The sequence below is a fragment of the Sphaerisporangium rhizosphaerae genome (assembly GCF_042665155.1).
Classification (GTDB): domain Bacteria; phylum Actinomycetota; class Actinomycetes; order Streptosporangiales; family Streptosporangiaceae; genus Sphaerisporangium; species Sphaerisporangium rhizosphaerae.
The window spans coordinates 1-115,343 of record NZ_JBHTCG010000005.1 but is presented as its reverse complement, the minus strand read 5'-3'; the positions used below and the strand labels follow the sequence as shown (position 1 = coordinate 115,343).

At 72.1% G+C, this 115,343-nt stretch carries 92 protein-coding genes and 2 pseudogenes (1 of these 94 running past the window's edge); 53 read left to right on the top strand and 41 right to left on the bottom strand.

The features are described from left to right. A protein-coding gene (locus tag ACFQSB_RS09545) for an oxidoreductase (protein ID WP_380825700.1) crosses the window boundary here: on the bottom strand, positions 1-341 show its 5' end (the start). 1,084 nt of this gene lie to the left of the window's left edge; 341 of the gene's 1,425 nt are visible here — the first part of the coding sequence; its start codon is at positions 339-341; the stop codon falls past the left edge of the window. A gap of 57 nt (positions 342-398) precedes the next feature. Here ACFQSB_RS09545 and ACFQSB_RS09540 point away from each other — a divergent pair, with 57 nt between their 5' ends. The 4 genes from ACFQSB_RS09540 to ACFQSB_RS09525 all read left to right on the top strand — a co-directional run bounded on the left by ACFQSB_RS09540 (position 399) and on the right by ACFQSB_RS09525 (position 5,961). Continuing rightward, positions 399-755 (top strand): hypothetical protein, encoded by a 357-nt coding sequence (locus ACFQSB_RS09540; protein ID WP_380825698.1) that lies wholly within the window; start codon positions 399-401, stop codon positions 753-755. A 129-nt stretch (positions 756-884) separates the two neighbouring features. Next, positions 885-2,120, top strand: a complete 1,236-nt coding sequence (locus ACFQSB_RS09535) for a YcaO-like family protein (RefSeq protein ID WP_380825697.1) — start codon at positions 885-887, stop codon at positions 2,118-2,120. 237 nt (positions 2,121-2,357) lie between these two features. Next, positions 2,358-3,410 (top strand): zinc metalloprotease, encoded by a 1,053-nt coding sequence (locus ACFQSB_RS09530; RefSeq protein WP_380825695.1) that lies wholly within the window; start codon positions 2,358-2,360, stop codon positions 3,408-3,410. Between the two features lie 607 nt (positions 3,411-4,017). Next, positions 4,018-5,961: a trypsin-like peptidase domain-containing protein gene (locus ACFQSB_RS09525; protein WP_380825693.1), complete on the top strand. Its 1,944-nt coding sequence runs from the start codon at positions 4,018-4,020 to the stop codon at positions 5,959-5,961. A 50-nt stretch (positions 5,962-6,011) separates the two neighbouring features. Here the strand turns inward: ACFQSB_RS09525 and ACFQSB_RS09520 are convergent, their stop codons facing one another. Together ACFQSB_RS09520 and ACFQSB_RS09515 are read right to left on the bottom strand one after the other, a co-directional pair. After that, on the bottom strand, positions 6,012-6,320 hold the full coding sequence (locus tag ACFQSB_RS09520; protein WP_380825692.1) for a MiAMP1 family antimicrobial peptide: 309 nt from the start codon (positions 6,318-6,320) through the stop codon (positions 6,012-6,014). 131 nt (positions 6,321-6,451) lie between these two features. After that, entirely contained in the window at positions 6,452-7,300 is an 849-nt protein-coding gene (locus ACFQSB_RS09515; protein ID WP_380825690.1) for a TRADD-N-associated membrane domain-containing protein, read from the bottom strand. 201 nt (positions 7,301-7,501) lie between these two features. On the opposite strand from ACFQSB_RS09515, the gene ACFQSB_RS09510 reads away from it, so the two are divergent. Beyond that, on the top strand, positions 7,502-7,645 hold the full coding sequence (locus tag ACFQSB_RS09510; RefSeq protein WP_380825687.1) for a hypothetical protein: 144 nt from the start codon (positions 7,502-7,504) through the stop codon (positions 7,643-7,645). A 41-nt stretch (positions 7,646-7,686) separates the two neighbouring features. Here ACFQSB_RS09510 and ACFQSB_RS09505 read toward each other — a convergent pair whose 3' ends face one another. Further along, entirely contained in the window at positions 7,687-8,040 is a 354-nt protein-coding gene (locus tag ACFQSB_RS09505) for a hypothetical protein (protein ID WP_380825686.1), read from the bottom strand. 156 nt (positions 8,041-8,196) lie between these two features. On the opposite strand from ACFQSB_RS09505, the gene ACFQSB_RS09500 reads away from it, so the two are divergent. Then, positions 8,197-8,868: a TetR/AcrR family transcriptional regulator gene (locus ACFQSB_RS09500; protein ID WP_380825684.1), complete on the top strand. Its 672-nt coding sequence runs from the start codon at positions 8,197-8,199 to the stop codon at positions 8,866-8,868. Between the two features lie 8 nt (positions 8,869-8,876). On the opposite strand, the gene ACFQSB_RS09495 is transcribed toward ACFQSB_RS09500, so the two are convergent. From ACFQSB_RS09495 to ACFQSB_RS09470, 6 genes are all read right to left on the bottom strand, one after another. After that, a complete protein-coding gene (locus ACFQSB_RS09495; protein ID WP_380825681.1) occupies positions 8,877-9,503 on the bottom strand; it encodes a hypothetical protein in 627 nt (208 codons plus the stop codon). A 148-nt stretch (positions 9,504-9,651) separates the two neighbouring features. Then, entirely contained in the window at positions 9,652-11,061 is a 1,410-nt protein-coding gene (locus ACFQSB_RS09490) for a condensation domain-containing protein (RefSeq protein WP_380825679.1), read from the bottom strand. A gap of 55 nt (positions 11,062-11,116) precedes the next feature. Beyond that, positions 11,117-11,302 carry an MbtH family protein gene (locus tag ACFQSB_RS09485; protein WP_380825678.1) on the bottom strand — a complete coding sequence of 62 codons (186 nt, stop codon included), beginning with the start codon at positions 11,300-11,302 and terminating at the stop codon, positions 11,117-11,119. A 1-nt stretch (position 11,303) separates the two neighbouring features. Continuing rightward, positions 11,304-17,135 carry a non-ribosomal peptide synthetase/MFS transporter gene (locus ACFQSB_RS09480; protein ID WP_380825677.1) on the bottom strand — a complete coding sequence of 1,944 codons (5,832 nt, stop codon included), beginning with the start codon at positions 17,133-17,135 and terminating at the stop codon, positions 11,304-11,306. Then, entirely contained in the window at positions 17,132-24,064 is a 6,933-nt protein-coding gene (locus tag ACFQSB_RS09475) for an amino acid adenylation domain-containing protein (protein ID WP_380825676.1), read from the bottom strand. The genes ACFQSB_RS09480 and ACFQSB_RS09475 overlap by 4 nt, the downstream gene beginning before the upstream one ends. Before the next feature lie 393 nt (positions 24,065-24,457). Next, a complete protein-coding gene (locus ACFQSB_RS09470; protein WP_380825674.1) occupies positions 24,458-24,952 on the bottom strand; it encodes a hypothetical protein in 495 nt (164 codons plus the stop codon). Between the two features lie 783 nt (positions 24,953-25,735). On the opposite strand from ACFQSB_RS09470, the gene ACFQSB_RS09465 reads away from it, so the two are divergent. Both ACFQSB_RS09465 and ACFQSB_RS09460 read left to right on the top strand, forming a co-directional pair. Then, a complete protein-coding gene (locus ACFQSB_RS09465; RefSeq protein ID WP_380825671.1) occupies positions 25,736-26,395 on the top strand; it encodes a hypothetical protein in 660 nt (219 codons plus the stop codon). Positions 26,396-26,435: 40 nt separating this feature from the next. Continuing rightward, the gene (locus ACFQSB_RS09460) at positions 26,436-27,266 is read left to right on the top strand and encodes a phosphoribosylaminoimidazolesuccinocarboxamide synthase (RefSeq protein WP_380825669.1); all 831 of its coding nucleotides are present in this window, start codon (positions 26,436-26,438) and stop codon (positions 27,264-27,266) included. Here the strand turns inward: ACFQSB_RS09460 and ACFQSB_RS09455 are convergent. The 3 genes from ACFQSB_RS09455 to ACFQSB_RS09445 form a co-directional block, all read right to left on the bottom strand. Continuing rightward, complete coding sequence (locus ACFQSB_RS09455) at positions 27,247-29,427, bottom strand: DEAD/DEAH box helicase (RefSeq protein ID WP_380825668.1); 2,181 nt, start codon at positions 29,425-29,427, stop codon at positions 27,247-27,249. The genes ACFQSB_RS09460 and ACFQSB_RS09455 overlap by 20 nt on opposite strands. Positions 29,428-29,569: 142 nt before the next feature. Next, complete coding sequence (locus ACFQSB_RS09450) at positions 29,570-31,027, bottom strand: hypothetical protein (protein WP_380825666.1); 1,458 nt, start codon at positions 31,025-31,027, stop codon at positions 29,570-29,572. A gap of 364 nt (positions 31,028-31,391) precedes the next feature. Then, positions 31,392-32,903 carry an LCP family protein gene (locus ACFQSB_RS09445; RefSeq protein ID WP_380825665.1) on the bottom strand — a complete coding sequence of 504 codons (1,512 nt, stop codon included), beginning with the start codon at positions 32,901-32,903 and terminating at the stop codon, positions 31,392-31,394. Positions 32,904-32,973: 70 nt separating this feature from the next. Here ACFQSB_RS09445 and ACFQSB_RS09440 point away from each other — a divergent pair, with 70 nt between their 5' ends. Further along, positions 32,974-34,005, top strand: coding sequence for a glycosyltransferase family 2 protein (locus ACFQSB_RS09440; RefSeq protein WP_380825958.1), 1,032 nt, complete (start codon positions 32,974-32,976; stop codon positions 34,003-34,005). Between the two features lie 63 nt (positions 34,006-34,068). On the opposite strand, the gene ACFQSB_RS09435 is transcribed toward ACFQSB_RS09440, so the two are convergent. Continuing rightward, positions 34,069-35,454 carry an SDR family oxidoreductase gene (locus tag ACFQSB_RS09435; protein WP_380825663.1) on the bottom strand — a complete coding sequence of 462 codons (1,386 nt, stop codon included), beginning with the start codon at positions 35,452-35,454 and terminating at the stop codon, positions 34,069-34,071. 308 nt (positions 35,455-35,762) lie between these two features. Between ACFQSB_RS09435 and ACFQSB_RS09430 the strand changes: the two genes are divergently transcribed. The 8 genes from ACFQSB_RS09430 to ACFQSB_RS09395 all read left to right on the top strand — a co-directional run bounded on the left by ACFQSB_RS09430 (position 35,763) and on the right by ACFQSB_RS09395 (position 42,974). After that, entirely contained in the window at positions 35,763-37,709 is a 1,947-nt protein-coding gene (locus tag ACFQSB_RS09430) for a CDP-alcohol phosphatidyltransferase family protein (RefSeq protein ID WP_380825661.1), read from the top strand. Positions 37,710-37,726: 17 nt separating this feature from the next. Further along, positions 37,727-38,335, top strand: coding sequence for a DUF5941 domain-containing protein (locus ACFQSB_RS09425; protein WP_380825659.1), 609 nt, complete (start codon positions 37,727-37,729; stop codon positions 38,333-38,335). 187 nt (positions 38,336-38,522) lie between these two features. After that, positions 38,523-39,257, top strand: a complete 735-nt coding sequence (locus ACFQSB_RS09420) for a phosphocholine cytidylyltransferase family protein (protein ID WP_380825658.1) — start codon at positions 38,523-38,525, stop codon at positions 39,255-39,257. 151 nt (positions 39,258-39,408) lie between these two features. Beyond that, on the top strand, positions 39,409-40,467 hold the full coding sequence (locus ACFQSB_RS09415; RefSeq protein ID WP_380825657.1) for an iron-containing alcohol dehydrogenase family protein: 1,059 nt from the start codon (positions 39,409-39,411) through the stop codon (positions 40,465-40,467). After that, the gene (locus ACFQSB_RS09410) at positions 40,445-41,224 is read left to right on the top strand and encodes a CDP-alcohol phosphatidyltransferase family protein (protein WP_380825656.1); all 780 of its coding nucleotides are present in this window, start codon (positions 40,445-40,447) and stop codon (positions 41,222-41,224) included. Before ACFQSB_RS09415 ends, ACFQSB_RS09410 begins: the two co-directional genes overlap by 23 nt. A gap of 213 nt (positions 41,225-41,437) precedes the next feature. Then, positions 41,438-42,334: a glycosyltransferase family 2 protein gene (locus tag ACFQSB_RS09405; RefSeq protein WP_380825655.1), complete on the top strand. Its 897-nt coding sequence runs from the start codon at positions 41,438-41,440 to the stop codon at positions 42,332-42,334. Positions 42,335-42,410: 76 nt separating this feature from the next. Next, positions 42,411-42,698, top strand: a complete 288-nt coding sequence (locus ACFQSB_RS09400; protein WP_380825653.1) for a type II toxin-antitoxin system Phd/YefM family antitoxin — start codon at positions 42,411-42,413, stop codon at positions 42,696-42,698. Then, complete coding sequence (locus tag ACFQSB_RS09395) at positions 42,699-42,974, top strand: type II toxin-antitoxin system RelE family toxin (protein ID WP_380825651.1); 276 nt, start codon at positions 42,699-42,701, stop codon at positions 42,972-42,974. Between the two features lie 8 nt (positions 42,975-42,982). Here the strand turns inward: ACFQSB_RS09395 and ACFQSB_RS09390 are convergent, their stop codons facing one another. After that, entirely contained in the window at positions 42,983-43,645 is a 663-nt protein-coding gene (locus ACFQSB_RS09390; protein ID WP_380825650.1) for a methyltransferase domain-containing protein, read from the bottom strand. Positions 43,646-43,815: 170 nt separating this feature from the next. On the opposite strand from ACFQSB_RS09390, the gene ACFQSB_RS09385 reads away from it, so the two are divergent. Next, entirely contained in the window at positions 43,816-44,313 is a 498-nt protein-coding gene (locus tag ACFQSB_RS09385) for a TetR/AcrR family transcriptional regulator (RefSeq protein WP_380825648.1), read from the top strand. A gap of 89 nt (positions 44,314-44,402) precedes the next feature. Here ACFQSB_RS09385 and ACFQSB_RS09380 read toward each other — a convergent pair whose 3' ends face one another. From ACFQSB_RS09380 to ACFQSB_RS09370, 3 genes and pseudogenes are all read right to left on the bottom strand, one after another. Further along, positions 44,403-46,373: a DUF998 domain-containing protein gene (locus ACFQSB_RS09380; protein WP_380825647.1), complete on the bottom strand. Its 1,971-nt coding sequence runs from the start codon at positions 46,371-46,373 to the stop codon at positions 44,403-44,405. A gap of 290 nt (positions 46,374-46,663) precedes the next feature. Continuing rightward, positions 46,664-48,148, bottom strand: coding sequence for an AAA family ATPase (locus ACFQSB_RS09375; protein WP_380825956.1), 1,485 nt, complete (start codon positions 48,146-48,148; stop codon positions 46,664-46,666). A gap of 196 nt (positions 48,149-48,344) precedes the next feature. Beyond that, positions 48,345-48,668, bottom strand: a pseudogene (locus ACFQSB_RS09370) (ATP-binding protein); the annotation flags it as partial. 572 nt (positions 48,669-49,240) lie between these two features. Between ACFQSB_RS09370 and ACFQSB_RS09365 the strand changes: the two are divergent. Continuing rightward, positions 49,241-50,098, top strand: a complete 858-nt coding sequence (locus ACFQSB_RS09365; protein WP_380825645.1) for a helix-turn-helix domain-containing protein — start codon at positions 49,241-49,243, stop codon at positions 50,096-50,098. A gap of 15 nt (positions 50,099-50,113) precedes the next feature. Beyond that, positions 50,114-50,314, top strand: coding sequence for a DUF397 domain-containing protein (locus ACFQSB_RS09360; RefSeq protein WP_380825643.1), 201 nt, complete (start codon positions 50,114-50,116; stop codon positions 50,312-50,314). Positions 50,315-50,329: 15 nt separating this feature from the next. Here the strand turns inward: ACFQSB_RS09360 and ACFQSB_RS09355 are convergent, their stop codons facing one another. The 3 genes from ACFQSB_RS09355 to ACFQSB_RS09345 all read right to left on the bottom strand — a co-directional run bounded on the left by ACFQSB_RS09355 (position 50,330) and on the right by ACFQSB_RS09345 (position 53,547). After that, complete coding sequence (locus ACFQSB_RS09355; protein WP_380825642.1) at positions 50,330-50,830, bottom strand: hypothetical protein; 501 nt, start codon at positions 50,828-50,830, stop codon at positions 50,330-50,332. A gap of 8 nt (positions 50,831-50,838) precedes the next feature. After that, positions 50,839-52,704, bottom strand: a complete 1,866-nt coding sequence (locus ACFQSB_RS09350; RefSeq protein WP_380825641.1) for an alpha/beta hydrolase — start codon at positions 52,702-52,704, stop codon at positions 50,839-50,841. Positions 52,705-52,809: 105 nt separating this feature from the next. After that, entirely contained in the window at positions 52,810-53,547 is a 738-nt protein-coding gene (locus ACFQSB_RS09345) for a TetR/AcrR family transcriptional regulator (protein ID WP_380825638.1), read from the bottom strand. A 73-nt stretch (positions 53,548-53,620) separates the two neighbouring features. Here ACFQSB_RS09345 and ACFQSB_RS09340 point away from each other — a divergent pair, with 73 nt between their 5' ends. Continuing rightward, positions 53,621-54,319, top strand: coding sequence for an alpha/beta fold hydrolase (locus ACFQSB_RS09340; protein WP_380825637.1), 699 nt, complete (start codon positions 53,621-53,623; stop codon positions 54,317-54,319). A gap of 90 nt (positions 54,320-54,409) precedes the next feature. On the opposite strand, the gene ACFQSB_RS09335 is transcribed toward ACFQSB_RS09340, so the two are convergent. The 4 genes from ACFQSB_RS09335 to ACFQSB_RS09320 form a co-directional block, all read right to left on the bottom strand. Next, positions 54,410-57,286, bottom strand: coding sequence for a type 2 lanthipeptide synthetase LanM family protein (locus tag ACFQSB_RS09335; protein ID WP_380825635.1), 2,877 nt, complete (start codon positions 57,284-57,286; stop codon positions 54,410-54,412). Positions 57,287-57,305: 19 nt separating this feature from the next. Further along, positions 57,306-57,491, bottom strand: coding sequence for a DUF6229 family protein (locus tag ACFQSB_RS09330; protein ID WP_380825633.1), 186 nt, complete (start codon positions 57,489-57,491; stop codon positions 57,306-57,308). A 54-nt stretch (positions 57,492-57,545) separates the two neighbouring features. Further along, positions 57,546-57,737: a DUF6229 family protein gene (locus ACFQSB_RS09325; RefSeq protein ID WP_380825631.1), complete on the bottom strand. Its 192-nt coding sequence runs from the start codon at positions 57,735-57,737 to the stop codon at positions 57,546-57,548. Between the two features lie 445 nt (positions 57,738-58,182). Next, positions 58,183-58,626: a hypothetical protein gene (locus tag ACFQSB_RS09320; protein ID WP_380825630.1), complete on the bottom strand. Its 444-nt coding sequence runs from the start codon at positions 58,624-58,626 to the stop codon at positions 58,183-58,185. A 322-nt stretch (positions 58,627-58,948) separates the two neighbouring features. Between ACFQSB_RS09320 and ACFQSB_RS09315 the strand changes: the two genes are divergently transcribed. Next, complete coding sequence (locus tag ACFQSB_RS09315; protein WP_380825628.1) at positions 58,949-59,704, top strand: alpha/beta hydrolase family protein; 756 nt, start codon at positions 58,949-58,951, stop codon at positions 59,702-59,704. Between the two features lie 137 nt (positions 59,705-59,841). On the opposite strand, the gene ACFQSB_RS09310 is transcribed toward ACFQSB_RS09315, so the two are convergent. Further along, complete coding sequence (locus tag ACFQSB_RS09310; protein ID WP_380825626.1) at positions 59,842-60,426, bottom strand: DUF1707 SHOCT-like domain-containing protein; 585 nt, start codon at positions 60,424-60,426, stop codon at positions 59,842-59,844. 566 nt (positions 60,427-60,992) lie between these two features. On the opposite strand from ACFQSB_RS09310, the gene ACFQSB_RS09305 reads away from it, so the two are divergent. Beyond that, the gene (locus ACFQSB_RS09305; protein WP_380825625.1) at positions 60,993-61,829 is read left to right on the top strand and encodes an alpha/beta fold hydrolase; all 837 of its coding nucleotides are present in this window, start codon (positions 60,993-60,995) and stop codon (positions 61,827-61,829) included. Then, entirely contained in the window at positions 61,822-62,391 is a 570-nt protein-coding gene (locus ACFQSB_RS09300) for a TetR/AcrR family transcriptional regulator (RefSeq protein ID WP_380825623.1), read from the top strand. The genes ACFQSB_RS09305 and ACFQSB_RS09300 overlap by 8 nt, the downstream gene beginning before the upstream one ends. Positions 62,392-62,596: 205 nt before the next feature. Here the strand turns inward: ACFQSB_RS09300 and ACFQSB_RS09295 are convergent, their stop codons facing one another. From ACFQSB_RS09295 to ACFQSB_RS09275, 5 genes are all read right to left on the bottom strand, one after another. After that, positions 62,597-63,385 carry an acetoacetate decarboxylase family protein gene (locus ACFQSB_RS09295; protein ID WP_380825622.1) on the bottom strand — a complete coding sequence of 263 codons (789 nt, stop codon included), beginning with the start codon at positions 63,383-63,385 and terminating at the stop codon, positions 62,597-62,599. A gap of 211 nt (positions 63,386-63,596) precedes the next feature. Then, positions 63,597-64,715, bottom strand: a complete 1,119-nt coding sequence (locus tag ACFQSB_RS09290) for a glycosyltransferase (RefSeq protein WP_380825621.1) — start codon at positions 64,713-64,715, stop codon at positions 63,597-63,599. Between the two features lie 80 nt (positions 64,716-64,795). Continuing rightward, positions 64,796-66,778, bottom strand: a complete 1,983-nt coding sequence (locus tag ACFQSB_RS09285) for an acyltransferase family protein (RefSeq protein WP_380825620.1) — start codon at positions 66,776-66,778, stop codon at positions 64,796-64,798. A 479-nt stretch (positions 66,779-67,257) separates the two neighbouring features. Further along, complete coding sequence (locus ACFQSB_RS09280; protein WP_380825619.1) at positions 67,258-69,009, bottom strand: LCP family protein; 1,752 nt, start codon at positions 69,007-69,009, stop codon at positions 67,258-67,260. Between the two features lie 284 nt (positions 69,010-69,293). Next, on the bottom strand, positions 69,294-70,985 hold the full coding sequence (locus ACFQSB_RS09275) for an ArnT family glycosyltransferase (protein WP_380825617.1): 1,692 nt from the start codon (positions 70,983-70,985) through the stop codon (positions 69,294-69,296). Positions 70,986-71,276: 291 nt separating this feature from the next. Between ACFQSB_RS09275 and ACFQSB_RS09270 the strand changes: the two genes are divergently transcribed. The 5 genes from ACFQSB_RS09270 to ACFQSB_RS09250 all read left to right on the top strand — a co-directional run bounded on the left by ACFQSB_RS09270 (position 71,277) and on the right by ACFQSB_RS09250 (position 77,711). Further along, a complete protein-coding gene (locus ACFQSB_RS09270) occupies positions 71,277-73,478 on the top strand; it encodes a hypothetical protein (protein WP_380825616.1) in 2,202 nt (733 codons plus the stop codon). 55 nt (positions 73,479-73,533) lie between these two features. Next, positions 73,534-74,451: a permease-like cell division protein FtsX gene (locus tag ACFQSB_RS09265; protein WP_380825614.1), complete on the top strand. Its 918-nt coding sequence runs from the start codon at positions 73,534-73,536 to the stop codon at positions 74,449-74,451. 54 nt (positions 74,452-74,505) lie between these two features. Then, the gene (locus ACFQSB_RS09260; protein ID WP_380825612.1) at positions 74,506-75,426 is read left to right on the top strand and encodes a permease-like cell division protein FtsX; all 921 of its coding nucleotides are present in this window, start codon (positions 74,506-74,508) and stop codon (positions 75,424-75,426) included. 199 nt (positions 75,427-75,625) lie between these two features. Continuing rightward, the gene (locus ACFQSB_RS09255) at positions 75,626-76,555 is read left to right on the top strand and encodes a glycosyltransferase family 2 protein (protein WP_354925663.1); all 930 of its coding nucleotides are present in this window, start codon (positions 75,626-75,628) and stop codon (positions 76,553-76,555) included. A 1-nt stretch (position 76,556) separates the two neighbouring features. Then, positions 76,557-77,711: a glycosyltransferase family 4 protein gene (locus ACFQSB_RS09250; RefSeq protein WP_380825609.1), complete on the top strand. Its 1,155-nt coding sequence runs from the start codon at positions 76,557-76,559 to the stop codon at positions 77,709-77,711. On the opposite strand, the gene ACFQSB_RS09245 is transcribed toward ACFQSB_RS09250, so the two are convergent. Continuing rightward, entirely contained in the window at positions 77,666-78,610 is a 945-nt protein-coding gene (locus ACFQSB_RS09245) for a lysylphosphatidylglycerol synthase transmembrane domain-containing protein (RefSeq protein ID WP_380825608.1), read from the bottom strand. The genes ACFQSB_RS09250 and ACFQSB_RS09245 overlap by 46 nt on opposite strands. Positions 78,611-78,730: 120 nt before the next feature. Between ACFQSB_RS09245 and ACFQSB_RS09240 the strand changes: the two genes are divergently transcribed. From ACFQSB_RS09240 to ACFQSB_RS09220, 5 genes are all read left to right on the top strand, one after another. Then, positions 78,731-79,609, top strand: a complete 879-nt coding sequence (locus ACFQSB_RS09240; RefSeq protein ID WP_380825607.1) for a class I SAM-dependent methyltransferase — start codon at positions 78,731-78,733, stop codon at positions 79,607-79,609. Further along, positions 79,606-80,604 (top strand): lysylphosphatidylglycerol synthase domain-containing protein, encoded by a 999-nt coding sequence (locus ACFQSB_RS09235; protein ID WP_380825606.1) that lies wholly within the window; start codon positions 79,606-79,608, stop codon positions 80,602-80,604. Before ACFQSB_RS09240 ends, ACFQSB_RS09235 begins: the two co-directional genes overlap by 4 nt. A gap of 226 nt (positions 80,605-80,830) precedes the next feature. Further along, the gene (locus ACFQSB_RS09230) at positions 80,831-81,958 is read left to right on the top strand and encodes a glycosyltransferase family 4 protein (RefSeq protein WP_380825604.1); all 1,128 of its coding nucleotides are present in this window, start codon (positions 80,831-80,833) and stop codon (positions 81,956-81,958) included. 15 nt (positions 81,959-81,973) lie between these two features. Further along, positions 81,974-83,077: a mannose-1-phosphate guanylyltransferase gene (gene manB, locus ACFQSB_RS09225; protein ID WP_354837049.1), complete on the top strand. Its 1,104-nt coding sequence runs from the start codon at positions 81,974-81,976 to the stop codon at positions 83,075-83,077. A gap of 150 nt (positions 83,078-83,227) precedes the next feature. After that, positions 83,228-84,151 (top strand): DNA-3-methyladenine glycosylase family protein, encoded by a 924-nt coding sequence (locus ACFQSB_RS09220; protein ID WP_380825602.1) that lies wholly within the window; start codon positions 83,228-83,230, stop codon positions 84,149-84,151. Positions 84,152-84,291: 140 nt separating this feature from the next. On the opposite strand, the gene ACFQSB_RS09215 is transcribed toward ACFQSB_RS09220, so the two are convergent. After that, a complete protein-coding gene (locus ACFQSB_RS09215) occupies positions 84,292-84,432 on the bottom strand; it encodes a hypothetical protein (RefSeq protein WP_380825601.1) in 141 nt (46 codons plus the stop codon). 205 nt (positions 84,433-84,637) lie between these two features. Between ACFQSB_RS09215 and ACFQSB_RS09210 the strand changes: the two genes are divergently transcribed. Together ACFQSB_RS09210 and ACFQSB_RS09205 are read left to right on the top strand one after the other, a co-directional pair. After that, positions 84,638-87,322, top strand: a complete 2,685-nt coding sequence (locus ACFQSB_RS09210; RefSeq protein ID WP_380825600.1) for a bifunctional FO biosynthesis protein CofGH — start codon at positions 84,638-84,640, stop codon at positions 87,320-87,322. A gap of 253 nt (positions 87,323-87,575) precedes the next feature. Then, positions 87,576-89,264 (top strand): substrate-binding and VWA domain-containing protein, encoded by a 1,689-nt coding sequence (locus ACFQSB_RS09205; protein ID WP_380825599.1) that lies wholly within the window; start codon positions 87,576-87,578, stop codon positions 89,262-89,264. 31 nt (positions 89,265-89,295) lie between these two features. On the opposite strand, the gene ACFQSB_RS09200 is transcribed toward ACFQSB_RS09205, so the two are convergent. Together ACFQSB_RS09200 and cofD are read right to left on the bottom strand one after the other, a co-directional pair. Then, complete coding sequence (locus ACFQSB_RS09200; RefSeq protein WP_380825598.1) at positions 89,296-90,561, bottom strand: coenzyme F420-0:L-glutamate ligase; 1,266 nt, start codon at positions 90,559-90,561, stop codon at positions 89,296-89,298. Continuing rightward, positions 90,558-91,484 (bottom strand): 2-phospho-L-lactate transferase, encoded by a 927-nt coding sequence (gene cofD, locus ACFQSB_RS09195; protein ID WP_380825596.1) that lies wholly within the window; start codon positions 91,482-91,484, stop codon positions 90,558-90,560. The genes ACFQSB_RS09200 and cofD overlap by 4 nt, the downstream gene beginning before the upstream one ends. Before the next feature lie 266 nt (positions 91,485-91,750). On the opposite strand from cofD, the gene ACFQSB_RS09190 reads away from it, so the two are divergent. From ACFQSB_RS09190 to ACFQSB_RS09175, 4 genes are all read left to right on the top strand, one after another. Continuing rightward, entirely contained in the window at positions 91,751-94,360 is a 2,610-nt protein-coding gene (locus ACFQSB_RS09190; RefSeq protein WP_380825594.1) for a hypothetical protein, read from the top strand. Positions 94,361-94,638: 278 nt separating this feature from the next. Next, entirely contained in the window at positions 94,639-94,881 is a 243-nt protein-coding gene (locus tag ACFQSB_RS09185) for a WhiB family transcriptional regulator (RefSeq protein ID WP_184889896.1), read from the top strand. A 282-nt stretch (positions 94,882-95,163) separates the two neighbouring features. Then, the gene (locus ACFQSB_RS09180; protein WP_380825593.1) at positions 95,164-98,238 is read left to right on the top strand and encodes a glycosyltransferase family 2 protein; all 3,075 of its coding nucleotides are present in this window, start codon (positions 95,164-95,166) and stop codon (positions 98,236-98,238) included. After that, entirely contained in the window at positions 98,235-99,704 is a 1,470-nt protein-coding gene (locus ACFQSB_RS09175) for a DUF5719 family protein (protein WP_380825592.1), read from the top strand. Before ACFQSB_RS09180 ends, ACFQSB_RS09175 begins: the two co-directional genes overlap by 4 nt. Before the next feature lie 119 nt (positions 99,705-99,823). Here the strand turns inward: ACFQSB_RS09175 and ACFQSB_RS09170 are convergent, their stop codons facing one another. Further along, on the bottom strand, positions 99,824-100,219 hold the full coding sequence (locus ACFQSB_RS09170) for a metallopeptidase family protein (protein ID WP_354837601.1): 396 nt from the start codon (positions 100,217-100,219) through the stop codon (positions 99,824-99,826). A 290-nt stretch (positions 100,220-100,509) separates the two neighbouring features. Between ACFQSB_RS09170 and ACFQSB_RS09165 the strand changes: the two genes are divergently transcribed. The 5 genes from ACFQSB_RS09165 (at position 100,510) to ACFQSB_RS09145 (ending at position 104,771) form a co-directional block, all read left to right on the top strand. After that, the gene (locus tag ACFQSB_RS09165; RefSeq protein WP_354837025.1) at positions 100,510-100,878 is read left to right on the top strand and encodes a DUF3499 domain-containing protein; all 369 of its coding nucleotides are present in this window, start codon (positions 100,510-100,512) and stop codon (positions 100,876-100,878) included. Between the two features lie 180 nt (positions 100,879-101,058). Beyond that, the gene (locus ACFQSB_RS09160; RefSeq protein ID WP_380825590.1) at positions 101,059-102,432 is read left to right on the top strand and encodes a phosphomannomutase/phosphoglucomutase; all 1,374 of its coding nucleotides are present in this window, start codon (positions 101,059-101,061) and stop codon (positions 102,430-102,432) included. Further along, positions 102,429-102,602 (top strand): Trm112 family protein, encoded by a 174-nt coding sequence (locus tag ACFQSB_RS09155; RefSeq protein WP_354837021.1) that lies wholly within the window; start codon positions 102,429-102,431, stop codon positions 102,600-102,602. The genes ACFQSB_RS09160 and ACFQSB_RS09155 overlap by 4 nt, the downstream gene beginning before the upstream one ends. Continuing rightward, positions 102,599-103,720: an SIS domain-containing protein gene (locus tag ACFQSB_RS09150; protein ID WP_380825587.1), complete on the top strand. Its 1,122-nt coding sequence runs from the start codon at positions 102,599-102,601 to the stop codon at positions 103,718-103,720. Before ACFQSB_RS09155 ends, ACFQSB_RS09150 begins: the two co-directional genes overlap by 4 nt. A 67-nt stretch (positions 103,721-103,787) precedes the next feature. Beyond that, positions 103,788-104,771: a cation diffusion facilitator family transporter gene (locus tag ACFQSB_RS09145; RefSeq protein WP_380825586.1), complete on the top strand. Its 984-nt coding sequence runs from the start codon at positions 103,788-103,790 to the stop codon at positions 104,769-104,771. Positions 104,772-104,817: 46 nt separating this feature from the next. Here ACFQSB_RS09145 and ACFQSB_RS09140 read toward each other — a convergent pair whose 3' ends face one another. Next, complete coding sequence (locus ACFQSB_RS09140; protein ID WP_380825585.1) at positions 104,818-105,417, bottom strand: TetR/AcrR family transcriptional regulator; 600 nt, start codon at positions 105,415-105,417, stop codon at positions 104,818-104,820. Between the two features lie 93 nt (positions 105,418-105,510). Between ACFQSB_RS09140 and ACFQSB_RS09135 the strand changes: the two genes are divergently transcribed. Further along, positions 105,511-106,323, top strand: a complete 813-nt coding sequence (locus ACFQSB_RS09135) for an alpha/beta fold hydrolase (protein WP_380825583.1) — start codon at positions 105,511-105,513, stop codon at positions 106,321-106,323. A gap of 264 nt (positions 106,324-106,587) precedes the next feature. On the opposite strand, the gene ACFQSB_RS09130 is transcribed toward ACFQSB_RS09135, so the two are convergent. Next, complete coding sequence (locus tag ACFQSB_RS09130) at positions 106,588-106,992, bottom strand: ATP-binding protein (RefSeq protein ID WP_380825582.1); 405 nt, start codon at positions 106,990-106,992, stop codon at positions 106,588-106,590. A gap of 444 nt (positions 106,993-107,436) precedes the next feature. On the opposite strand from ACFQSB_RS09130, the gene ACFQSB_RS09125 reads away from it, so the two are divergent. The 5 genes from ACFQSB_RS09125 (at position 107,437) to ACFQSB_RS09105 (ending at position 110,812) form a co-directional block, all read left to right on the top strand. Continuing rightward, entirely contained in the window at positions 107,437-108,300 is an 864-nt protein-coding gene (locus tag ACFQSB_RS09125; RefSeq protein WP_380825955.1) for a helix-turn-helix domain-containing protein, read from the top strand. Between the two features lie 43 nt (positions 108,301-108,343). Continuing rightward, the gene (locus tag ACFQSB_RS09120) at positions 108,344-108,535 is read left to right on the top strand and encodes a DUF397 domain-containing protein (protein WP_380825580.1); all 192 of its coding nucleotides are present in this window, start codon (positions 108,344-108,346) and stop codon (positions 108,533-108,535) included. A 42-nt stretch (positions 108,536-108,577) separates the two neighbouring features. Then, positions 108,578-108,724, top strand: a complete 147-nt coding sequence (locus ACFQSB_RS09115; protein ID WP_380825579.1) for a hypothetical protein — start codon at positions 108,578-108,580, stop codon at positions 108,722-108,724. 151 nt (positions 108,725-108,875) lie between these two features. Beyond that, complete coding sequence (locus ACFQSB_RS09110) at positions 108,876-110,096, top strand: sensor histidine kinase (RefSeq protein WP_380825577.1); 1,221 nt, start codon at positions 108,876-108,878, stop codon at positions 110,094-110,096. Continuing rightward, positions 110,093-110,812 carry a response regulator gene (locus tag ACFQSB_RS09105; protein ID WP_380825576.1) on the top strand — a complete coding sequence of 240 codons (720 nt, stop codon included), beginning with the start codon at positions 110,093-110,095 and terminating at the stop codon, positions 110,810-110,812. Before ACFQSB_RS09110 ends, ACFQSB_RS09105 begins: the two co-directional genes overlap by 4 nt. A gap of 110 nt (positions 110,813-110,922) precedes the next feature. Here the strand turns inward: ACFQSB_RS09105 and ACFQSB_RS09100 are convergent, their stop codons facing one another. Together ACFQSB_RS09100 and ACFQSB_RS09095 are read right to left on the bottom strand one after the other, a co-directional pair. Continuing rightward, positions 110,923-111,726, bottom strand: coding sequence for a hypothetical protein (locus ACFQSB_RS09100; RefSeq protein WP_354837006.1), 804 nt, complete (start codon positions 111,724-111,726; stop codon positions 110,923-110,925). Positions 111,727-111,927: 201 nt separating this feature from the next. Further along, the gene (locus ACFQSB_RS09095) at positions 111,928-112,263 is read right to left on the bottom strand and encodes a MerR family DNA-binding transcriptional regulator (protein WP_354837004.1); all 336 of its coding nucleotides are present in this window, start codon (positions 112,261-112,263) and stop codon (positions 111,928-111,930) included. A gap of 113 nt (positions 112,264-112,376) precedes the next feature. Here ACFQSB_RS09095 and ahcY point away from each other — a divergent pair, with 113 nt between their 5' ends. Both ahcY and ACFQSB_RS09085 read left to right on the top strand, forming a co-directional pair. Further along, positions 112,377-113,804, top strand: a complete 1,428-nt coding sequence (ahcY, locus tag ACFQSB_RS09090; protein WP_380825574.1) for an adenosylhomocysteinase — start codon at positions 112,377-112,379, stop codon at positions 113,802-113,804. Positions 113,805-113,856: 52 nt separating this feature from the next. Continuing rightward, entirely contained in the window at positions 113,857-115,125 is a 1,269-nt protein-coding gene (locus ACFQSB_RS09085) for an adenosylhomocysteinase (protein ID WP_354837000.1), read from the top strand. On the opposite strand, the pseudogene ACFQSB_RS09080 reads toward ACFQSB_RS09085, so the two are convergent. Further along, positions 115,095-115,343, bottom strand: a pseudogene (locus ACFQSB_RS09080) (hypothetical protein); the annotation flags it as partial. The gene ACFQSB_RS09085 and the pseudogene ACFQSB_RS09080 overlap by 31 nt on opposite strands.

Sequence of the window (115,343 nt, the reverse complement as noted above, 5' to 3'; positions counted from 1 at the left end):
GGCTGGCTGAACAGGCTCGTCTGGACGTGCGAGCCGCCGTCGCCGATCTGGATCACGTACTTGCAGCCCTCGGCGTGGATGGCGTGGATCGCCTCTCGCAGATGTGTGATGAACTTGTCGTGGCTGATCTGGGGATACTCCAGCGGTGACCACCGCATGGGGTTGACGTTGAGCGTGGCCGAGACGATCGCGGCCACGCCGTTCCGCGCGAAGCGCAGCTCGAAGTTCTTCCACGCGTTGCTGACCGTTCCGTCGTAGTACGCCGTCCTCCCCCCGATCGACGAGCGGATCACGCGGTTGTTGAAGGTGACGTCGCCGATCGTGAACGGTTCGAAGATCATGATTTCTCCCTCCGTCGTGCGGCTTCCCTGCCGCGACGACGTTCAGCGTCACGGTGCGTGCGGCTGACCGTCACTCCGGAGATAACGGAGAACCGCACGATCGCGGCGCCGACGCGTCAAGATCTGCTGCCAGAGGTAGGGGCCTTCGAATTCACCGGTCCCGAAGCCGGCGACCTGCGTCACTCCACGTGGCGAAAAAGGGCTGTGCCCGCCTGCCGAACAGTGGCGATGTCGGCAGACATGCCCGACGTTCAGTGCAGGAAACCTCCGTGTGTCACGGTTGTGGATGTGCGCAGTGATATGTGCCGATGCGGCCTTGCGCGGGCCAATGCCGGTGACGGCGTGAATCCCGATGATGAGCGTCCGTCCTTTTGCGGGCTCTTGCAGGTATATGTCTTATTTGTGGTGTTCTAGTGGCGCATTTCCGGGCATTCTGTGAGCGCATATAGGCGCGGGAGGTCGAGCCTCATGGGGCACCGTGCGGACTTCGTGAAAGCCGGGTCGCTGGACGCGGACCGTCGGGAACCGACCGAAGTAGAGCGCGTGGTGCCGTTGCGGGACGCCACGAAGCGGGTGAAAGCGGCGCTCGCGAAGCTGGGCCTCACACCGGAGGTCAGTGACATGGGCTGGGACGGCGATCCCGCCGTCTGGTCCTGCCGGCTGCTCGACGGCGAGGGCGCCGGCCCGCCGATGGCCCAAGGGATGGGCAAGGGGCGGCCCGAGGCGGCGCGCACCGGCGCGCTGTTCGAGGCGCTGGAACACTATCTGACCGGCCCGGCCCTCTTCGATCCCGCGTCCCTGGAGCCGGTCGAGTCCGCTCACATCGTCGCCGGGCCGCTGCGGCGTGAGGCCTGCGGCCTACTGCTGGCGCGCACACCCGGCAGCCGCCTGGCCTGCCACCGCTACAGTCCGCTGGGAGCAGGACCGGACATCGCGGTGCCGCTGTTCCTGCGGGCGCCCTGGTTCGTCGAGACCCACGCCGGCCCGCTGCGTGAGCGGGCCGGGGACACCTGCGACTACGGCCACCTGATGCGTTACAGCTGCAACAGCGGTTCGGCCGTCGGCGTCACCGCCGCCGAGGCGCTGCTGCACGCCCTCAACGAGACCATCGAGCGTGACGCCCTCTCGCTGCTCCTGATACGGGCCTTTCTCGGCGAAGCCGGTCATCGCCCGACCGTGATCGACCCGGCCACTCTGCCGTGCGACCTGGCGCGCGCGTACGCGGTGGCCGAACGGCTCACCGGCTCACCGGTGCACCTGCTGGACATCACCAGTGATCTCGGCGTCCCCACCATGCTGGCCTACACCGCCCCGACTTCTCGCCACCCGCATCGGCGCGGCTGCGGCACCTCCCTCAGCGTCTCCTACGCCGCCTGGCGGGCCCTGAGCGAGCTGGTCCAGACGACCTTGGGTGAGACGCTCTCGCGGTCCGGCGCGCCACTGCGAGTCGGGTCGGCGTGGCACGCGGACTATCCGGAGCTGCGCGCCTGCGGGCGCTTCGACCTCACCGACCACCTGCGCGGCGCCCGGACGATCGCCTACTGCCATGCCGGTGGCGTGCCCGGTCACCCCCGTGACCAGCTTCGCGAGCTGATCTCCACCCTGCTCGCGCACGGCCATGTCCCGTACCGGCGCGTCGTGGCGGTCCTGCAGGGGCAGATCGTCGCAGTGCACGTCATCGTGCCGGGCCTGGAACGCTTCATGCTGATCATCGATGGCAACCTGGTCCTGCCCGGTCCGCGTGGGCAGGCCTTCGTGCGGCGGGGCCACGCGGGTTGAAGCCGCCTCGATACCAGGGGTTTGCCGTGCGCATGGTGTGACACGCGAGTCTTTCCGCTTGATCAACCTTCTGGGGCGAAGTTCCTGGTTACTCCCGGCACGGGACACTTCGCATCATGGCTTTAAGGGCACACGACCGCCTGGCCGTCACAGCCGAACGACCCGCGGGACGAGGGAGGAATCGTCATGACCGAACCCGGTATCCCACGGCTTCCGGCCCGCGATCTGTGCGGGACCATGCTCGTGCACCGCAGACTGCTCAACGAGAGCATGACGTACCGAGCCCGGCGCGCGTTGATCGAGAACCGTGCGCTGCAATACGAGCGGGGAAGGCTCGCCCCTGCGCGGACCGAGGTGGTCACCATCCCGGTCGTCGTCCATGTGGTGCACGACCGGAGCGTCCCGGAGCAGGACATCGGGGACGAGCAGATTCACAGCCAGGTCACCGTCCTCAACCAGGACTTCCGGGCGGCCAACCCTGATGTGGGCAAGGTGCCGGACCCCTGGAGGCCGCTGGTCGCCGATGCCAGAATCGAGTTTCGCCTCGCCACCCGGGATCCCAATGGCAATCCCACGAACGGCATCATCCGCATCGCCACCGACGTGAGCGACTTCAGCTGGGATGACGCGGTGAAAGCGAACGCCACCGGCGGTTCGGACCCCTGGCCGAGTGACCAGTACCTCAACGTGTGGGTCTGCCTGCTTCGAGGAGGTCTGCTCGGCTACGCCCAGTTTCCTGGCGGCCCGCCGCAGACCGACGGCGTCGTCATTCTGCACTCCGCCTTCGGGACGGCCGGTACCGCGGCGCCACCCTTCGACGGTGGCCGTACCGCCACACACGAGATCGGCCACTGGCTGAACCTGTACCACATCTGGGGTGACGATGACGGCGCGTGCACCAGCGACGACAAGGTCGACGACACGCCGAACCAGGCCGACTCGAATCAGGGAACGCCGCGTTTCCCGCGCATCACATGCGACAACGGGCCTCACGGGGACATGTTCATGAACTACATGGACTACACCGACGACGCGGCCATGTTCATGTTCACCCGCGGCCAGGCCACCCGCATGAACGCCTGCCTGGACGGTGAGCGGGCGTCGTTCCTTGTCGCGCCGGTGAGGCGCGTGCCCGCCGTGCCCGCCAGTACGGCGGTGCCCGAGATGCGGCGGCCGAGTCACAACGGTGAGGTGGAGCGACTGCTGCACGACAGCGAGCGGCTGACCTCGGAGGTCCTCGACGACATTCGCGTCGCCCTCGGCATGGTCAGCGGCCGGCCGGGCGAGTGAGGGGGCATCGCGAGCATTCAAGGGGCGGCGGCGAGCGGGACGCCGCCGGACATCGTCGGTGCCTGGCTCCATTCTTACGAGGAGGACACCGCGACCACGGCGGTCTACCGCACGCAGGGCTACCCGCTCCGTCCTTCCCGACGGCCGCGACGAGGCCTGGAGTTCCGGGCGGACGGGACGTTCGTTGTACTTCTTCCCGGCTCGGCCGACCGCCCGCGGGAAGTGACAGGCCACTGGCAGCGCGAGGAGGGCGGCCGAGTGCGCATCTCATTCCCCGAAAGCGACCGCACGCCGTTCGAGGTCACCGTGCTCTCCTGCGCGGAAGGCGTGCTCACGATCGAGAAATGAAGCGGGACGACCGGTCGGCCGCGAGCGTGACGGATCCGGAGCGGAGCAGTGCATTGACATGGACATACCTAATGAAGTGCGGGAAAAGGGCTTAGAGCACGCCCATGCCGCCGCTGAACGGTATCGCCAGAGCAGTGCCGTACGAGACGAAGTCCACCGCCGGCAGGAGCAGGGTGACGCCTTTCCCGACTCGCCGGAGTCGCTCGCGGCCCGCGCCGCCCGCCTCATCCAGCGTCAAGGGGTGCCGGTGGAGGCGGTCATGGAGGCCACGCGGGCCGCGTCCCTGGACCGGCCCTCCATGCACGAACGGATCCTGGGAGTCGCCAAGGACCTGCAGGCATGGAGCTTCCTGCCGCGCGGAGCCCGTGCGGCGCGGACCGTCGGCAGGATCTCGGTCAGCGAGAACGGCCGCGAGCTGCCGATCGGCACCGGGTTCCTGGTCTCGCCGCGACTGCTGCTGACCAACCACCACGTGTTCCCTCGGATCGAGGCCGCACGGCAGGCCTTCGTGGAGTTCGACGCCCAGGTCAGCGTCGACAACACCCCTGAACCGGCCAAGCGGTTCGCTCTGGACCCCGACACCCTCTTCGTCGCCGACCAGGACCTCGACTACGCCCTGGTCATGGTGAACCCCGACGTCTCCGGCCGGCCGGTGGGGGAGACGTTCGGCTGGAACAGACTGAGCGTTCAGCTCGGCAAGCTGGTGCTCGGCGAACCGGTCAACATCGTGGGTCACCCCGGCGGCCGGCTGAAGGAGATCTCCATCCGCGAGAACAGCTTGGAGGTCCGGCTCGACGCCTTCCTGCAATACCAGACCGACACCGAGCCCGGTAGCTCCGGCTCGCCCGTCTACAACGACCAGTGGGAGGTCGCGGCGTTGCACCATGGCGGCGTGCCCAGGACCGACGACCAGGGCCGCATATTGCGGCGGGACGGCGAGGTCTGGCAATCCGGTGACGGTGACGACGCCGTCGACTGGATCTCCAACGAGGGCGTCCGCATCAGCGCCATCCTCAAGCATCTGGCCTCCTTGCCGCTCGACGACACCCGCGGACGGTTGCTGGCGGAGATGGGCCCGGAGTCGGGCTTCGGTGACGGCGCCGCCCCTCGGCCCGCCGTCACGGGGCCGGCGCCACAGCGGGAGCCGGAGCGGCGGCCGGAGCCGGAGCCGGAGCCGGGGCCGGGGCCGGGGCCGGCGGACGCGCACCGGGTCGACGGCCCGGCGGGCACACCGGCCGGCGAGGCCGCTCATCGTCCCGGGCAGCCCCCGGCGCTTGGGTCCGGCACGGGACTGCCGGCTGGCCCCACCGCGTTCGGAGGCGATCTCCACCTGGTCTTCGTGCACGGCCGCGCTCAGCAGGGACGTGATCCCGAGCGCCTGCGCCGCTATTGGACCGCCGGCCTGAACTGCGGGCTCACCCGCGCCGGTCTGCCCACGATCGAACCGGCCGACGTGTGCTTCCCCTTCTACGGAGACCGGCTCGCCGAGGCCCTGCGGCCGTCCAGAACCGCCCCGCGCTCACTGGAGGAGCTCGTCGCCGACCCGATCACGGCGACCGCTCCGGTCCCCGCGACCGCGAGGACGCTGTACGAACAGCTGATCGTCGAAGCCGCGATCCGCGCCGGCATGCCCGCTGCGCGACCGGCTCCCGAGGAGGCGGTGGCCGACGTCGTCCATCAGGGGCTGAGCTGGCTGGCCGCCGTCACCGACCTGGACCGGCTGGCCATCGCGGCGATCTTCGCGGACGTGGCCGCCTACCTCGACGACCGCCAGGTCCGGGACATGGTCCTGGACTGCGTCCTGCGGACGATGCCGCGCAGCGGCCGGGTGGTCCTGGTCGGCCACAGCCTGGGCACGGTCGTCGCGGTGGACCTGCTCACCCGTCTCGACCCGATGGCGGACGTCGAACTGCTGGTCACCGTCGGAAGCCCGCTCGGTATGGACGGCGTCAACCACCGCCTGCTGGTCGGCGGTTCCCGGCGCCTCGATCGGGTGGCCCGATGGTTCAACGCCTGGTGCCCGACCGATCCCGTCACAATCGGTTGCCCGCTCGGTGACGACTGGCACGGAGAGCCGGTCGAGACCTCCGTCGCCAATCCCGCCGAGCGGGCGCACGACATCGAGGAGTACCTCACTCATCCCGAGGTCGCCCGCGAGATCGGTGGCGTGCTCACCGGCCGCGTCCAGCTCGCGGTCGGCTGAGCACGCCTGCGCCGGTCAGGGACGGCTCCCGCGTGCGCTCACGGGGTCATTCAGCAGACGATGAAGATGCTCTGCCAGCCGACGGGGGTGCGCTGTTCGGCGTAGCGGTTGGAGGCGAGTTCGAAGTGCATCACCCCCTGGGTGTCGGGCTGGTTGTACATCCGGCCGCTCTGGCCGTCGCCGTACCACTTGTAGGACCCGTGGAAGGGGATGTTGGACGGGCCGCACCGGTCGATGACCACCGACCGGCCGGTGAAGGCGGGTCCCTCGTAGGCCACGTACTGCGAGGCGTAGGCGGCGCCGCCCATGACCGCGACCATGGCGGCGGAGATGAGGGGAACGAGGGCGATTCGCTTCACGGTGATCCTCCCGGAGTGCTCGGTCGTTTACCAGGAGTATGCATACCGTCACTATGAGTAGCCGAAACCTGTCGTGCGGTGGGCAGGAGCATGGGGTTCCGAGGTGAGGGGCGGTCCGGAAGGCGATACGGTCACGGCTTTCTCGGGACGGCTCCATGGGCGCGACGGATCCGGCTCAACGCGGCCAGGACGCCACTTCCGTCATGCTCCGGCGGAGCGGCCGCGCCGCTCGGCTCGCCGGATGGCACCATATCGGGCGCGATGATGGTGCGCAGGAGTTCACCGCTGATCGCGGCACGCTGGTCGGGTTCGAGGTCTTTCATCTCGTTGATGAGCCGTTCGACCGCGAGGTAGCGGGAGAACCTCACCGGCTGGTCGAAGTAGGTGTGCAGATGGCCGGCCGCGGTCTCCTGCGAGCGGAGGAAGGTGCGTGCGATATAGGCCCCGAGCGCCGCCGAGATCGCCCCGAGCGCGGCCGCGACGCCTGCCGCTTTGTGGTTGGTCACTGCGATCGTGACAGCGATCAACAGCACTGCGAATCCGGCCAGAATGGCGATTTGAGCGGCTCGGAAGCTTTGCCGCGCATGGTTGATGGCGAGATTGTGGTAAAAGTTCATTCGCGACTGGGTTGCCGTCCACAGCGGCGAGAGTTCCAGATGCCCTTCCCGCAGGGGCTCGTCCGCGATCCGGATCTCCTGCAGATCATGTGCTGTCTGCTCGATCCTTTCCTGCCTCCACCGCGACGTGACCTTCGCCACTATGATCGCGAAAAGGAGCAGAGACACCCATAGACAGATCTTCACGCCCAGCGGCGTTTTCGGCGGCAGTACCAGATCTCCGAGGGTCATTGTCAACACGAAGATCGATAAGCTTACGAGAAACGGCGTCGCGCGACCAAGCTGCTCGGGGAAAAAGCCGAGAGGCCCATAGGTCGCGTGTTGGCCGGCGCGGCAAGCCTCGTGCGTTCTTGTACCGTCCATGCCGCCAACGTAACAAAAGTGATCGGGGTGCCGTACAGCGGAAGGCTCTGAACGATCCGGTAGAGTTTTGTTTCATGCGGCTTTGCCCGATGAGCCCGCCGCCGGCCTTCGGGCATACTCCGAGCGCCGGGGCTTCCGTGCCGGATCAGGTTTTCCGGACGCTCTGCCGGGCATCACGACCGCGAATGGAGGTGAGCTCCTTTGGGTAAGAATCTCGACTTTTTTACGGCGGAATCGCTGGACAAAGACAGTCAGGAGTTGACCGACGCCGAACGTGAGCGGCTGGAAGAACTGCTCGGCGGCGCGACGACCCGCGCACCTAGGGCAGCCGACCGCACAGGTTGACGGCCGAGGCCGGCGGATGCCGTTCGGACGGTGTCCCCGCCTCAGGCGTCGAGGCGCACGGTGACGGTGACGCGGCCCTTCTCGTCGCATCGGGCCACCGCGTGCCCTGGGCGGTCGGTCCCGTCCAGGTGGAGGGAGAGGGGGCCGCCCTCGTCCAGGAAGTTGCGCCACCACGTCTTGCGCTCGGGGAACTGGACGCCGATCGTGACGATGCCGGCCGCGCGCCGGTAGCCCACGGGGGTGCTGAAGGTGCGTCCCGAGCGTCGCCCCGTGTAGGTGACGACCGTGAGGTGCCTGCTCACGATCCCGCCCCATCGAGGCGATGAGCGCAGTGCGGTGACGCAGGCGTTGGCGCGGCCGACCATGCGTTTCGGGAGCGGTCCTTTGTACTTCACGAAACCCTCCGTGGTGGCGGCGCCCATCCGTCGACGGCCGACGGTAAGTGGACGGGTGCCTCCGGTTGCCGGTGACGCTAGCACGATAAGTGGAGCACCCCATCCGGTTGGCCTAAAGTGAGAGTCATGAGCACCGAGGCATCTCGCATGCCAGGCATGTCCGAGAGGCCCGGCGACGGCTCCGGCGAGGTGGCGGCGGGTCTGCGCGCCGACGCGCTGCAGAACCGCAACCGCATCGTCGAGGTCGCCCGTGAGCTGTTCGCCGCACGCGGGCTCGACGTGCCGATGGCCGCGATCGCCCGGCGCGCCGGCGTCGGGGTCGCCACGCTCTACCGCCGGTTCCCGACGAAGGAGTCACTGGTCACCGAGGTCTTCACCGACCAGTTCGCGGCATGCGTCGCCGTCGTGGACCAAGCCCTGGCCGATGAGGACGCCTGGCGCGGGTTCTGCGCCTGCGTCGAGAAGGTGTGCGCCATGCAGGCCGTCGACCGGGGCTTCAGCGCGGCGTTCATCACGGCGTTCCCCAACGCCCTGGACGTCGACCACGAACACGGCCGCGCTCTGCGCGGTTTCGCCGAGCTGACGCGGCGCGCCCAGCGGGACGGACGGTTGCGCGCCGACTTCGTGCCGGAGGACCTCACACTGCTGCTGATGGCCAACGGCGGCATCGTCGCCGAGTCCAGGCAGGCGGCGCTGGCGGCGTCCCGCCGGCTGGTGGCGTACCTGCTGGACGCTTTGCGCGCCGACGGCGCCGGCCGGGCCGGGCCGCTGCCGCCCCCCGCCCCGCTCAGGCTGCACGACGTCCTGCGCTCAGGCTCCGGCGGGTGAACGCCCGCTCAGCCGCACACCCCGGGAAGGCCGCACACCTTCACGGCCATCTCCCTCGCCTGGCCGGTGAGCTGGTTCTGTAATGAGGCCGGGTCTTCGGGGACCTCGTCGGAGGTGTAGAGGAACAGGGCGGCGCCCCGGCGGGCGACGATCCACAGGCGGCCGGGCCCGCGCCGGCGCGTGCCGTCCCGCATGAAGTACCGTCCGACCATCATGGCCTCGTCTCCGAGGCGTAACAGCCGGCCCCCGTAGTCCACCTTGGAGCTCGACGGGGAGCCCTTCCGGGGGCACGTTCTCACCTCGCTCCGCAGCTCGCGGAACGCGTCGTGCGCGGACACGGCGGTCCGGTACAGCACGAGCTGCTCGCTCTCGTAGCCAGGGCCGCTGTTCAGGTGGGTGATGGTGCGCATGGCGACGCGGCCGTCGTAGGAGGTCCGCCTGGCCTCGCAGGGGTTGAGCTCCAGCCGCCAGGAGGTGCTGTCGCCGACCTTCCACCAGTCCTCCTGCGTCGTCCCGGACGGGCGCGGCGCGGTCGCCCGGGACTCGGTCAGCAGGAACCCCTTGGGGATCGCCGTCGCCTCGGCCCCGGCCAGGCCGCACCCCGCCAGCAACGACAACACCAACGGCACCGTCATCATCACCCGTCTGGTCACATGCCATGAGACGCCCGCGACCGGCTGGGAGTTCACCGGGAGCGGGCTCCCGGGCCCTGATCGCCGGTTCCGGCCCCGTACCGCGGTTCGTGTTCGTCACTTGGGGTGAACGGTCGCGTACGGTGAGCGGTCACCGGCTGCCGGCGGTCGCGTCCCGTGAGCACAGGCGCGGGACGGCGGTCATGGGGACGTCCTCGGTGAGGCTGCGCAGCAGCAGGGCCTCGATGCCGAGCAGCATCGTCCTCGCGGTCTCCCGTGGCAGGTAGGCGGTGTCGATGATGAGGCTGAGCTGGCCGGTGTCGGCCGCCGTCCCCACGGTGAAGAAGACCTTGAACCGGACGCCCGGCCAGGCGTTGGTGACGTACGTGCGGGTCTTGTCGGCCAGGGGGGACAGATCCTCCTCCAGGGCGGCTTTCGGCAGCGAGGGCCAGGTGCCGATGCCCCGGCGGTCGTTGAAGAACGCGTCCAGGTCGGGCTCCCTGCCCCGGCGCCGGCCGATCTCCTCGCGCATGGCCTGCATCGCGAACGGGTCGTACCGCGCGTTCCGGTAGGCGCCCTGCGCGGTGGCGTGCGCGGCCCGGCAGGCGGCGGTGAAGTCGGTCGCGGGCAGGTCGAGGACGAACAGCGCGTCCTGGCCGACGGTGCCGACCATGGTGCGGGTGCGGGCGTCGCGGCGGTTGCTGTGGACGAGCTGCATGACCGCCCTCGGGCGCCCGCTGACCACCGCCAGGACGGTCGCGCAGGCCGCGAGCAGGACGCTGGTCGTGCTGACCGTCCAGCGGGCGGCCAGCCTCGTGGCCGCGGCGGCGAGCGCGACCGACTCCATGCCGACCTCGATGAACCTCGGGTCCTCCGGCTCGCGGGGGTCGTGGTCGAACACCTCCAGGGGCACCTCTTCGAGGATCGAGCGCCAGTACTCGATCGACCTGCGGGAGTGGGCCTGCCAGGACTCCTCGCTCTCCAGACCGGCCTGGTCCATCGGCTGCCAGCCCGCCGGCGGCAGGTCCTCGCCCTTGAGCAGCGCCTTCCACTCCTCGGTCAGCAGGCTCAGAGCCTGGTAGTCGACCGCCAGGTGCGAGAAGCTGAACGCCAGCGCGAACGGCCGGCCGTCCTTGAGCACGGCCGCGCAGCGCAGCGGCGGTTCCTCGCCGTGCGCGAACGCGCTGGCGCTCATCTCCGCGCCGAGGCGCTCGGCCACCCGCAGCCCGCGCTCCGCGCCCGCCTCGACCAGGTCGACGGTCAGCTCGCCGTCGCGCGCCACCCGCTGCACCGGGCCGTCCGGCGTGGCGGCGAAGGTGGTGCGCAGGCTCTCGTGGCGTCCGAGCAGCACGCGCAACGCGGCCAGTACGGCGTCCAGGTCGCGTCTGCCGTAGACCGGGAGCACCCAGGGACAGTTGAGGTAGGACTGGCTGTCGCCCATCAGGTGGACGGCCCGCCACATCAGCCGCTGTCCCCAGGTCAGCGCCGCCTCGCCGCCGCGCTCGCCGTGGAACGGCACCGTCACCGACCCGGTCACCGCCCCGCTCTCGCCCCCGGTCACCGTGGCCGTCCCGCCGGACGGTTTCGGCGGGCGAGGGGGCCGGCCGCCGCGGCCGTCACGCCGCGCCGTCCTCGCGGAGTCGCGCGCTGCGCGGGCGCATGTCGGTCCAGATCTCTTCGATGTGGCTCAGGCACTCCTCCTTCGCGCCGGTGAACCCCTCGGCCCGCCACCCGGCGGGGAGCTCCTGGTCGAGGGGCCACAGCGAGTACTGGTCCTCGTCGTTGACGACCACCTGGTGCATGTCACGCCTCCGTCGTTTCGGTACGGGTAGGGGTGGAGCCTCGCAGCGCCTGGACGCCGACCAGGTCGTCGGCCACGGCGTCGGGGACCTCCTGGTCGAAGCGGGCCAGTGCGGGGACGCGGGTCGCGACCAGCACGATCAGCACGATGACGGCGCCGAACAGGACGTACATGAGCCCGATGCCGCGGCCGGGGCCGGTGCCGAGGAGCGCCCCGACGGTGGGGGCCAGCGCGCCGCCGCGGGCGAGCAGCGGGTCGAGCACCGCCGCGGCGTACGGGGCGACCAGCCCGAAGCCGATGGGCAGGGTGGACCACGCGATGAGGGTGTTCATGGCGAACACCCGGCCGTGGAACCGCTGCGGCACCTTGACCTGCACGATGGTCGTGTAGATGCCGTTGAGCAGAGTGATCCAGAGCGTCATGCCGCACACCCCGACCGCGATCACGGTCAGATCCGCGCGCAGGCCGGTGACCAGGCAGAAGCAGCCGAGGACCAGCGTGCACAGCAGCACCCCGCGCAGCCGCATGCGGCGCGGGCCGCCCCAGACGATCATGATGAGCGCCCCGGCGAACGTCCCCACCCCGGCCAGGAACGCGATGCGCCCGACGTCGGCGAGGCCGGCGAAGGACAGCACGAGCGGCGAGAACATCAGCAGGAGCGGAGAGAGGAACACGTTCAGCACCACGAAGAACAGCAGCATCGCCACGAACCCGCGGTGCCCGAGGGAGTAGCGCAGCCCGCCCAGGATCTCCGCCTTGATCGACTCGCGGCGCCGCCAGGGCATCGTGGCGGGGAAGCGGACGGCCAGCAGCGTGACGATCGCGACCGCGTAACTGGCGACGTCCAGGACCAGGATGCCGCCGAGCCCGATCCCGGCGAGCAGGCCCACCGCGAAGATCGGCACCAGGAGCTGCGCCGTGCCGTTGCCCAGTTGCATGATCCCGACGGCGTGCCCGAGGTAGTGCTTGGGCACGAGCTGCGGCACCGCCGACATGTAGGCGATGCGCTGGAAGGTGAGGGCGACCGACAGACAGCCCAGCAGCGGATAGATCAACCCCACCGACAGGTGGCCGGTCCACAGCAGGACGCCGAACGCGAGCTGGATGGAGAAGGCGGCCACGTCGCCGGCCAGCATCACCCGGCGCCGGCTGGCCCGGTCGACGATCGCCCCCGCGACGGGCGCGGTGAGCAGCCCCGGCACCAGGCCGACGACGGCCATCAGGGCGAACATCGCCACCGACCCGGTCGTCGTGTAGACCCACAGGGGGACCGCGAACTCGGTCAGCGCCGACCCGACGACGGAGGTCAGCTGGCTGAGCGCGACGGCCAGGAAACGCGGGATGCTGGGCCGCACGCCGCCGGAGGTCACCGGCGTGTCCGAGCGGGACGTGTCGTGCAGCCACCAGGTGGCCTCCGGCTCCCGCGCGCGCCCGTCCCCAGGTTGGGGTTCGGCCGAAGCCTGGTGGGACGTGGTGTCGTCTCCCGGTCCCGGTTCGGCGGGGGCGCGGTGGGGTGCGGTGACGCCGGGCTCGGCCAGACCCGGGGCGGTGACGTCCGGTCCGGGGGTGGTGAGGGTCTGGTGGGTGATGGTGAGGGTCTGGTGGGTGGTGGTGACGATCTCGGCCAGTTCCTCGGCGCGGTACTTGAGGAAGAAGTGACCGGCCTCGGCGAGGACGACGACGGCCGTCGCCGGGGTCAGGAAGTGCCACTCGCGGAAGCGTTCCTGGTAGTAGTCCGTCGCCGGGTCCTCGGTCCCCACGACGCTGATCACCGGGGCGCGCAGCCGGTCGGCGCCGCCCTCCAGCAGGCGGGAGTAGTAGTCCTCGGCCTCGCGCGAGTCCCGGCGCATGTTGCGGACGATCCGCCGGGCCTGCGCCGGGTCGATGTCGCCCATCTCCAGGCCCATCGAGATCAGCCAGTTGACGTACCGCTGGTCGCCGCGCAGCCGCTCCGCCTCGGCCAGCCGCGAGATGCGCGACAGCAGCGCCCCGCGCGGCCGGGCGAAGGGGAAGATGCCGCCGATGTAGACCGCGACGAGGTCGCGTCCCGCCGCCTCCAGCCGCCGGGAGAGCTCGACGGTGAGGGCCGAGCCGACACCGCAGTGCCCGTACAGGATGACCGGGCCCTCGACCTTGTCCAAGATCTCGCGGACGCACGCCTCGGCGAGGTCGTCGAACGGCAGCGTGCCCTCATCCACCCCCACGTCGTGGCCGGGGATCGCCACCGACCACAGTGCGTGCCCGTCGGGCAGGGCGTCGGCGAGGGGCTGGTAGACCACCGCGCTGCCGCCCCCGTACGGCACGCACACGTAGCTGACCACCGGCGTGGTGCTGCCGGCGGCGGTCAGCCGGTGCAGCAGCTCGCGGGGCCCGCGCCGTTCGGCGGGGACGTCGGCGAGCGCCGCCAGCTCGCGGACGGTGGGGTGCTTGAAGACGTCCATCACGCCGACCTGGCCGTCGACGCGGCCGCGCAGCCGCGCCACGACCTGGATGGCGAGCAGGGAGTGCCCGCCGAGGTCGAAGAAGTCGTCGTCGAGCCCGACCGTCTCCACGCCGAGCAGCTCGGACCAGATCTCGGCGATCGCCAGCTCGGTGGGCGTGACGGGCGGGGCGAACTCGACCGCGGCGTCGCGCCCGGCGACCGGCGCGGGCAGGGCCCGTCGGTCCAGCTTGCCGTTGGGGCTGAGCGGAAGGGCCGCGAGGCCGACGTAGCCGCTGGGCACCATGTAGTCGGGCAGCGTCTTCTTCAGCTCCGCCCGGACGGCGGAGACGTCGGCGCCGTCCGGCACCAGGTAGGCCACCAGGCGGTCCTCGCGGACGATCACGGCGGCGTCCCGCACGTCGGGCAGCGCCCGCAACGCGGCCTCGATCTCGCCGAGCTCGATGCGCAGGCCGCGCAGCTTGACCTGGGTGTCCAGGCGGCCGAGGAACTCCAGCGCCCCGTCGGGCCGGCGCCGGACCAGGTCGCCGGTGCGGTAGAGCCGCGACCCCGCCGGCCCGAACGGGTCGGGGACGAAGCGGTCGGCGGTGAGCGCGGGCCGGTTCAGGTAGCCCCGGGCCAGGCCGGCGCCGCCGATGTGGAGCTCGCCGGGCACCCCGATCGGCGCCGGGTCCATGGACTCGCCGAGGACGTACAGGGCGGTGTTGGCGATGGGAGCGCCGATCGGCACTCTGGCCAGCCCGGCCAGGGCCGCGGGCCGGCAGTGCCAGGCGGACACGTCGACGGCCGCCTCGGTCGGCCCGTACAGATTGTGCAGCTCGGCCGAGGGCAGCGCGGCGACGCAGCGGCGAGCCAGGTCGGCCGGGAGCTCCTCGCCCGAGCAGATCACCCGGCGCAGCGACCCGCAGCCCCCCGCGCCGGTCATGCCCGTCATGCCCGTCATGCTCTTCGCGCCGGCCATGCTCGCCGCGCGCGCCATGTCGCCCGCGCCGGCCGCGCCCGCGCCGCCCGCCTCGCCGAGGAACACCGCCAGCATCGAGGGCACGAAGTGGGCGGTGGTCACCCCCTCGGTGACGATCAGCTTGCGCAGGTACGCCGGGTCCTTGTGGCCGCCGGGGGTGGCGAGCACCATGCGCGCGCCCTGGCGCAGCGGCCAGAACAGCTCCCACACCGACACGTCGAAGCTCAGCGGGGTCTTCTGGGCGACGACGTCGCCGGCGTCGAGACCGAAGCGGTCCTGCATCCAGTCGAGGCGGTTGGCGATGCCGCCGTGGGTGTTGGGCACGCCCTTGGGCCGTCCCGTGGAGCCGGAGGTGTAGATGACGTAGGCGACGTCGCCGGGACGCACCTCCGGCAGCGGTCCGGAGGCGCCGGTCCAGGCGTCCGGGTCCAGGACGTCGTCCAGGTCGAGGACGCGCGCCGTCGTGTCCGGGAGCGTGGGCCGGATCCGCCGCTGGGTGAGCAGCACGGCGGGAGCGGCGTCCGCCAGCATGAACGACACCCGGTCCGCCGGGTAGTCGGGGTCGACCGGCAGGTAGGCCGCGCCCGCCTTGAGCACGCCGAGCAGGCCGGGAAGCAGTTCCAGCGACCGCTCGGCGCAGACGGCGACCACCGAGCCCACGCCCACCCCGAGGCCGCGCAGCGTGTGCGCGACGCGGGTGGCGGCCGCGTCCAGTTCCCGGTACGACAGCGAGCGCCCCTCGAAGCGGACCGCGACCGCGTCCGGCGTGCTCGCCGCCCGTGCCGCGATCGGCCCGTGCAGGGTCGCCTCGCCGGGGTACTCCGTGGCGGTGTCGTTCCAGCCGTCGACGACCAGGCGCCGCTCGTCCTCGGTGAGCAGGTCGACGCGCGACAGGGGGAGCTCGGGCCGGGCGGCCACCCGCTCCAGCAGGGTCCGCAGGTGTTCGGCCAGCCGCTCGACCGTGGCCGCCTCGAACAGGTCGGTGTTGTAGACCAGCAGCCCCGACAGGCCCCCCTCGGAGTCGTCGGCGAGGTAGAGCTCAAGGTCGTAGCGGGTCGCCCAGGCGTCCACCGGGAAGTCGGCCACGCTCAGCCCGCCGGGCGGCCGCACCGCCCCGGTGCGGTAGTTCTGCATGGCGAAGATGACCCCGAACAGCGGCGAACGGGACACGTCGCGGGGCAGGTCGAGTTCGGCGACGAGCTGCTCGAACGGCAGGTCCTGGTGGGCGAAGGCGTCCACGGACATGTCCCGGACCCGGTCGAGCAGCTCGCCGAAGCTCGGGTCGCCCGACAGGTCCACCCGCATCGTCAGCATGTTGACGAAGCAGCCGATCACCCCGTCCAGCTCCGGCAGCCGGCGTCCGGCGACCGGCGAGCCGACGGCCACGTCGGTGGCGCCCGCGTACCGGCCGAGCAGCGCGCCGAGCGCGGCGAGCACGGTCATGTACGGCGTGGCCCGGTGCTCGCGCCCCAGCCGGGCCAGCGTCCCGGTCAGCTCGGCGCCGAGCGGGAAGGCGTGCGCGGCGCCGGCGTAGGTGCGCTCGGGCGGACGGGGAAGGTCGGTCGGCAGGTCGAGCGGTTCCAGCCCGGCCAGCCGCTCCCGCCAGAACGCGAGCTCGCGCCGCGGCGGTTCCAGGCTCCGCTGCCAGGCCGCGTAGTCGCCGTACCCCACCTCGGGCGCCGCGGGGACCGTGCCTTCGTACCGGGCGAAGACCTCGCCCACCAGCAGTTCGGCCGACCAGCCGTCGGCGGCGATGTGGTGCACGCCGATCACCAGCACGTGGTCGTCCTCGGCCAGCCTGACCAGCAGCGCCCGCGCCACCGGGCCGCTGGCCAGGTCGAACGGCACCGAAAGGAACTCCTCGGCCAGGGCCTTCGCGGCGGCCTCGCCGGGAGCGTCGCGCACGGTCAGCGGCAGGGGCGCGGCGTCGTCGGTCACCGCCTCCGGGCGGCCGTCCCAGGTCGCCGGGTAGCGCGTGCGCAGCACGTCGTGCCCGGCCGCGACGCCCGCGAGCGCGGCGGCCAGCCGATCCGGGTCCAGCGGGCCGCGCAGCCGGAGCCTGAGCGGGATGGTGAGCTGGGTGGTGCCGGGCGCGAACTGCTCCAGGAACCACAGCCGCTCCTGGGCGTGCGACAGCACGGGCGGCTCCCCGGCGGGACGCGCCAGGATGGTCCGCCGCGGCGGCGCCGCCGCCCCTTTGCGCAACCGCCGCGCCAGCAACTCCCGCTTGGTCGCCGACAGCCCGTCCCGGCCACCGGTCGGCACGTCTTGGCCGGCGGGCGGTCCGTCCGGGGTCGTGGGCGGCTGGTTCTGGCTTGCGGGCCGTCCGTTCCGGTCGCCGGGCGGTTCGCCGCCCGTCGGCAGGCCGTCGTGGACTGTGGGCTCGTCCTCGGTGGCCGGCCGTTCGCCGGCGCCGGTGCGCGTGCCGCTCAATGGAGGACCTCCGTGTCCAGCAGGCGGGCGGCTTCGGCTTCCGACAGGCCGGAGAGCTGCTCGACCAGCAGGTTCTCCACCGCCTCCGCCAGCCCGGCGACGGTCGGCCGGTCGAACACCGTGCGGATCGGCACCTCGAGGTCGACGGCGTCGCGCAGCAGGGCCGCCACCCTGATCACCAGCAGCGAGTGGCCGCCCAGGGCGAAGAAGTCGTCGAACGCGCCGACGACCTCCAGGCCGAGCACCTCCGCCCACACTCCGGCGACCAGGACCTCCGCGTCGGTGCGGGGAGCCACGAACGCGACGGCGTGTGCCGGCGCGGGCGCCGGCAGCGCCGCCAGGTCCACCTTGCCGGTGACCGTGAGCGGCAGCGCGTCCATCGCCACCCACGCCGTCGGCACCAGGTGCGGCGGCAGGGTGCCCGACAGCAGCCGTCGCAGATCGTCCGGGTCGGCGGTCCCGGTCACGTACGCCACCAGCCGGTCGCCGTCGGCGACCACCGCCGCCTGGCGCACCAGCGGGTCGGCCAGCAGGGCCGCCTCGACCTCTCCCAGCTCCACCCGGAAGCCGCGCACCTTGGCCTGCCCGTCGAGACGGCCGAGGAACTCAAGGGTCCCGTCCGGCCGCCAGCGCGCCCGGTCGCCGGTCCGGTACAGCCGGGAACCCGGCGGGCCGTACGGATCGGGGACGAACCGGTCCGCGGTCAGCGCCGGACGGCCGAGGTAACCGCGCGCCAGCCCGGCCCCGCCCAGGTACAGCTCACCGGGGACGCCCGGCGGCACCGGCTCGCCGTGCGGGCCGAGGACGTGCGCGGTCGCGCCGGCGATGGGCCGCCCGATGGACGGACGCCGGCCGGCGTCGGCGGCGCCGAGCGCGGCGGCCGTGGCGATGACGGTCGCCTCCGTCGGCCCGTAGGTGTTGACCAGGCGGACCCGGTCGCCGAAGCGGTCCCGCCAGCGGGCGACGGCGGCGGCGTGCGCCTGCTCGCCACCGATGATCACCAGGCGCAGCCGCTCCGGCCAGGTCAGGTCGTCGAGCGCGTCGGTGAGCCGGTGCCAGTAGGCCGTCGGCAGGTCCAGCACGGTGACGTCCCGGCCGGCGGGGGTGCGCAGCACGTCCGGCAGGGTGGCGGCGCCGTCGGGCAGCAGCAGCACCGACGCCCCCGCCGTCAGCGCCGGGTACAGCTCCTCGGCGTGGGCGTCGAAGCTGAGCGAGGCGAACTGGACGACCCGGTCGCCGGGGCCGAGGTCGTAGGCCTCCGGCATCCAGCGCACGCGTCCGGCCAGGGCGCCGTGCTCGACCAGCACGCCCTTGGGACGGCCGGTCGATCCCGAGGTGTAGATCACGTACGCCGAGTCCCCCGGCTCGACGGCCCGCCACGCGTCGTCGCCAGATTCGGCGGCCGACCACGTGGGGTCACCGGGCTCGGCCGTCAGCCGCGTGTCGCCGCCGGGCTCGGTCGTCCACCACGTGTGGTCGCGCGGTTCGGCGGCCGGTCGTGTGTCGTCGCCGAGCCGGGTCGTCCGCCACGTGTCGCCGCCGGTGTCCGGCTCGGACGGGGCGGTGAGCAGGGGAGTGCCCGGTGGCAGACGGTGGGCGAGCGCTTCGGCGGTGACGACCAGGCGGGCGCCGCTGTCGCCGACCAGGAACGCCAGGCGCTCGTCCGGGTACTCCGGATCGAGCGGCAGGTAGGCGGCCCCGGCCCGCCACACGGCGAGCAGCGCGACCAGCGCCTCGACCGAGCGGCCGAGGCAGACGCCGACGACCGAGCCCGGGACCACCCCGCGCCGCCGCAGGTCCGTGGCCAGCCGCGCCGTCCGCGCGTCGAGTTCGCCGTAGCCCACCTGCTCGTCACCACAGAGCAGCGCCGTGGCGTCGGGCGTCGCGGCGGCCATCCGCGCGAACATCGCCGGGACCGTCTCCACGGCGGCCTCCGGGGAGTCCTGGGTCGTGGGGGCGTCGGATAGATCGTCTCCGCCCGTGCGGCTCGCGGCGAGGAAGGTCTCGTCGGTGGGGGTCAGCATCGGCAGGCGGGAGATCGGGGTGGCGGGGGCGTCGGCGATGCCGCGCAGGAGGGTGGCGAACCGCTCGGCGAGAGCTTCGACGGTCGCCGCCCGGAACAGGGTGGCGTCGTAGCCCAGCACGGCCAGCAGGCCCTCGCCCTGACGCCACGTCTCCAGGGCCAGGTCGAACTTGGCCTGCCGGTACCCGCCGTCGAACAGCTCCACCCGCAGGTCGCCGACGCGCTCGGGCGGGGCGCCGTCACCGGCCTGGCTGTGCAGGATGATCATGGTGGACAGGAGCGGGTTGTGGTGCACGTCCCGCGGCACGCCCAGCTCTCCGACCAGCCGCTCGAACGGCACCGTGCGGTGCGCGTGCGCCTCCAGCACCGTGCGGCGGGTGGCGTCGAGCAGATCGGCGAAGGCCGGGTCCCCGGCGAGATCGCCGCGCAGCACCAGGGTGTCGGTGAGGTAGCCGACGACCGGTTCGAACTCCACCCGGTCGCGGACCGCCCAGGGCGTGCCGACCAGGATGTCGTCCTGTCCACTGTGCCGGGCCAGCAGCACCTGGTAGGCGGCGGCCAGCACCATGAACAGGGACGCGCCGTGCTCCTGTGCCAGCCGTTCCAGCCGGGCGACGACCTGCTCGGGGACCGGGAACGGGTGGAAGGCCCCCTCGGGCCGCCGTCCCCGGGGCAGGTCGGTGGGCAGTTCGAGCGCCGGCGGCGCGGCGAGCTTGCGCCGCCAGTACTCCAGCGCCTCGTCGGCGGCCGGTCCGGCCTCCTGTTCCCGCTGCCACAGGGCGATGTCGCCGTACTGGACCGGCAGCGCGGCCAGCCTCGGCTCGCGCCCCTCCGCCCGGGCCTGGTAGAGCGCGAACAGGTCGTCGAGCATGATCCCGAGGGACCACCCGTCGGTGATGATGTGGTGCAGCACGAAGCAGAGCACGTGGTCGTCCGGGCCCAGGGCCAGCAGGCTGACCCGCAGCGGCGGCGACCCGGCCAGGTCGAAGGGCGCGTTGGTGCGCGCGGCGACCAGGCTCCGGGCGCGGTCCTCGGCGTCGGCGAACGAGGTGAGGTCGAGCCGTTCGACCGGGACCGGGCCGGGCGGGTGGACGACCGTCACCGGCTCGCCGTCGGCGCCGCCGTCGGAGAAGGAGGTCCGCAGGCTCTCGTGCCGTGCCACCACCGCGTCCAGGGCGGTGTCGAGCGCGCCGGCGTCGAGCGCGCCGCGCAGCCGCAGTACCAGGTACATGTTGTACGAGGCGTCCTCGGGATCGAAGCGCTGCAGGAACCACAGCCGCTGTTGCGCCGGCGACATCGGCGGCTGGACTCCCGCCGGGCGGGGCCGCACTCCTGCGGGCTCGGGCGCCTCCTCTTGCCGGCCCCCGGCTTCCTCGCGCAGGCTCGCGATCTCCTCGGCGACCCCGATGACGGTGGGGTCGTCGAAGAAGGCGTCGAGCGACATCTCCACCCCGAGGCGTTCCCTGATCCGCGCGGTGATCTGGGTGATGGTGATGGAGTGCCCGCCGAGGTCGAACAGGTCGTCCTCGTCGCCGATGTCGTCGAGCTCCAGGACCTCCCGCCAGATCCGCCGGACCTCCTCGACCAGCCCGGCGTCCCCGTCCTCGCCCAGCCCGGCGTCCCCGCCCTCGACCAGCACTGCGACCCCGGCCTCGGCAAGACCGGCGCCCCGGGCCTCGCCAAGACCGGCGCTTCCGGTCTCGCCCAGTACTGCGCGCTCGGTCTTGCTCAGACCGGGAGTCCCGGTCTCGCTCGGCACCGTGGCGCCGGTCTCGCCGGGCGCGGCGGCGCCGGTACCGCTGGGCACTGTGGCGCCGTGCTCGCCGTGCTCGCCGTGGACCACGGTGGCGGCCGTGCTGCGGCGGCCGCCGTGGGAGGCCGCCGGTTCGGGCAGGGCCGCGCGGTCGAGCTTGCCGACCGGGTTCAGCGGCAGGGCGTCCAGCATGACGTACGCGGCGGGCAGCATCGGCCGGGGCAGCGTCCGGCCCAGGTGGGCGTTCAGCGCCCCGGGTTCGGGGGACGTGCCCGCCGCCGGCACGACGTACGCGACCAGCCGTGCCTCGCCGGCGTGCGTGCCGGCACTTGAGCCCGCGCCCGTGCTCGCGTCCGTGCCCGTGCTCGTGCCCGCGTCTGTGCTCGTGCCCGCGTCTGTGCTCGTGCCCGCGTCTGTGGCTACGTCCGTGCGCGCGTCCGTGCCCGTGAGCAGTACGGCGGCCTCGGCGACCTGCGGGTGGTCGAGCAGGCGGGCCTCGATCTCGCCGAGCTCTATGCGGTGGCCGAGCAGCTTGACCTGGCCGTCCTGGCGGCCGAGGAACTCGATCTCGCCGTCCGGCCGGTGGCGGGCGAGGTCGCCGGTCCGGTACAGCCGCGACCCCGGCGGTCCGAAGGGGTCGGGGACGAACCGCTCCGCCGTGCGGCCCGGCCTGCCCCGGTAGCCGCGCGCCACTCCGGCGCCGCCGATGCACAGTTCACCGGCCACGCCCGTGGGCACCGGACGCAGCGTCTCGTCCAGCAGGTACACCTGGGTGTTGGCGATCGGCCGTCCGATCGTGACGACCTCGGCCTCGCGGGACCTCTCAGCCTTGCCGGACCTCTCGGCCTCGCGGGACCCCACGGCCGCGCGGGGCTCGCCGGTACCGGCAGCAGGGGGTCGACCGGCCCAGCCAGGTTCGCCGGGTTCGCCGAGGGTGCTCCAGATGGTGGTCTCGGTCGGGCCGTACACGTTGAAGACGCGACCGAAGCGGGCCCGCAGCTCTCCCGCGAGCCGGGGTGGCAGCGCCTCCCCGCCGGTGAGCGCGGTCGCCCCCGAGATGCCACCGGGCAGCAGCAGCCGCCACACCGACGGGGTGGCCTGCACGTACGTGACGCCCTGCTCGGCGACCAGGCGGGCCAGCGCCTCCGGGCGGCGTACGGCGCCGGGGGCGGCGACGACGACCGTGCCTCCGGTGACCAGCGGCAGGTAGAGCTCCAGGGCGCTGATGTCGAACGCGGGCGAGGTGAGCGCGAGCCAGCGGTCGCCGGGCCCCGAGCCGAGCCGGTCGCGCATCGAGAGCAGCAGGTTCGCCAGGTTGCCGTGCTCGACCTCGACGCCCTTCGGGCGGCCGGTCGACCCCGAGGTGTAGATGACGTAGGCGAGTTCTCCGGGTGAGGGCGGAGTCTGCTCGTCCCCTCCGGCCGGGTTCGCGTCCTGTTCCTCTCCGGCGGGGTCCGCGTCCTGTTCCTCGTCGTCGACGAGAAGGACCGGCCCCGGCAGGGCGCAGGGCACGGCGGTGTCCGACAGCACCAGTCGCGGCCGGGCGTCCTCCACGATCATGGCGAGCCGTTCCGCCGGATGGTCGGGGTCCAGCGGCAGGTACGCGGCGCCCGCCTTGTGCACGGCGAGCAGCGCGGCCGGCAGCGTGTCCGAGCGCGGCAGGCACACCGCGACGAGGTCGCCGCGGCGCACCCCGGCCCGCCGTAGGCGCCTCGCGATCCGGCCGGCCGCCGCCTCCAGCCCGGCGAAGGTCAGCGAGCGGTCGCCGAAGGTCACCGCCACCGCGCCGGGGCGAGCCCGTACCTGCTCGGCGAACAGGTCGTGCAGCGTCGCCGCGCCGTAGTCCGCGGCAGTGGTGTTCCACTCGGTGACCAGCCGCGACCGCTCGGCCGGGGAGACGACCTCGAGATCGGCGAGACGGACCTCGGGGTCGGCGGCGGCGTGGCCGAGCAGCGCGCGCAGGCCGTCGCGGAACCGCTCGGCGGCGCCGCGGTCCAGGGCCGCGGGGTCGAACCTCAGGCAGGTGGCCAGACCGTCGGGGCCGTCCACGAACTGCAGGTGCAGGGCGTTGCGCACGCCCCCGCCGAACATCGTCCAGTCGGCCGACACCGCGAGACCGGGGAACTCCGGCTCGGCGTCCCGCCTGCGGTAGCTGATCGACACCGGTGCCACGGCGGCGCGCGACGCCTGGCCGAGCGCCCGGGTGAGCGGCACCTCCCGGTGCGCGTACAGCTCGCGCAGCACGGCACGGACCTCCCGGACGAACGCGTCGAAGCTCTGCCCGGGCTCCGGGCGTGCGGTGACGGGCAGTTCGTTGACGAACGGCCCGATGTGGTCGCGGGCCGCGGGCCCGCGCGTCGTGACGTCGATCATGACGGCCGGGTTGTCGGCGCCGTACCTGAACAGCAGCGCCTGCACGGCGGCGACGAGCGTCTCGAAGACCGTCGCGCCGGCCGTCCGCGCCACCTCGGCGGCGCGGCGGCGTAACTCGTCGTCGGCGCCGCCGCCGATCTGCTCACCGGGCCCGTAGCGGCTCGCCGTGCGCCGCTGCCCGGGCAGCGCGAGGTCGGCGGGCTCGCTCCAGCGTTCCGACCAGAACGCGCGGGCCGCGGGCAGCGCGGCCGAGACCCGGTCCTGCTCGTCGCGGGCCGCGTCGGCGAAGGACAACGGGTGCCGGGGCGCGGTCGCCTCGGCGTAGTACCGGGCCAGGTCGCGGACCAGGATGTCCTTGGACATGCCATCGAAGACCAGGTGGTGGGCGACGAACAGCAGCAGGTGCCGCCGTGGGCCCGCGGGGGCCAGGACGAACCTGGCCGGCGGGCCCTTCTCCAGGTCGAAGGCGCGGGCGGTCTCCTCGGCGATGAGCCGGTCGAGGGCCGCGGGGGAGGGATCGGGCAGTTCGACCACGGTGACCGGCGGCTCCGCGGCCTCGGCCAGGTGGAGCCCGTCACCGTCCTGCACGACGGTGGTGGCGAGCACAGGATGCCGGGCCACCACGCCGGCGCACGCCGACAGCAGCGCGGACACGTCGAGGTCGCCGTCGAACCACAGGGCGAGCGGCATGTGGTACGCCGGACCGGCGCCCCGCCGCGCGCCGATCCAGATGCCCTGCTGGGCGGGCGAAGCCGGACTTGTCTGCTCTCGGTGGGTCATGTGCGTTCTCTCCGGTCCATACGCGTGAGTCGCCGGGGTGCCCGCAGGCCACCACCCGCCGCGTCGCTCCGAAACATTTTTCCCCCAGCACCGCTATTTCGGCCCACCGCACCCCGCAGATGGGCATAGAAGTACCAGTTCATCCGGTTTTAGGGATCGCCAGAACTCCTGGTATCGGCAGAATAGGCACACAGGCCGGGAAGAAACAGAGAAAAATCGAAAGTTGTGAACCGAAACTTTTCGGACTACTTCACGCTGTCGGACGGCCACCTTCGGTGCGACCGCTGACCTCGTCCGCGGGATAGCCTCGCCACCGCGCACGGGCTGGAGCGGCGGGAGGCGCTCAGCGAGACTTCCGCTCGATGACGGCCCGACGACCGGCCGGCGGGAGGCTCAGTCGCGGCCCGGGCGCGCCGTCATTCTCCGCCGGGAGAGCCGGAGGACGGCGGCTCCGGCGACCACGGCGGCCACGCCGCCCGCCGCCGCGATGCCCAGGGCCCGGAGGTCGGCACCGGTGAAGGGGAGGTCGCCGCGCCGGGCGGGCGCGGGGGCGGGTGCCGGAGCAGGAGCGGGGGCAGGAACGCCGCCCCGAGCTCGCCCCTGTGTGGCCGCCGATTCTTCGGCGCGCCTCGGCCGATGCCCGGCGCCGCCGTTCTCGCCGATCTCGATCGAGGTCGGATCGGACCCGTCGATCGTCGCGACGTCCATGCCCGAGGTGTCCCAGGCCCGGTCGTGCCCGTACGCCTGGCGGTCGTCGGACTCGCCGGCCGTCGGTGTCGCGGCGCCGGTGTCCTCGGGTTCGCCGGTGGGCGCCCCGCCCCCGCCGGGCCCGGGCACGGTGGGCCGGGGAGTCGGCGCGCCGCTGGGCGGCAGCACGCGCACCACCACCTCGACCGAGCCTAGGTCGTACTCCGCCTTGCCGGGGCTCTCCCGGTGCGGCCCGCTCCGGCCGTCACCGTCCGACGCGGCCGGAGGTGCGGCCAGATGTGCGGCCGGAGGTGCGGCCGGAGGTGCGGCCAGAGGCGGGGCCGGAGGTGCGGCCGGAGACGGGGATGGAGACGGGGATGGAGACGGGGATGGAGACGGGGATGGAGCCGTCGCGGACGCCGCCATGGGCACGGACAGGACGAGCATGACCGCCATCTCGAACCCGATCGCGGTTGACGCGAGCCGACCACCCATGATTTCCCCCGATTATCACCATAAATTCGTTCATTGGCTACAGATGCACCATGTACGCCCTATCTTGCTTTTCCCGATTTTCCCGGGATGTCACGTGACTACGTCGATGGCGCCGCATTCGGTAAACGGCATATATCCGATTTGAGCCGTAATGGATGACAGTCTTCGTCATCGGAGGTAGCGGTCGCCGTCATGAACGGCGCGTCCGCCTCGGCGGGCGACGCCATCACCACCAGTCACCGCATCATCGTGCCGTTCGTCCGGCCCGACACCTCCAGCGGAATCCTGGATCACGTCGCGACGACTTTGTGATGCCCGCGGGGCGTCACAAAGCGCGACGGCGACCTGGGCCGCACTTCGTTAAAGACTGCCCGCCGCCCGCGCGGCGCGGACGCCGAATTCCCGCCGTGCGCCGTTATCGTGCGAGTCGCAGCCCGCATCCGGAAAACCGGCGCCGAAGCGGATCTCGCGATCGAAGGGTAGTGGCCGATGGAACCTCCGGCCGTCCACGGACGGGAAACCGCCGCCTCCGCCGTCCGGGGGCGGACGGCCGGCGCCCGCATCGGCGTGGCCGTCGCCCTCGCCCTGCTGCCGCCGGGGACCGCGGCGGCCTACGCCGCGACCCCGCACCCCGCCAAGCCGAAGAAGGACTACGCGCTGCGCATCGGCATCGACAACGGGCTCGCCGGCGTGGGGCCGGGCGACCGCGTGACGTACACGATCAAGGTGACCAACACCGGGAACGCCGACACCCCGCCTCTGCTGCTCACCCAGACTCTGATCCCCGGCGTCCGGCTCGTCTCCTCGGCTCCCAAGGGCAAGGTGACCGGCGGCCGCGTCACCTGGAGCGGGAAGGTGCCGGCCGGCGGGACCGGCCGGTACAGCGCCACCGTCCAGGTCGGCGCGCTGCCCGCGGGCACCCAGCGGCTCGCCGCGGTCGCCTGCGCCACCACCAAGGGGAGCAGGCGGCCGATCGTCTGCGCCGCCGACTCCGACCGGCTGCCCGCACCGGCGGCCGGCGGCCGTCCGGGGTCCTCCACGGCCCTGTGGTACGGCGCCGGGGGTGCCGTGGCCGCACTGACGGCACTGATGGGCGTCCTGCTGCGGCGGGTGGCCCTGCGGCGCAGGGAGTGGACGGCCCGGCGGTAGCCTTGAGCCGTCCGCAGGTGAGACCGCAGCAGGGGGCAGGGTGAAGCTTCTCCACTCAGGGAAGGTCCGCGACGTCTACGAGGACCGCGGGGACATCATCCTCGTCGCCTCCGACCGCGTCTCGGTGTACGACGCGATCCTGCCGACCCCCATCCCCGACAAGGGCAAGATCCTCACGCGGCTCTCGCTGTGGTGGTTCGAGCAGCTCGCCGACATCGTGCCCAACCACGTCATCTCGGCGACCGACGTGCCCGAGGAGTTCGCCGGCCGCGCGGTGCGCTGCCGCAGGCTCGACATGGTGCAGGTCGAGTGCATCGCGCGCGGCTACCTGGCCGGGCTCGGCCTGCAGGAGTACCGCGCGCGGGGCTCGGTGTCCGGCGTGGCGCTGCCGCCGGGGCTCCTTGAGGGCTCCAAGCTGCCCGAGCCGGTCTTCACCCCCACCACCAAGGCGCAGCTCGGCGCGCACGACGAGTTCATCACCTTCGACGACGTGGTCGTCCAGGAAGGCGCCGAGGCCGCGGAGGAACTGCGCCGCCTCACCCTTGAGATCTACCGGCGCGGCGCCGAGCTCGCCGCCGCGCGGGGCGTCGTCATCGCCGACACCAAGCTGGAGTTCGGCCGGGCCGCCGACGGCACGCTCGTGCTGGCCGACGAGGTGCTCACCTCCGACTCCTCGCGCTTCTGGCCGGCCGACCGGTGGGAGCCCGGCCGCCCGCAGTACGCCTTCGACAAGCAGCTCGTCCGCGACTGGGCCACCGGCACCGGGTGGGACAAGAAGGAACCCGCCCCCGAGCTGCCCGGCGAGATCGTCGAGCTCACCCGCGCCCGCTACATCGAGGCCTACGAGCGCATCACCGGCACGTCCTGGTGACCCGGCCCGGCTCCTCCGGGGGAGAAGCCTCGGGGGGCAGGGCGAGCCGCTGCTGTTCCTCCTCCACGATCCGGCGCGCCAGCGTCTGCTCCGAGATGTCGACCGCGTCGGGCGTGGACTCGGCCAGGTCGCTGCGCCGGGCGTAGGCGTCGAAGATCTTCGTCTTGTCGCGGAGGATGTCCAGCATCCGCTGGTCGACGCTGTCGGCGGTCAGCAGGCGGTGCGCCTGCACCTTGCGGGTCTGGCCCATGCGGTGCGCCCGGCCGACCGCCTGGCTCTCCATCGTGGGCTTGACCTGCGGCTCGCAGATGATGACGACGGAGGCCGCCTGCAGGTTCAGCCCGAGGCCGCCGGCCTGGATCTGACCGAGCAGCACGGCGTGCCCGCGCGCGGCGGTGAACGCGTCGACGGCCCGCTGCCGGGCGGCGGCCGGCAGGTCACCGGTGATCGGCCCGTGCGCGCGGCCGTCCAGCGCCCGGTGCACGGCGGCCACGACGTCGCGGAAGTAGGAGAACACCACCACCTTCAGCCCGTTGCCCGCGGCCTCCTCCACCAGCTCCAGCAGCCGCTGGAGCTTGGCCGAGGACTCCGGAACGGCGTAGGCCGCGCGGCGCATCGCCATGAAGTTCCCCTCGGCCACGGCGGCCCGGTAGGCGGCCAGGTCGGCGGGGCTGAACTCCTCCCACTCGTCCACCATGACCAGGTCGGGCAGCTCGGTGAGGACGTCTTCCTGGTTGCGGCGCAGGTAGATGGGCGCCACCGCCCTGCGGAAGGACTGCGGGCCCGCCGCCGCGTCGCCGCCCCGCACGGCGGGCACCATGTCGGGCCGCAGGTGGCCGACCAGACTGCGGAACTCCTCCAGGCGGTTCTCCATCGGCGTCCCGGTCAAGAACAGCACGCGGTCGGTGCGGGCGCACCACTCGGCCACCGCCTGCGAGCGGCGTGCCGCCGGGTTCTTGACGTAGTGCGCCTCGTCCACCACCAGCATGCCCACGCCGACCTCCGCGGGGACCGGCAACCGGTGCAGTGAGTCGATGGTGGTCACCGCGACGCCGCCGGTGCGGGTCCACTCGGCGACGGCCGCGCCCCGGTCGGGGCCGTGCAGGCGGTAGGCCTTCAGCGTGCTGCGCGACTCGACCTCGCGCGTCCAGTTGATCAGGACGCTGGCCGGGCAGGCGACCAGGAAGTGCCGGTCCCCGCGCGCACTGAGGTGGGCGATGGCCGCGATGGCCTGGACCGTCTTGCCCAGCCCCATCTCGTCCCCCAGGATCACCCTGCGCTGGGCGAGGGCGAAGCGCGCGCCGAACGCCTGGTAGCCGCGCAGGGACACCCTGCGGTGGGCGTCGTCCAGCTCCTGGGCCCGCACGCGCGCCGAGACGGCGTCGGGCAGAAAGCCCTCGGCGGCCACGCGGTCCGGCTCCAGGGCGGCGATCTCGGCCAGCAGGTTGTAGTACTCCGGCGGGCGCAGCTCGAAGTCGGCCCACGCCTCGATGCCGGACGCCTGGGGGCGCAGCAGGTCCACCGAGGCCTGGGCGAGCAGCAGCCGCGCCCCGGACGCGTCGGCCTCGGTGAGCAGGCGGGCCACTTCGGCGACCGCCTCGCGCGCCTGCCTGCGGCCGTCCCGGCCCGCGACCAGCATCCGCAGCCGGCCGCGCGCGGGCCGCGCCGCCGGCAGCGGCGCGGCCAGCCCGTCCTGGACCGTCCTGGCCGCGCGGACCGCCCGCGGCAGGTCGGGACCGGCGGCGACCAGCCGGTGCAGAGCGACCAGCAGCGCCGTGGTCTCGGCGTCGTCGTGCCGGTCCACGTCGACGCGCACGGCCACCGTCTCCTCGGCCGCCCTGGCGATCTGCGCGGCGGCGGCGCGCACCTGCGCCGCGGTGCGCGCGCCGATGCCGGGGAGCAGCTGCAACGCGTACGGGGTGGCGTCCAGGACGTCCAGCACTGTCGTGTACCCGGCCTGTTCGAGCGTTCCGAGCCGCAGCCGGCCCTCGGTGACGTCCTTCAGCCGCGCCACCGGGATCGCGGCCAGGTCGGCCCGCGCCGAGCGGGCGCGCAGCGACGACAGCGCCCGCTGGACCTCGGCCCGCGCCGCTGCCTCGTCGGCGCTCAGCGCCCGCGCGGCGGCGAGCAGGCGCTCGGCGTCGGCGAGGAGCTCCCGCACCTCCTGGGGTGTGTCCGGCGCAGGCGTGGACGGCCTGGTCTCCGTTGCCCTGTGCCCGACGCTGTCCAAGCCTCGTCCTCCCGTGGTGGCCGCACGACGGCCATCACCGTGGCGTGCCGCTCAGGCCGGTGTCAACGCGGGTTCACCCTTCCTTGCCCAGGGCGTCCAGCATGTCCCGGACGCCGCCCGCGGTCACGGTGCGCGGCAGCGCGGTGATGCGCGCGTCCATGTAGTGGCTCCGGTCGCTGCGGGCATGGTAGGTGATGCGGCACGACACCTGCCCGGTGCTGTTCGGCCGCATGACCAGCCGGCGCGTGCACGAGCCGACCGGCGAACCGTCGAGGCGGAAGCCGATGGTGACGTCCACGGCCACCTTCGCGTCCTCGCCGTGGCCGGGGTCCTGGCCGGCCAGGCGGTTGGTCAGCCGCGCGTGCGCGGTGCAGGCCGAGGAGTCGCAGGGCGACAGACCGCCGGTGCCCTTCACCGCGACGCTGACCCGGGAGTCGATCGACGAGCGCAGCCCGCGCACCCGGGTTTTCAGCGCCGCGAGCGAGGTGCCCACGTCCTCGGCGGTCATCTCCGTCAGGTCCAGGTGCCCCTGGGCGCGCCGCGCCCGGGCCGGCGCCGCCGTGACGCGGGCGGAGGGCCGGGAGAAGACGGCGTGCGTCAGGTCGGGGCCGGCGGTCTCGGCGCCGGTGCCCTGGTCACCGTCCACCCCTCCGTCGGTGCCGCTGTCCCCGTCACCGTCCGCGCCCCCGTCGGTGCCTGTGCCGCCGTCGGTGTCCGGCTCGCGCTCGGGCGTTCCGGGCATCTCGATGCGGACGACGCGGTACGGCGGCGCCGTGGTCAGGTAGACGTGGCCGAACGGCAGGCGCAGCTTCTCCACCGCGACGCCGTTCACCCGGTCCTCGGCGCCGGGCTCCGGCTCCGGCCTGCTCCCCGGGGGGACGATCATCCGCGCCAGCCGGGCGGGCGTCAGGCCGTCGAAGACGGTGACCGGCCCCTTGCCGGGGGCGACCTTGACCCACTTGCCGACGTAGCTCCCGGCCACCGACGCGGCGACGCCGCGCGCGGCGCTCCAGTAGTCCCGCCCGCCCTTGACGAAGGTGTCGCCGGAGGAGGAGCCGGCCACCGACAGCACGCTCACCTTGGCGTCCTCCAGGTCGAGCGTGCCGTACGCGGTGCCGTGCCGCAGCACCATGACGTTCAGGCCCACGGTGGCGGAGGCCCCGGCCAGCGTGCCCTTGTAGCGGATGCCCGGGAGCCGCTCCAGCGCCGCGACCGCCTGCGTGAGGCGGCCGGCGGTGTCCGGAGCGGACGGCGTGGCCGAGCCGGACGGTCCGGCCTTCGGTTCCCGGCCGGGGGCGGCGGCGGACAGCGCGACCAGTCCCGCCCCGGCGGCCCCGGCCAGGACGGCCAGCGCGATCGCGCCGCCGATGAGCACCTTGCGCCCCCGACCCCCGGACGGCGGCGACGGAGGCTGGTCGGAGGTGAACGGGGGCTGCCCGTGCTGGGCCCCGTGCGGGGGCTGTCCGGGCGTGAACGGGGGCCGCCCGTGCTGGAACCCGTGCGGGGGCTGACCAGGCGGAAACGGAGGCATGCCCTGTGGGGGCCGTCCCTGCGGCGGCAGGCCGGGCGCGGAGCCGAAGGGAGGCCGGCCGGGCGGGCCGCCGTACGGGGGCCGGCCTTGCGGGGGCTGCCCGGGCGGGGCGTCGTACGGGGGCCGGGCAGGTGGAGGGCCGTGCGGGGGCCGGGCCGGCGGGGAGCCGTAGGGCGGCGGCCCGGGTGGGGGCGTGTTCGGAGGCCGGCCGGGTCCCGCACCCGTCGGGTCATTCATGGATCGTTGCTCCCCCCGTCAACCCAAAATGCGGTTATGGCGGGAAATCTTAGTGAAGAAACGTAAATAGCGAGATGTGAGGTGATTTACCGGTCCGAGGGGTGACATCGCCGTAGGTGGCCGGGCGTCACTTCTTGCAGATGTTCTCGGTCGCGGTCTTCGCCACCGGCGTCGCCGTGGCCGTGGCGGACGGAGTCACCGTCGCCACGGGCTCCTTGACGGTGACCTTCTTGGTCCCGGAGTACTCGGTGCCCACGACCACCTCGATGCCCGGGACGTCCGCCTGGCGCAGCTCGGCGCCGGGGATCGCGGCGGCGACGGTGCGGGCGGAGTCCTCCCGCCCGGCCGGGTAGCGGACCAGGGTGCCGGTGTGGTTGCGCGGCGTGGTGTCCCCGGGAGGAGCGGGCACCTGGAACCCCTGCTTCAGCAGGTCGTTCTTGGTGCGCGCGCCCAAACCCGTGACGGCGGTGCCGTTGACGACCCGGACCGCGATGCGCGAGGGCGGGACGGTGAGCGCGGCGGCAGAGGGCGAGGCGGAGGCCGAGGCAGAGGGCGACGGGCTCGCGCTCGTGGAGGCGGTGGGCGCGACCAGGGGTTCGTCCGCCTTGATGCGGGCGAACAGGTCGCGGGCCGCCGTCTTGTCCCACAGCACCGCCGACTCGCCCGTGGGGGCCTTGTAGTCGACATCCGCCAGCGGCACCGTCGTGAAGGACACGTCGTCGGTCGAGACGTCCTTGAGCTGGTCGGCCAGCCCGAGAAGGTCCTTGGCCAGGGGCTGGTCGACGGTGAGGAGCTTCAGCGTCGAGGAGACCAGCGAGGTGAGCCTCGCCGGGTTGGCCAGCGTGCCGCCGCTCAGCGCCCGCTGGAGCAGGGCCGAGATGACCTGCTGCTGGCGGTCGATGCGGTCGAGGTCGGAGCGGGCGGTGGCGCGGGTGCGCGCGTAGAACAGCGCCTTGACCCCGTCCAGCCGGTAGGTGCCGGGCTGCAGCTTGAACCCCGTGTGCGTGTCGTCGATGGCGACCGGGGTGCACACCGAGACGCCGCCCAGGGCGTCCACGACGTTGATGAACCCCAGCACGTTGACCTCGACGTAGTGGTTGATGGTCAGCCCCGTGGCCTGGCGGACGGTCTTGACGGCGAGCGGCGCGCCGCCGAGCGAGTACGCCGAGTTGATCTTATGGGAGCCCTTGCCCGGGATGTCGACCCAGCTGTCGCGGGGGAGGCTCACCACGGTGACCTTCGAGTGGTCCTCCGAGAGGTGGATCACCATCATGGTGTCGGTGCGCTGGCCGACCTCCCTGCCGAGGTGCAGCTGGTTCTGCTGGCGGCGGGTGAGGTCGTCGCGCTTGTCGACCCCGACGAGCAGGATGTTCATCGCGCCCCGCGCGTCCGAGCCCGCCGTGCCCGCGTTCACCGATTTGATCTGGCTGGTGGCGTAGGTCGACAGGAACCACAGCACCCCCGAGCCGAGGAGCACCATGCTCGACAGGGCGCCGGTGACGATCAGGCCGCGCACGCCGGCCCGTGCCCGCTTCGTGCGGCGCTGCGACAGCCGGACGCCGCCGTAGGCGTCGCCGCCGACGTGGACGCCGGAGTCGTCGTCGGTCACCTGGTGGCCCCCTCCGCGTCGAACGCTCACCGGTGAGGACGCTCGCGCCGCCCGATGGGTTGCCGTCCCCACCCGCTCGTACAGTAGCGTGAGCGCCGCCATGAAGGAGTTCCCCGACTCGCCCCGAACCGGCCAGACCACTCGAGTCTGGCCGCCGATCTCGGTCGTCATGCCGGTGCTCAACGAAGAGCGGCACCTGCGCGAGGCCGTGCGGCAGGTTCTCGCCCAACGTTACGACGGTCCCATCGAGGTCGTCCTCGCCATCGGCCCGTCCCATGACCGCACGCAGGAGGTCGCCGACGCCCTCGCGGCCGAGGACCCCCGCGTGACGGTCGTGCCCAACCCGACCGGGCGCACCCCGAACGCGCTCAACGCCGCCATCGGCGCGTCCCGCAACGGGATCATCGCCCGCGTCGACGGGCACGCCATGCTCCCCGACGACTACCTCCAGGTGGCCGTCGAGACGCTCGAGAGCACCGGCGCCGACAACGTCGGCGGCATCATGGCCGCCGAGGGCGTCACGCCGTTCGAGCAGGCCGTGGCCCGCGCCATGACCTCCAAGATCGGTGTGGGCAACGCGCGCTTCCACACCGGTGGGCAGGCGGGCCCGGCAGACACCGTCTACCTCGGCGTCTTCCGCCGCGAGGCGCTCGCGCGGGTCGGCGGCTACGACGAGCACTTCCAGCGCGCCCAAGACTGGGAGATGAACCACCGCATCCGCGAGACCGGCGGCCTGGTGTGGTTCCAGCCGCGCATGCGCGTCTCCTACCGGCCGAGGCCCAGCGTGAAGGCCCTGGCCAAGCAGTACTTCCACTACGGGCGCTGGCGGCGGGTCGTGGCCCGCACCCACGAGGGCACGATCAACCTGCGCTACCTCGCCCCGCCGTTCGCGGTGGCGGCGATGCTGCTCGCGGTGCTCGTCTCGCCCTTCTACTGGCCCACTTTGCTGGTGCCGGGCGCGTACGTCGCGGCCATCGTGGCCGGCTCGGTGGCCACCGGCCGGGGGCTCTCCTCCGCGGCGCTGGCCCGGCTGCCGCTGGTCTACGCCACCATGCACCTGTCATGGGGCTGGGGCTTCCTCACCAGCCCGCCCAGCCTCGGCAAGCCGCCACAGCAGGCCCGCGCGCGGTAGGCCGGGGGCGCCCCGCCGCTCTGGCGGCGGGGCCGGGACGTTATCGGCCGTCTCGCGGCCCGCTCAGGGGGTGCCGGGGACGTCGACGACCCGGCCGGTCAGGCCCGAGACGAGCAGGTCGAGGGTCACCTCGGCGACCGCGGCCGGCGACGGATCGTCGCCCATCCCCGCCGGCTCGGGGCTCACGCAGTTGACCCGCACGCCGGAGTCCGACCACTCCTGCGCCAGCGCCCGGGTCAGCTCGGCCGCGGCCGCCATCGCCGTGGAGCGCAGGCCGCCGGCGGCCCCGCCCCGGACGCCGGACGGGAAGACCGCCGGCACCACCTGCCCCCCGGTCTCGCGCAGGTGCGGGAAGGCGGCCCTGGCGACGGTGACCGGGCCCAGCAGGCCGATCTGGACGGCCTCCGCCACCGCCGGCTCGGCGAGGTCCCGCAGTCGCCCGGCGCGCGGCACCCCCGAGACGTTGACCACGTGGTCGATGCGCCCGCTCTCCTTGGCGACCCGGCCGAGGACGTCGGACACCGAGGCGGGGTCCTCCACCCGGACGCCGTCCCGGTCGCGCGAGAAGCGGTGCACGGCCGCGCCGTACCCGGCCGCCAGCTCCGCGACCCGCGCCCCGACCCCGTCGTCACCGTCGTCGCCGTCGAAGACCACGACCGTGCCGCCCTCCAGGGCGCGGCGGCGGATGCGCGGCGCGGCGACGGCGGGAGCCGCACGCCCGGCGAGCTCGAACAGCCTCTCGGCGATGTGCACGTCCACCCGGTGGGTGACCTTCATGTTGTGCTCGCTGCCCGGCACGATGCGGATGGGGACCTCCGGGAGGTACCTGAGCACCACGCCGCAGTCGTCGGTGGCCGGCCGGTTCGCGAACTCGGGGTCGGCGAGGGCGCGCTCGTACGCCCTCCTGATCACCGAGAGCCGGAAGCCCTGCGGGGTCTGGACGCGCCGGAGCCGCGAACGGTCCGGGACGTCCTGGATGACCTCCCCGTGCGGGCCGGGCGCCGCGACCACCATCGTGTCCGAGGACGGGATCGCGGCGGTGACCGCGCGGTGGGTCCTGAGCGCCTCGACGCAGCCGGTGATGATGCGCGGCTCCACCAGCGGGCGCACCGCGTCGTGCAGGAGCACGTCGCACTCCTGCGGTCCGAGCGCCCGCAGGGCCCGCCAGGTGGACTCGGTGCGGCTCGCCCCACCCTCCACGACCTTGCTCACCTTGCCGAAGCCGCCGCGCCGGACGATCTCCTCGACCTCGGCGACATGGCCGGGCGCCATCAGGACGACGATCTCGTCGATCTCGGGCGCGGCCTCGAAGACGGCGAGCGTGTGCTCGATGATCGTCCGCCCGGCCACCCGCAGGAGCTGCTTGGGCATGCCGAGCCCGACCCGCTGCCCGACACCGCCGGCGAGGACCACCCCGACGGTCCGCGGACGAGCTTCCTGTGCCGCCAAAGTCGAACTTCCCTTCCGATCCCTGTTCCGCCGACCCTACTGACCCCTACCCGCCGTCCACACCCCGCCACGGTCCTCGGCGCCCCCTCGGAGAAGGGCCGCCCCGTGGTGCGTGCGGCCGGTTGCCGGGGTGTTCACTGATGGTCGGGGTTGGTCACCTTCCGTGGCGGGCGTCCGGGTCCATGGGGATATGGCGGCCGCCGGTGACCTGCGGATCGCCAGGGAACCCGCCGATGGGATTGCAAGCCCCGTGACGGCTCGGTTACGTTGCGGGGTGGACGATCCCCGGTCGCGGAAGGAGACCCCGGTTGCCTGAATCCGCGTACCCGCCCCCGGTACGGCCACCGAGCGCGCGTCCGTCCGCGAACCGTCCGGGGGAGCCGCCCGCCGTCAAGGCGCCGCCGGCCGTCGCCGTGGTCCTGGCCACCACTCCCGGAGCCCGCCTGGCGTGCGCCGAGGGCACGCTGGTCGACCGCCTGGCCGACCAGCTCCTCACTCTTGACGTCACCAAGGTCGTGTCGGTGTTCCGGCCCGAACCGGCCACCGCGCGCGAGTCGGCACACGACCCTGGCGCCGGGGCGGCGCCGGAGCCGGCCGGGCCGTTCGGGCCGTCCGAGCGGTTCGAGCGCTTCGAGACCTCCGGCACCGCCGGCGCCTCCGAGACATCCCTGGCCTCGCGGACGACCGGGACGACCGGGACCACCGGGAACGTCGGCATCTCCGAAGCGGTCGACGGGGGGAAGGGCGCCGAGGCGTCCGAGGCCGACACGGCGGTGGTCGAGGCCGTGGGCACCGGGGGCGACCCGGTGGTCGAGGACGCGGGACGCGTGATCCGCAGCACCGGCCTGGCGGGTGATCTGCGCGCGGTGGCCGCCATCGCGCGGGCCGGCGGCGGGCCGGTCGCGGTTTTCCCCGGCGACCTGGTCGCGCACACCGAGGCGCTGGCCCTGCTGCTCGCCGACCCGGCGCGCGGCACCGGCGCGCTGGTCGCTGCCGAGCGCGATCTCCCGTCCCCGGCAAGCCCGGCGGCCCCGTCCTCGCGCGCGCCGGTCCGGGCGGAGCGGGGGCGGGTGGTCGCCGCGGGCAACTCCTTCCACACCGTGGCCGAGCCCAACGCCCGGTTCCGGGCGGTGCTGCACGTGGGCGAGGCCGACCTGGCGAGCCTCGCCGAGGTGGCCGAGGAGCTCGCCAACCTGGCCCGCGACCGCCGTCTGGGCGGCGCCGACGACTTCGAGGTCGCCGACCTGCTGCTGGCGGGGCTCGTCCGGGTCGGCGTGGCCGTGCGGGCGGTGCCCCTCGGGCGGCTGCACTGCGCCAGAGTGAGCGGGCAGAGGGACGCCGACGCCGCCATCGTCCGGCTGGCCGAGGTGGACGAGGACCGCGCCCGCCTGGCAGCCGCCGTCAAGTCCGACGACGGCTTCGTCGCCACCTTCCTGGTGAGCTCCTGGTCGGGCCACCTCGTCCGGGCGGCGGCGCGGCTGGGGCTCACGCCGAACGCGGTGACCGGCCTGTCGGTCGGCCTGGCGGGCCTGTCGGCCGTGGCGTTCTCGGCCGGGCAGCGGCGCGCCCAGCTCGCCGGCGCCGTGCTGCTGTTCCTGTCGTTCGTCCTCGACTGCGTGGACGGGCAGCTCGCCCGCTACACCCGCGCCTTCTCGCCGCTCGGCGCCTGGCTGGACGCCACGTTCGACCGGGTCAAGGAGTACGTCGTGTACGTCGGCCTCGCGGTCGGGTACGCCGGCGGGGCCGACGGCGGCGTCACCGGGCCGCAGGGGGTCTGGGCCCTGGCGGTGGCGGCCATGCTGGTCCAGGCCATCCGTCACATGATCGACTTCTCGTACGCGGGGGCGCGGGCGGACGCCGCGGGCGTCGACCCCATCTGGGAGCGTCCCGGGCTCGGGGGCTCGCCCGACCTGCCGGTCCACGGCGGAGGCGACCTCTCGGGGGCGCGGTCCACCCCGGCGGCGGGCCGCAGGGGGCCGGTGGCGGGCGCGGCGGTCATGGCCGGCGGCACGGGGCCGGTGGCGGTGCGCCGTGGCGGGGGAGGGCTCGTGGTGCGGCTGTCGGCGCGGCTCGACCGCAACACCGCGTCACGCTGGCTCAAGAAGATCATCGTGCTGCCGATCGGCGAGCGCATGGTGCTCATCGCGGTGACCGCGGGCCTGTTCAACGCGCGCGTCACCTTCCTGGCGCTGCTCGCGTGGGGCGGGGTGGCGGCGCTGTACACGCTGACCGGCCGGATCGCGAGGTCTCTTTGAGCACGACCACGATGCACATGACCAGGGTCCCGCGCAGCTCCGTGGTGACCTACCGGGACGACGGCGTCCTCGCGCGCGGCATGGGCCTGCTCGTCGCGGGCCAGCTCCCGCCGCTGCCGCCGGCGCTGGCCGGCGCGTTCGTGACCGGGGTGATGCTGCTCCTCGGCGTCGCGGGCGCCGACGGCCCGGCGGTCTTCGCGCCCGCCGTGGCGCTGATGCTCGCCGGGCCGGGCAGTTCCCACCCGCACGACGGGCGGCTCGACTGGCTGGTCCCGCCCATCCTGCGCCTGACCGAGTACGGGTTCGTGGCCTGCGTGGGCTTCGCGTGGGGCGTGCCGCGGGTGCTGGTGTTCGGCCTGCTCGGCGCGATGCTGTTCCACCACTACGACGTCGTGTACCGCTGCCGTCAGCACGTCTACCCGCCGCCCTGGCTGGCGTCCGCGGGCCTGGGCTGGGAGGGCCGCATGCTGCTGGTGGCGCTCGGGGCCCTGCTCGGCGTCGTCACGCCGGTGTTCGCGCTGCTGGCGCTCTACCTGTCGGCGCTGTTCTGCTGGGAGAGCGTCACCTGCTGGCTGGCCGCGCCACGGTCGGGCGTCGAGGCGGCCGACCTCGGGGGCCAGGACTGACCGGTCGCGCGACGGCCGGCGGCGAGCTTGGGGCGGAGAGCAGCGGTGAGCCTGGGGCGGCGGCATCGCACCCGCATTGCCAACGTTTGGTCGGGTAACGGAATAGGTGAACTCCGGATTACACGATCACCACCCCCAGGCAACTAACCTTTGGCCTACACATGCTGGCCTGATAGAGGAGTGCACGTTGCTGGGAATGGTACTGGCCGCCGGGGCCGGGCGGCGCCTGCGGCCGTACACCGACACGCTGCCCAAGGCGCTCGTGCCGGTCGACGGAGAGACCACGATCCTCGACATCGCCCTGCGGAATCTCGCGGCGGTCGACCTGCGCGATGTCGTGGTGATCGTCGGCTACGCGGCCCAGGCGGTCCACGACCGCAAGGCCGAGCTCGAGCGGCGGCATGACGTGAAGCTCACCCTCGTGCACAACGACAAGGCCGAGGAGTGGAACAACGCCTACTCCCTCTGGTGCGCGCGCGACCACTTCGCCGACGGCGCGCTGCTGGTGAACGGCGACACCGTCCACCCCGTCTCGGTCGAGCGCACGCTGCTGTCCGCGCCCGCGACCAGCGACATCCTCCTCGCCGTCGACGACGTCAAGCGGCTGGCCGACGAGGAGATGAAGGTCACCCTCGACGAGGGCGGCCACCTGGCGCGCATCACCAAGCTGATGGACCCCGCCGAGGCGTTCGGCGAGTACATCGGCGCCACGCTCATCCGGCCCGCGGCGGCCGAGCGCCTCGCCGACGCGCTGAAGGCCACCTTCGAGCGCGACCCGCAGCTGTACTACGAGGACGGGTACGGCGAGATGGTCGCCAGGGGCGAGAAGATCGCCGTCGCGCCCATCGGCAAGGTCGACTGGGTGGAAGTGGACAACCACGACGACCTCGCCCGGGCCAGGGAGATCGCGTGCACCTACTAGCCGAGCCGCCGGCGGTCACCCGGCCGCCGGCCCGCGGCACGACGACGGCCGGCGCCTGGTCGCCGGACGCTCGGTCGACGGGACCTCGGTCGACGGGTGCCCGGCCGGCCGGGGCGAGGTCGGCGGGGGCAGCGAGAGGGCGGGAGCCGCGATGCCGCTTCTAGCACGCATGCTCATGGCCCCGCTGACCATGGAGGTCCGCCGCGGCGCGGTCGCCGAGCTCGGCGCGCTGCTCGCCGACAGCCGGGTGGCCACCTCCGGACGGGTCGCCGTGGCCGTCGGAGCCGGGCAGGGCGCCCACATCTCCGGGTTGATCGCGCCGACGCTGTGCGACGCCGAGGTGTTCCGCGTCCCCGACGGGTCGGTGGACTCCGCCGTGTCGCTGGGCGCCGACCTGCGCAAGGGCGCCTACGAGGCCGTGGTCGGCATCGGCGGCGGCAAGACGATCGACGTGACCAAGTACGCCGCGTCGCTGGCCGGCATCCCGATGGTCGCCGTCGCCACGAACCTCTCCCATGACGGCATCTGCTCCCCGGTCTCCTCGCTGGAGCACGAGAGCGGCAAGGGGTCGTTCGGCGTGCCGATGCCGCTGGCGATCCTCGTCGACCTCGACTTCGTCCACGGCGCCCCTCCGGCGCTCGTGCGGTCGGGCGTCGGCGACGTGATCAGCAACCTGTCGGCCATCGACGACTGGCAGCTCGGCAGCGTCGAGCGCGGCGAGCCCATCGACGGCCTGGCGGTCTCGATGGCGCGCACCAGCGCCGAGGCCGTGCTGGGACGGGTGGACTCGGTCGAGTCCGACGCGTTCCTGACGGTCCTGGCCGAGTCGCTGATCCTGTCCGGCATGTCGATGGTCGTCGCCGGGTCCTCGCGTCCCAGCAGCGGTGGGGATCATGAGATCCTTCATGCCGTGGACCAGCTCTATCCAGGCACCTCCAACCACGGCGAGCTCGCCGGGGTCGGAGCGGCCTTCTGCTTCTTCCTGCGGGAGGACGAGCACCGGCTGTCGCAGGTCACCGGCTGCCTGCGCCGTCACGGCCTGCCGGTGACCCCCTCCGACGTCGGTCTGACGGCCGAGCAGTTCACCGCCGCGGTGATGCTGGCTCCGTCGACCCGTCCCGGGCGGTACACGATTCTTGAGCACCTGCGCCTGTCCGAGGCCGAGGTGCGCGACCGGGTGGAGGAATATGTCCGGGCCGTCGGTCATTGAGCTGCGCGCGGTCGCGCAGCCGCAGACCACCATGGACCGCAACTCGGGCGAGCACTGGGCCGGCGCGCTCTACATGCGGAAGCTGTCGATCTACGTGACCTGGGCGCTGGCCCGCACGCCCATCTCGCCGAACCAGGTCACCGGTCTCATGATCGTCTCTGGCCTGCTCGCCGGGGTCGTCCTGGCGCTGCCGGGCCTGTGGGCGGCGATCGCGGCCGCGGTGCTCATCCAGGTCTACCTGCTGCTCGACTGCTCCGACGGCGAGCTGGCCCGGTGGACGCACCGCACGTCCATCACCGGCGTCTACCTCGACCGGGTGGGCCACTACTTCGCCGAGGCGGCCCTGCTGATCGGGCTCGGCTTCCGCGCCTCCGAGACGCTTCCCGACTGGTACACCGTGCTCGGGTTCGCCGCCGCCCTCGGCGCCATCCTGATCAAGTCCGAGACCGACCTGGTGGACGTCGCCCGGGCGCGCTCGGGGCTTTCGGCCACTACCGAGGCCGCGGCCGAGCACTTCCAGTCGCGCCGGCTCGGCGCGGCACGCAAGGTCGCCGCGGCGCTGCGCTTCCACCGGGTGATCCAGGCGGTCGAGCTGTCGATCCTCGTCGTGATCGCCGCGGTGGTGGACGCGGTGTGGGGAACGGTCGCGGGCGGCCTCACGGCCACCCAGGTGCTCACCGTGGCCTGCGTCGTGTTCGCCGTGCTGCAGACCGTCCTGCACCTCGTCAGCATCCTGGCGTCGAGGCGGCTGGCCTGAGATGAGCCGGGGCCGCTCGCGCGAGATGCGAAAGCATCGGAACCGGCGGCGGCCCATCGGCGTCGTATCTCTGTCAAGAGCCGTCACCGGACTCACCGCCACTGTTTGGCGGGGGTTCGCCGACAGTTCCGATACGCTTATTTCGCAGTACCCGTCGACACCCAAGATGGCCCGCTCACACAGACTCGGTGAACATGACCCAATGCGTTCTCCATGCGTCGAGGCGATGACGCGTTGAAGATCTCGTGTGTCGTTCTCACCATGGGCAACCGCGTCGCCGAGCTCGACCGCGCGGTCGAGTCCGCGCTCACGCAGACCGACGGCGACGTCGAGGTCATCGTCGTGGGCAACGGGGCCGACGTGCCCGAGCTGGCCGTGATCCCGAACGGCTCGGCCACGGTCCGCACCGTGCGCATCCCGCACAACGTCGGCATCCCCGAGGGACGCAACTACGGCGTGCGCGAGTGCACCGGCGACGTCGTGCTGTTCCTCGACGACGACGGCTGGTACGCCGACGACAAGGTGGCGGCGCACGTCCGCGAGCGCTTCGCCGCCGAGCCCGACCTCGCGGTCATCTCCTTCCGGGTGATGGACCCCGAGGGCGGCGTCGGCCAGCGGCGCCACGTCCCGCGGCTGCGGGCCGGCGACCCGCAGCGCTCCTCGCCGGTGACCACGTTCCTCGGCGGGGCCTGTGCGATCAGGCGTTCGGCCTTCCTGCAGGTCGGCGGCCTGCCAGGGCGTTTCTTCTACGCCCACGAAGAGACCGACCTGGCCTGGCGCCTGCTCGGCGAGGGTTACCGCATCGAGTACGACGCCGACGCCGTCATGTATCACCCGCAGGTGCCGCCGACCCGCCACGCCGACTTCTACCGGCTGAACGCCCGCAACCGGGTCTGGCTGGCCCGCCGCAACCTCCCGTGGGCGCTCGCGGCCCTCTACCTGCTCGACTGGATGCTGCTGACGCTCGTGCGCGAGCGGTCCTCGGTGGCGATCAAGTCCTGGTTCCGCGGTTTCAAGGAGGGCCTGCGCGAGCCGGCCGGTGAGCGCCGCCCCATGGCGTGGCGCACCGCCTGGCGCATGCTCCGCCTCGGCCGCCCCCCCATCGTCTGACCCTTCCCGGCTCTCGGCACCGTCTGGTAGCTGAGTCCTTGGCCGGTATTCCGGCTATCGAGATACCATGGACTGCATGGAGCTCATACCGATCAGCGAGGCCAAGGACCGGTTGACCGAGTTGGCGGACCGGGCTGCGCGGGAACACGACCACTTCACCCTCACGCGGAACGGTCGTCCGCATGCGGTGATCCTGTCCGTCGCCGAGTGGGAATCCCTCCAGGAGACGTTGGAGATTCTCGCGGACCCCGAGATGCGATCCGAAGTCGTCGAGGCGTCGGCCGCCGAGGCCCGTGGTGATCTGACCACTGAAGACGAGATGGCCGCGATCATGGCGGCTCGCCTGGGCAAGGCGAGTGCGTGAGTGGAGCAGGACCGGTATGCCATTCTCCTGACCCCACCGGCGCGACGCGCGCTCACATCGGGTCTTCCTGAGGTCGTCGCGGCCGCTGCATGGGAACTGATCAACGGTGCGATGGCACGCGAGCCGTGGCGCGTGGGGAAGCCCCTTCAGGAGCCGTATGAAGGTCTGCATGTCGCTCGACGCGGTACTTATCGCGTTGTGTACCGCATTGACGAGGACAAGCGCGCGGTCACCATCTACACCGTCAAGCATCGCCGGGACGCGTACCGTCCTTGATCGTCCGCTCAGGTGTCCGCTCGGTGCGGTCGTACCGCGCGCACGTGGTACATCATCGCCGGCAGGTCCCCCTGGGACTCGACCCGGAAACCGGCGTCGGGGATGAGCGTCCCGAGCAGTTCGGCCGGGCTGTGCCGCATGGCCGAGGCGGTGAGCAGGCCGATCAGGTGGCCCGCCAGGCGGCCGGTCGGCGGCCGGAACTCGGCGATGAGCAACCGCCCGCCCGGCCGCAACACACGGAACATCTGCCGTAACGCCTCCGGGCGGTCGCCGATCGGGATGTGGTGGACGGCGAGGCTGGAGACCACCAGGTCGAACGAGCCGTCCGGGAACGGCAGGTCCTGACCCCCGCCCACGACGTAGTCGCAGTTGCCCGGCGCCCGGCGGCGCGCGTACTCGACCATGGCGGGGGAGGGGTCGAGGCCCGTGACGTGCCCGCCGGGTCCGACGACCGGCGCCAGCAGCCGGCTCAGGTACCCGGTGCCGCAGCCGACGTCCAGAACACGGTCACCCGCCCTCGGCCTGCCCGCCGCCGCGACGCGGGTGAAGGCGGCACGCCGGCCGCCGAGGTAGCCGATCGTGACGAAGAACTCGTACGCGCGCGGACGGTCGATGGTGCCGCCCTCGTCCGTGTGCTCGGTGTGATCGTGGAGCAGTCTTCCGAGACCCATGGTGGTTCTCCCTCATTACTGAACGAGTTGTTCAGTAATGAATAGTGCGTTCGCTATAGTGGAGGCGTCAACCAGCAGATCGCCCGGACTGTGCCGTACCGAACAGGGGGCGGAAAGTGTCCGAAGACCGGCGGGTCCGGCGCACCCGGCGCGCTGTCCAGGAGGCCGTGGTGGCGCTCATCCTGGAGAAGGGGTACGACGCCGTCACCGTCACCGACATCATCGACCGCGCGGACGTCGGCCGTTCCACCTTCTACGCGCACTTCACCGACAAGCAGGACGTGCTGTTCAGCAATTTCGAGGAACTCGATTTCCTGCGTCCCGAACCTGCCGACCGGCCGGGGCGACTGTTCGAATTCAGCCTGCCGATGTTCGAGCACGCGCTGGAGCATCGGCGTCTCCTCCGAGCCCTGCTGGGCAGGCGCGGCGGCGGCCCGATGGTGGCCCGCGCCGAGCACGTGCTCGCCTCCGTGGTCAAGGACGAGCTCGTCGCCGCCGGTCGCGCGCCCTCGGCCACGCTCGACATGCTGGCGATCTGCGTCGTGGGCGCGTTCATGGCACTCCTGCGCGCCTGGATCGACGGCGATATCACCGCCACCCCCGCCGATCTCGACGCCGCCTTCCACGCCGCCATCACCCTCGACGACCCCGTGCCCCCGGCCCGATGACACGCCCCGGCCGAACTCGTCCCTCTTCGCGGATCCAGGTCGCCCTCGGACTCGGCGACGATCCCACGACTCGCGGACGGCCGAGCCTGTCAGGGGAGGGAGGTGAACCAGCGGACCAGCGCCGCGGTGGCCGCCTGCTGCGAGCCCAGGTGCCGGGAGCCGCCGTACTCGGGCGTTCCGAGATCGACCAGCGGAGCGGTGGCTCCGTGTGCTCGCAGCATGGCCCGGCAGCGGGGGCTGTTGGCGCTCACCGCCTGTTCGTCGCCCTTCGCGACGTACAGCCTGATCGGGGCCTTGGGCTTCCACGCGCACACGCCGTCCACCACCCGCAGGGCGTCGGCCAGCCGGCCGGTCGGGTGCGCCAGTGCGGCCCGGCCTCGTGGCGTCAGCAGCGCGTCGATGGTGTTCGGCGTGCCCTTGACCACCTCAAGGCCGGTGTGCGAGCCGTCCAGCAGCTTTTCCATCCGGCGGTCGTACGGCGCCCGGAACACCTCGCTCGGCGAGTCGTACAGGTGGTGCAGCCGGTTGAACGCCACGAAGGTGAGCGCCGCGTAGATCACGCCCGCCTTCGTGTCCGTCCTGCCCTTCAGCAGTGCGGGCAGTTCGGTGTCCCTGAACGCGTAGGCGCCGCTGACCGGCGCGACCGCTCCCAGCCTGAACCATGGGTCGGTTCCGGTTTGCAACGCCCTGGCCAGTCCGAGCGCCGCGGAGGCTCCCTGCGAGAAACCCGTGACCAGCACCTCGCGTCGCAGTTGCCTGCCCGACTCCGACGCGAACCGGCGGGCCGCGCGCAGCATGTCCAGGGAGGCGGTCGTCTCGGAGGGCACGTCCATCCACGGGTGCGGCCCCGGCCCCTTGCCGAGGCCCAGGTAGTCGGGGGCCACGGCGGCCATCCCGGCGGAGGCGTACGTCAGCGCCGGAGCCCGCCCCCAGACCTCCTTCGTGGTCGAAGGGGCGTCGCCCTTGAACAACTCGGTGCCATGGGTGAACGACACCGCACGCAGGCGGCGCTCGCCGTTGCGCGGCAACGCCACCAGGCCGCTGGCGGTGGTCCGCCGCCCTGAGGCGTCCACCGTCCGGTACACCACCCGGTAGGTCTCCACTCCGTACCGGACCTTCCGGGTGTCCCACGCGCCGCCCTGGTCACCCTTCAACGCGGCGGCCACCTGCCGCGCGGACAACGTCCCCAACCGCGTGACCGACACCACCTGTCCGCGCTCGGTGTCCGGAGCGGCGAACACGGGCAACGCTCCCGTCAGCACCATCGCCGCCGCCAGGCCGACGGCCGTCGTCTTTCCGATCCATTTCATGCGTTCGACCCTAGGGACGGCCGTACGGCGCCCGCGATCACGCCGCCACCCCAGTGCGCGTAGGGTATTCCCTACCTTGCCGGAGATGCGGTGGGCGGCGAGAAGGGTGAGCCAGAGCCAGCCGGTGACGACGGCGATGCGCTGGAACAGGCCTCCGTACCGCACCAGGCCCTCGGTCTGGCCGAAAGCCGCGTTGGCGAGCATGAAGGCGGTCACGAAGACGACGAAGGTGATCACCGAGTAGGCGGCCCGGCCGAACGCCCGTTGCCGGGCGAACCGGACGGCGAACACCAGGAAGGCCGCTCCCAGGCAGAGGAAGCCGGGAATCGCCGCCAGGTCGTGGATCGCGCCGTGCGTGGTGGCGTACCCGGTGAGCCGGTCGGGAGTTCCCCGCGGGTAGCCGCTGACCGGATCGGTCACGAAGAACCCCACGGTGATCAGGTGGACCGCCCAGACCCCGATCAGGATCGGCCCCCAGGTGGCGCCCCGCCGCACCTGCCCGGCGGTGCCGGACCCGCCGCCGCGGAGTTCACGCCATAGCGCGACGGCGAATCCGAGGGTCAGCAGCCCGGCCACGATGAAGTTGAGATCCTGCGTCCAGCCGTACTCGCCGAGCGCCAGCGAGCTGACGGGATGGCGCAGGGCGTCGTAGCCGGCCCTGGTCGCTCCTTCGATGACGAACGCCGCGACGAACAGCGGCCCGGCGATCACGCCGCCCCATAACAGGGCCCGCAGGACGGGCGGCCTCATCGCGACCACCCCGCCTGGTGACGCGTCCCCATCGACGGCCCCGGCGCCGTTCGGTTCCGGTCGGACTGTCATGACCCACCTCCGATTCGCTCCATCGAGACGGACGCCCTGGTGCCGGTCCGCCCCATCTGGCTGTCAACGTACATTGACGCGCTCTTCGCCGTCAACCATCGTTGACGAGCCGCCTGTGAGGCATCCCAGCGGCGGGCTTCTGCGAGGTTCCACGACGGCCGTGAGCATCGACGGGCGGGGCCAAGCGCTTATTCGACCGGGTGGGCCTGGGCCGAGCGCTAGAAGCCGGCCCGGCTCATGCCATAGAGCACGGGGATGTCCACGAGCAGCACGCCCGGATCGTCATGGGCCTCGGCGCGGAGGGCTTCGTCGAAGCCGGCGCCGCTGTAGCAGGCGAGCACCGTGTTCTCGGTCTCATACCCCTTGGCAGCCAGCAGGTCGCGCGCCCGGCGCAGCCTGCCGAGGTGCCGCAGGTCCATGACCTTGTCCCACTTGGCCTCGCCAAGCGACTTGATCACTCGCGGCTCGCCCGGATAGGGAACGCCGAGCACGACGACGTCCACGTCGATCTGCGACCTGCCGCTCTGATCGGCCACCGTCCCGGAGGTGACCTCGCCGATGCCTCCCTCGCCGAAGTGGTGCCGCCCGTAACGAAGGGCGTACTCCCGGCAGAGGATCTCGAAGTGCGGGCCCATGACCTTGGACAGGAAGCGCTGGCGTGACCGGCCCCAGACCTCCTCGGCCAGACCGAGGCTCAGGTCGGTCCATTCGGGCCGCATGATCGCCTGGTAGAACGTGACCAGCGGCTCGGCGATGCGGTAGCGCGTCCGCCCGCTCCGGAAGGCGTCCTTCTCCTTCACGAGAAGACCGCAGTCTTCCAGGACGTTGAGTGGATGCGCGATGTCCGCCGACTTGTACCCGATGTGACCCGCTATGCCGCCCCAGGTGCTGTTACCGTCCGCGACCGCCGCCAGGACCGAGTGGTACAGGGCCGGGTCGCGGATGGCCGGCTCCTCGGCCAGCAGATAGCGCCCTTCGCGGAACAGGGACGTGCGCCGGTTCAGCACCGTGCGCGCCACCCAGGCGTCGAAGTCGTCCACCGAGGCCGGACGGTCGCCCGCCACGAACTCGTCCCGGTAGGCCGGGGTGCCGCCGACGATCGCGTGCAGCATCACGGCCAGCCGGGGATCGGACACCCCCCAGAACTCGGCGGCCTCGCGGTACGGCAACGACTGGACGAGGAGCTCCAGACGCGCACGCCCCCGCAGCGGCGCCTGCCCCGCCAGAACCTTGCCCATGACCGACAGCGCCGAGCCGCAGATGAGGACGCGCGCGTTACTGCTGCCCCCATGAGTGCGCCCACGCAGGTCGATCTCCTGCTTGAGGATGGACGGGATGGCCGGGTTGGCCTTCATCAGGTACGGGAACTCGTCGATCACCAGCGGCATCGGCCGATCTTTCGGCAACGAGAAGAAGAAAGTGAGCGCGTCCCGCCAGTCCGCGAAGGGGTATCCGACCGGGGATCCGGTGTGCCGGGCGAGCGCCATGCCGAACAGGCGCAGCAACTCGACGTCGGTCCCCTCGGTCGCCTCGAAGTAGAAGCCGCCCAGCGCCTCGGCCAGCGACCGCAGCAGGAACGTCTTCCCCTGCCGCCGCCGGCCGCTGACCACGCCGAACGCCACCTCGGCCTGAGTGCCGGTGGCGAACTCGCTCAGCGCCTCCCACTCCCAGTCCCGCCCGAAGACGCGCCCCGGCTTCTCCACCAACTGTCATCACCTCGACACTGAACCACAGCCCACTGAACTGTACTTCAGCAACTGAGGTCGTGCGGGCCGCTACGGCAGGGGATCGCGCTTTCGTGGCTACACGTCTCATTAGGGGGAGCGGGACGGGTGTGCCAGCGTGCCCATACCGTCTTGCCCGGGCCGTCGGCCAGGGGAGGACGCCGTAGTCGCCGGCCAGCGCGGCGACGATCGGCAGACCGCGCCCGTGGTCGGCGTCGAGCCCCAGATCGAGCTGTCGGGGGGCGCCAGGGCCGTGATCGGTGACGCGTACGCTCAGCTCGCCGGCCGTGGACCACAGGGACAGACGGATCGGCGGTGCCCCGTGGGAGATGGCGTTCCCCAGTAGTTCCCCGATCACGAGCACCACGTCGTCGGCGAGATGGGCGAGGGCCCACGCGGCGAGCATCTCGCTCGCCATGTGCCGCGCCCGGCCCACCGCCGCCAACTCGTGTGGCAGGTCCCAGCTGACGGTGCGCAGACCGTCGGGTGTCTCGATCATCGAGGCTCCTTGGGGAGAGAGCGCGGTGAGTTTCGGTGTCCGGCGCGGGTTCGTCGGCCGCCACCGGACCTTGGGCCGTGGATCGGTGTCATCTGAGGTCAGCGAGGTTACTTCGGCCTCACGCATGAGATCGCGCAGCTCGTCGGCCGATCGGGCCTCCACCATCAGCGGCCCGGGAGCCGCCCAGGTGGCAACCGCATAGAACCGCCGACTCCCCACCCCGTACCAAACGACCCATGCCGGTTCAAGCTGGTCGATTTGCGCGCCCATGGCTTGTTCGGTCAGATCCCAATTCACAAGTACAGGCTGCGTGGTGACCAGTCCGTGTCGATGTCGCCCTTTAGTCGCCATTTCGCCACCCCCGATGAATGGTCCGTAATGGATGCCGGTTTTGAACCAATGGAGCCTTCGGTCCAAGTTGTGAGTAACTGAGCACTTACTCGGCGTGAGATTGGGACCATGGTGGCGTTGATTGCTCGAAGTATCAAGCGAAATCTTCGATTGACTAAAGTTCCTTGGCCTCGCTTACTCAGGCGTATGATTCGGTCACCCCACGTGTGCGGAGGCGACGCATGATCCCCGGAAGTCCGACCGTCAGGCGCAGACGGCTCAGCGCCGAGTTGGTACGCATGCGCGAACAAGCGGGCATGACGGTCGAGGAGGTCACCAAGAGCTTGGAGTGGTCGCGTGGCCGGCTGAGTCACATGGAGCAGAACCGCTGGACCCGTCCCGACCTCGGCAACATCAGAGCACTGCTCAACCTCTACGGTGTGACCGACCCTGAGGTGTGCGAAGCCATCCTGAACCTCGCCCGGCAGTCACGCGAGAAGGGGTGGTGGGCTCAGTACAAAGACATCTTCGGCGGCAGCCTGCCCGGCTTCGAGGCGGAGGCGACCCAGATCCGCAGCTTCGAGTTGGCGCTTGTCCCGGGTCTTCTGCAGACGCCTGACTATGCGAAGGCGATCTTTCATGCAGGACAGGTGCTCGATGAGGCGGCGGTCCAGCGCCGTGTCGAAGCACGCTGTGCCCGTCAAGGCATTCTTGATCGCCAGGCGCCGCCTCAATTCTGGGCAGTGATCGATGAGGCGGCTCTGAGGAAGTCCGTCGGTGGAGAAGACGTCATGGCCCGGCAGCTTGAACATCTCGTCCTGATGGCGAAGAGACCGAACATAACCATCCAGATCCTTCCCGACTCCGTGGGTGCGCACGCCGCGTTGCAGGGAGCGTTCGTCATCCTCGACTTCTCGAGCGCACTTGATCCGAGCCTGGTTTACCTGGAGACTGCGACTGAAAGCCTGTGGTTAGAGAAGGTTGAGCAAGTACAGGCCTACACGCTCATCTATAACCGTATTGTCGCGGCAGCGATGACAGCGGAGGAGTCCCTTCGCCACATGACCACCCTCAGCGATCGACCACTGCTGCGCAGCTGAAGGAGGCGACGCCAGGTGGCTGAGACGAGAGCCGATCTCACGTGGCGCAAGAGCACGTTCAGCGGACAGGGCGAGAACTGCGTCGAGGTCGCCGCTCTGGATGGTGGTGGTATCGCCGTTCGCGATAGCAAGCAACCCGGTGGGGGCGTGCTCTGTCTTCCCCGGATCGGATGGCAGGCGTTCATCACCGGCGTCAAGTCTCGAACGATCAGTTGATCCGTGGCCGAGGCGTCAGGAGGCTTGAGCGGTAGGGTCCGGAGTGCCGCTCGGCCAGATGCAGGGCGAGCCGGCTCCCAGAGTCAGTACGTCATCTCCGGTCAGGCTCAGGGACAGCAAGAAGTCGTCAGGCTGGGAGCGCCCGGAAATGCTCGTTCCGGTCTTCGACACCGCCTGGATGAGGTGGCCCTGTCGCTTCCAGTACGCCTGGACCTGACCCGCAACCGCAGAAACCTTCGCCTTGGGGATATCGCGCAGGAAATACGTCCGATTAATGATGATGCGATCTTCCGAGCCTCCGTCAGTCGGCTCAAGGCAGTTCTGCACGTTGAGGCTGGGACGATAGAGGTCGAGGCGGGGTGTCGGAGTGAGCGTGGCGGCTGTGTCATGGATGAGTTGCTCGACCCGAGCCACGGCCTGATCCTGAGTCATGGCGGAACTTGGCATGCCCTCTCCTTGTGTGCAGCCCGCGACAAGAGCGGCAACGGCGACGACGACTGCCATGAGCCGTGCCATCTGATCTCCTAGTCTCCTGGCCGCAGGGGGGCTGTAAGCGGGCGTGGGCTGGGCGTCGTGGTGCGTGACGTGGCCGTTGGCTCTGGCGCTGGTGTTGGCGGCCCGGTCGGCGGTGGCGGCGTCACCGTTGTCACCGTAGAGGGTGGCGAGAGCAGGTCGTCGTACTGGCCGTTGACCAGATATCCCATATTCTGCAGAGACATCGATTGGAAGTCCCAATAGCTGGAATGCCCCTTGAAGGTGTAGGCGGGATCGGAGGTTTCTTCGACGTAGAACTTCTTGGCACCGAACTGCGGGCTGCTCGGATCGCTGCCGAAAGGCCCGAGTCCGGCCACAATGCCCGCCAGGCTTGGGTTGACATGGCCTATATCGCCGACCGGATCGTTCGGCGCTTCGCCGACCCAGACCTGCTTCACGTGCAGATCCTTGGCACGAAGCGCCTCCACTCCCGGACTACCGATGAAGATGAGTTGGTCGGCGAAGAGGCCGGGTCGGAGGCGAGCGGCCACACCGGTCAACAGCGAGCCGTAGCTGTGCCCGAGCATGGTCGATCTGACGTCGGAGTCGGGCTGGTGAGACGCGCGTAACCCGTCGGTGAAACTGGCAAGCTCCGGGGCTCCCCGCAACGCTGCTATCGGCAGCGCGACCGAGTGTTGAGGATCCAGCGTCGCGCCCCACTGTGGTGCCTCGTAACCGAGCCACACCATGGACGCGACCTGCTTTCCCTCCTGAGCGGTGGAATTCGCCCGGTCCCACAACACCGCCGCTCGTTTGGCGTCACCAGGGATACCGGCGAGGGTGCTGCCGGTTCCGGGGACGTAGGTGACGATGTTGTCGGCCTCGTCGGGGTTGCCGAAGGAGATGGCGGTCTTGCCGAGGCCGCCCAATTCCAGGCTGATCAGGAACGCGGCGGCGCGGCCGTTCTGGGCGCCGAGTTGGAGGCTCTGCTTCACGGCTTTGATCTGGTCCAGTTTCAGGCGAAGTAGTTCGATCTTGTCGCCGGCTGTGCCGAGGGCGGTGAGGCGGGCGAGCTCGGCTGTGATCGTTTTCTCCTGGGTGGTGAGGGTGGTGCGGTTCGCCTGGTCGCGGACGGTGGTCGGGAGGCCGTTCAGGTTGCCGACGAGGTCGGGGGACGCGGTGAGGAGCCGGTTCTGGGCGACCGTGCCGAGTTGCCGCCACCATACGTTGACCCGGGCGGCGAGCGAGGGGTCTTCGGCGGTGTGCTGGAGGGCCAGCAGCGCTCTCAGAGCGGCCGGGTCGCCGGTGGCCGCGGCGGCCAGGAGCTCGTCAGTCCCGGCGGGATCGGGCGCGTGGGCGCCGAACAGGCCGAAGGCCGCCATCGCGCGGGTGGCCATGCCCGACTCCTGTTCCTTCTGGAGCATGGCCAAGCGTGATCGCAGGTCGCGGGACTGCTCCTCGGCCCAGGCGCCGGCGCCGGTGACCTGGTGGGCGGCCTGGGCGGGCAGGCAGAGGGGGGCCAGTTCGGCGGCGAGCCGCCGACCGGCGAGGGGGAGGTTCTGACCCGCCTGCTGGAGGTCGGCGACCATACGGGTCATGGCGTCGACGTTCATGCCCGCGAAGTCACCGTGCCCGGCCGCGCTGAGGGCGCTGGCCGAGGTGGTGAACGAGGGATAGGACGCCTGGCCGCCCGCCTGGCGGATGCGGTCGACGACGCCGTGGGCCGCCGCCTCGAACGCGCGCTGCAAGGTGAGGCGCTGCCCGGACAGGGCCTTGGCGAAGGCGGGTGCGCCTCCGCCGACCCAGGCGCTGGCCGACATGCAGCGGGCGCACGAGTCCAGCGCGGAGGCGTTCTCCTCGGCCAGTCGCGCGACCCGCGACAGAACCCCTTGAAGTTCGGTAACCCCCGTCGCCACAGCGAGTCAGCATCACATGACCGCCGGACTTAAGACAAGATCCTCTGCTTAATTGGCAGAGAAGGCAAATGTCGGATTAGTGATTATGGGCGCGCCATTTCCGCGTCAGAGGGTCGCAGTGATGTCGGTGCCCAGCCCCGATGGCGGAGGAGGGTCACTACAGGGCGAGGGGGAGGAAGCAGGGCTCTGGCGTTGAACGGCCCAGGCGGGAGGCCCTTTCTCTGAAGGGCCTCCACGCGCAGGGGGCGCCCCGGCTCGGGCGGTGTTTCCGGAGGGGTCTCCGTCTCCTTCGGCCCTGGTGGGGGTGAGAAGGCGGAGGAAGGTGGTGAAGGCCGTGTCGGTGCGGATGATGTCGCCGGTGGCGTCGCGGTCGAGGAGGAGGCCGCGTATGACCGCCAGAGCGGTGGTCGCAAGCGCGGGGGCGTCGTCTCCGTGGCGTGCCCGAAGGCCCTGTTCCAGGACCGGCAGCCAGTCGGTGGTGGCGGCCTGACGGAACTCCGGCCAGAGGCCGGGATCGTCATGGACCGTGCCGAACAGGCGCAGGAACGGCGCCCCCTCAGGGCCGGTGAACCTCACCCAGGCGCGGGCGAGGGTCTGCTCGTACGGCTCATCCTGCGGGGAGAGGGCTCGGTGGAACAGCTGGAGTTGGCGCCGCCGCGCCTCCTCCAGCACTTCGCGGAGTAGCCGTTCCCGGGTCCCGAAATGGTAGACGAGCATGCGCGGAGAGGTGGCCGCGGTGGCCGCCATTGCCGGGAGCCCGGACGCCAGGCCATGGGCGAGCACGTGCTCGGTGCAGGCGGCCAGGAGGCGCTCCCTGATCTCCCGCTGGGGACGTCTGCCCATTCTCCACACCCATTTCGCGTAATAGTCGTTACATTTATTGTGCGACAGCGATGACCGGCGATGGGAGACAACCGTGCGAGTCGTGTTCGTCCATGGAGCGTGCGTACGGGACGGGGCGTGGTGGTGGCGTCGCGCGGCCGGCCACCTGGAGGACGGCGGGATCACCAGCACGGCCCCGCCGCTGCCGAGCTGTGGAGAGACCGGGCGCCCGCCGGGGCAGGGCGGGCCGTCCCTGCCCGACGACGTGGCCGAGGTCCGCGCGCACCTCGCCGCGTCCGATGAACCGGCCGTCGTGGTGGCCCACAGCTACGGCGGCGTCGTCGCCGGCGAAGCGGCGGCCGGGCTGCCGCAGGTGCGTCACCTGCTGTACGTCGCGAGCTTCCTTCCCGAGGCCGGCGAGAGCCTCGCCTCGTTCGGCGGCGACACCCCCGCGCCCTACCTCGACGTGACCAAGGACGGGACCTTCGGTGTACGGCGCGAGGTCGCGGCGCGAACGTTCATGCAGGACTGTGCCGAAGAGGACGTTATGGAGGGGCTTGCCCGGCTCGTACGCCAGACCGTGTCCGCGACCGCGGAGCCCGTTGGAGCGGCGGCCTGGCGGGAGATCCCCTCCACGTATCTGGTGTGCGCGCGGGACAACGGAACCCCTCCCGCCCTGCAGCGCGCACAGGCCGAGCGGGCCGGTCGGGCACTGGAGATCGACGCCGGGCACCACCCGTTCCTGTCCCGCTCCAGGCAGGTCGCCGAGCTCGTCCTCGGACTCCCGGTCTGATGCTTCGGCCCGGGTCCCCCTTCATGCCTCAGTCGGCGATGCACTTCCACGCAAGAAGAACCGGGGCGGACAGGAGAGGAGACGGGGCCGTCAGTTCTCCGGGTCAGGGAGCAGGACGGAGGGGAGGGAGGTGTCGGGGTGCAGGCGTAGTAGTTGGTAGAGCATGCCGCCCACTCCCGGCATCAGACCGGGGCTGAAGGCGTCACGTGAAAGGCCGCTCACCGGGCCGTGCTCGTCCATGCTGCCGATCATGTACGCGGCGAGGTACTCCGGAGTCAGCTCTTCGGGCCCGACACCCACATCGATCGCGTGGCGCACGACTTCCCAGGTGCCGAGGTCTCCGTGGCAGAGCGTGTGGTTCCAGCCGATGCCTCTCGACCAGGACGACGCGGCGGCCCGGCGCAGCACGTCCGTCCAGCGCGGGTCATCTTCGCGGGCCAGCCGGTCGGCCGCGACGAGGCCGATGCCGGCGGCTCCGTGGCACCATGCGCTGGAGGTCACGCGATGGTCGTCCATTTCGCGCAGGTCACGCCAGCCCTTCTCCGCCGGGTCGTACAGTGACTCCTCGTACAGAAAGGCCCTGTCTGCCAGGGCGCGGAAGTCCGCAGCGCCGGCCGTGGCGCTGTCGGCGAGCCGGGCCAGCGCCCAGGCGATCCCGGTGGCGCCGTGTGAGACCCCGCCCAACCCTTGTGGGAACGCGGTGCTGGGCCAGCGTGCTCCCCGGTCGTCGATGTGGGCCAGTGAGAGCAGGCGCTCCCCGATGCGGTCGGCGTGCGCGGACCACTGCCGGTCACCGGTCTGTTCCGACAGGCGGAGCAGCGGCACGATGGCGCCTGCCATGCCGGTGAGCAGGTCGTACACCCCGTCGGCGGCCACCGCCTCGGGCAGTCGCCCCGCCAGGGCGCCGGCCCGGGTGACCGCCTCCTGCGAGCCGACGGTGCCCAGCCTGCGCAGCAGCAGCCAGCTCCAGATCTGCGAGCCGATGCCGACATAGCCGCCTGGGGTGGCGGGGCGGCGCCGCGGCCCGGTGCGGCGTGCCTCCGCGTCGCGCTCCTCGGCCAGCCTGATCGTATGGAGGAGATCGGCGAGCAGCCCGTCCAGCCCCGGCACCTCGTCGGCCCTGCCCTGCCCGGTCTCGCTCACGTAGGCGGCCAGAGTGATGGCGACCCCGTACGCTCCGCCGTACACGTCGGGAGACAGCGACTGTACGAACCAGCCGTCGGAGGTGAGCACCGGCGCGGTCCAGGTGACGGTGTCGTCGTCGCCGCGGACCGCCGTGTCGAGCATGCTGCGGGCGATCCCGGCGGCGATACGGCGCCGGCGCCGCTCGAGGTCCTGGTGCCGGATGAGAGGTACGGTCATACGTTTGTTGGCGGGCATCCACCCTTCATTGAGGTAGGCGCTGACCAGGGCAGACCGAATCACCTCGCGGTCCAGGGCCGTGTCGCGGTCGCGCCAGCGCCGCAACGCGTCCGCGATGAGGTCCTGCTCGTCTCCGTACGAGGTTCCGCCAGGGCCGTCCAGACGACCGCGAGCAGGAGTCGTGGCGAAGAAGGGGATGTCGCCGACCAGCAACTCGGCCACCTCGGCGTCGATCACCTCGGGGTCCGATGGCGCGCCGGGCAGGTTCTCGGCATGCTGGGCCAGCAACCCCGCCGCCTTGCCCATCGCGGTCGGCTCGTCGTGCAGTGAGGCCGGGTGCCACAACATGCGGGCCAGCTCTGCGTACGCCTCGGTGGCGCGGAGCACGACGCGGATCGGACGGTCGGCGAAGTCCGTGAGCAGTCCGGCGAGCTCGTCCCGCCGATCCAGCATGTCGAGGTGCTCGACCAGCTCGGTGAATCCGGACAGCACCAGGTCCCAGTAGTGGACGAGGATCGGATCGGGGCTCGGGTGGTTGCTCACCGCTCCCAGCTCGACCCGTTCCATCCCCAATCTCGCCATGTCCGTGCCCGCGTCGACGACGACCGGCACCTGCGTGTACGGCTGCTGGCCAGGCAGGCCTCCGGCGGCGGACATGTCGACGCCGCGCCAGGCGAGCGAGACGCCGCGTCCGGGAAGGAGTCCGGTGCGCAGCACCGATCCGCTGAGCAGGTCGGTCGCCTGGTCGACGGCGTCGCCGTATCCGGACGGTTTGGCCGGGACGTGCGGGGTGAACAGCGTCTCGCAGTCGACGACGACGGGCGCGGGACCGGCCGCGATGAGGTTCTCCATGTGCAGGTCGCTGCCGCCGATCAGCCGCATCAGCGCCAGCCAGTGCCCGACGCCGCGGTAGAAGGACCGCAGCTCCGTCTCGTCGGCGCAGTAGCGGTGCTGGATGTGCTCCGCCCAGCCGTACCCCTCGCGAATCAGCACGTCGGGTACCCGGATGTGGCTGCCGGCGGGCAGCCGGGGTGCCAGGCGGTCGATCAGCCGCGCCAGCGCCTCGTCCACGGCGAGGGACCGGGGCTTGTAGACCACCTTGCCCTGCGAGCCGTGCAGGACGGCGACGCTGTGCCCTCCGCGATGGCTGTCTCCCGCCCCGAAGTCGACGCAGGCCAGCTCGCCTCGGAGACCGCCGGGCAGTGCGGTGAGCGCCGCGCGGTCGGCGGCGAACCTGCGGGCCAGTTCCACGGCCGCGGCGCACCTGTTGTCGATGATCGTGCCGAGCCTGGACAACATCGTGGGATAGTGCCCGGTCAGGGACAGCCAGAACTCGGGCGTCGCGGCCGTCGCCTTCCACTCCTGCCACCGCAGCCGCGGCGTCTCGGCGGTCAGCCTTCCGCTGATCCTGGCGGCGTTGAGTTCCAGCAGCAGGACCCTGTTGACCTTGAGGCGGACGGTCTCCTCCAGCGCTTCGGCGGTTCCCTGGCATATCAGCCGGGCCTCTGCCTCCGTGAGGCCGGGGATCGATCCCAGCGTGGCGGACAGCCCGGCCAGCGCCGGTGCGGTCAAAAAGTCCAGCGACGGGTCGAAGTCCCCGGCCATTCGGATCATCCTTCCTTGATCAGCAGCAGAAGCGGCTACAGGTGCACGAGCTCGCCAGCCGGGTGTCCAGGGCCGTCAGCGTGATCTCCGACTCGGCGTAGTCACCGATGAACAGCGGACCGGCCGGGTTGTCCCAGCCCTCGACGTCGGCTCCGCTGCGCCACGCGGAGACGATCTCCTCAGAGCGATCCAGTGTGAGAGGCATTGCTACTCCCTTCGTGACCGTGCGTCCCGATCGGCATTGACCGGGTGGGTGCGCTCAGCAGCAGGCGACGGTGTGGGCGCCCGTGCACGAGCTCGGCCTCCGCGTGTCCAGGGCCGTCAGCGTGATCTCCGACTCGGCGTACTCGCCGATGAACAGCGGACCGGCCGGGTTGTCCCAGCCCTCGACGTCGGCTCCGCTGCGCCACGCGGCGACGATCTCCTCAGAGCGTTCCAGGGTGACAGGCATTCTTACTCCCTCCATGACCGGGCATCCCGATCAGCGTTAGTCAGCCGATCGAAAAAATCAATACATAGCGGGCGAAATGTAGACTTGTCGGCATTCAGCAGAAATGGCGAAAGCCGCCGTTGACGGTGACGGAGCTCGCCAGACGCCGACGGGATGTCCGGAACGCGCGAGCCGGACCGGCCACCCTCCACACCACCGGCCCACGCCCACCAAGGGGACGACAGCGCACGTCAGGGGTTTCGTCCCCGCAACTTGACCACCACCTCGGCGACGGCGCCCATGTGCGGGACGACCAGCGAACCGCTTTCCTGCGGAAGGGGAGGCCGCGAGAAGGTTTCCGCTGTTCGGGAGCGCGGCAGACGGCGGCGAACAGCCTCGATCACGGGCCGTCCGGCGACATTTCCCACCAATGTACCGGAGATTCTCCATATGTTGCGGGCGACAATTATTGCCATTTGTCCCGGCTCGGGAGTTCGACGCATCGGGGGAGGTCCTTGATGCTCCCGCCTTCGGGGATCATGCCCCAGAGGAAGGGGATCAGGTACCGAGGTGGCTCGCCCAGGAGTGCGGTCAGTTCCTCCTCGGTGACGGCGAGGGTGAATGCCGAGCCCGGTTGCCCGGAGGGCCATCCCTGTTCGATGGCTTGCCGGATGCATCCGGCGACGAGGGCGGGGCGGACGGCGATCGTCCGTTGTCCGAGCCAGTTGTCCGGCCGGGCGCAGGGAAGTGACACCACGAGCACACGTCCCGGCTTCTCGGCCTGCTCAACGGTGACGGTGAGGGGACTCCAGTCGTTGCCCTGGTGGTAGGTGGGCTTGTGCCGGATCCGCCAGCGGAAGGCGGTGCCGTCGACGCTGATGAGCCGTGAGCCCTTCCTGGGCATCGCCACGGGCGCCTCCAAGCTTCTGCTCTGTTCCGTCGCCGTTCCGTGGGAGTGCCGAAAGCAGCGGGAAGTGACGCGAGACGCTCGCAAGCCTAACCGCCGCTCATCCCCATGATCGAGCTGCTTTCGCGACGAGGCAGGGGGTGCGTTATGGGCGGGGTGGTTGGTAGGGTGCGCGGGATCGTGATTTCGCGTGAGGAGGTGAGACCCGTGAAGGCTGTAGCTGTGTGGGTGCTCCCACTTTCCGTCACGGTCGGCGACTGACGTAGGTGTCGCCGGGAGCGCCGTAACGACAAGGCACTCCCGAAAGGCAACACCAATGCATTCTGTGCGTTTCACTGCGGAGACATCGTCGGACGGTGTCCTCGAACGCGACTTCACCCTGGGTGAGGTCACCGGCGCGCTCTGGTCGCCGGCCGCCGGCTCCGATCGCGCGCCTCTGGTTCTGCTGGGCCACGGTGGCGGCATGCACAAGAAGGCGCCGGGAATGGTGGGCCGCGCGCGCCTCCTGGTCGCCGACGGTGGTTTCACCGTCGTCGCCATCGACGCCCCAGGTCACGGCGACCGGCCGCGCACGGCGGCCGACGAGCGTGAGATCGCCGCGATGCGGCGGGCGACGGCGGCGGGCGAGCCGGCCGGTCCGATCGTCGCCCGCTACAACGCCCACCTGGCGGAGCGCGCCGTGCCCGAATGGCAGGCGACCCTGGACGCCCTGCAGGAACTGCCGGAGATCGGCGCCGAAGGGCCGGTCGGCTACTACGGCGTGAGCATGGGCACCGCGATCGGAGTGCCGTTGACGGCCGTCGAGCCCAGGATCGCCGCCGCGGTCTTCGGTCTCTTCTGGCACGATTCCCTGGCCGACACCGCGCGCCAGATCACCATTCCCGTGGAGTTCCTCCTCCAGTGGGACGACGAGCTCATCCCACGCCAGTCCGGTCTGGCGCTGTTCGACGCCTTCGCCTCGAAGGAGAAGACGCTGCACGCCAACCCCGGCAGGCATGCCGAGCTGCCCAGGTTCGAGGCCGACAGCGCGGTCCGGTTCTTCGCCCGCCATCTCGGGCGGATCGTCATGCCATCCGCCTGACCTGTACGGACGATCGGCGTCCGGGCCATCGGCCCGGGCGCCGGTTCTGCGCAGGTTCTGTGCCTGTTCGGGGAGGTGGTCGTGGCGGAGCCGGCCTGTCCCGTTCTACGGGGCGGGCCGGTGGCTCGGGGGAGCGGTCACCACTTCCACGGGCCGAAGTGGCGCTGGGTGCGGACGACGAGGCTGCCGAGGCGTTGTTTGCCGCGGACCACGAAGTGCAGGCCGTCGCCCGGGACCGGTGAGGGGGTCACCTTGCGCACCTTGGCGCTGCCCGCCATCATCTCGACGTCCTCGGTGTCGACCGTGGCGCCGCGCGGGAGCACCAGCGTGGTGGAGCCGGCGACCACGTCGAGGTCGATCTCCACGACCGGGTGGGAGATGACGGCGTCGGTGAAGTCCAGTTTCACCGAGCCCGCCTTGGCCGTGACGAGGAGCCGCCGAGCCACCACCCATCGGCCGTGCCGTTTCAGCGAGGCCGCCGTGGTACGCAGCTCGGCCCGCTCCCGAGTCGGCATCGTCAGCGGCGCCCCCGGCAGGTCGGCCAGGAGCGGCTCGACCTCGCCGAAGGTACGCGCGGCGAGCAGCCCGTTCAGGCGCTGCTCGAACTCCTCGCCCGTCAGCCGTCCTTCGCCCACCGCCGTCTGCAGTCTCTCGACGATCCGCTCGCGATCGGCGTCGGACATCCGCATTTCCGGCGACTGCGGTGCTAGCTCTCCGCTCACGCCTCAACTCTAGGGAACTTGCCGTGAAATACGGAGATCTCAGGCGAGTTCGGCGTCGATACGAGACATAACGGGGGGTCTCTCCTTCACCACGCCGACGACGCGGCGGCCGCGACCGTCGTGGCGGTCGACAAGGGGGGCGGCCTTGTGACAGGAGGCGGCAACGAGGTCGCCGGGAGAGCTCCGGGCTGGGCATCCGCGAGAAGGGGATCGCGGGAGGTGGCTTCGGCTGCGGACGAAGGTCCCGCCGGCCCGCCCCGCCGGTTTCCCCGGTGACCATGGGTGGGTCTACCGGGATTCGCGGCTCATGACTTTCTTGTGCTTGATGTCCAAGAGTGCGATCAGGGTCAGAGCGGTGAGCGTCGCGCCGACGGCTGCTGGTCTCGGGCGTCACCGGGCTCGGCGTGGAGGTTCTTCACGGCCGCTATGGCGTCGCGGAGGTGTGGCGGGTCATCGACTACCACCTCGACCGCATCTTCAACGGAGCGAATGGGGAGTTGACAGTCTCGGCTAATAGCGTTAGCTTTATGGCTAACAACATTAGCCAAGCGTGAAGTGAGGGGACCATGACGGAATTCCTGGAGACCGAGGGCGGGCGGCTGGCATACGAGGTGTCGGGGGAGGGGCCGCTGGTGGTTCTGGCGCACGGCATGGGGGACGGCCGGCGGGCGTACCGGCTGCTGGCGCCCCGCCTGGTCGCCGCCGGATACCGGGTCGCCGCGGTGGACCTGCGCGGTCATGGGGAGTCGAGCACAGGCTGGCCCTCCTACACCCGCACCGACGTCGCCGCCGACCTGGTCGCGCTGATCCGCCACCTGGGCGGGCCGGCGGTGCTCGTCGGGCACTCCTTCTCCGGCGGCGCGGCCACCATCGCCGCCGCCCAGCACCGCGAACTGGTCAGCGCGGTCGTCGAGCTCGGCCCGTTCACCCGGGCGCAGAAGATCGATTTCGGCGGCCTGCTGCGCGACCGGCGGCACCGCAAGGGCATCTCACTGCTGATGGCCACCGGAATCCTGCGCAGCGTGAAGTTCTGGCGCCGCTACCTCGATCACGCCTACCCCGGCACCCGGCCCGCCGACTACGATGCGTACATGTCCGACCTGGCGACCGCGCTGCGCCGGCCGGGACGGATGGCCGTGGTGAGCAAGATGGGCATGTCGGCGCCCACCGACGCCGGCGCCGAGTTGCCCAAGCTCGCCGTTCCCGCGCTGGTCGTCATGGGCACCCTCGACCCCGACTGGGTGAATCCCCAGGCCGAGGCGGAGGGCATCGTCGCCGAGATGCCGGCCGGGCGCGGCGTCGTCACGATGATCGACGGCGCCGGCCACTACCCGCACGCGCAGTTCCCCGCCGAGGTCGCCGAGGCCGTGCTGCGTTTCCTGAAGGACCACGCTCGTGGCTAGGGCAGGGCTCTCCCCGGACGCGGTCGTCGACATCGCACTGCGGATCATCGACGAGGAGGGCCCGGCCGCGGTCACTCTGGCGGCGGTGGCCGGGCGAGCGGGCGTCGCCACGCCGTCCCTGTACAAGCACGTGCGCAACCTGGCGGAGCTCAACGACCTGGTGTCCGCCCGCGTCATGAACGAGCTGGCGGACCGCCTGCGCGAGGCGCTGCTCGGCCGGTCCGGAGACCAGGCGTTGCGCGCCTTCATGCACATCTACCGGGACTACGCGGTCGCCAACCCCGGCCGGTACGCCGCGATGAGCCAGGCCGCGCCCCCTGAGGGTGGCGACCAGGCCAAGGCGGCCGGGGCGCTGGTCGGCATCGTGGTCGGCGCGCTCCGCGCGTACGGGCTGGAGGGGGCCGATGCCATCCACGCGACGCGGTGCCTGCGCGCGGCCGCCCACGGCTTCGCCGTCCTGGAGACCGCCGGCGGCTTCGGCCTCCCCGTCGACCTGGACGACACCTACGCCCTGCTCCTGGGCATGATCACCGCCGGCCTGCCCAAGCCGGCGCCGAACTAGGGCGTCGCACCGGTCTCGAGAGGTGAACATCGCCTCGATGATGCGACCGAAAGGCCTGCCGACTCCATCTTCTCAGGGCTTCAGGTGCCGCGGATTTCCTTGTCCGCATCATCGGGATCATCGGGTGAAGAGCCCCACCCGGCGAAAGCAGCCGTTGCCTCTTCGGGTGACGAGTCGCGCCTGGCGCCGGTCAGTGCTCGTGGGGTCAGGGGGCGGCGAGGTGGTGGGCGGGGTGGAAGGTCATTTTCACGTGGGTGGCGGTGGCGGTCAGGAGGGCGCGTTTGGGGAGGCCCAGTTCGCTGAGTTCCTTGGCGATGGGGTGGTTGCCGAGCCTGATCAGCGCTCCGCCGGGACGGGTGCGCAGGCCGCGGGGACGGGTCGTCCAAGGAATGCGCCGGGTCACGCCGTCCAGGCGGGTGTAGGCGTCCAGGTCGACCGAACCGCCGCCGGGCAGGGGCAAACCTGGGATGGGGACGCCTGGCGGGGGCGGGCCGGGGACGGGCATGCCCGGTTTGATCAGCAGGTCGAGCACCAGGCGGCCGTCCTTGCGCAGGACGCACCGTTTGTAGGGGGACGACAGCCGCAGGTCCACCTCGGCCAGCTCCTTGGGGAAACCCCAGATGGAGCGGCCGGCCTCCAGGGTGAAGCTCTGGTCGACCGGCAGCCAGTGGACGAAGGCCCCGCTGCCGTTCCGGCGCAGGTCCTTGATCCCGGACATCCTGCCTCGCGCGGGCGGGCGGACCGCGCCGGGGGGACGGACGAGGAAGCCCATGCCGAACTCGTTGTAGGACCCGAGGTCGCCGTCGGCGTAGCGGATGAAGCCGAGCGCGCACAGCGCCTTGCCGGGGAGCACCTCGATGACGTCCTGGTCGGCGTAGGCGAGCACCGCGCGGGCGGCGTCGGCTCGCACGAGGTACATGGCGGCGCAGACGGTGGCGTCCCGGACCTCGACCGGCATGGTGACCCGGCGTCCCTTGATGAGATGGCTAGTCACAGCGTCCAGTACACCAATCAGGCTCGCCGGACGCCAGCCGTACCAGAGGACAGGCGAGGGGCGACATCGTCGGCTCGGGCGCCGTAACGGGCGCCGGCATCGCCGTACCACGACCCGCCGACCCGGCGCCGATCACAGCAGCGCGTGGCCGGGGTGGAGTCAGAGGACGAGCTTCTGGCCCGGCGCAGGCGATCTGGCCGGTGGGGGAGCGTCAGGCCAGGGCGGCTTGGGGGAGGTTTCGGGTGGGGAGGGGGGTGGCGGCCCATTCCTCGAGGCGGGCGACGAACTCGCGGGCCTGGTCGGGCCAGTGGTAGTGGCCGCGGGCCTCGGCGTACCCGTGGGCGCCCATCACGATCCGCCGCTCGGGGTCGTCGCGCAGCCGCAGGACGGCCTGGGCGACCGCGTCCACGTCGCCGTAGGGGACGATCACCCCGCAGTCGGCGCGGCCGACGATCGAGGCGGCCAGCGGCAGCGGCGTGGTGATCACCGGCAGGCCGCGGGCCATGTACTCGATGACCTTGGTCGGCAGGGACTGCCGGTAGTTCGGCACGTCGTGCAGCAGCGACAGCCCGGCGAGGGCGCCCTGGGCCATGCGGAGCGCGTGGTTGTTCGGCACGTATCCGAACCAGTCGAGCAGTCCCTCGCGCTGCGCGTCGCGCAGGAACGGGCGCACCGCGGTGTCGGCGGCGCCGATCAGGTCGAGCCGGATGCCGTGCGGCCGGAGCCTGCGGGCCAGCTCGATCATCTCCAGCGCGCCCCTGGCCTCCGACAACTGGCCGATGTACACGACCCGGTTGGCGCCGGGCGGCGGCGGCGCGGTCTCGGGGACGTAGGTGGTGTTCGGGATCACCGGGTGGTCCCCGGCGAACCGGTCGCGGTAGGCGGCCTCGGCCAGGATGAGGTGCAGGCGGCGCTCGGCGCGGGTCTCGACGCGGCGCAACAGGCCGGGCAGCATCCGGCGCGCGGACGCGGGAAGGTAGGTCTTGGTGTCCAGCGCGCCCACGATGTCCTCGTGCACGTCCCAGACCGTGGTGGGGCGTCGCCGCGGCAGGGCGAACAGCAGTTCCAGGTCGTGCACGAGCAGCAGGTCGGCGTCCTTGACGCCCCGGCGGAGCGCGCCGCGGGCCATGTTCAGCGCGTGTCCGCGGTGCAGGCCGACGGCGCGCGGCACGTCGATCGCCCGGATCTCCTGCGGCGGGGTGACGTTGCAGTGGGTGAACGGCGCGACGTAGGTGACCTCGTGCCCGGCGTCGAGCAGCGCCCGGATCTGCCGATGCATGATCCGCGCGTCCTCCGGGTGGTGGACGATCGTGCCGACACATACCTTCATGTGTCGATGCTGAGTGCCGTTCCCTTCCTGTCCGGGTGCGCACCGTGAATCACAATGGAAATGCCGCTGAACATCCGCCTCTAGGTGGTGGCTTCCTTGGGCCGGTTGGACGGCCTGCGGTAGAGCCAGGTGAGGCGCGGTTCGAGCAGCCACTTGAACACCGTGCGCGTCTCGGGCAGGCACAGGACGATGGCCAGGGCGAACGCGCTGCTCAGAATCGCCATGACGCCGAGCGGGCCGTGCAGCCACGGGAAGCTCAGCCAGCCCATCTCCTTGGCGATCATGACGGGGATGCCGTGGAGCAGGTAGCAGTAGAGCGTGCGGGTGCCGAGGTCGGAGAACCAGGTGTTCTTGCGCGGCACCAGCGCCAGGATCGCGAACGAGACGGCCAGCGCCGCGACCAGCAGGCCCGCGCGCATGCCCATGCCCATCCACCACGACAGGTGCAGTTCGGCGTAGCTGTCCTTGAAGTACACCGGGTCGAGCGGCACGTGCGGTGCGATGACGATCGCCACGCCGACCGCGCCGGCGAGCACCCCGACCGACAGGATCTTCACCCAGAGGCGGTTGAGCATGTCGAAGTGGTGCGGCTGCAACCACAGGCCGAGCACGAAGAACGGCATCAGCCCGAAGAAGCGGTCCATGCTGAAGTCGCCCGGCAGGTCGGACAGGCCGGCGAGCAGGTAGACCGCGACCGCGATCGGCAGCGGGTAGCGCATGCGCTTCCACACCGGCGTGGACAGCCGCCACAGCAGCAGGGCCAGCAGGTACCAGTTGAGCCAGGCCGGGTCGATGATCGTCAGACTCCACTTGTGCCCGAGCGCGAAGCGGAGCACGGCGTAGCCGACCTCCACGATCACGTACGGCACGAGGAAGGTGTCGACGAGCTTGTTGGTCTTGGCGTTGGAGTTCCAGAAGTTCCGGCTCAGGTAGCCGCTGATGACCACGAACAGCGGCATGTGGAACACGTAGATGAACAGGTAGGCCGACCGCGAGGAGTGCGCCGACAGCGTCGGCACCAGCGCGTGCCCGGCCGGCACCAGCGCGATGAGCAGGAACTTGACGTTGTCCAGGTACGGCTCGCGGGGGCGCTTCGCGGGCCGGGGCGGCGGGGCCTCCTCGGCCTCGGGGTCGTCCCAGCCGTCGACCGCCTGGCCGGGGCCCTCGCCGGAGGGGCGCCGCTCCCAGGCGGGCATGGCCGAGCCCGGGCCGGGACGGCCCGGCGGCGTGGCGCCGCCGCCCGGCTGCGGGGCCGCGGGGCGCTGCCAGTAGGAGAACCCGTCCGGGGACGGTGCCGACTCCGGCGCCTCCACCGGCACGCCGAGCGCGTCTCGCGCACCTGGGACCGACCCGTGCGCGCCGGGACCCTCGTAGGAGCCGGGACCCCCGTGCGTGCCGGGAACTCCGTGCGTGCCGGGAACTCCGTGCGGGCCCGGAAGCGAGCCCTGGACGCCGGGGTCCGCGCCGTACGCGCCGGGAACCGAGCCGAGGGCGTGGCCGCCCGAGGAGGTGGCCTCGCTGTGCGCTCCTGGCCTGGGAGAGTCGGCCATGCCGATGCCGTGCGCCCCCGAAGAGGTGACCGCGTCGTGCGCCCCGGAGAACATCGAGCCGCCGTTCGCCCCCGGGGCCGCGGGGCTGCCGTGAGCGCCCGGGTTGTCCTCCCAGGAGGGGCGGTCGAAGGTGAAGGTCTCGGGATCGTCGTCGGCGGGCGTTCCGCCGGAGTGGGCGCCGCGGCGGCCACGGCCGGTGCCGTCGCCGGCGGTCATGGCGCTGTCAGGGACGGGCCAGCGGGGCTCGCGGCGTCGATCGCCCGTCGGGGGCCGGTGCCGGTCCCAGGCGCCCGTCGGCGGCTCGGCGTAGTCGGGGACGGGCCAGCGCGCGGTGGGCGCCTCTTCCTCGCCGGTGCCCGCATCGGTGCCCGCACCGATGCCCGCGCCGGTGCTCAGACCGGGATCTGCCAGCGCCTGCCCTCGTTCGGGGGACGGGGCGCCGTCGCCGGCGTCGGTGGAGACGCCGTCGGTGCGCGAGGCCGGAACCTGGAAGGAGGATCGGGTGTCACTCACGGGGGAAACGCTCAGCTATCTGTCGGGAGACCAGGAAGCTTCTGACTGTGGCCGGTGCCCTCGGCCGGTGTGGCGGAACGATCGCGGGAGCACGCCTGCCAGATGATCCACCCTAACGCGCCGATCTTCAATTGTCGCGACGGACTCCGAACTTGCCCTTGCTCGGACCTCTGACAACTCCGGTCCGGCCATGTCATGTCCGGCCCTTTCCGGCGCGCGTCGACGCTCTCCCGGCGCCCCGGCACCTTGACCGGCGTCCGGCGAGAAAGCATGCCCGGGCCGGCGTCTCGTCTCCGCGCCCGGGGATCCGCGTCTCGCCGCAGCGCCCTGGCGAGCATGGGCGTCGCTGAACCGCCATCAGGGCCCGACCACCCACGCGCCGGATTCCCGCAGAAGCCGGGCGCGGCATGGACAAGGCCCGGTCCCTCAGGGGAACCGGGCCTTGTCCAGGACTTTTCGGCCTTTGTCGGCCTTTCGGGTCAGGTGCTGCAGACGTCGGTCTTGGAGTCCACGACCCGGGCGCTGTCGGGGATGGTGACCGGCACCTTGACGTTCTTGAAGTCGGCCCCGATGACGAGCTGGATGATCGGGGCGCCGGGCGCCGGCGTCGCGGTCGCGCCGGCCGGCGGGGTGGTCGGGGTCACCGACGGGGTGAACGGCTGCACCAGACCGGCCTTCACCTTGCCGGAGGCCGGGGTGACCTTGGGCACCAGCTTCGCGGCCACCGGGGCGGCGTAGTCGGCGCCGTCGGCGGCGTTCTTGGCGTAGAGCAGCATGGTCTTCGGCCGGTCGGTGCCGTCGGCGTTGCGCGCGTCGCCGACCTGCGTGACCTTGAAGCCCTGTGCCGCGAGCGCCTCGGCGACCTCCTTGGCCTTGCCGGCGGTGTTGGTGCCGTTGACGACCTGGATGCGCACCTGGCCCGGCTTGATCGCCGGCTTGGCGGGCCCCGTGGACGCCGCGCTCGGCGCCGGCGACGGGGTGACCTCGGTGTCGGTGCGCAGGGACTCGAACATCTTGCCGGCGTCCGGTTGCTTCCACTGGACGCGGTTCTTGTCCTCCGTGTACGGCTGCCAGGGAACCGTGACGAACTTGACACCCTTGGCGGTGAGGCTGCGCGCGCTCTGGGCGATCTGGATGAGCGTGTCGACGTCGAGCTGCGGGTCCATGACGACCGAGTGGGCGGCCGCCTTGACCAGGGCCAGCAGCTTGCCGGGGTTGGTCAGGGTGTCGCCGCTGGTGGCCTTCTTCACGACCTGGGACAGGAAGATCTGCTGCCGCTTGATGCGGCTGATGTCGCTGCCGTCGCCGAGCGAGTGGCGGGCGCGGACGTAGGCGAGCGCGGTCTCGCCCTTGACGATCTGCTTGCCGGCCTGCAGGTGGAGCTTGGCCTGCTTGTCGTCCACCGCCGTCGGCACGCAGATCTGGATGCCCTGGAGCGCGTCGACGATGGCCTTGAAGCCGGTGAAGTCGACCTTGAGGTAGTGGTCGACGCGGATGTTGGTGTTGGCCTCGATGGTGTTGATCGTGCAGGCCATGCCGCCCTCGTTGAAGGCGGAGTTGATCATGTCCAGGCGCGGCGGCATGGCCACCTTGGTGCGGGCGTTCTTGCACTCGGGGATCTGCACCATGGAGTCGCGCGGGAAGCTGATGAGCGTCGCCTTGTCGCGGTTCGGCGACACGTGCATGAGGATGATCGTGTCGGTGCGTTCGCCGAGGTCGCTCATGTGCTGGCCGTACTTCTTGTTGTCGCCGGCCCGCGAGTCGGAGCCGACCAGCAGGACGTTGAGCGCCCCGGTGGCGTTCACGGGGCGGTTGGCGTTGAGGTCGCCGCTGACGTCCTCGGTGCGGACCTCGCCGAGCACGTTGCGGTACAGCGTGTAGCCGGTGAGCGCCAGCAGCACCATGACGCTGGTGAGCGCGATGCTGACGTAGGCCAGGACGCGCATGCGCCCGTTGCCGCCGCTGCCGTGCGGAGGCGGGCCGCCGCCTCCGGGACCGCCATCGCCGCCGCCGCGTCGCCGGCCGCGGCCGGGCTCGTCCGGCGGCGGAGGCCCCTCGACGGGACCGCCGCGCTGGCGGCGGCCGCGCTGCTCGTCCACCATGGGGAAGTCCTGCGGGCCCGAGGGATGGTTCTCGTACGGGCCGTGAGGGCCCGCGGGCCGTACCGGGGCGGGGGCATCGGGGGGGACGCCTCTGCGGCGGCGGCCCCCTTCGCGGGGAGGGACGTCCACGGGAGGCTGCTCCATCGCTCGGCCGCGGCTGGACCGGCGACCGGAGGCGGGAGGCGCGTTCCGATGGTTGGTGACCGTGGCGCCGTGTCGGTGCTCGCTCATTTCGTCATGAGGTTAGTCACCGGGCCGACTCTGGGCGACATGATCGGAGGAACAGGCGCATGATCACGGTTACTCCAGAGGGGGTCGATCGGGCGGCCAAGCATACCGACACGAGGATATTTCCTGGAATAACGCAAACGGTGGGTTTACTGGAAGTTCACAGGATCACCAGGTCACGACCGTCATGACCGATCCGTCTGTCTCGCCGTCAGGAGCCCCGCGGACAGGAACGCCAGCGGCACGGCGGGCAGCACATAGCGGTAGTCGAACTCCGCCGTGGCGGCCGGAATGACCAGCAACGACACCGCCATCACCCACGGCGGCGCCCACGCCGTCCGGCTCGTCCCAGGCCCCTCCGCGCGGCGGCGCGCCCGCGACCGCCACGCGCGTCCCGCGGCCACGCCCGGAGGCAGGAGCAGCACGGCCAGCAAGACCGTGCCCGGCAGCCACACCACGTCCTGGTAGGCGCGGGTCCACCCCGCGAGGGGCTCGACGACGCGAGTGCCGATCGGACCCCGCTCATAGCGCACGGCGAGGCTCGCCCCGTAGGTCGCCGGGTAGCGTCCCGGCGGCGGGGGCGTCCGCGCCGGAAACTCGTAGTAGTCGTAGATCTCCTGGTCGGGGTACACCGGGCGGTTCGGGGTGAACGAGCGGGCCAGCTCCGAGAGCACCGAGGCGGCGTAGTCCAGCGGCTGGCTGCGCAACGCGAGCAGCGCGAACCGCCCCGCGAGCCGGTCGGTCTCCTGGGTGAAGGTGATGCCCGGCAACGCCACCAACGGCGCGTCCGGCGCCCACACGTACTCCTGCGACGGCGGGCGGCGCGAGGGCGGCCTGTCGTCGCACAGCACCGCGAGGTCCCGGGGCGGCCGCATGACCGAGCAGTCGGCGAACGACATCGTCCGCCCGTACAGGAAGACGCCGTTGGAGCCCACGATGCCGACCCGGTGGTAGGTCGCCCAGAACCAGGCCGCGTACCCCGCGATGGGCACCAGCGCGACGAGCACCAGCACCGCCGCCGGCCGCGCCCGCCGCCATGCCCGCGTCATGACCCCGCGGGCACCGACGGCGCGTCCGGCACCCGGCGCTTGCTCACCGGGACGCCCGACCGGCGGCCACACCGCTCCGGCGGCGCCGGCGCCGGAGGTCTGCTTCCGGGGACGGCGGACCAGCGGTTCCCGGCTGGGACGGCGGACCAGCAGCCACACCGCCACGACGGCGAGCAGCGGCAGTCCCACCGTGCGCGTCAGCGTCGCCGCGCCCAGCAGCGCCCCCGCCAGGCACACGGCGCGCCACCTGGGCCGGCCCAGCAGCACGTACATGGCCGCCACCAGCAGGAACGCGAACAGCGTGTCGGAGACCAGGAGGTGTTCGAGCTGGACCTGGTAGGCGTCCAGCAGCACCGGCGCCGCCGCGAGCGTCGCCGCCCAGACCCGCCCGCCGGCCCGTCTGACCGCGGCGTAGACCAGCACGCCGATGGCCGCCCCGAGCAGGTGCTGGACGAACGCCACGAACCCGAAGGAGTGGAACGGCTCCAGCAGACGCAGGAACATCGAGTAACCGGCGGGCCGCACCAGGTCGGGACGGGGACGCAGCGCCGTCACCACGTAGGTGTAGGAGTCGGGGAACCACAGCACCGGCCGGTAGCCGAGCATGGCCACCACGCGCAGCGCCACGCCGAGCCCGAGCACCCCGAGGAACCACCGGTGCGCCCGCAGCCCGCCCCACAGCCGCCCGCCCGCCCGCTCCGAGGACCACCACGAGGAGAACCCCCCGCCCGAGGGCGGCCACCAGGAACGGACCCGCCCGCCGGAGGACGGCCCGGAGGGTTCGCCCGCGCCGCTCCGCACGCCGGAGCCCCGCTCCGAAGCGACCACTCCACCCCCAGCCCACGGGTCCCGGCGTCCCGGGAAGACACGAACGCGCACGCGAGACCCGCGTACGCGCCGCTACGTTACCGGCCGGCCACCCGCCCGCGCCCCGTTCCGGCCCCCGCGCCGACCGGCCCGTGCGCTGTCCGGCCGCGCGGACCTGCTCGGCGGCTCGCGGCCGTCACCGGCCGCCGCGCGGCCCGAGAGCGTCGCTGGTTCTCAGGGGTGGGAAGGTACCGGTGGGAGGGGTGCGTGGCGACACGGGGGGACAGCGCGGCCGCTAGGCTCGCCGGGATCATGGACGGAGTCTGGCGCGATCGCTCACGGTGGCCGCAGGCGGGCCGGGTGCTCGCGGCGGTGACGGCCATGCCCGCGCTCGTCCTGACCGGCTGGCTGCTCGCCGGACTGCCGCTGCTGCTGGCCGGCTGGTTCCGTCCCCTGCCCGCGCTGCTGCTCGGCGGCGCCCTCGCCGCGGCCCTGTGCGTGTACGGCACCCGGTCCGGGAAGCCGCCCGGTGGCCTCGCCGGACGGCCGCACGACACCCGCGACGCGCGAGGCGGGGGAGAGGTGGGGGACGCCTCGGCGGGGCATGTGTGGGCGGTCGTCGGGGTCGCGGTCGCCTCCGGGGTGTTCAACGCGATCTTCCACACCGAGCAGCTGATCGTCCGCAGGGACCCGGCGACCTACGCCCAGTACACCGCCTGGCTGGCCGGGCACGGCTTCCTGCCCATGCCCTATCCCACGGCGGCGTTCGGCGGTCCGGACCCGGCGCTGCGGTTCGACAGCATCGGCTTCTACGACCACGGCGGCGCGGTGGTGCCGCAGTTCATGCCGGGGGCGCCGCTGATCGACTCCATCGGCGCGTGGCTGGGCGGGCTGTCCGGGCTGCTGATGGTGCCGCCGGTGCTCGGCGCGCTGGCCGTGCTGACCGTGGCCGGGGTCGCCGCCCGGCTGGCGGGCGCGCGGTGGGCGCCCGTGGCGGCGCTGGCGTTCGCCGTCGCGCTGCCGATCCTCTACACCTCGCGCACCACGTTCAGCGAGATCCCGTCCCTGATCCTGATCTTCGGTGGCATGGCGCTGGCCGCCGACGCGCTCGGCCGGTCGCGGGGGACGGCCGTGCTGGCCGGCCTGTCCTTCGGTCTCGCCGTCCTGGTGCGGGTGGACGGGCTGCGGGACGTGCTCCCGGTCCTTGTGTACGCGGGGCTGCTGATCGCGCTGCGCGGGCGGCGCGGCCGGGGCGAGGCGTACGCGCGGATGGGCGTGCCGCTGCTCGGCGGCCTGCTGGCGGGCGCGGGCCTGGGCCTGGTGGCGGCCTTCTTCCTGTCGCGGCCGTATCTGAACTACCTGTCGGACTCGGTCAGGCCGCTGCTGGTGATCTGCGGGGCCGTGCTGCTGCTGACCGTGGCGGGCGCGGTCGCCGGGCCGCGGGTCATCCCGGCGGCGGGCAGGGCCGTGCGCGCGTGGCGTCCGGCGCGCCGCCTGCCCGAGGTGCTGGCGGCGCTGGTCGTCCTGGTGATGGCGGGGTTCGCCGTGCGCCCGTGGGTGCAGACCGTGCGGCGCGTGCCGGCCACGGTCGAGGACACGCTGAACTCCATCTTCATCCAGTGGACGCAGCAGGCGAACGGGATGCGGCCCGATCCGGCCCGCCTCTACTCGGAGCAGTCGCTGTACTGGGTGATCTGGTACGTCGGCGTGCCCGTGGTCATGCTGGCCACCCTGGCCGCCGCCGTGCTGGTGCGGCGGATGGCGCGGGGCAGGGGGCTGCCGTGGCCGCTGCCGCTGGCGATCATCGGCTGGACGACCGTGACGACGCTGTGGCGGCCCGCCATCACCCCCGACCATCCGTTCGCGTCGCGGCGGCTGGTGCCGGTGGTGATCCCGGGCCTGGTCGTCCTCGCGGTGTGGGGCCTGCGCTGGGCGTGGGCGAGGATCCGCGGCGCCGGGTACGGGACGACGGCCATGCGGTGGCTGACGGCGGCGGGCGCCGTGCTGCTGGTGGCGCCGGGAACGGTCACCTCGATCGGCACGGCCTTCACCCCGGTGGAGCGCGGCGAGGCGGCGGCGGTGCGGAAGCTGTGCGCGGCGCTGCCGCCCGACGCGTCGGTCCTGATGATCGAGCGGGTCACCGGTGACCGGTTCACCCAGGTCGTCCGGGCCATGTGCGACCGGCCGGCCGCGCAGGTCCGGACGGAGGGCGGGGGCGCCACGCCTCCGGTTCCCGGGGCCCCGGCGGCGACCGCCCCGGACGACGGCGGGGCGGACAAGACGCGCGACGTGGCGGCGGCCTCCGACGTGACCCGGCTGGTCCGGCGCGTGCGCGCCGCCGGGCGCGTCCCGGTGCTGCTGGCCGCCGAGAAGGTGCAGTTGATCCGGTACGGGACGCCTGCGCAGGTGGTGCGGCTCCGTACGCGCCAGGACGAGCGCTCCCTCATCGACGCCCCGAACGGCACCTGGTCCCTCTCGATCGACGTGTGGATGGTCATCCCCGGCGCGGTCTGACCGTTCTCGGCTCGTCGTTTGACGCCCGGGAGGCGTGATCGGGAAAGTGGACGCCATGAACTGGCGAGTGGAACCCCCCGAGGCCGGCGAGGAGCTGTCGTTCGGGGACGACCCCGGGCGCGAGTCGCGATTATCGGCATGGGAGTCGGTGGGCCGGACGTGGGTCTCGGCGCATCGCAAGCTGCTGGCCGCCGTTGCGGCGTTCGTCGTCCTGCTCGGGGCGCTGGGCGCCGGCGGCCGGCACCTGTACCAGGAGTCCCGCAAGCCGCTCCCGCCGCCGGACGTCGCCCTGCCCGTGCAGGACAGGTTCGTCGTCGTCCTGTGCGGGGCCGGAATCACCCAGTGCCAGGACGGCGGCGCGGAGGCCGCCAAGGACGTCGGCCGCATCGAGGCCGATCTGGTGGCGATTCCAGAAGTGGCCAGAGTGCGGTTCCGCAGCGGCGAAGCCGAGTTCGAGCGGGTCAAGAAGGAGGGCGGTTACCGGCAGCCGGACGGTTCGATGATGCCGATCACTCGCGACATGTTCGCCGACGGCTTCGAGGGCGTGCTCCGCAGCCCCGATCTCTTCGCCCAGGTGGCGGCGCGGGGCCGTCTGGTGACGGGCGTGGCGGACGTCTGGCGGACGCCGACGGAATACTGGACGGGCAAGGCGAACGTGACGGTGATCCTGTGCGGCACCGGCGCGGCCAAGGAGTGCGCGCCGCTCGACTACGAGTCGCCGACGGAGCGGCAGAGGCAGGCCATCGTGGACAGGATCCGCGAGGTGGACGGGGTGGAGCAGGTCTACTTCGAGGACAGGCGACACGCGCTGCGGCTGCAGAAGCACTACTACCCCGAGGACCGGTCCTTCGACCCTCCTTTGCTGCTGGTGAACATGCAGGAGTCCTTCCGCGTGAAGATCGCCGGGCCTGACGCGTCCCAGCGCCTGCGGCAGGCGCTGAAGAACGTGCCCGGCGTCGAAGACGTGCGGTGATCCCGCGCGGCCCGCGGTTGACGGCGGGTCGTCACGATCGGAAGAGTTGACGACATGGAGTGGCGAGGCGAGCCGTCCGAGACCGGCGAGGAGTTGTCGTTCGGGGACGGAGACTCCGAACGCGAGTCCCGATCACGCGTGTGGGAGGCGGCGGGAAGGCGGTGGGCGTCGGCTCACCGGAGACCGCTGGCGGTGGTGGCGGCCGTCGTCGTCCTGCTCGGGCTGGTCGGGGGCGGCGGCCGATACCTGTACCTGAAGTCCCGCGAGCCGCTGCCGCCGCCCGATGTCGCCCTGCCCGTGCAGGACAGGTTCTCGGTCTTCCTGTGCGAGCCCGAGATCGCGGAGTGCCAGGCCGGCGGCGCGGAGGCCACCAGAGACCTCCGCCGTATCGAGGCGGAGCTGCGAGCCGTCCCGGGGGTGGCCTCGGTGCGGTTCGTCAGCGGCGAGGCCGAGTTCCAGGAGGCGGGCAAGAAGCACGGCGTCGTCTACCGGACCGACGGCCTGGTGACGACGATGACCCGTGAGATGTTCCGCGACGCCTTCGAGGGGGTTCTCACCAGCCCCGGTGTCTTCGGCCAGGTGGCGGAACGGGGCGGCCGGGTCGCGGGCGTGTGGAGGATCTATCGCGCGCCGACGGACTTCTGGACGGGCAAGGCGAACGTGACCGTGACCCTGTGCGGCACCGGCGCGCCCAAGGCGTGCGCGTCCTCCAGGTACCAGTCGCCCACCGAACGGCAGAGAGAGGTCATCCTGGACCGGATCCGGGAGGTGGACGGGGTGGAGAAGATCTACTTCGAAGATCGCGAGCACGCGCTGAAGCTGCGGAAGCACTACGACCCCGAGGACAGGGCCGGTCCTCCCCAACTCCTGGTGAACATGCCGGAGTCCTATCACGTGAAGCTCGCCCGGCCGGACGCGGCCGAGCTCATACGGCGGGCGCTGAAGAACGTGCCCGGCGTCGAGTCCGTCCTCTGAGTCACAGCGTGCGCGAGGTCGCCGGAGGACGTGCCCGGCGTGCGGGTGCGGGGCTGTGACCCGCGTGCGGCCTTCGGTGACGGGAGGGACGGGGAGTACGAGCCGACCCGGCGGGCAGAACGACAAAAGGGGACGGAAGAGTCCTAGATGGGGTCGAGGGACACTCGGATGCCGGCCGGGCCCTGTATCCTCGCCCGACGTGAGTGTGACCGAGACGCCTGAGACTGGATCCGCCGTGGACGCCAAGCCGTATGTGACGATCGTTCTGCCCTGTTACAACGAGCAGGACCACGTCATCGCCGAGGTCGAGCGCATCACCGGCGCCATGGACGCCAGCGGTTACACCTATGAGCTGGTCGCGGTGGACGACCACTCCACCGACGGGACGCTCGACCGGCTGCGCGAGGCCGCGCCCCGGTTCCCGCACATGAACATCGTCGCCTTCCACCGCAACGGCGGCTCGGGCACCGTGCGGCGCATCGGCACCCAGGACGCGCGCGGCGAGATCGTCGTGTGGACCGACGCCGACATGACCTACCCGAACGAGCGCATCCCCGAACTGGTGCAGATCCTGGAGAAGGACCCGACGATCGACCAGGTCGTCGGCGCGCGCACCAGCGAGCAGGGGTCGCACAAGATCCTGCGCGTGCCGGCCAAGTGGTTCATCCGCAAGGTCGCCGAGCGGCTGGCCGGGCAGGAGATCCCCGACCTGAACTCCGGCCTGCGGGCCTTCCGCCGGTCGGTCTCGCTGCCGTACCTGCGGCTGCTGCCCCCCGGGTTCTCCTGCGTGACGACGATCACGCTGGCGTTCCTGTCCAACCAGCACGACGTGCACTACATGCCGATCGAGTACAGCAAGCGGGCGGGCACGTCGAAGTTCAGCTTCATCTCCGACGCCTACCGCTACATCCTGCAGGTGCTGCGGATGGTGATGTACTTCAACCCGCTCAAGGTGCTCATGCCGCCGGCGATCTGGCTGGTGGTCATCGCGCTGGGCAAGGGCGTCGTCGACATGATCCGCCACCCGTTCTACTTCCCGGCGAGCACGGTGATGACGTTCCTCTCGGGCTTGATCATCGGGTCGCTGGCGCTGCTCGCCGACCTGATCGTGCGATCTCGGGGCGAATGACGTGCGCGTCGCGATCGTCGGGCCCACCTACCCGTACAAGGGCGGCGGAGCGCAGCACACGACCGAGCTCGCCCACCGGCTGACGGCGCTGGGGCACGAGGTCGTCATCGAGTCCTGGCGCGCCCAGTACCCCTCCTTCCTGTACCCGGGGCAGCAGACGATCTCCGCGCCGGAGGGGGAGCCGTTCCCCGGCGTCCGCCGCGAGCTCGACTGGCGCCGTCCCGACGGGTGGCTGCGCTGCGGCCGCCGGCTGCGCGGCGCCGACCTGGCCGTCCTGACCCTGCTCAGCCCCGTGCAGGTGCCCCCTTATCTGGGCATCCTGGCAGGGCTGCGCCGCGCGACCGAGGTGGTCGCGCTGTGCCACAACGTGCTGCCGCACGAGCGCAAGCCGTACGACGCGCCGCTGGTCAGGGCGCTGCTGCGCCGGGTCGACCGCGTGCTCGCGCACTCCGAGGAGCAGGCGGGGCTGGCTCGCGGGCTGGCGCCCGCGCCGGTGCGCGTGGCCGGCCTGCCGCCGCACCTGCCGTCCAAGGGCGAGAGCCTCGCGGCGCCCGGGGGCGAGATGCTCGCGGCGTCCAAGGGTGAGAGCCTCGCGGCGTCCGGGGGTGAGAGCCTCGCGGCGGCGTCCGGCGGGGTGCGCCGCAGGCTGCTGTTCTTCGGCATGGTGCGCCCGTACAAGGGCCTGGACCTGCTGCTGCGCGCCCTCGCCCGGGTACCGGGCGTGTCGCTGACGGTGGCGGGGGAGTTCTGGGGCGGCCTGGAAGAGACGCGCGCCCTGGTCGCCGAGCTGGGCCTGGACGATCGGGTCGAGCTGCGGCCGGGGTACGTCGCGGCCGATGACGTGCCGGGGTTGTTCGCCGGCGCCGACGCCCTGGTGCTGCCCTACCGCTCGGCTACGGCCAGCCAGAACGCCTGGCTCGGCCACGAGCACGGGCTGCCGGTCATCGCCACCCGGGTGGGCGCGCTCGCCGACCACGTCACCGACGGGGTGGACGGCCTGCTGGCCGAGCCGGGCTCGGTGGACGCGCTGACCGAGGTGATCGGCCGTTTCTACCAGGACGGCGAGCCCCAGCGGCTGCGCCTGGGCGTCAAGGCCGTCGACCCCGAGCCTCACTGGGCCGCGTACACCGCCGCCTTGCTGTCGGCGGGCGCCTGACCGCGCGCCGCCACGAATCCGATGCCGGCCCAGGCGACGTCGGCGAAGGTGAAGGCCAGCCGGGACACCACGGCGATGACCAGCGCGTGCGGGGCGTCGAGCACGGGCGCGAGCACCAGCACCATGGCCCCCTCGCGGACGCCGATGCCCGCCGGGATGATCACGGTGAGCAGCCCGGTCACCCAGGCCAGCGCGTAGGCCCCGGCGGCGACGGCCAGCAGCGACGGGCCGCCGGGGGCCATGTCGCGCAGTAGCAGCCAGATGTGCAGGCCGTAGAACAACCATCCGGCCATCGTCCAGGCGGCCGCCACGAGCATCGCCCGGCCGGGGAGCACCTGCTCCAGGGGCTCCCTGCGGGCGACGCGCAGCACGAGGTTCAGCGCGAACGTCAGCACGCGAGGGTGCAGCCCCGCCACGATGAACGGGATGAGCAGCAGCAGGTACCACGTCTGCCTGGCCACGTCCTGCGAGGTCAGCGGCAGGGTGACCGCGGCGAGGCCGAGCGCGCACCCGAGCGAGACGACCAGCCCGATCACGGTCGCGCCGAAGGTGCGGCGCGGCGGCGAGCCGTGGTCGCGGGCCAGTTCCATCATCGCGGCGAACGCCCACACCGAGCCGGGGACGTACTTGCCGAGCTGCCCGACGAACAGCACCTTGGCGGCGACGCGCATCGGCAGGGGCGAGCCGAACCCGGCGAGCACGACCTGCCAGGCGACGAGCATGAACCCCAGACCCACCAGGACCGCGGCGAAGGACCCCGCGACCGTCCACCACGACAGCCGGGCCATCGCGGCCACCGTGTCGTTCCAGTTGCGGGACAGGCCGTAGGCCAGGAATGCGAGGGCGACGAGCGCGAGCCCCACCCGGAGCAGAGGACTTGATCGCAGCCGGTTCACCATCCGCCCAGCGTACGACGGCTGGTTACCGGCCGGTAGCCGTCTGCTCCGCCGCGTTGCCCGATCATGGCCGGCCCGTGACCATACGAGTCCCGCCGTCGCCAGCCACTAGGGTGGATGGCCGTGGGCAGTGAACGCGTGGCGCAGCTTGAGTACTCGCAGATCCAGGCGGCGATGCTGGACGAGGCGAAGCGGCGCCGCAAGGCCGCCAAGATCATCGCCGTCCTGGCGCACTTCCTGGGCCGCGACCCCGCCCCCGGCGACGGCGCTCCCGGCGCCCCCGGCGCCCCCGGCGTGCTCGACGGGCTGACGGTGGCCGACATCGGCTGCTCGGCCGGGTTCATCGCCGACGAGCTGGCCTCGGCGGGCGCGCGGCACGCCTTCGGCATCGACATCGACGTGCCGGGCCTGCGCAAGGCGGCCGGGCGGTTCGGCGAGCGGGTCGAGTTCGTCTGCGCCGACGGCACCGCGCTGCCGTTCCCCGACGGGTCCATGGACGTGCTGGTGCTGAACCACATCTACGAGCACGTCGTCGACCCCGACGCCGTGGTGCGCGAGCTGCACCGCGTGCTGGCCGACGACGGCGTGCTCTACCTCGGGCTGGGCAACCGGCTCGGGGTGATGGAGCCGCACTACAAGCTGCCGTTCCTGTCCTACCTGCCGCCGTCGCTGGCCGACCGCTACGTGCGCGCCTTCGGCCGCGCCGACCACTACTACGAGCGCTTCCGCACCCGGGCGGGGCTGCGGCGCATGCTCGCCGGATTCCACGTCTGGGACTACTCCTTCCCGGTGCTGGCCTCGCCCGAGCGGTTCGCCGGCGCCGAGCTGTTCCCCGGCGCCGTGGGACGGGCCGCCCAGGGCACGCTGGCGCGCACGCCGCGCCCGGCGCTGCGGGCACTGCTGCCGGTCGTGCCCACCTACCTGTGGGTGGCCACCAAGATGCCCCGCCGGCCGCTGGGCCCCGCCCTCCCGCAGCCCCCCGAGCCGGTCCGCACCCCATGACCCCTCCGGACCCCATGTCCGGTCCGGACGCCGTGCCCGGTCCGGACGCCGTGCCCGCTCCGCCCGCCCGCTCGGCGCGCAAGAAGCTGGTCCGGCTGCTGTTCCTGCTGGTGGCCCTCGGCTTCGGGGCGTGGGCCGTCGCCGGGCGCTGGTCACAGGTGGCCGACGGCTTCTCCCGGCTGTCGTGGCCGCTGCTCGCCGCATCGCTGGTGGCCGTCCTCGCGGCCCTGTCGGCGGGGATGCTCATGTGGCGCGCCCTGCTGGCCGACCTCGGGTCGCCTCTCGCGCTCACCGACGCCGCCAAGGTGTTCTTCGTCGGCCAGCTCGGCAAGTACATCCCCGGCTCGCTGTGGCCGGTGCTCGCGCAGATGGAGATGGGCAAGGACCTCGGCGTCCCGCGCTCGCGCAGCGCCACCGCCTTCTTCCTGACCTACCCCATCTACCTGGCCAGCGGCCTGGGAGTGGCGGTGCTCACCCTGCCCGCCTTCGCCGGAGACTCGGTCGCCCGCTACGCCTGGCTGCTCCTGCTGCTGCCCGTGCTGGTCGCCGGGCTGCACCCGCGCGTCGTCAACGGCGTGCTCGGCCTCGGCCTGCGGCTGCTGCGCCGGCCGCCGCTGGAGCGCCCGCTCAGCCGCCGCGGCGTGCTGGCCTCGGCGGGCTGGGCGTTCGCGGGCTGGGCGGCCTACGGCGTCCACCTCTGGCTGGTCGTGACCGGGCTCGGCGCCGCCGGGCCGCGCGCCCTCGCGCTGTCCCTGGGGGCGTTCTCGCTGGCCTGGTGCCTGGGGTTCATCGTGGTCATCGCGCCCGCCGGGGCCGGGGTGCGCGAGGTGGCGATGGTGGCGGCGCTCGCCCCCGTCCTTCCCGGCGGGACGGCGCTGGCCGCCGCGCTGTGCTCGCGGCTGCTGGTCTCGCTCGGCGACCTGATGTGGGCGGGCCTCGCGGGCTTGGCCGCCCGGCGCGCGGAATCCGTTCCCGTCACCGCCGAACACGACTGATTTTCCGCATTCGTTGCCCGCCGGACGCCCTAAATGCCTGTCATATCTCTCACGGATTCGGGGACCCTCGCAATAGAGTGATGCCGATGGGGATCGGGGGCGAGGGGCCGGCGGTGACCGGCGGGACACACGGGTGGCCCTGCCGGTTCGCACCGATCTGGTGACCTTCGCCCGCACGCGATCTCCGCCGATGACCGGCACCGAGATCGGAAGGGAGCGATCGCTCTTGACGCCCCGAGTGCTCGTCGACGCCGCGGCGGTTCCGGCCGACCGCGGCGCCCTGATCCGCTACGTCGACGGGCTGGTCGCCGCGCTCGACCGGGCCGGCGCCGACCTGTCGGTGGTCTGCCAGCGGGCCGACGCCGAGCGTTACGGCAAGATCGCCCCCTCCGCCCGCATCCTCGCCGGGCCTCCGGCGATCACCAACCGCGCCGCGCGGCTGGTGTGGGAGCAGACGGGCATCCCCGTGCTGGCCCGCCAGGTCGGCGCGCAGGTCATCCACGCCCCGTACTACTCCATCCCGCTGCACTCCGGGCTGCCCACCGTCGCGACCGTGCACGACGTCACCTGGTTCACCGAGCCCGGACGGCACGACAACGTCAGGGCGTCCTTCTTCCGCGCGGCGACGCGCACGGCCGTCCGCAGCGCCGAGCGGGTCATCGTGCCCTCCAAGGCCACCCGCGACGAGCTGGTGCGCGTGCTCGCGGCCGATCCGACGCGCATCGACGTCGCCTACCACGGGGTCGACCGGGCGCTGTTCCACCAGCCGTCGGAGGAGGAGGTCAAGCGGGTGTCGGGGCGGCTCGGCCTGCGCGGCCGCCCGTACGTCGCCTTCCTCGGCGCCTTCGAGCCGCGCAAGAACGTCCCGAACCTGGTGAAGGGCTTCGGGCAGGCCGTCCGCGACCTGCCGGGCTCTCCCGCGCTGGTCCTGGCGAGCGGGGCGGGGTGGAGCGACGAGGTGGACGAGGCCATCAGCGCGCTCCCGGTGGCCGTGCGGGTCGTTCGCCCGGGCTACCTCTCCTTCGCCGACCTGCCGGGCTTCCTCGGCGGCGCGGTCGTGGTGGCCTTCCCCTCCCGCGGAGAGGGCTTCGGGCTGCCGGTGCTGGAGGCCATGGCCTGCGGGGCGCCGGTGCTGACCACCCACCGCACCTCGCTGCCCGAGGTCGGCGGGGACGCCGTCGCCTACACCGAGCCCGACGCCGGGAGCATCAGCGACGCGCTGCGGGCGCTCCTTTCGTCCGGGGAACGCCGGCGCTCGCTCGCCGAGGCGGGTCTTGCCAGGTCGCGAGAGTTCACGTGGGAGGCCTCCGCCGAGGCGCATATGATGAGCTTTCAACGAGCGGTCGATCAGTGAGCTAGCCTCACCGGTGTGACGAGCAGCTACTCGCCGGAGTCGGCGCACCTGGAGGCCATTCTCCTCGTAGGCGGGCAGGGCACCCGTCTTCGCCCTCTCACCTTGAGCACCCCCAAGCCGCTTCTTCCCACCGCGGGCGTGCCGTTCCTCGCCCACCAACTCGCGCGTGCCCGGTCCTTCGGCGTCCGGCGCATCGTGTTCGCCACCTCCTACCGCGCCTCGATGTTCGCCGAGGCGTTCGGAGACGGCTCCTCCTTCGGCCTGTCGCTTTCGTACATGACGGAACAGACCCCGCTCGGCACCGGCGGGGCGATCCGCAACGCCGCCGAGGCGCTCACCTGCGGCCCGGACGCGCCGGTGCTCGTGCTCAACGGCGACATCCTGTCCGGGCACGACATCGCCGAGCAGGTCGGGATGCACGTCTCGCGCGGGGCGGCGGTGACGCTGCACCTCACCGAGGTGGACGACCCCTCGCGGTTCGGGTGCGTGCCGACCGACGACCAGGGCCGGGTGACCGCCTTCCTGGAGAAGACCCCGAATCCGGTGACCAACCGCATCAACGCCGGGTGCTACGTCTTCCAGCGCTCGGCCATCGACCGCATCCCGGCGGGGCAGGTGGTCTCCGTCGAACGCGAGACGTTCCCCGGCATGATCTCGGCCGGCGAGCTGGTGCTCGGGTACGCCGACCGCTCCTACTGGCTGGACGTGGGCACCCCCGCCGCGTTCGTCCAGGGCTCCTGCGACCTGGTGCTGGGCCGCCTGCCCTCTCCGGCGCTGCCCGCGCCCTGCGGGGAGTTCATGGCGCTGCCCGGCGCCCAGGTCTCGCCCAGCGCCAAGATCGAGGGCGGCACGGTCGTCGGGCCGCGGGCCGTCGTGGAGTCCGACGCGTCGGTGCACGGCAGTGTGCTGGACGCCGACTCGGTGATCGAGTCCGGGGCCGTCGTCGTCGACTCGGTGGTCGGCGCGCGGGCGCGGGTGGCGTCGGGGGCGGTGCTGCGCAACGCGGTCATCGGCGAGGGCGCGGTCGTCGGGCCGGGCAACGAGTTGCTGGCCGGGGCCCGCGTCTGGCCGGACGTGCGGCTGCCGCCGGGCGCCGTCCGCTTCTCCAGCGACGTCTGACCCTGCGACGTCTGACGCCTGCGCGGTCTGACGCCTGTGGGGTTCGACGCCTGCGAGGTCTGGCGTGGGGGAGATCTGCCCCCGGAGAGGGCGCGGCCGGGCTGCGGCCGCGCCAATGGTCCGGCGTCGGGCGAGAACTAGTCTGGCGTTGTGCGAGAACGCAGGTGGCGGCCGGACGCTCCGGCGGACGTCGAGTCGGCCATGGCGCCGCACCGGCGCGGTGGCGGCGACCCCGCCTGGCAGCTCACCGCCGACCGGGCCATCTGGCGCACCTCCCGCACCCCCGAGGGCCCCGGCACGCTGCGCGTCACCGTGGAGCCGCGTGCGCGGACGGTGGTCGCCCACGCCTGGGGGCCCGGCGCCGGCTGGATGCTGGAGACCCTGCCGGATCTGCTCGGCGCGCACGACCGGGTCGGCGACTTCGCGCGCCTGATGGGGGCGCTCGGCCCCGAAGGGCACGCGCTGGTGCGCGAGCTGGCCTCGCGGCACGCGGGCCTGCGGGTGGGCCGCACGCTGCGCGTGTTCGAGGCGCTCGTGCCCGCCGTGCTGGAGCAGAAGGTCGTCGGCCGGGAGGCGTGGCGGGCGTGGCGGTGGCTGCTGTCCCGCTACGGCGATCCCGCGCCGGGCCCGGCGCCGGCGACGATGCGGGTGTTCCCCGAGCCCGAGGTGTGGCGGGCGATCCCGTCCTGGGACTGGCACCGGGCGGGGGCGGAGGCCGTGCGGGCCAGGACGATCGTCAACGCCGCCCTGCACGCCGCCAAGCTGGAGGCGGCGGGGGAGGCCGAGGCCGACCGGCTGCTGCGGGCGCTGCCGGGCGTCGGGGTGTGGACCTCGGCGGAGGTCCGTCAGCGGGCGTACGGGGACCCCGACGCCGTCTCGGTCGGCGACTACCACCTTCCGTCGCTGGTCGGCTGGTCGCTGACCGGCCGCAAGACCGACGACGCGGGGATGCTGGAACTGCTGTCGCCCTACCGGGGGCACCGCCACCGCATCGTGCGGCTGCTGGAGCTCGGCGGCCGCCGGCCGCCGGCGCGCGGGCCGCGGATGGCCGCCCGCGACTACCGCTCCTTCTGACCTCCGGGCGCGCCGGTCAAGCGGGGCGAGCGGGCGGGTCTGGGGGCCGTACAGGTCGGTCGGCCGTCGGGCGCGCCGGTCAGCGGGCCGAGCGGGCGGGGCAGCGGGAGAGGGTCGGTCAGCGGGCCGGGGCGGGCCGGTCAGCGGGCGAGTAACGAGGAACGGTCGCCGGCCATGGTCGGGGAGCTGGAGGCCCAGTCGCGCCCGTCACGGGTGTCGGTGCCGAACAGCGGCGCGAGCACGGCGGCGGCGGCGATGAGGACGAGGATCAGCCAGGACATCGTGACTCCTTGAGAAGGTTCCCTTGGGCGCCCTTCTATTATGTGCGCGTGCATAGTTTCACGTCTATCGAGATTCTCTGGGCAGTACCGTTAAGAGCCTCTTAACCGATGAGCGTGCGCGCCGACTCCGGAGGTTGATCGGTCACAGGGCGCGGCGCACCCCCGCCCAAGGGCCGGGACGCGAGCGTTTCGTACTGTGCGATGCATGAACGCGAATCCCACAGACGCAGCCATGCGGCGGGCGCTGGCCCGGGCCAGGGACGGCAAGGCGCTCGACCCGGCGGAGGCGACGGTCCTCCTGCACGCGAGGGGCGCCGACCTCGACCGCCTCCTCGACCACGCCGGCCGCGTCCGGGACGCCGGGCTGGCCTCCGTGGGCAGGGAGCAGGTCGTCACCTACAGCCGCAAGGTGTTCATCCCGCTCACGCGGCTGTGCAGGGATCGCTGCGGCTACTGCACGTTCGCCACCGCCCCCGGCAAGCTGCCCGCCCCGTTCCTCACCCCGGACGAGGTGCTGGAGATCGCCCGGCAGGGCGCCGCCATGGGGTGCAAGGAGGCGCTGTTCACCCTCGGCGACCGGCCCGAGGACCGCTGGCACCAGGCCCGCGAGTGGCTGGACGCCCACGGCTACGACGACACCCTGTCCTACGTGCGCGCCATGGCGATCGGCGTCCTGGAGGAGACCGGGCTGCTGCCGCACCTCAACCCCGGCGTCCTGACCTGGCGCGACCTGCAACGCCTCAAGCCGGTCGCCCCGTCCATGGGCATGATGCTGGAGACGACCTCCCGCCGGCTGTTCGAGGAGAAGGGCCAGGCCCACTACGGCTCCCCGGACAAGGACCCCGCGGTCCGCCTGCGCGTGCTGGAGGACGCCGGCCGCTCCAACGTGCCGTTCACGACCGGCATCCTGATCGGCATCGGCGAGACCGTCGCCGACCGCGCGGAGTCGATCTTCGCGATCCGGCGGGTCGCCCGGGAGTACGGCGGCGTCCAGGAGGTCATCGTCCAGAACTTCCGCGCCAAGCCCGACACCGCGATGCGCGGCATGCCGGACGCCGACCTCGGCGAACTGGCCGCCACCATCGCGGTCACCCGGCTCGTGCTCGGCGGGCGGACGCGCGTCCAGGCCCCGCCCAACCTCATCGGCGACGAGTACGACCTGATGATCAGGGCCGGCATCGACGACTGGGGCGGGGTCTCGCCGCTGACCCCCGATCATGTGAACCCCGAGCGGCCCTGGCCGCACATCGAGGAGCTCGCGGCCCGCACCGCCGCCGCCGGGTTCACGCTCAAGGAGCGCCTGACGATCTACCCCGAGTACGTGCTGGCCGGCGAGCCCTGGCTGGACCCGCGCCTGCGCGGCCACGTCGCCGCCCTGGCCGACCCCGAGACCGGCCTGGCCCGGCCGGTGAACCCCGAGGGCAGGCCGTGGCAGGAGCCCGACGGCGGGTTCGCCGCCGCCGGGCGCACCGACCTGCACGTGGAGGTGGACGCCTCCGGGCGGGCGCAGGACCGGCGCGACGACTTCGCCCGCGTCTACGGCGACTGGGACGCCCTGCGCGACCGGCTCCCGGGCGGCGCCGTACCGGGCGACGTGCCCGCCGCCTCGGCCGGGATGGCCGCGACAGGAGCGGTCGCGGACGAAGCGGTCCAGGCCGCGACGGCCAAGGCCGGGGCGGCCCAGGCCGGGGTGGCCCCCGCGCGCGCTGGGGCCGTCGACGGGGAGATGCGCGCGGCCCTGCGCCGCGCGGAGACCGACCCGGCGGGACTCACCGACGCCGAGGCCCTCACGCTGCTCGGCGCGGACGGCGCCGACCTAGCGGAGCTGTGCCGGGTGGCCGACGGCCTGCGGCGGGAGGCCGCCGGCGACGAGGTGACCTACGTCGTCAACCGCAACATCAACTTCACCAACGTCTGCTACACCGGCTGCCGCTTCTGCGCGTTCGCGCAGCGGCGCACCGACGCCGACGCCTTCACCCTGTCCCTGGACCAGGTCGCCGACCGGGCCGCCGAGGCGTGGGAGGCGGGGGCGACCGAGGTGTGCATGCAGGGCGGCATCCACCCCGACCTGCCCGGAACGGCCTACTTCGACATCGCCAGGGCGGTGAAGCGGCGGTGCCCGGACCTGCACGTCCACGCCTTCTCCCCGATGGAGGTCATCAACGGCGCCAGCCGGACCAACCTGTCGATCCACGACTGGCTGGTGGCCGCCAGGGAGGCCGGGGTCGACTCGCTGCCCGGCACGGCGGCGGAGATCCTGGACGACGACGTGCGCTGGGTGCTCACCAAGGGCAAGCTCCCGACCCGCGAGTGGGTCGAGGTGATCACCACCGCGCACCGCGTGGGCATCCCGACGACCTCGACGATGATGTACGGCCACGTGGACACCCCGGCCCACTGGGTGGCGCACATCCGGCTGATCCGCCGCATCCAGGAGGAGACCGGCGGCTTCTCGGAGTTCGTGCTGCTGCCGTTCGTGCATCACAGCGCCCCGATCTACCTGGCCGGCATCGCGCGGCCGGGGCCCACGGCCCGGGAGAACCGCGCCGTCCACGCGCTGGCGCGCGTCATGCTGCACGGCGCGATCGCCAACATCCAGTGCTCGTGGGTCAAGCTCCAGGACGACCTGTGCCGGGCCGTGCTGTCGGGCGGTGTGAACGACCTGGGCGGGACGCTCATGGAGGAGACGATCAGCAGGATGGCGGGGTCGGAGAACGGCTCCTACAAGACGATCAGTGACATCGCCGCGATGGTGGAGCCGACCGGACGCCCGCTGCGCCAGCGCACCACCGGCTACGGCGTCCCCTCGGCGGAACGCGTGGCCGCGGCCCAGGCCAGCGACGGCGTCTGCCAGAGCATCCGCCGCACGATCCCCCTCCTCGCCCCGTAGAAGGCCCCGCGCGGGGGACGTCCCCGCGCCGCCCGGAGTCGCCCGGTGTTATCAGACAGAGTTATAACAAGTTCTCCTTTCCTGCTGTGCGGGTACTTGCGCCCCCTACGGTGACGGTTGGGAGAATCGTCCGACTCGTCCTCTCGCACGCGACCCAGAAAGGCGAACCGTGGCGTCTGGTCGGCCAGGTCGGCACCGCGCGGACCCGATCCTCGAGCCCGCGCGCCCGCGCGACCGGCGTCGCGCCCTGCCCGTGACGCTGCTCGTCCTCGCGCTGGTCGCGGGCGCGGTCGCGGTGGTCCTCACCAGGAGCGGCGGCCCGTGCTCCGGCCGCGATCCGGTGCTGGTCGGCGTGGACGCCGCGGTGGACATCGCCCCCGTCGCCATGGAGGCGGCCGAGAGCTTCAACGCGCGCAAGGCGGCGGTGGACGGGCGCTGCGTCCTGGTCCAGGTCACCGAGCAGTCGCCCGCGCCCGTCCTGCGCACGCTGATCGGCGACCAGGCGGGCGTGCTCGCCGGGCGCCCGGACGCGTGGATCGCCGACTCCTCGGCGTGGGTGCGGCTGGCGCGCAAGCAGGGCGCGCCGGGCATCGCGCCGGACGAGACCGTCGTCGCCACCTCGCCGCTGGTCTTCGCCACCCGGCGCTCGCTCGCCCGGCGGTTCGCGACGGGGAAGACCGAGATGAGCTGGGAGATGATCTTCCCGGCGACGGCGCGCGGCCGGCTGGAACCGACCAAGGACGAGCCGGACGTCGTCCGCATCCCCGATCCGTCGGTCGCGGGCGCCGGCATCGCGACCGTCGCCGCGGCCACGGACATCGCCGGCACCGGCGACAAGGGGGCCAGGGAGCTGACCGCCTTCGTGCGCATGGCCCAGGCCGGCTCCGCGCCCGACTACCGCTCGATGCTGGCCGCCGTCGACGACCGCTCCTTCTGGCAGCGGCCCGTCGTCGTCGTGCCCGAGCAGTCGGTGTGGCTGTACGACCGGGCGCCCTCCGGTGACCCGCTCGTCGCGCTGCACCCCAAAGAGGGCACGATCATGCTCGACTACCCCTACGTCGTCACCAGCCCCGACCCGGCCCACGCCGCCGGGGCGCGGCTCTTCGGCGACTGGCTGCGCTCGCCGCAGGTCGGGGCGGCGGCGCGGCGCGGCGGCTTCCGGCTCCCCGACGGGCAGGACCCGCCGCTCGGCGCGGGACCGGAGATCCCCTCCGAGCGGCCGCGCCCGCGCCCGTCCATCACCCAGGCGGTGATCGACGAGGCCCTCGACGCGTGGAGCCGTCTGGCCCCGCCCAGCGACATCCTGGTGCTGGCCGACGCCGGGCGGCACATGGCCGAGCCGATCGCCGGGGAGAAGGGCGCCACCCGGCACTCCGTGGCGCTCAAGGCCGCCCACCTCGGCCTCCAGCTCTTCCCCGGGTCCACCCGCATGGGGCTGTGGGAGTTCGCCAAGGGGCTCGGCGGCCGCAAGGGCTACCGCCCGCTGGTGGGCCTCGGGCCGATCACCCAGCCCGACGGCGATGACGACCAGTTCACCCGGCGCTCCCGGCTGGACGGGCTCACCCAGACGCTCAAGCCCTACGACGACCGCGACAGCTCCCTCTACGACACGATCCTCGCCGGCTTCCGGGAGGTCACCGCCAAGTACGACCCGGCGATGAACAACTCGCTGCTGGTCATCACGGCGGGCAGGGACGACGGCGCCGGGATGTCGCGGCAGGAGCTGGCCCGCGGGCTGCGTGACGCCTGGGACCCCGACCATCCGGTCCAGATCATCGTGATCGCCTTCGGCAAGGACGTGGACCGCGCGGCGCTCGGCGAGATCGTCTCGATCACCAACGGATCGCTGCACGTGGCCTCCGAGCCGGGGGAGATCATCGACGTCTTCCTCAGCGCCCTGGCGCGCCGCCTGTGCCACCCGACCTGCGGCCGGCCCCGCTGAGCCCCGGCCCGTGAGCGCCGGAGGGCCGGCCTCAGCGGGTGACGAGGAAGTCGGCGGGGTCGCGCGGCGGGCGGTCGCGCGGCGGCGCGGCGGCGTGGCCGACCGCGACGGCGCCCATCGGGTCCCAGGTGCCGGGCAGGTCCAGCACCTCGCGCACGACCCCGCGGCAGAACATCGTCGAGGAGACCCACGCCGACCCCAGGCCCTCGACGGCGAGGTGCACCAGGAGGTTCTGCACGCCCGCGCCGGCGGCGACGACGAACATCTCGCGCTCGGCGGCGTTGCGGCGCTCGTCGGGATAGGTGTGGGACCCCTCCATCACCAGGCAGGGGACCACCAGGTACGGGGCCCGGCGCAGGACGTCCCCGCGCCGCACGCGGCGGGCGATCGACTCCTCGGTGAACCCGGTGGCGCGCAGGTCGCGCACCCAGGCCGCGAGCATGGCGTCCAGCAGCTTCTCGCGCGCGCCGGCCGACTCCAGCAGCACGAACCGCCAGGGCGTCGTGTGGTGCGGGGCGGGCGCGCTGACCGCGGCGGCCACGGCCCGCCTGACGGCGGCCGGGTCCACCGGCTCGGCGGAGAACTCCCTGATCGTGCGCCGCGCGAACAGCACGTCGGCCGAGCCGTAACGGAACATGTCCTCGTCGGCGGGCCGGATCAGCGGGCGCACCCCCGGGCCGTCCTCGTCGGTCACCAGATGGGACAGCCCCCGCACGACGGCCACCGGCACCCCGTCCAGCTTGCCCTTGACCAGCTCTGCGGCCGCCGCGATCTCGTCGACCAGCGCCGTCACCGTCGCCGACAGCGGGTTGCCGTAGGCGTCGGAGCGGCCGCGCAGGTCGTCGAGCGGACGGACGCCGGCCGCGCCGATCGCCACGTCGGTGAGCCCGTTGCGCCAGGGGCGGCCGAAGGTGTCCGACAGGATCACCCCGGCCCGCACCGGCAGGCCGGACCGGATGCGGCGGGCCGAGGCGTCCGGGTCCAGCGGCAGGAGCAGCACGGTGCCCGGCTCGGTGTTGGAGGCGTCCACCCCGGCCGCCGCCATGACGAAGCCGTGGCGGGTCTGGGCGATGACGGTGTCGCCGCGGCGGGCGACCACCCGCTCGGTCTCCTGCGCGATCGCCTCGGCGCGGCCGTCCGCCTCGCGGACGCGGCCCTCGGCCTTGCTCACGATCTTGGAGGTGACGACGAGGATGTCGCCGTCGGCGAGATCGGGCACCGCGCGCGCGATCAGCTCGGCGAGGTCGTCGCCGGGCCGCACCTCGGGCAGGCCGGGCACCCCGTGGACGCTGATCATCCGGCCAGCTCCAGCGCGGCGCGGGCGATGCCGGCGGTGGCCTCGACGTCGGTCATGAGCAGTGGCCTGGCGACCACGCGCACCCCCTCCAGCGCGACGCCGGTGTCCTGCTCGGCCACCAGCCAGCCGGAGACCAGGCGCGAGCCGTAGAGCTCCAGCACGGCCTGCGCGCTGGTCTCCACGCCGATGGCGGTCAGGCACGCGTCGGCCATGCCGCGCACCGGGGCGCCGCCGATGATGGGGGAGACGCCGACCACGGTCTTGGCCGAAAGGGCCTCACGGATGCCGGGGATCTGCAGAATCGTCCCGATGCTCACCACCGGGTTGGACGGCGGCAGGATCACCACGTCGGCCCGCTCGATCGCCTCCAGCACGCCGGGCGCGGGCTTGGCGTCCTCCGCGCCGACCAGGACGATCTGCCGGGCGGGCACCGAGGCGCGCAGGCGCACCCACCACTCCTGGAAGTGGATCGCGCGGCGGCCCTGCTCGTCCTCGACGATCACGTGGGTCTCGGCGCGGTCGTCGGTCATCGGGATCAGCCGCACGCCGGGCTTCCAGCGGTCGCACAGCGCCTCGGTGACCGCCGACAGCGGGTAGCCGGCGTTCAGCATCTGGGTGCGGACGATGTGGGTGGCGATGTCGCGGTCGCCCAGGCCGAACCACTGGGGCTCCATGCCGTAGGCGGCCAGCTCGGCCTTGACGACGTGGTGTTCGTCGGCCCGGCCCCAGCCCTGCTCCTCGTCGATGCCGCCGCCGAGGGTGTACATGACGGTGTCGAGGTCGGGACAGACGCGGAGCCCGAACAGCGTGATGTCGTCACCGGTGTTGCCGATGACGGTGATCTCCGCCTCGGGGGCGGCGGCCTGGAGCCCGCGGAGGAAGCGGGCGCCCCCGATGCCGCCGGCCAGGGAGAGGATGCGCATGTGTCAAGTGTTCCATTGCCGTCTCCTTGGTCCGGCCCGGGCCGGACGGCGGCGGGGGAGGGCCGCGAAACCCCTGCTCCATAGCGGATGCGAGCCGAAAAAACCGGACAAGATGGTCTTATGTGATCAATGAGGTTCTTGGGTCTCGTGCCCCCAAAGTGCGGAGATGTGCAAAACTGCGGTTGCCGTATGGACCCAATTGGGGGGTAGTTGTGGTCAAAGTAGAGCCCGGACGGCTCCGCGAGCCTGCGGCCTGGATCATGGTTGTGACGGTCTGCGCACAGGTCCTGGTCGGGGTGGAGAGCCTGTTCCTCGGCTCCGGCCTGCCCTTCGGCGTCAGGGCGGCCTCCTCGCTGCTCAGACTGGACTCGCCGGTCAACGTGGCCCTCGCGCTCGGCGCGGTCGTCCTGGTCACCCGCTTCGGGCCGCCCACCCCCCGCGCCCGCCTGGTCAACCTCGTCGCCGTCATCGCGCTCGCGGTGTCCGCCGTGTTCGGGGCGATCGCCCTGATCGGTGGGCTCATCGGCGGCGCGGGCGGCGGTCTCGGAGTGATCGAATACCTGCTGACCGGCCTGCCCGCCCTCGCTCTGACCGTGGTCGGGCTGGTGTACGCGATGTCGGTGCTCCCATCGGCCGCCCCCGCGGCGTCCAGGCCCCGTCAGGAGGCGTTCGGCGCCCCCGGCTTCGCGCCCCAGGGACACCCCGGGCAGCCGGGCCTCCAGCACGGCTTCCAGGAGCAGTCTCAGCACGGGTTCCAGGGACAGCCTCAGCACGGGTTCCAGGAGCAGGGCCGGCACGGGTTCCACGAGCAGTCGCAGCCCGCGTTCCAGGGGCAGCCCGAGCACGGGTACCCGGGACAGCCGGGGCACGGGTTCCGCGAGCAGGCGGGCCCGCCCCAGGGGCAGGGCGCCGAGCAGCCCGGCCATCCCCAGCAGCAGCCCGCGCCTCAGCAGGCCGGTCCTCAGCAGCAGGGCTCCCAGCCGGGTCATCCCGAGCAGGCCGGACAGCAGGGCGGCCCGTACAACGGCCAGGCCGCCTACCAGCCGGCGCTGCCCCCTCCGCCCGGCCTGTACTCCGTGCAGCCCTCCCAGCCGGTCGACCCGTACGCGCCGGCGCAGGCGTCCGCCGACCCCTACGGGCAGCCGGACGCGCAGCGCGCGCAGACGCCGGGCGCCTACGAACCGCAGTCGTCCGGGTCCTATGAGCCGCAGCCGTCCGGGTCGTACGAGCAGCCGCGGACCTCCGGCGGCGGGTACGAGCCGCAGTCCTCCGGGTCCTACGACAAGCCGGGCACGGGCTCCTACGAACAGCAGCCGGGTTCCTACGACAAGCCGGGCGCCGGAGCCTTCGAGCCGCAGTCGCCGGGGTCGTACGAGCAGCCGGGCGGCGGGGCCTTCGGGCAGCCGCCCTCCTCCCCGTACCCGCAGCAGCCGTCCGGGCAGAACCCGCCGGCCGCCGACCCCTACGCGCAGACGCCTTCTCCCTACGCCCCGCCGGCGGCGGGCGGAAGCTTCACCAACCCGGACGCCTTCACCACCGGCGCCCGCCAGGCCCTGCCCGCCAACGACACCCCGCCCGCCTTCGACCTGTCTCCGACCTACGGCCAGCAGTCGCAGAGCGCGGGGGGCGGCTACGGCCAGAACGGCTCGCCGGACCAGCCCTCGTCGTACGGGCAGACGGGTCCGCAGTCGAGCCCGCTGGACCAGCCGTCGTACGGTCAGACCAGCCCGCAGCCGAACCCGCTGGACCAGCCGTCGTCGTACGGGCAGACGGGTCCGCAGTCCAGCCCGCTCGACCAGTCGCCGTCGTACGGCCAGCCGAGCCCGCTGGACCAGTCGTCGTCCTATGGCCAGACGGGTCCGCAGTCCAGTCCGCTGGACCAGCCGTCGTCGTCCTCCTACGGCCAGACCGGTGCGCAGCCGAGCCCGCTGGACCAGCCGTCGTACGGTCAGACCAGCCCGCAGCCGAACCCGCTCGACCAGTCGCCCTCGTACGGTCAGACCGGCTCGCAGGCCGCTCCGCTCGACGCGTCGTCCTCGTCCTCATCGTCCTCCTCCTCTTCCTACGGGCAGGCGACGACGCAGCCGAACTCCTACGGGCAGGCCGGGGCGGGCGGGGAGTCCTACGGCGGCTACTCCTCGGGCGACTTCGGGCGTGCGGCCGAGCCGTCCCCGCTGTACGCCGAGGCGGCGGGCGACCCGCGCCAGCAGCAGATCGCGCAGGCCTACCAGCAGGCCCAGAGCTACCAGCAGGCGCAGGGCGGCGCCGGCGGGACGTCGTCGTCCGACCTCGGCGGCGGCCAGGGAAGCGGTTCGGAGTACACCGGCACGCAGCCGGTGCGCTCACCCGACTACACCCCCACCTACGGCGGCCCTTTCGGTCACCCGCAGTCCCCTGCGGACCCGGGAGGCTACGGCTCGCAGTCCCCTGCGGACTCCGGAAGCTATGGCGCGCCGTCTCCGGCGGACTCCGGAGGCTACGGCACGCAGTCTCCGGCGGACTCCGGGGGCTACGGGACGCAGCCGCCGGCCGACGCGCAGGGGTACCGGCCGGCCCAGGACCAGCCCTACTCGCCCGGCCAGGACCGGCCGCAGCACGAGCAGGCGTCCTACCAGGGCGGCCGGCCGGGCCAGGCCGCCTGGGAGGAGCCCGCGGAGAAGACCGTGCGCTTCGACCCGAAGGCCTTCCAGAACGACCCGCTGAACGCGCCGATGCCGCCGTCCCCCTCGGCGGCCCGGCGCGACGAGCCGATCGACCCGACCGCCATCTACGCCCCCGACAGGTCCTCCCAGGCAAGGCCGGAGGAAAGCGAGGGTAGAGATCAGACAGGGCAAGGGTCTGATCAGGGGTCGCGCTGGTACGGTCCCGACCGCTGAGGGCATAGAAGATCGGGAATCGCGGAAGGTCGCCGCACACGCCGGACCGGCGTCACGGACGCGGCTCGCGGATGCCACCGATGCTCGCATACCGGGGTGAGCTGGTCTTTCCCCGGATACTGGCATGCCGCTTGACGCCACACGCGGCACACGCGTGTAATTACAACTGTGTAGTTACGCCTTTCACATGCTGGGTATTGAGGAAGGTGTTCAAAAGGGGGGCTCCGTTGCGGGGCGGGCGGGCTATCAGCAGGAGGTGTGCAGTGACCGATCTGGTCATGGCACAGATGCTCGGCGCGGAAGAGCTGGGATGGCAAGAGCGCGCCCTGTGCGCGCAGACGGATCCGGAGGCGTTTTTTCCAGAGAAGGGCGGTTCCACGCGCGAGGCGAAGAAGGTGTGCCGGTCCTGCGAAGTGCGGGCCGAGTGCCTTGAGTACGCCTTGCAGCATGACGAGAGGTTCGGCATCTGGGGGGGATTGTCCGAGCGGGAACGGCGCAGGATCAAGCGAGAGGCCGGCTGAGCCGGCCCGGCGGGCGCCGATCCTTCGGCGCCGCCGGTGGTGACGACGTCACGAGCGACGCCGCGAGATCACGGTCACGGCCGCCGGTCGTGGGCAGGGGAGCCCACAGCCGCCGACCGGGCGAGGGGACGTGGTCGGCGGGGCGGACGCCGTGGCGCCGGCGCTGGTATGCCTGAAAGCGACGGGCGCCGACCTGATTGACGGACTGGCGGACTCCGCGTACCCGAGGTGCCGTATCGTGATCGGCGCAAAGCCACACGAGCCCCCAAGGACACCCTCTCCGTGCAACCGCCGCGTCCATCGGTCACAGCGATCGTCGTCTCCCATGACGGCGCGCGCTGGTTGAAAGAGACGCTGCAGGGGGTTCTGCACCAGACGCGCCCCCTCGACCGGGTCGTCGGCGTGGACAACGGCAGCCGCGACGGCGGCGCGAAGATGCTCACCGAGGCGTTCGGCCCGAACGCCGTCCTCACCATGCCCCGCTCCACCGGGTTCGGCGAGGCGGTCGAGGCGGTCCTGGAACGCCTGCCGCGCACCGGCGGCGAAGAGTGGATCTGGCTGCTGCACGACGACTGCGTGCCCGACAGGCGGGCACTGGAGGCCCTGCTCTGGGCCGCCGCGGCCGACAAGAAGGCCACCATCCTCGGCCCCAAGCTGCGCGACTGGCTCGACCGCCGCATCCTGCTCGAGATAGGCGTGACCGTCGACCGTTCCGGCCGCCGCGACACCGGGCTGGAGCCGCGCGAGTACGACCAGGGCCAGCACGACGGCATGCACGAGGTGCTGGCGGTGTCCACGGCCGGCATGCTCATCCGCCGCGACGTGTGGGACCAGCTCGGCGGGCTCGACGCCGCGCTGCCCATGTTCCGCGACGACCTCGACCTGTGCTGGCGCGCCACCGCCGCCGGCCACCGCGTGCTGTGCGTCACCGACGCGGTCGCCTGGCACGCCGAGGCGGCGACGCGGCGCAGGCGGCGCATGGCGGTGAGCGACGTCCACCCGCGCAGGCTCGACCGGCGCAACGCCATGTTCGTGATCATGGCGAACCTGCCGTTCCGGTCGATGCTGTGGTCGATGGCGCGCAACCTCGTCGTCTCGCTGTTCCGCACCCTGTTGCTGCTGCTGGCCAAGCAGCCGGCCAACGCCCTGGACGAGGTGGCGGCGTTCGCCTCCGTCATCGGCGGCCCGCGCCGCCTGCTCAGGGCGCGCAAAGCCAGAAGGCAGGGCAGGAAACAGGGCTACCCCAAGGTCAAACGGCTGTTCACGCCGTCGGGCATGGCGTTTCGCCGGCTGACCGACATGGTGCAGGGATACCTGTCGGGGTCGGGGCCGATCGACTCCGCGGGCCGCCACCACGCGGTGATCTCCGAGCCGTCCCGCGAGGACGACGGTGAAGAGCTGCTGACCGACGCCGGGCTGATGCAGCGCGTCTTCGGCAACCCCGGCGTGCTGCTGTGCCTGGCCCTGGTGGCCGTCACGGTGGCCGCCGAGCGGTCGCTGCTGTACGGCGGCCTGCTCGGCGGGGGCGCGCTCGTGCCGGTCGCGGGCGGCGCCTCCGACCTGTGGGCGTTCTACACCTCCGGCTACCACGCCGCGGGCCTCGGCTCCGACGGCTGGGCCCCGCCGTACGTGGCCGTCCTGGCCGCCCTGTCGACGCTCTTCTTCGGCAAGACGTGGCTGGCGGTCTCGGTGCTGCTGCTCGGCTGCGTTCCGCTCGCCGGCCTGTCGGCGTACGTCGCGACCCGGTCGATGATCTCCCATCCGCTGGCCCGGGTCTGGCTGGCCGCCTCCTACGCGCTGCTGCCGGTGGCGACCGGCGCCGTCGCGGCCGGGCGGCTCGGCACGGCGATGGTCTTCGTCCTGCTCCCCGCCTACGCCGCCTTCGCCGCCAGGGTCATCACGGGCGAGCGCCGCAGCGCGCGCCGGGCCGCGTGGGCGCTCGGCCTGCTGCTCGCGGTGGGCACGGCGTTCGCCCCGCTGGTGTACGTGCTGGTCGCGGTGCTCGGCGGCCTGGCCGCGGTCTCGTTCGGCGGGGTGAGGCGCGGGGTGGGCCTCTCGCTCGGCATCGCGATGGCCGTGCCCATCGTGCTGCTGTTCCCGTGGCTGCTGCAGCTCGCCGCCGACCCCGGGCGCGTCCTGCTCGAAGCGGGCCTGCACCGGCCGGGCCTGGTCGACCCCCGGCTGCCGCCGGCGGCCCTGCTGCTGCTCAGCCCGGGCGGCCCCGGAGTGCCGCCGATCTGGGTGACCGGCGGTCTGATCGCCGCCGCGCTGGCCGCCCTGCTGTTCCGCCGCCATCAGATGGTGGTGGTCGTCGGCTGGGGCGTCACCGTCTTCGGCGTCCTGGTGGCCACCGTGGCGGCCCGCGTCCCGGTCGACGGCGCCCCCGCCTGGCCGGGCGTGCCGCTGGCCTTCGCCGCCACCGGTCTCATCGTCGCCGCCGCGCTCACCGGCCACCGCGTCATCGAGCTGCACCGGGCGGGCGGCCTGCGCCGCGTGGTCGCCGTCCTCATGGTCATGGTGGCCTGCGTCTCACCCGTCCTGGTGGCGGGCCTGTGGGTCAAGGACGGCGTGATCGGGCCGCTGCGGCGCGGCGTGCCCAGCGTGATCACCGACTTCGTCGCGGCTGCCTCGACGCGGGGCGAGAGCACGGTCGTGCTCCGCTCGGGCGCGGACGGCCTGCTGAGCTTCACCATCCTGCGCGGGCGCACCCCGCTGATCGGCGAGACCGAGCTCCCGGTCCCCGCCACCACGCGCCGCCGGCTGTCCGACGTCCTGGCGGGCGTCATCTCCGGCCGCGGCGGGGACGACGCCGTCGCGCTCGCCGCCTACGGCGTCCGCTTCGTCGTCGTCCCCGGTCCCGTGGACGCCGGCGTCCGCCGTTCCCTGGACGCCGACCCGGCGCTCGCGCGGATGAACCTCTCGCCGGACGGCGGGCTGTGGCGGATGGTCCAGCCCCTCGGGCGGGCCTACCTGCTGGCGCCCGACGGGCGGCGCACCCCGGTCGAGTACACCGGCACGCCGGGCGACGGGATGACGGTCACCGTCCCGCCCGGGCCTGCCCAGCGCGTCCTGGTGCTGGCCGAGCCCGCCGGAGGGTGGACGGCCGCCGCCGGCGGCGCCTCGCTCGCGGCGCGCACCGTCGACGGGTGGGCGCAGGGCTTCGAGGCCCCCGCCGCCGGTGGACGCGTCACCGTGGCCTACGGAGCCTTCTGGCACGACACGTGGCTGTGGGCGCAGCTCGTCCTGGTCGTCCTGGTCCTCATCCTGGCCTCGCCCGGCGCCCGCGGCGCCGAGACCGTCGAGGAGTACGCCGAGCCCGCGGTCGAGCGCGAACCCCAGGAGGTGCTGGTCCGGTGAGGGCGCTGATCGAGAACCGGTTCGGGTTCCTCGCGCTGGTGCTGATAGCCCTCGGGGCCCTATTCGGCGTGGCGTTCGTCACCCGCCAGGGCGTCGCGCCCGTCCCGGTCCCTCCGCCCGGCAGGGTCGCCGTGGAGTCGGTCTCCACCGTCTGCCCCGACCCGGCCGGCGCGCGCGTCAGCGCGATCACCCCGCCGGGCGGCAAGGGCGACGGGGTGGCCACGGTCGCGGAGGTCACCGAGCCCGGCGGCAAGGCCCCCTCCGTCGCGCGGCTCGAAGGGCCAGGCGTGCTGTGGCAGCGCGAGGCGCCGGCCAAGTCCGGCCCGCTGGAGGTCTCCGGCAGCGGCGCGATGGCCGCCGGTCTGGAGGCCGCGCAGACCACCAGGCGGCTCAAGGGCACGGCGCGCGGCCTGGCCGGGGTGCGGTGCGCCGAGCCCGGCGCGGGGGCGTGGTTCGTCGGCCCCGGCCCCGCCGCCGCCGACGTGGTGCTCTACCTGGTCAACGCCGACGCCGCCGACGCCATCGCCGAGGTCCTGGTCTACGCCGGCGAGGGCCCGGTCGTCAGCGACCGCGGCAACAGCCTGGTGCTCAAGCCGGGCGAGCACCGCACCGTGCACCTGCGCGACCTCGCGCCCTCGCCGCTGGTCATGGCCATCGAGGTGCGCACCATCAGCGGCCGGGTGGCCGCCTCGGCGCGGGCGGTGCTCGGCAAGGGCAAGGGCGCCGACTGGCTTCCCGCCGCGGCCGCGCCGGCCAGGACGGTCGTGGTCCCGGGCATCCCGGGCGGCGGCGGCCGGCGCGAGCTGTACGTCACGGCCCCCGGGGAGACCGACACCGTCGTGCACGTCAAAGCCCTGACCGCCGACGCCTTCTTCGCCATGAAGAACCGCGAGTCTCTGGACGTGCCCGCCGGGTCCACCGCCTCGCTCGACCTGTCCACGGGCATCGGCGGCCAGCCGGCGGCGATGGTGCTCACCGCGGACGTCCCGATCGTGGCCGGGGTCATGGCCACGGGCACGGGGAGCAAACCGGACGTCGCCTTCACGGCGGGGGCCCCGGCCATCGCGTTCGGCAGCGTGGTGGCCGACAACCGGGGCGGCAAGGACGTCTCGTCTCGCCTGATCCTCTCGGCGCCCGGCGCGCGGGCCGAGGTGCGCGTCCAGGTGCTGCCCAAGCGCGGCGCCGCGCCCCCTCCGGTGGACGTCGAGATCCCCGCCGCGCGCACCAAGGAGATCAAGCTCGCCCCGCCGGGCGGCGGCGACTTCAGCGTCGTGGTGACGCCGCAGCCGAAGTCGGGGCCGGTGTACGGGGGCAGGGTGCTGGACGAGCGCACCCCCGACGGGTTGCTGCTCACCGCCCAGCCTCTCGCCCTGGCGCGCACCTGGGTGATCGCCCCGCCGGTCCAGGAGTCCTCCGACGTGGTCCTGCCCGACCGCCCGGCTCCGCCTTCCACCGGCGGCGACTGACCGCCGCGCGGCGCCCCCCGGTGACGCCCGTCCGGGACGGCACCCGTCCGGGACGGCGCCGGGTCACGGCGCTTGGTCGCGGGGCTCGGTCACAGGGCTCGGTCGCCCGGGGGCGGTGCTCAGTGGCGGTCGTCGTAGCCGGGGTCGACGGTCTCGGGGGACAGGCCGAGGAGGCTGGCCACCTGCTCGACGACCACGTCGTGCACGAGCGCGCCCAGCGTGTCGCGGTCGCGGGCGCGGGCCTCCAGCGGGCGGCGGTAGACCACCACGACCGCCGGGGACCCGGCGACGGCGGGCTCGGCCCGGCCGAAGGGGATGGGGTCGGAGGACAGCCGGCCCGGCCCGTCGACGAGCTCGTCGGCGGGGGGCACGTCCTCCACCGCGAACTCGACCGCCGAGAGCTGGCCGCCCCATTTCGGCTTGAGCCGGTCGACGGCGTCCAGCACGAAATCGTCGAAGCGCTCGCTCCGGGAGCGCGCGATGGGCACGTGCGACGGGGCGAGCGGACCTCGCATGCCGCGGCCGTGCCGATCGCGCCGCCGCGGGCCGTTGGGGCGGGGCGTGCCGCCAGGGTCCGGACTCACATAGCCAAGCCTAGATCGTGCCTCCCGGATCCCGTGCCGACTCCCTGTGCGTCCGGGTGGCGCATCCCCGGACGGGCACCGGAGCGTGCCGTTTCCCAAGGACATGCCAGGTGGCGATATGACGCCCGTAAACGGCGGGTAAGTGTCCGAAATGTGGCGACACGCTCGTTAAGAGCTGCCGGGTGGTGGCAATGTGAACGCGGACCGGATACGGTCCCTCCGTGAGCCCCGTCCGCAGCTGTTCCCGTACCGCCTGCAGGCAGCCTGCCGTCTTCACACTCACGTACGTCTACGCCGACTCGACCGCCGTGCTCGGCCCGCTGGCGACGTACGTCGAACCACACTGCTACGACCTGTGCGCGGACCACGCGGAGCGGCTGACCGCCCCCCGCGGGTGGGAGGTCGTCCGGCTGCCGTCGGAGGCCGGTCAGCCGACCACCGACGACCTGGAGGCCCTGGCCAACGCCGTGCGCGAGGCCGCGCGCCCCACGCCGTCCTCGGGCGAGCCGGTCGGGCAAGGGGTCGAGGTGGGCCGCCGCGGCCACCTGAGAGTGCTGCGCTCGGCGCAGCAGCAGAACCTCGAGCGCTGAAGCTCCCCCCGCGGCCTCCCGCGCCGCCACGAGGACGCCAGGACCGCGACCGGTGTCGCGCCCGTCACTCACGGGTCACCCGGGTCCGGCGGGGTCGCTCCGGGGCTCTCAGGTTCGTCGAAGACCACCATGGGACGCAGTAGGCTCGACCGAAAAGACATGACTAGGTGCGGAGCGGCAGTGGGCGACCTCGCCAAGATCTTCAAGGCGTACGACATCCGCGGCGTCGTGCCGGATGAGCTCGACGAGGCGGCCGCCGAGGCCGTGGGCGCGGCCTTCGCCGAGGTCGTCGGCGCCGCCGCCGTGGTCGTCGCCCGTGACATGCGCCCCTCCTCCCTCCCGCTGTCGGCCGCCTTCGCCCGCGGGGTCACCGGCCGGGGCGCCGACGTGGTCGACGCCGGCCTCGGCTCCACCGATCTGCTGTACTACGCCAGCGGCAGCCTCGGCCTGCCCGGCGCGATGTTCACCGCCAGCCACAACCCGGCCCGCTACAACGGCATGAAGCTCTGCCGGGCGGGCGCCGTCCCGGTGGGCGCCGACACCGGCCTGACCGCCGTGCGCGACCGCGCCGCCGAGATCCTCGCCGCCGGGCGCGGCGCCGGCGCCGCCTCCGTCCCGGCCGCCGGGAAGCTCACCTCACGCGACCTGCTGGCCGGGTACGCCGCCCACCTGCGCGGGCTGGTCGACCTGTCGGGCGTCCGGCCGCTGAAGGTCGTCGTGGACGCCGGCAACGGCATGGGCGGGCACACCGTCCCGGCGGTGCTCGACGGCCTGCCGGTCGAGCTGACCCCGCTGTACTTCGAGCTCGACGGCACCTTCCCCAACCACGAGGCCAACCCGATCGAGCCCGACAACCTGCGCGACCTGCAGAAGGCCGTCCTGGACAAGGGCGCGGACCTCGGCCTGGCCTTCGACGGCGACGCCGACCGGTGCTGGGTCGTCGACGAGCGCGGCGAGTCGGTGCCGCCCTCGGCGATCACCGCCCTGGTCGCGGTCCGCGAGCTCGCCAGGCACCCGGGCGCCACGGTGATCCACAACCTGATCACCTCCAGGGCCGTGCCCGAGATCATCGCCGAGCACGGCGGCGTCCCGGTGCGCACCCGCGTCGGCCACTCCTACATCAAGGCCGAGATGGCCCGCACCGGCGCGGTCTTCGGCGGCGAGCACTCCGCGCACTACTACTTCCGCGACTTCTGGTTCGCCGACTCCGGCATGCTGGCCGCGCTGCACGTGCTGGCCGCGCTCGGCGAGCAGCGGCGCCCGCTGTCGGAGCTCCTCGAGCGCTACGCCCGCTACGCCGCCTCCGGCGAGATCAACAGCACCGTCCCCGACCAGGCCGCCGCGACGGCCCGGGTGCGCGCGGCGTTCGCCGGCCGCGACGGCGCGTCGGTGGACGAGCTCGACGGGCTGACCGTGTCGGGGCCCGACTGGTGGTTCAATCTTCGTCCGTCCAACACAGAGCCGCTTCTCCGGTTGAACGCCGAGGCGGCCGACGAGAAGCTGATGGCGGCGGTCCGGGACGAGGTCCTCGCCGTCGTGAGGAGTACACCGTGAAGATCGATGACTGGCTGCTGGACATCCTGGCCTGCCCGGCGTGCAAATCGCCGCTGAACGCCGTCCCCGAGAGCGACGAGCTGGCGTGCAGCTCCGAGACCTGCGGGCTGGTCTATCCCGTCCGCGACGACATCCCCGTGCTCCTGGTGGACGAGGCGCGCAAGGCGTGAGCTCCTTCGAGCCCGAGCGGCTGGACGACGCGGCGTTCCTCACCGAGGGCGACCCGTCGGGCATGCTTCCGGCGATCGCCTCCTCCGGCGCGCAGGTGCGCACCTCGCACCGCACGGCGCTGGAGGCCGGCGTCTCGCGGCTGTCGCGCGGCGACCGGCCCCGGGCGGTCGTCGTGGCGGGCATGGGCTCCTCCGCCCTGGCGGGCGACATGCTCGCCGCCGTGTGCGGGGGCGGGGTGCCGATCCCCATCGTGACCGTCGGCTCCTACCGGCTGCCGGGCTGGGTGGGCGCCGCCGACCTGGTCATCGCGGTGTCGTCCTCCGGCGCCACCGAGGAGACCCGGACGCTCGCGCTGGAGGCCGTCCGCCGAGGCTGCCGCCTGCTGACGGTGAGCCGCCCGCGCTCGCCGCTGGCGGCGATCGCCGAGCAGGCGTCCGGGCTGCACGTGCCGATCGCCCCGGTGGCCGGCGCCTTCCCGCCCGACAGGGCGAGCCTGTGGGCGCTGACCATGCCGTTGGTCGCCGTCGCGGCGGAGCTCGGGCTGGTCGAGGCCGGTCCGGAGGTGGTGGAGGCCGCCGCCGCGCGCCTTGAGGACATCGCCCACCGCTGCCGCCCGTCCAGCGAGTCGTTCATCAATCCGGGCAAGACCCTGGCGATGGAGCTCGCCGGCACCATCCCCATGGTGTGGGGCACCTCGCCGGTGACCGGCGCGGTCGCGCACCGGCTGGTGTCGCAGCTCGCCAAGAACGCGAAGTATCCCGCGATCTACGGTGAGATTCCCGGCGCGGTCCACGACCAGGTGGCGGTGGTCGAGGGCCCGCTCGCCGAGCGTGACATCTTCGGCGACGGCGCCTCCGTGGCTCTGCGGCTGGTCGTGCTGCGCGATCTGGAGGAGCATCCGCAGGTGAGCAAGAAGCGCGTCCTGGCGGTGCGCATGGCCGAGCAGAGGGGTGTTCCGGTCACCGAGATCACCGCCGAGGGCGTCCATCCCCTGGAAAGGCTGGCCTCGCTGGTGGGGCTGGTCGACTACGGGACTGTTTACCTGGCCCTGGGGTACGGTGTCGATCCGGCCCAGGTGGCGACCGTCGCGGAACTTAAAGCCCGAGTTACCCCATAAGATCTGCGATGACCGCTTCACCGGGCGGGTAGGTGCACGGTTTCGACGGGATGGGTGGAGACTGCGGGTGAGCGCGGGCGGCGGTACCAAGGCGATCATCGCGGCGCTGGGGGCGAACCTGGCGATCGCGGCATCGAAGTTCGTGGCGTTCCTGTTCACAGGGTCGTCGTCGATGCTCGCCGAGTCGGTGCACTCGGTCGCCGACTCCGGCAATCAGGCGCTGCTGCTGCTCGGCAACCGGCGGTCCCGGAAGCGCGAGAACCGCAAGCACCCGTTCGGCTACGGGCGTGAGCGCTACTTCTACGCCTTCGTGGTCGCGGTCGTGCTGTTCACGATCGGCGCGGTGTTCTCGCTGTACGAGGGCTTCGAGAAGATCGCCCACCCGCATGGCGTCGAGTCGCCGATCTGGGCGTTCGGCGTGCTGATCTTCGCGATCGCGGCCGAGGGGTTCTCCTTCCGCACCGCGATCAAGGAGTCGCTGCCGCTCAAGGGCGAGCAGTCGTGGTTCACCTTCATCCGCCGCGCCAAGGCCCCCGAGCTTCCCGTCGTGCTCCTGGAGGACCTCGGCGCGCTGCTCGGCCTGCTGTTCGCGCTGTTCGGCGTGACCATGGCCGTGGTCACCGGCAACGGCGTGTGGGACGGCGTGGGCACGCTCATGATCGGCCTGCTGCTCGCGGTCATCGCGGTCATCCTGGCCGTCGAGACCAAGTCGCTGCTCATCGGCGAGAGCGCGGCCCCCGAGATCGAAGATCGCATCTGCGACGCGCTCGAGAGCGCCCCCGAGGTCAGCCGGGTCATCCACCTGCGCACCCTGCACATGGGTCCCGAGGAGCTGCTGGTCGCCGCGAAGATCGCCGTGGAGCACGACGACACGGCGGCCGACGTGGCCAGGGGCATCGACGAGGCCGAGCGGCGCGTCCGGGAGGCCGTGCCGATCGCCAAGATGATCTACCTGGAGCCCGACCTCTATCGCAAGGACGAGGCCCCCCGCTCCCCCCTGGACCCCTCCGCCTCCGAGCCGGCCGCCCCCGCCAAGGCGGACCACGCCTGACCGGCGACCTGTCCCGCCGCGCGCCTTGGCGCGAACGCGAAGCCGGCTAACCGGCCTGGAGCCCCTCGGACGCTGGGGCATGAAGTATCGCGGGGATGACGATGGAGTCGACGATTTCCGTGATCACGTCCTCGCCCGGTGGCCGGCCGTACACCACGACCTCGTTGCGCATGAGGTCGAGCGGAAGCCTGGCCACGCGAGAAGGCAGACGGACGGCGGGGATCTCGCCCCGCTCGACAGCGCGCCGGACGATGGTCGCGACCTGCCCTCCTTGAGCCGTGGAGGCCAGCCGGGCGCGTAGGGCGTGGGCGGCTTCGGGATCACGGGCGGTCTCGACGGCCATGCCGGCCAGGACCTCGCCGTGCACAGAGCCGTGTCGCCGGGCGACGTGCTCCATCATGGCGAGCAGGTCGGTCCGAAGCCCGCCGGTGTCGGGTGGCTCGGTGTCCGCGGGTGCCGCGTGGTCGAGGGCCGCGAGCGCGAGTTGCGCCCGGGTGGGCCAACGGCGGTGGATCACCGGCCGGCTGGTGCCCGCTCTGGCGGCCACGGCCTCCATCGTCAGTTTGGCGTATCCCATCTCAGCCAGCAGCTCCCAGGTGGCGTCGAGGATGGCCTGCTCCAACCGTTCTCCTCGTCGCCGGCTCATCCCACACTCCCTTTAGATGCGTTGCGTATCTTATCGAGGACCGTCTACGTTAGATGCAGTCCGCATCTTATCTGACGCACGTGAGGGTGAGGCATGATGGTCACGCACAAGAGCCACGTCCTGGATGTAGCTGGCGCCCGCATCCACTATGAGGTCCGCGGCTCAGGGCCCGCGCTCCTGCTGATCCCCGGGAGCAACGGCGACGCCGGCTTCTTCGATGCCATGGCCGATCGGCTCGCCGATCGCTACATGGTCATCAGTTACGACCGCCGAGGCTTCTCCCGCAGCCCTGCCAGCGAGGAGCCGGCCGGGTGGATCGAGACGCACGTCGAAGACGCGCGCCGTCTGATCGACTCCGTCGCCGAAGAACCGGTTCGCGTCTTCGGCACCAGCGCGGGAGCCGTCATCGGACTCGCCCTCATCGGCTGGCACCCGCACAAGGTCGGCAGGCTCGTGGCCCACGAACCGCCCCTTCTGGAGGTGCTGCCGGACGCCCCGCGGTGGCGAGCCTTCTTCGAGGACGTCGTCGCCACCCATCAGAGCCAGGGCGCGGACGCGGCGATGCGACAGTTCATGACCGGGATCGGGATGGGCGAGGCTCAGCGGCCGGCCGATCTCGACCCCGAGTTGCTCGGCCGCATGGCCGGAATCGCGCACACCGTTCTGACCCAAGAAGTCCCCAACGCTCCCAGCCACCGCCCGGACCTCGCCGCGCTCGACGCGCACCACGCTCGCATCGTCCTCGCGGGGGGCCGCGACTCCCGTGCCCACTTCCCGTATCAGCCGGCCGTCGTGCTCGCGGCCCGATGGAACCAGCAGGTGATCGAATTCCCCGGTGACCACCTCGGCTACTGGTCCCATCCCGCCGAGTTCGCCGCCACCCTGACCGACGCCATGGCCATGTGACCCTTCCCTGCCCGGCCGGACCCGCTGTCAGCGGCCCTGGCGTAGAGGTCCTCGCCTCCGCGCCCTGGGGGCGCTCCGGCTCGGGCCCTGTTTCCCAGGGGGGCAAGGCCCCCCTTCGACCCCCCATCGAAGGGCTCCGCCCCTCGAGCTCCCCGACCTCAGTGCCGACCGGTGCGTTCGGCACTCCGAACGGAGATCCAATGCGGAAACAGGGTTGCCGATGTCCTCTGGCGGGCGCCGTCGGCACGATCCGGAGGGAACACGTCAGGGTTCCAGGTCGAACCAGACTGTTCGCCCTCGCCCTTCCTGCCGCCACCCCCATGCCGTGGACAGCTCCCGGACCAGCCACAGGCCACGTCCGCCTTCACTGAACGGGCTCACCTGGGCGGGAACCTGGGGGATGGTGCGGTCGGAGCCTTCGTCGGTGACCTCGACCCGCACCCTTCGACCATTGTCGTACACGCGCAGCCTCACCATGCCCGCCGATCGGCCCCCTGAGTCGGAGTGCTTCACGGCATTGGCGACGAGTTCGCCGACCAGCAGTTCGACATCGTCGACGCTCTGGCGCCCTCCCGCGAGAAGTACTCCGCGCACGTACACCCTCGCGATCGCGACCGAACTGGCGCGGCCGAGAAGTTCAGCGGTGCCGAGAAGGTCGATGCCGGTCATTGCGCCGCTCCCCACACCTGGTCGGCCGCGTCCTCCGCCAACGCGCGCACACGGTGACGACGACCCCGCCCCCATGTGAAGAACCACCTGCCGTCGAGGGAAAGCGCCATCACCGGCAGGAGGGTGGCGGCTCCGCGAAGCAACGCTTCGGCTCCTCTCGGCCTGGAAGGTCGATGGCCGTACTGAGACCTCTCTTATGGAGTTCCCAGGCCAGTCGTACGAGGTGGATGAACTGCTCTTCCCGCCGATCCCGTGCACTCATGGGCAAGCCTCCGGATCTTCGCCAGCTCAGACTGCCGTCCCGCAGTCACGATCAGATGGTTCACGGTGTCGTAGCTGGCTGCAACCGCTTCGGTAAATTTGCATGACGATTCTTCTTCGGTGATTCATGTGCGCGCGACACGGCGAAACGGCACACTCGAACCGGAAGATCTGGAGGTACTCATGGCACCTGGGCGTGGCCCCACGGTCCGACGCCGACGGTTGGCGGGGGAGATCCGAAAACTGCGTGAGCGTAGTGCGATGACGATCGAGGAGGCCGCCGAGCGACTCGGCTGGTCGATCGCCAAGGTCTCCCGCATAGAGACCGCCCGGGTCGGCATCACTGCTCCGGACCTGACGCGCGTCCTGGACCTGTATGAGGTGGAGGAGCCAAAGCGTCCGGCTCTGCATGCCTTGGCGCGGACGGCCCGCGTCCGAGGCTGGTGGGACGCCTACGCCGACTCTCTGCGTGGCGAGTACGCCACCTACATCGAGCTTGAAGCCGACGCCGGCTTCATTCGAAGTTTTGACGCACTTGCGGTCAACGGGCTGCTACAGACGAGTGACTACGCTTACGAGATCGTTCGCGCTGCCCTTATGGGCCTGCTGCCTCCTGCTGACATCCAGCGCCGTGTCGAGGTGCGTATGACTCGCCAGAAGCTTCTCGCCCAGGGCGACGATCCTCTGCGTCTGTGGACAGTGATCGATCAGGCCGTGCTCAACCGTGTTGTCGGCTCTCCTGCCGTCATGGCGGCTCAGTGCAAGAGCCTGCTGGGGATGGCCGAACTGCCGAACGTCACCATCCAAGTCCTTCCGGCGACATCCGGCGCCCATCCGGCTACGGCAGGACCGTTCAGCATCATGCAGTTCCGCGAACCGCATGATCCAGATGTGGTCTACCTTGAAAGCATGACCAGTAGCCTGTATGTCGAGAGTGATGCTGAGATCTACCGGTATACCCTCGCGTTCGACCACCTACGGGCGGCCGCTCTCGGCACAGAGGAGTCGAAGTCGGTCATCGCAAGGTCCGCCGAGCGTTTTGCCTGAAGAGTCGTCCCAATTCGATCAAGAAAGCGCAGAGGTGTCCGAAGTGGACAGGTCCCGCGTCGCCTGGCGTAAGAGCAGCCGAAGTGGTGAGGGCGCGAACTGCGTGGAGGTCGCCCACGCTGACGGCTTGTACTTGGTGCGCGACTCGAAGAACCTTGAAGGGCCCAAGCTGGCCTTCACCGCCGTCGAATGGCGGGCGTTCCTCGTGGACCTGCGGAGCGGTGACCCGCACTGAGGTCGGGGAGATCTGTCGGTAGCGGTTGACGGAATTCTCGTCATGACCGAACTGGTATCCGTGATCACCGACGGTGGTACGGTCATCTACCTGGAGTCCGATCCCTACCGCAAGGACGAGGCCCCCCGCTCCCCTGTCGACCCCTCCGGCTCCGAGCCAGCCGCTCCCGCCCCAGCCGACCGCGCCTGATCCCGGCCGAGGTCCTCGCCTTCGCGCGCTGGATGCGATCCCGCCCGGCCGGCGTTCTCCAAGGGGACCCTCTCGGCCCCCGTCGAACGAATGCGGACTTCCGGCCGTGGGCGGATACCCACATGATCAAGTGAGGCGATACCGTTCCATCATGGAATGGGCTGGATGGCGGCGCGGTGGAAGGGACCTCACCGACGCGGTGGTGGCGGTCGTCGTCGCGCTGCTCATCCGATACGCCATCGTCGATCCGCCGGGGCCGTCGTCACCGTGGTCCGCGTGGTCGGCCTGGCCGGTGGCGGCGGTCCTGAGCTTTCCGATCGCCGTGCGGCGGCGCCGGCCGCGGGTCATGCTCGCCGTCGCCTGCGCGGCGGGCACGGGGGTGACCATGGCCGGCGCCGTCGCGGCTGGCGCGATCTGGCTGACCTTCGTGCCGACCGCGCTCGTGCTGTACCTGGTGGCCGCGACCGCCTCGATCGTCTGGTCGGCGGCGGGCCTGGCGGTCTGCCTGTCCGCCGCGGTGACCGCGATTCTGGTCTACTACGTGCAGGTGTTCCCCGGTCTCGCGCTCGCGGCGACGCCCAGCGAGATGCCGGCGGCCTGGCCGATCGAGATCGGTGCGATCGGTGTGCTCCTGACCGTCGCGTGGGTCCTCGGAACGGTCGTGCGCTGGAAGCGGGACACGACCGCACGCCTCGTCCGCCACCTCGCCGACGCCGCGGTGACCGACGAGCGCAGGCGCATCGCCAGGGAACTGCACGACATCATCGGCCACAGCATGAGCCTGATCGCCGTCAAGGCCACCGTCGCCAACCACGTCGCCGACGCCCGCCCGCAGGAGGTCCGCGCCGCGCTGGCCGTCATCGAGGAGACCAGCCGCAGCACGCTCACCGAGATCCACCGGGTGCTCGGCCTGCTGCGCTCCGACGGCGATCCTCAGCAGGACGCTGTGCCCGCCCCCGGCATGGCGGACCTGCCCGGGCTGGCCGCCCACGCCCGCTCGGCCGGAGTCGAGGTGGAGCTGACCGTCCGTGAGGAGGCCGCCTTGCCCGCCGCCGTCGCGGTGTCGGTGTACCGGATCGTGCAGCAGGCTCTGACCAACGTCGTCACCCACGTGGGGCCGGCCCGCTGCGCGGTCACCGTGGACGTCGACGGGCGGGAGGCCGTGATCGAGGTCGTCGACGACGGCCCCCGCCACGGCCGGCCGCCGCGGGCGGGCCACGGCGGACACGGCGGACACGGCGGACACGGCCTGATCGGCATGCGGGAGCGGACCAAGATGTACGGAGGCACGTTCGACGCGGGGCCCCGGTCCGAAGGAGGCTTTCGCGTGTCGGCTCGACTGCCCTACGCCCCGGACGGCACCGCGGCATGAGCATCCACGACACGAGCGTCGGCGCCGCGCCGCTCGACTCGTCCCCGCCCGTCCGGGTCCTGCTGGCCGAGGACCAGGTCCTGATCCGCGACAGCCTCAAGGTCCTCATCGACGCCGCACCGGGGCTGGCCGCCGTAGGCGAGGCGGGCACGGGCGCCGAAGCCGTGCGCCTGGCCCGCCTGCACCGGCCCGACGTCGTCCTGATGGACGTGCGCATGCCGGACATGGACGGCATCGAGGCAACCCGGCGTATCTGCGCCGACCCCGCCTGTGCCGGTGTGCTCGTACTGATCCTCACCACGTTCGACCTGGACGAATACGTGTACGCGTCGCTGCGGGCGGGTGCGAGCGGCTTCATGCTCAAGAGCGCCACGGCGGCCGAACTGCTGGCCGCCATCCGGGTCGTCGCCTCCGGTGAGGCGCTGCTCGCGCCCACCGTCACCCGCCGGCTCATCACCGAGTTCCTGCAGGGCTCTCATCCCGCCCAGGTCGTGCGGAGCCTGGACGACGTCACCCGGCGCGAGCGCGAGGTGCTCACCCTCATCGGCAGGGGGATGTCCAACGCCGAGATCGCCGAGCACCTGTGCCTCACCATCGGCACGGTCAAGACCCACGTCGGCCGCCTCCTGGCCAAACTGGGGGCCAGGGACCGTGCCCAGCTCGTCATCGCCGCCTACGAAGGCGGGCTCATCGCCAACTCGGACGGCCGCCGGTGACGGTCCGCCCATCTCCGAACGAGGGCACGCCTCGGCACGTTCATCAGGCGCGGATGCCGGTGCCGGTGAGGCGGGTTCCCGGCTCACCGGCGTAGCCCTGGTGCGGATCGTCATCCTCTCGGACCGAAGGCCGACATGAGGACGTGCACAGCGATGAGGGCGACGACCCAGATCATGGCGCGCCTGGTCGGTGGGGGGCCGCCGCGCAGCAGCGAGATGCCCAGGGGGATGAAGGCGACGCAGAGGCCGCCCACGGCGATGAAGGACTGCGGTTCGGTGCCTTTGAGCGTCCCGAGCGCGAGCGCCGACATCAGGCCGAGTGCGATCGAACGGCCCAGCCCCAGGGCGCCGGAGCGGTAGGCGCCGATGGCCAGCACGACCCAGCCGAAGAAGGCCGGCCCGGACATGGACCTGAACGGATGCCAGACGGTGTCCCGCCATGCCACGTAGTAGCCGTCGATGCCCTTGAGCATGGTCTGCAGGCCGAGGCTGTCGGTCAGGTGGAAGGCCAGGTGATCGGTGCCGAACTGGAAGGTCCGGGTGAACAGGCCGACGATCACCAGGCAACCGCCCCACAGTCCCCACAGCGGGGCGGTGACGGCGATCCTCTGTGCCAGCGTCATGACCGCCGGCCACAGCAGCACGAACCCGCCGGCGAAGCAGGCGTAGGCGGCGGTGATGAGGGCGGGATGCTGGGTGTAGGCGACGAGCTGATAAGGGACGAAGTAGTAGAACTGGGAGCGCAGGAGAGTCCCGGTCATGATCAGGATGGGACCGGCGATCAGCGAGATCGCGCTCACCCACCGGCCGGGAAACGGGGGTTGGCGGTCCAGATTGGCGGCGGCGTTGGCGGCCCGCCGGTCCGCGCCGGTCTGCCGCCATCGCGTGATGCGCCCGCGAAGATCAATGCTCATGGATTGCTGCCCGTCTTGTCCGTGTCGGTACGCCCGGACCGGTATGTCGGGGCACAGCAGCATGGTGCGGGGCGACGCCATGGGTGCGCGTCCGGCTCGGGTCCCATCTTGGCGGGCGGGCACGAGCGGGTGTGCGACCTCAGACGGACACGCATGTCCGACCGTGGGCAGATGCCGGGTCGAGAGCGCGGTTTCCAGGGGTCAGCGACCGTGGCGCAGCAGGCGCAGGGCCTTCTCTTTCTCGAAGTCGAGGGCTCTGCGCGGGGCCTGGATGCGTCCGACGCGCAGGCCGAGGTCGCGTACGGCCTGGGCGACGGCGGGCTCGCTGAGCACGCGCAGGCCGAAGGCCAGTTCGGCGGGGGAGACGTCGAAGCGCCGCTCCAGGTCCATCGCCTGGGTGACGGCCGCCAGCTCCTCGGGGCCGAAGCGGCGGTGGGAGCCCTTCTCGCGGGTCGGCGGCAGCAGGCCGAGCGCCTCGCGGTAACGGAGCATCCGCGGGGACATTCCCAGTCGTTTCGCCGCTTCGGTGATGCGCATGGGGCCAATTCTCACATAATTGTGTCAGGTTCGCAGATCTGGGGATGCGTTGGGGTCCGCGGGGCTCTTAAACTCGCAGGGACGCACAATGACCGGGTTGAGGGGAAGACACCATGGACTTCAAGGTCGCCGACCTTGCGCTGGCCGATTTCGGCCGCAGAGAGATCCAGCTCGCCGAGCATGAGATGCCGGGCCTGATGGCGGTCCGCCGCGAGTACGCCGAGACTCGCCCGCTGGCCGGAGCCAAGATCATGGGCTCCCTCCACATGACCATCCAGACCGCCGTGCTGATCGAGACGCTGGTCGCGCTCGGCGCCGACGTGCGCTGGGTGAGCTGCAACATCTTCTCCACCCAGGACCACGCCGCCGCCGCGGTCGTCGTCGGCCCCGAGGGCACCACCGACGCCCCCAAGGGCGTGCCGGTGTTCGCCTGGAAGGGCGAGACGCTGGAGGAGTACTGGTGGTGCACCGACCAGGCGCTGCGCTGGCCCGACGGCACCGGCCCGAACATGATCCTGGACGACGGCGGCGACGCCACCCTGCTGGTGCACAAGGGCGCCGAGTACGAGAAGGCCGGCGCCGTCCCCTCGCCCGCCGAGGAGGACCCCGAGGAGTGGAAGATCATCCTCGACCTCCTGCGCCGCACGGTGACCGACGAGAACCGGTGGACCACGGTCGCCGCGAGCATCAAGGGCGTCACCGAGGAGACCACCACCGGCGTCCACCGCCTGTACGAGATGTTCAAGGCCGGCACGCTGCTCTTCCCGGCGATCAACGTCAACGACTCGGTCACCAAGAGCAAGTTCGACAACAAGTACGGCTGCCGCCACAGCGTCATCGACGGCCTCAACCGCGCCACCGACGTCCTCATCGGCGGCAAGGTCGCCGTGGTCTGCGGCTACGGCGACGTGGGCAAGGGCTGCGCCGACGCGCTGCGCGGCCAGGGCGCCCGGGTGATCGTCACCGAGATCGACCCCATCTGCGCCCTCCAGGCCGCGATGGACGGCTTCCAGGTCACCACGCTGGAGGACGTCGTCGGCATCGCCGACATCTTCGTGACCACCACCGGCAACTTCGACATCATCACGGCCGGCCACATGGGCCGGATGAAGCACAACGCGATCGTCTCCAACATCGGCCACTTCGACAACGAGATCGACATGGCCGGCCTGGCGAAGACCCCCGGCATCGTGAAGACCGAGGTCAAGCCGCAGGTCCACACCTGGACCTTCCCCGACGGGCACCAGATCATCGTGCTGGCCGAGGGCCGCCTGATGAACCTCGGCTGCGCCACCGGCCACCCGAGCTTCGTGATGTCCAACTCCTTCACCAACCAGGTGATCGCGCAGATCGAGCTGTTCACCAAGACCGAGCAGTACCCGATCGGCGTCTACGTCCTGCCCAAGCACCTGGACGAGAAGGTCGCGCGGCTCCACCTCGACGCGCTCGGCGTCAAGCTCACCACGCTGAGCAAGGCCCAGGCCGAGTACATCGGCGTGGACATCGAGGGCCCGTACAAGCCGGACCACTACCGCTACTGATCGACGATCATGGCAGGGTCCCCGCGCGGTCCGCGCGGGGACCCTTCGCCACATGAGCACAGGGGGGACCGTGGACGTCGCGGACGCGCCGCTCGCCGAGGCGGGGGAGCGGCGCATCGACTGGGCGCTGCGCTCCATGCCCGTGCTGCGCGCCATCGGGGCGCGCTTCAGCCAGACCCGCCCCCTGGAAGGGCTGAAGGTCGCCGCGTGCCTGCACGTGACCGCCGAGACGGCGGTGCTCGTCGGCGCGCTCAAGGCGGGCGGGGCCGAGATCGCGCTGGCGGCCTCCAACCCGCTGTCCACGCAGAACGACGTCGCGGCGGCGCTCGCCTCCTACGGGGTCGAGGTGCACGCCCGGGCCGGGGTGGACCGCGAGACCTACTACCGGCACATCCACGAGGCGCTGGACATCGCCCCCGACCTGGTGCTGGACGACGGCTGCGACCTGGTCAACATCCTGCACACCGAGCGCGTCGAGCTGCTGGAAGGCGTCTCGGGCGGCTGCGAGGAGACCACGACCGGCATCATCCGGCTGCGGCAGATGGCGGCCGAGCAGGCGCTGCGCTTCCCGATGGTCGCCGTCAACGACACCCGCACCAAGCGGATGTTCGACAACCGCTACGGCACCGGCCAGTCCACGCTCGACGGCATCATGCGGGCCACCAACGTCCTGCTCGCGGGGCGCACGGTCGTCGTCGCCGGGTTCGGCTACTGCGGGCGCGGCGTCGCCGAGCGGGCCAGGGGCCAGGGGGCGCGGGTCATCGTCACCGAGATCGACCCGGTCAAGGCCCTGGACGCCGCCCTGCAGGGGTATGAGGTGCTGCCGATGGCCGACGCGGCCAGAGCGGGCGACCTGTTCATCACCGTCACCGGCAACCGCGACGTCGTCCGGGGCGAGCACCTGGCCGAGATGCGGGACGGCGCCATCCTGGCCAACGCCGGCCACTTCGACGTCGAGATCGACGTGCGGGCCCTGGAGGGCATGGCGCAGGACGTGAACTTCGGCGTACGGCCCTACACCGACGAGTACGTCCTTTCCGACGGCAGGCGCCTGCTGCTGCTCGCCGAGGGCCGTCTGGTCAACCTGACGGCCGCCGAGGGGCATCCCGCGGCCGTCATGGACATGTCGTTCTCCGCCCAGGCGCTCGCCGTCGCCTGGCTGGCCGGAGAGCGCTCCCGGCTCGCCCCAGGGGTGTACGACGTGCCGGCGGAGATCGACACCGAGGTGGCGCGGCTCAAGCTCGGCGCGGCCGGCATCGAGATCGACGCGCTCACCGCCGTCCAGGCCGACTACCTCAGCTCCTGGCGGGTCGGTTCCTGAAGCGGGACGAGCGAGCCGCCGACGCCGGCGCGCGTCCCGGTCACCGCCCGGGCCGGTGAGGGCGGCCCGCCGAACAGCTCAGGCACCTGCGTGGTCTGCCGGACGAGCAGCTCGGCGACGTCGCCGACCCGGCCGCGGCGGCGGCGGGCGGCGCGCTGGCGTTCCGCGCCCGAGCCGCCGCGCCGCATGCGGCGCAGCGCGGCGGTGACCGGCGCGTC

What these genes read in the sequence shown, in the direction of transcription:
- ACFQSB_RS09305 (WP_380825625.1), top strand. Translation starts at nt 60,993, where the DNA reads ATGACGGAATTCCTGGAGACCGAGGGCGGGCGGCTGGCATACGAGGTG.
- ACFQSB_RS09425 (WP_380825659.1), top strand. Translation starts at nt 37,727, where the DNA reads ATGACCAGGGTCCCGCGCAGCTCCGTGGTGACCTACCGGGACGACGGC.
- ACFQSB_RS09100 (WP_354837006.1), bottom strand. Translation starts at nt 111,726, where the DNA reads ATGAGCATTGATCTTCGCGGGCGCATCACGCGATGGCGGCAGACCGGC.
- ACFQSB_RS09355 (WP_380825642.1), bottom strand. Translation starts at nt 50,830, where the DNA reads ATGGCACGGCTCATGGCAGTCGTCGTCGCCGTTGCCGCTCTTGTCGCG.
- ACFQSB_RS09515 (WP_380825690.1), bottom strand. Translation starts at nt 7,300, where the DNA reads ATGGACGGTACAAGAACGCACGAGGCTTGCCGCGCCGGCCAACACGCG.
- ACFQSB_RS09265 (WP_380825614.1), top strand. Translation starts at nt 73,534, where the DNA reads ATGAACTGGCGAGTGGAACCCCCCGAGGCCGGCGAGGAGCTGTCGTTC.
- ACFQSB_RS09345 (WP_380825638.1), bottom strand. Translation starts at nt 53,547, where the DNA reads ATGGGCAGACGTCCCCAGCGGGAGATCAGGGAGCGCCTCCTGGCCGCC.
- ACFQSB_RS09485 (WP_380825678.1), bottom strand. Translation starts at nt 11,302, where the DNA reads ATGCACCAGGTGGTCGTCAACGACGAGGACCAGTACTCGCTGTGGCCC.
- ACFQSB_RS09115 (WP_380825579.1), top strand. Translation starts at nt 108,578, where the DNA reads ATGACCGAACTGGTATCCGTGATCACCGACGGTGGTACGGTCATCTAC.
- ACFQSB_RS09170 (WP_354837601.1), bottom strand. Translation starts at nt 100,219, where the DNA reads ATGCGAGGTCCGCTCGCCCCGTCGCACGTGCCCATCGCGCGCTCCCGG.
- ACFQSB_RS09270 (WP_380825616.1), top strand. Translation starts at nt 71,277, where the DNA reads ATGGACGGAGTCTGGCGCGATCGCTCACGGTGGCCGCAGGCGGGCCGG.
- ACFQSB_RS09245 (WP_380825608.1), bottom strand. Translation starts at nt 78,610, where the DNA reads ATGGTGAACCGGCTGCGATCAAGTCCTCTGCTCCGGGTGGGGCTCGCG.
- ACFQSB_RS09125 (WP_380825955.1), top strand. Translation starts at nt 107,437, where the DNA reads ATGGCACCTGGGCGTGGCCCCACGGTCCGACGCCGACGGTTGGCGGGG.
- ACFQSB_RS09330 (WP_380825633.1), bottom strand. Translation starts at nt 57,491, where the DNA reads ATGCCTCTCACACTGGATCGCTCTGAGGAGATCGTCTCCGCGTGGCGC.
- ahcY (WP_380825574.1), top strand. Translation starts at nt 112,377, where the DNA reads ATGGACTTCAAGGTCGCCGACCTTGCGCTGGCCGATTTCGGCCGCAGA.
- ACFQSB_RS09085 (WP_354837000.1), top strand. Translation starts at nt 113,857, where the DNA reads ATGAGCACAGGGGGGACCGTGGACGTCGCGGACGCGCCGCTCGCCGAG.
- ACFQSB_RS09130 (WP_380825582.1), bottom strand. Translation starts at nt 106,992, where the DNA reads ATGACCGGCATCGACCTTCTCGGCACCGCTGAACTTCTCGGCCGCGCC.
- ACFQSB_RS09500 (WP_380825684.1), top strand. Translation starts at nt 8,197, where the DNA reads ATGTCCGAGAGGCCCGGCGACGGCTCCGGCGAGGTGGCGGCGGGTCTG.
- ACFQSB_RS09380 (WP_380825647.1), bottom strand. Translation starts at nt 46,373, where the DNA reads ATGAGGCCGCCCGTCCTGCGGGCCCTGTTATGGGGCGGCGTGATCGCC.
- ACFQSB_RS09140 (WP_380825585.1), bottom strand. Translation starts at nt 105,417, where the DNA reads ATGAGCCGGCGACGAGGAGAACGGTTGGAGCAGGCCATCCTCGACGCC.
- ACFQSB_RS09095 (WP_354837004.1), bottom strand. Translation starts at nt 112,263, where the DNA reads ATGCGCATCACCGAAGCGGCGAAACGACTGGGAATGTCCCCGCGGATG.
- ACFQSB_RS09390 (WP_380825650.1), bottom strand. Translation starts at nt 43,645, where the DNA reads ATGGGTCTCGGAAGACTGCTCCACGATCACACCGAGCACACGGACGAG.
- ACFQSB_RS09400 (WP_380825653.1), top strand. Translation starts at nt 42,411, where the DNA reads ATGGAGCTCATACCGATCAGCGAGGCCAAGGACCGGTTGACCGAGTTG.
- ACFQSB_RS09235 (WP_380825606.1), top strand. Translation starts at nt 79,606, where the DNA reads ATGACCCCTCCGGACCCCATGTCCGGTCCGGACGCCGTGCCCGGTCCG.
- ACFQSB_RS09525 (WP_380825693.1), top strand. Translation starts at nt 4,018, where the DNA reads ATGGAGGCCACGCGGGCCGCGTCCCTGGACCGGCCCTCCATGCACGAA.
- ACFQSB_RS09495 (WP_380825681.1), bottom strand. Translation starts at nt 9,503, where the DNA reads ATGACGGTGCCGTTGGTGTTGTCGTTGCTGGCGGGGTGCGGCCTGGCC.
- ACFQSB_RS09325 (WP_380825631.1), bottom strand. Translation starts at nt 57,737, where the DNA reads ATGCCTGTCACCCTGGAACGCTCTGAGGAGATCGTCGCCGCGTGGCGC.
- ACFQSB_RS09210 (WP_380825600.1), top strand. Translation starts at nt 84,638, where the DNA reads ATGAACGCGAATCCCACAGACGCAGCCATGCGGCGGGCGCTGGCCCGG.
- ACFQSB_RS09440 (WP_380825958.1), top strand. Translation starts at nt 32,974, where the DNA reads ATGAAGGAGTTCCCCGACTCGCCCCGAACCGGCCAGACCACTCGAGTC.
- ACFQSB_RS09365 (WP_380825645.1), top strand. Translation starts at nt 49,241, where the DNA reads ATGATCCCCGGAAGTCCGACCGTCAGGCGCAGACGGCTCAGCGCCGAG.
- ACFQSB_RS09450 (WP_380825666.1), bottom strand. Translation starts at nt 31,027, where the DNA reads ATGCCTCCGTTTCCGCCTGGTCAGCCCCCGCACGGGTTCCAGCACGGG.
- ACFQSB_RS09415 (WP_380825657.1), top strand. Translation starts at nt 39,409, where the DNA reads ATGCCGCTTCTAGCACGCATGCTCATGGCCCCGCTGACCATGGAGGTC.
- ACFQSB_RS09185 (WP_184889896.1), top strand. Translation starts at nt 94,639, where the DNA reads ATGGCACAGATGCTCGGCGCGGAAGAGCTGGGATGGCAAGAGCGCGCC.
- ACFQSB_RS09200 (WP_380825598.1), bottom strand. Translation starts at nt 90,561, where the DNA reads ATGATCAGCGTCCACGGGGTGCCCGGCCTGCCCGAGGTGCGGCCCGGC.
- ACFQSB_RS09110 (WP_380825577.1), top strand. Translation starts at nt 108,876, where the DNA reads ATGGAATGGGCTGGATGGCGGCGCGGTGGAAGGGACCTCACCGACGCG.
- ACFQSB_RS09260 (WP_380825612.1), top strand. Translation starts at nt 74,506, where the DNA reads ATGGAGTGGCGAGGCGAGCCGTCCGAGACCGGCGAGGAGTTGTCGTTC.
- ACFQSB_RS09135 (WP_380825583.1), top strand. Translation starts at nt 105,511, where the DNA reads ATGATGGTCACGCACAAGAGCCACGTCCTGGATGTAGCTGGCGCCCGC.
- ACFQSB_RS09215 (WP_380825601.1), bottom strand. Translation starts at nt 84,432, where the DNA reads ATGTCCTGGCTGATCCTCGTCCTCATCGCCGCCGCCGCCGTGCTCGCG.
- ACFQSB_RS09530 (WP_380825695.1), top strand. Translation starts at nt 2,358, where the DNA reads ATGCTCGTGCACCGCAGACTGCTCAACGAGAGCATGACGTACCGAGCC.
- ACFQSB_RS09410 (WP_380825656.1), top strand. Translation starts at nt 40,445, where the DNA reads ATGTCCGGGCCGTCGGTCATTGAGCTGCGCGCGGTCGCGCAGCCGCAG.
- ACFQSB_RS09405 (WP_380825655.1), top strand. Translation starts at nt 41,438, where the DNA reads ATGCGTCGAGGCGATGACGCGTTGAAGATCTCGTGTGTCGTTCTCACC.
- ACFQSB_RS09290 (WP_380825621.1), bottom strand. Translation starts at nt 64,715, where the DNA reads ATGAAGGTATGTGTCGGCACGATCGTCCACCACCCGGAGGACGCGCGG.
- ACFQSB_RS09105 (WP_380825576.1), top strand. Translation starts at nt 110,093, where the DNA reads ATGAGCATCCACGACACGAGCGTCGGCGCCGCGCCGCTCGACTCGTCC.
- ACFQSB_RS09475 (WP_380825676.1), bottom strand. Translation starts at nt 24,064, where the DNA reads ATGACCCACCGAGAGCAGACAAGTCCGGCTTCGCCCGCCCAGCAGGGC.
- cofD (WP_380825596.1), bottom strand. Translation starts at nt 91,484, where the DNA reads ATGCGCATCCTCTCCCTGGCCGGCGGCATCGGGGGCGCCCGCTTCCTC.
- ACFQSB_RS09335 (WP_380825635.1), bottom strand. Translation starts at nt 57,286, where the DNA reads ATGGCCGGGGACTTCGACCCGTCGCTGGACTTTTTGACCGCACCGGCG.
- ACFQSB_RS09465 (WP_380825671.1), top strand. Translation starts at nt 25,736, where the DNA reads ATGGAACCTCCGGCCGTCCACGGACGGGAAACCGCCGCCTCCGCCGTC.